This window comes from Microbacterium sp. Au-Mic1 (genome assembly GCF_021341785.1).
Classification (GTDB): Bacteria; Actinomycetota; Actinomycetes; order Actinomycetales; family Microbacteriaceae; genus Microbacterium.
This window is the reverse complement of the sequence record NZ_JAJTTF010000007.1, coordinates 172,835-283,810: the sequence shown is the minus strand read 5'-3', so window position 1 is coordinate 283,810 and position 110,976 is coordinate 172,835. Positions and strand designations below refer to the sequence as shown.

The 110,976-nt window shown below is 70.3% G+C and carries 109 protein-coding genes, 5 tRNA genes and 1 riboswitch (1 of these 115 running past the window's edge); of the genes, 63 read left to right on the top strand and 51 right to left on the bottom strand.

Translation table 11 applies throughout. The features are described from left to right. On the bottom strand, positions 1 to 367 hold the beginning of the coding sequence (locus LXM50_RS11940) for a metallophosphoesterase (RefSeq protein ID WP_233311540.1). Its footprint begins 569 nt before the window's first position; only the first 367 of its 936 coding nucleotides appear in the window; the start codon lies at positions 365 to 367; its stop codon lies beyond the left edge, outside the window. 2 nt (positions 368 to 369) lie between these two features. After that, positions 370 to 3,015 carry a penicillin-binding protein gene (locus LXM50_RS11935; RefSeq protein WP_233311539.1) on the bottom strand — a complete coding sequence of 882 codons (2,646 nt, stop codon included), beginning with the start codon at positions 3,013 to 3,015 and terminating at the stop codon, positions 370 to 372. A gap of 74 nt (positions 3,016 to 3,089) precedes the next feature. Here LXM50_RS11935 and LXM50_RS11930 point away from each other — a divergent pair, with 74 nt between their 5' ends. Both LXM50_RS11930 and LXM50_RS11925 read left to right on the top strand, forming a co-directional pair. Continuing rightward, positions 3,090 to 3,314: a DUF4177 domain-containing protein gene (locus LXM50_RS11930; RefSeq protein ID WP_233311538.1), complete on the top strand. Its 225-nt coding sequence runs from the start codon at positions 3,090 to 3,092 to the stop codon at positions 3,312 to 3,314. After that, on the top strand, positions 3,311 to 3,769 hold the full coding sequence (locus LXM50_RS11925; protein ID WP_233311537.1) for a RidA family protein: 459 nt from the start codon (positions 3,311 to 3,313) through the stop codon (positions 3,767 to 3,769). The genes LXM50_RS11930 and LXM50_RS11925 overlap by 4 nt, the downstream gene beginning before the upstream one ends. 106 nt (positions 3,770 to 3,875) lie before the next feature. Here LXM50_RS11925 and acs read toward each other — a convergent pair whose 3' ends face one another. Further along, positions 3,876 to 5,840, bottom strand: a complete 1,965-nt coding sequence (gene acs, locus LXM50_RS11920; protein WP_233311536.1) for an acetate--CoA ligase — start codon at positions 5,838 to 5,840, stop codon at positions 3,876 to 3,878. Positions 5,841 to 6,224: 384 nt separating this feature from the next. On the opposite strand from acs, the gene LXM50_RS11915 reads away from it, so the two are divergent. From LXM50_RS11915 to LXM50_RS11870, 10 genes are all read left to right on the top strand, one after another. Further along, entirely contained in the window at positions 6,225 to 7,214 is a 990-nt protein-coding gene (locus LXM50_RS11915) for a TadA family conjugal transfer-associated ATPase (protein WP_233311535.1), read from the top strand. Positions 7,215 to 7,219: 5 nt separating this feature from the next. After that, on the top strand, positions 7,220 to 8,167 hold the full coding sequence (locus LXM50_RS11910) for a type II secretion system F family protein (protein WP_233311534.1): 948 nt from the start codon (positions 7,220 to 7,222) through the stop codon (positions 8,165 to 8,167). A gap of 56 nt (positions 8,168 to 8,223) precedes the next feature. Next, positions 8,224 to 8,499 carry a DUF4244 domain-containing protein gene (locus LXM50_RS11905; protein WP_233311533.1) on the top strand — a complete coding sequence of 92 codons (276 nt, stop codon included), beginning with the start codon at positions 8,224 to 8,226 and terminating at the stop codon, positions 8,497 to 8,499. Continuing rightward, entirely contained in the window at positions 8,496 to 8,930 is a 435-nt protein-coding gene (locus LXM50_RS11900; RefSeq protein WP_233311532.1) for a TadE family protein, read from the top strand. Before LXM50_RS11905 ends, LXM50_RS11900 begins: the two co-directional genes overlap by 4 nt. A gap of 73 nt (positions 8,931 to 9,003) precedes the next feature. Further along, positions 9,004 to 9,345, top strand: coding sequence for an Rv3654c family TadE-like protein (locus tag LXM50_RS11895; protein ID WP_233311531.1), 342 nt, complete (start codon positions 9,004 to 9,006; stop codon positions 9,343 to 9,345). Positions 9,346 to 9,606: 261 nt separating this feature from the next. Beyond that, positions 9,607 to 12,447: a type I DNA topoisomerase gene (topA, locus tag LXM50_RS11890; RefSeq protein ID WP_233311530.1), complete on the top strand. Its 2,841-nt coding sequence runs from the start codon at positions 9,607 to 9,609 to the stop codon at positions 12,445 to 12,447. Then, the gene (tmk, locus tag LXM50_RS11885; RefSeq protein WP_233311529.1) at positions 12,444 to 13,073 is read left to right on the top strand and encodes a dTMP kinase; all 630 of its coding nucleotides are present in this window, start codon (positions 12,444 to 12,446) and stop codon (positions 13,071 to 13,073) included. Before topA ends, tmk begins: the two co-directional genes overlap by 4 nt. A 67-nt stretch (positions 13,074 to 13,140) precedes the next feature. Next, the gene (locus LXM50_RS11880) at positions 13,141 to 14,298 is read left to right on the top strand and encodes a DNA polymerase III subunit delta' (protein WP_233311528.1); all 1,158 of its coding nucleotides are present in this window, start codon (positions 13,141 to 13,143) and stop codon (positions 14,296 to 14,298) included. Continuing rightward, on the top strand, positions 14,295 to 15,851 hold the full coding sequence (locus LXM50_RS11875; RefSeq protein ID WP_233311527.1) for an alpha/beta hydrolase: 1,557 nt from the start codon (positions 14,295 to 14,297) through the stop codon (positions 15,849 to 15,851). Before LXM50_RS11880 ends, LXM50_RS11875 begins: the two co-directional genes overlap by 4 nt. Positions 15,852 to 16,034: 183 nt before the next feature. Beyond that, a tRNA-Thr gene (locus LXM50_RS11870) sits at positions 16,035 to 16,107 on the top strand. Between the two features lie 89 nt (positions 16,108 to 16,196). Here the strand turns inward: LXM50_RS11870 and LXM50_RS11865 are convergent. Beyond that, positions 16,197 to 17,324 (bottom strand): epoxide hydrolase family protein, encoded by a 1,128-nt coding sequence (locus tag LXM50_RS11865; RefSeq protein WP_233311526.1) that lies wholly within the window; start codon positions 17,322 to 17,324, stop codon positions 16,197 to 16,199. A 235-nt stretch (positions 17,325 to 17,559) separates the two neighbouring features. Between LXM50_RS11865 and LXM50_RS11860 the strand changes: the two genes are divergently transcribed. Next, complete coding sequence (locus LXM50_RS11860; protein WP_233311525.1) at positions 17,560 to 18,219, top strand: isochorismatase family protein; 660 nt, start codon at positions 17,560 to 17,562, stop codon at positions 18,217 to 18,219. Next, complete coding sequence (locus LXM50_RS11855) at positions 18,216 to 18,761, top strand: DUF1697 domain-containing protein (protein ID WP_233311524.1); 546 nt, start codon at positions 18,216 to 18,218, stop codon at positions 18,759 to 18,761. The genes LXM50_RS11860 and LXM50_RS11855 overlap by 4 nt, the downstream gene beginning before the upstream one ends. Here the strand turns inward: LXM50_RS11855 and LXM50_RS11850 are convergent. Beyond that, on the bottom strand, positions 18,748 to 19,014 hold the full coding sequence (locus tag LXM50_RS11850; protein WP_233311523.1) for a hypothetical protein: 267 nt from the start codon (positions 19,012 to 19,014) through the stop codon (positions 18,748 to 18,750). The two genes, LXM50_RS11855 and LXM50_RS11850, sit on opposite strands and share 14 nt — an antisense overlap. A 25-nt stretch (positions 19,015 to 19,039) precedes the next feature. Here LXM50_RS11850 and LXM50_RS11845 point away from each other — a divergent pair, with 25 nt between their 5' ends. Further along, the gene (locus LXM50_RS11845; protein WP_233311522.1) at positions 19,040 to 19,558 is read left to right on the top strand and encodes a CGNR zinc finger domain-containing protein; all 519 of its coding nucleotides are present in this window, start codon (positions 19,040 to 19,042) and stop codon (positions 19,556 to 19,558) included. Positions 19,559 to 19,585: 27 nt separating this feature from the next. Here LXM50_RS11845 and LXM50_RS11840 read toward each other — a convergent pair whose 3' ends face one another. Continuing rightward, positions 19,586 to 20,998 (bottom strand): APC family permease, encoded by a 1,413-nt coding sequence (locus tag LXM50_RS11840; protein ID WP_233311521.1) that lies wholly within the window; start codon positions 20,996 to 20,998, stop codon positions 19,586 to 19,588. Positions 20,999 to 21,012: 14 nt separating this feature from the next. Continuing rightward, entirely contained in the window at positions 21,013 to 22,734 is a 1,722-nt protein-coding gene (locus tag LXM50_RS11835; protein WP_233311520.1) for an amidohydrolase, read from the bottom strand. Positions 22,735 to 22,875: 141 nt separating this feature from the next. Here LXM50_RS11835 and LXM50_RS11830 point away from each other — a divergent pair, with 141 nt between their 5' ends. Further along, the gene (locus LXM50_RS11830; protein WP_233311519.1) at positions 22,876 to 23,484 is read left to right on the top strand and encodes a TetR/AcrR family transcriptional regulator; all 609 of its coding nucleotides are present in this window, start codon (positions 22,876 to 22,878) and stop codon (positions 23,482 to 23,484) included. Positions 23,485 to 23,551: 67 nt separating this feature from the next. On the opposite strand, the gene LXM50_RS11825 is transcribed toward LXM50_RS11830, so the two are convergent. The 6 genes from LXM50_RS11825 to LXM50_RS11800 all read right to left on the bottom strand — a co-directional run bounded on the left by LXM50_RS11825 (position 23,552) and on the right by LXM50_RS11800 (position 31,305). Next, positions 23,552 to 25,258: a hydantoinase B/oxoprolinase family protein gene (locus tag LXM50_RS11825; RefSeq protein ID WP_233311518.1), complete on the bottom strand. Its 1,707-nt coding sequence runs from the start codon at positions 25,256 to 25,258 to the stop codon at positions 23,552 to 23,554. Between the two features lies 1 nt (position 25,259). Next, the gene (locus LXM50_RS11820) at positions 25,260 to 27,308 is read right to left on the bottom strand and encodes a hydantoinase/oxoprolinase family protein (protein WP_233311517.1); all 2,049 of its coding nucleotides are present in this window, start codon (positions 27,306 to 27,308) and stop codon (positions 25,260 to 25,262) included. A 94-nt stretch (positions 27,309 to 27,402) separates the two neighbouring features. Then, positions 27,403 to 28,386: an ABC transporter permease gene (locus tag LXM50_RS11815; RefSeq protein WP_233311516.1), complete on the bottom strand. Its 984-nt coding sequence runs from the start codon at positions 28,384 to 28,386 to the stop codon at positions 27,403 to 27,405. Continuing rightward, the gene (locus tag LXM50_RS11810; protein ID WP_233311515.1) at positions 28,383 to 29,912 is read right to left on the bottom strand and encodes a sugar ABC transporter ATP-binding protein; all 1,530 of its coding nucleotides are present in this window, start codon (positions 29,910 to 29,912) and stop codon (positions 28,383 to 28,385) included. Before LXM50_RS11810 ends, LXM50_RS11815 begins: the two co-directional genes overlap by 4 nt. 4 nt (positions 29,913 to 29,916) lie before the next feature. Continuing rightward, positions 29,917 to 30,951 carry a sugar ABC transporter substrate-binding protein gene (locus LXM50_RS11805; protein WP_233311514.1) on the bottom strand — a complete coding sequence of 345 codons (1,035 nt, stop codon included), beginning with the start codon at positions 30,949 to 30,951 and terminating at the stop codon, positions 29,917 to 29,919. A 33-nt stretch (positions 30,952 to 30,984) separates the two neighbouring features. Next, the gene (locus LXM50_RS11800) at positions 30,985 to 31,305 is read right to left on the bottom strand and encodes a putative quinol monooxygenase (RefSeq protein ID WP_233311513.1); all 321 of its coding nucleotides are present in this window, start codon (positions 31,303 to 31,305) and stop codon (positions 30,985 to 30,987) included. A 220-nt stretch (positions 31,306 to 31,525) separates the two neighbouring features. Here LXM50_RS11800 and LXM50_RS11795 point away from each other — a divergent pair, with 220 nt between their 5' ends. The 3 genes from LXM50_RS11795 to LXM50_RS11785 are packed head-to-tail and all read left to right on the top strand — an operon-like array spanning position 31,526 to position 35,365. Beyond that, entirely contained in the window at positions 31,526 to 32,815 is a 1,290-nt protein-coding gene (locus tag LXM50_RS11795) for a hypothetical protein (protein ID WP_233311512.1), read from the top strand. Then, entirely contained in the window at positions 32,799 to 33,881 is a 1,083-nt protein-coding gene (locus LXM50_RS11790; protein WP_233311511.1) for a DUF917 domain-containing protein, read from the top strand. Before LXM50_RS11795 ends, LXM50_RS11790 begins: the two co-directional genes overlap by 17 nt. Beyond that, on the top strand, positions 33,878 to 35,365 hold the full coding sequence (locus LXM50_RS11785) for a helix-turn-helix domain-containing protein (protein ID WP_233311510.1): 1,488 nt from the start codon (positions 33,878 to 33,880) through the stop codon (positions 35,363 to 35,365). The genes LXM50_RS11790 and LXM50_RS11785 overlap by 4 nt, the downstream gene beginning before the upstream one ends. 17 nt (positions 35,366 to 35,382) lie before the next feature. Here the strand turns inward: LXM50_RS11785 and LXM50_RS11780 are convergent. Then, positions 35,383 to 35,455 (bottom strand) — tRNA-Lys (locus tag LXM50_RS11780). 64 nt (positions 35,456 to 35,519) lie between these two features. Here LXM50_RS11780 and LXM50_RS11775 point away from each other — a divergent pair. The 3 genes from LXM50_RS11775 to LXM50_RS11765 all read left to right on the top strand — a co-directional run bounded on the left by LXM50_RS11775 (position 35,520) and on the right by LXM50_RS11765 (position 38,066). Further along, the gene (locus tag LXM50_RS11775) at positions 35,520 to 36,149 is read left to right on the top strand and encodes a DNA-directed RNA polymerase subunit beta (RefSeq protein WP_233311509.1); all 630 of its coding nucleotides are present in this window, start codon (positions 35,520 to 35,522) and stop codon (positions 36,147 to 36,149) included. Between the two features lie 244 nt (positions 36,150 to 36,393). Beyond that, complete coding sequence (locus LXM50_RS11770; RefSeq protein WP_233311508.1) at positions 36,394 to 37,284, top strand: aminodeoxychorismate lyase; 891 nt, start codon at positions 36,394 to 36,396, stop codon at positions 37,282 to 37,284. Between the two features lie 50 nt (positions 37,285 to 37,334). Beyond that, positions 37,335 to 38,066, top strand: coding sequence for a flavodoxin family protein (locus tag LXM50_RS11765; RefSeq protein ID WP_233311507.1), 732 nt, complete (start codon positions 37,335 to 37,337; stop codon positions 38,064 to 38,066). Positions 38,067 to 38,170: 104 nt separating this feature from the next. On the opposite strand, the gene LXM50_RS11760 is transcribed toward LXM50_RS11765, so the two are convergent. The 8 genes from LXM50_RS11760 to LXM50_RS11725 form a co-directional block, all read right to left on the bottom strand. Further along, positions 38,171 to 39,280 (bottom strand): phosphate ABC transporter substrate-binding protein PstS, encoded by a 1,110-nt coding sequence (locus LXM50_RS11760; protein WP_233311506.1) that lies wholly within the window; start codon positions 39,278 to 39,280, stop codon positions 38,171 to 38,173. 86 nt (positions 39,281 to 39,366) lie between these two features. Beyond that, entirely contained in the window at positions 39,367 to 40,146 is a 780-nt protein-coding gene (pstB, locus tag LXM50_RS11755; RefSeq protein WP_233311505.1) for a phosphate ABC transporter ATP-binding protein PstB, read from the bottom strand. 18 nt (positions 40,147 to 40,164) lie between these two features. Beyond that, positions 40,165 to 41,259 (bottom strand): phosphate ABC transporter permease PstA, encoded by a 1,095-nt coding sequence (pstA, locus tag LXM50_RS11750; RefSeq protein WP_233311504.1) that lies wholly within the window; start codon positions 41,257 to 41,259, stop codon positions 40,165 to 40,167. Then, positions 41,256 to 42,269 (bottom strand): phosphate ABC transporter permease subunit PstC, encoded by a 1,014-nt coding sequence (gene pstC / locus LXM50_RS11745; RefSeq protein WP_374107828.1) that lies wholly within the window; start codon positions 42,267 to 42,269, stop codon positions 41,256 to 41,258. Before pstC ends, pstA begins: the two co-directional genes overlap by 4 nt. A 167-nt stretch (positions 42,270 to 42,436) precedes the next feature. Then, positions 42,437 to 43,564 (bottom strand): phosphate ABC transporter substrate-binding protein PstS, encoded by a 1,128-nt coding sequence (locus LXM50_RS11740; protein ID WP_233311502.1) that lies wholly within the window; start codon positions 43,562 to 43,564, stop codon positions 42,437 to 42,439. A gap of 123 nt (positions 43,565 to 43,687) precedes the next feature. Then, positions 43,688 to 44,695, bottom strand: a complete 1,008-nt coding sequence (locus LXM50_RS11735; RefSeq protein WP_233311501.1) for an NUDIX domain-containing protein — start codon at positions 44,693 to 44,695, stop codon at positions 43,688 to 43,690. Further along, entirely contained in the window at positions 44,692 to 46,857 is a 2,166-nt protein-coding gene (locus LXM50_RS11730; protein ID WP_233311500.1) for an RNA degradosome polyphosphate kinase, read from the bottom strand. The genes LXM50_RS11735 and LXM50_RS11730 overlap by 4 nt, the downstream gene beginning before the upstream one ends. A 102-nt stretch (positions 46,858 to 46,959) precedes the next feature. Further along, positions 46,960 to 47,652 carry a response regulator transcription factor gene (locus LXM50_RS11725; protein WP_233311499.1) on the bottom strand — a complete coding sequence of 231 codons (693 nt, stop codon included), beginning with the start codon at positions 47,650 to 47,652 and terminating at the stop codon, positions 46,960 to 46,962. A 68-nt stretch (positions 47,653 to 47,720) separates the two neighbouring features. Here LXM50_RS11725 and LXM50_RS11720 point away from each other — a divergent pair, with 68 nt between their 5' ends. From LXM50_RS11720 to pabB, 4 genes are all read left to right on the top strand, one after another. Further along, complete coding sequence (locus LXM50_RS11720; protein ID WP_233311498.1) at positions 47,721 to 48,011, top strand: hypothetical protein; 291 nt, start codon at positions 47,721 to 47,723, stop codon at positions 48,009 to 48,011. A gap of 222 nt (positions 48,012 to 48,233) precedes the next feature. Next, positions 48,234 to 48,857: an FABP family protein gene (locus LXM50_RS11715; protein WP_233311497.1), complete on the top strand. Its 624-nt coding sequence runs from the start codon at positions 48,234 to 48,236 to the stop codon at positions 48,855 to 48,857. Between the two features lie 2 nt (positions 48,858 to 48,859). Then, positions 48,860 to 49,990, top strand: a complete 1,131-nt coding sequence (locus tag LXM50_RS11710) for a folate-binding protein YgfZ (protein ID WP_233311496.1) — start codon at positions 48,860 to 48,862, stop codon at positions 49,988 to 49,990. A gap of 13 nt (positions 49,991 to 50,003) precedes the next feature. Continuing rightward, the gene (gene pabB / locus LXM50_RS11705) at positions 50,004 to 52,220 is read left to right on the top strand and encodes an aminodeoxychorismate synthase component I (protein ID WP_233311495.1); all 2,217 of its coding nucleotides are present in this window, start codon (positions 50,004 to 50,006) and stop codon (positions 52,218 to 52,220) included. Positions 52,221 to 52,226: 6 nt separating this feature from the next. On the opposite strand, the gene LXM50_RS11700 is transcribed toward pabB, so the two are convergent. After that, the gene (locus LXM50_RS11700; protein WP_233311494.1) at positions 52,227 to 53,048 is read right to left on the bottom strand and encodes a class I SAM-dependent methyltransferase; all 822 of its coding nucleotides are present in this window, start codon (positions 53,046 to 53,048) and stop codon (positions 52,227 to 52,229) included. A gap of 40 nt (positions 53,049 to 53,088) precedes the next feature. On the opposite strand from LXM50_RS11700, the gene LXM50_RS11695 reads away from it, so the two are divergent. After that, positions 53,089 to 53,592 (top strand): GNAT family N-acetyltransferase, encoded by a 504-nt coding sequence (locus tag LXM50_RS11695; RefSeq protein WP_233311493.1) that lies wholly within the window; start codon positions 53,089 to 53,091, stop codon positions 53,590 to 53,592. A gap of 12 nt (positions 53,593 to 53,604) precedes the next feature. On the opposite strand, the gene LXM50_RS11690 is transcribed toward LXM50_RS11695, so the two are convergent. After that, positions 53,605 to 54,570: an intradiol ring-cleavage dioxygenase gene (locus tag LXM50_RS11690; protein ID WP_233311492.1), complete on the bottom strand. Its 966-nt coding sequence runs from the start codon at positions 54,568 to 54,570 to the stop codon at positions 53,605 to 53,607. Positions 54,571 to 54,718: 148 nt separating this feature from the next. On the opposite strand from LXM50_RS11690, the gene LXM50_RS11685 reads away from it, so the two are divergent. Then, on the top strand, positions 54,719 to 55,462 hold the full coding sequence (locus LXM50_RS11685) for a phosphoglyceromutase (protein ID WP_233311491.1): 744 nt from the start codon (positions 54,719 to 54,721) through the stop codon (positions 55,460 to 55,462). A gap of 163 nt (positions 55,463 to 55,625) precedes the next feature. On the opposite strand, the gene phoU is transcribed toward LXM50_RS11685, so the two are convergent. Beyond that, positions 55,626 to 56,336, bottom strand: coding sequence for a phosphate signaling complex protein PhoU (gene phoU, locus LXM50_RS11680; RefSeq protein ID WP_233311490.1), 711 nt, complete (start codon positions 56,334 to 56,336; stop codon positions 55,626 to 55,628). A 230-nt stretch (positions 56,337 to 56,566) separates the two neighbouring features. Here phoU and LXM50_RS11675 point away from each other — a divergent pair, with 230 nt between their 5' ends. Further along, positions 56,567 to 57,838 carry a cell wall metabolism sensor histidine kinase WalK gene (locus tag LXM50_RS11675; protein ID WP_233311489.1) on the top strand — a complete coding sequence of 424 codons (1,272 nt, stop codon included), beginning with the start codon at positions 56,567 to 56,569 and terminating at the stop codon, positions 57,836 to 57,838. Further along, entirely contained in the window at positions 57,835 to 58,518 is a 684-nt protein-coding gene (locus LXM50_RS11670; RefSeq protein ID WP_233311488.1) for a response regulator transcription factor, read from the top strand. The genes LXM50_RS11675 and LXM50_RS11670 overlap by 4 nt, the downstream gene beginning before the upstream one ends. Positions 58,519 to 58,585: 67 nt before the next feature. Here LXM50_RS11670 and LXM50_RS11665 read toward each other — a convergent pair whose 3' ends face one another. Further along, the gene (locus LXM50_RS11665) at positions 58,586 to 59,131 is read right to left on the bottom strand and encodes a DNA modification methylase (protein ID WP_233311487.1); all 546 of its coding nucleotides are present in this window, start codon (positions 59,129 to 59,131) and stop codon (positions 58,586 to 58,588) included. Between the two features lie 168 nt (positions 59,132 to 59,299). On the opposite strand from LXM50_RS11665, the gene LXM50_RS11660 reads away from it, so the two are divergent. Next, positions 59,300 to 59,782 (top strand): CarD family transcriptional regulator, encoded by a 483-nt coding sequence (locus LXM50_RS11660; RefSeq protein ID WP_233311486.1) that lies wholly within the window; start codon positions 59,300 to 59,302, stop codon positions 59,780 to 59,782. 73 nt (positions 59,783 to 59,855) lie between these two features. On the opposite strand, the gene LXM50_RS11655 is transcribed toward LXM50_RS11660, so the two are convergent. The 4 genes from LXM50_RS11655 to LXM50_RS11640 form a co-directional block, all read right to left on the bottom strand. After that, on the bottom strand, positions 59,856 to 60,674 hold the full coding sequence (locus LXM50_RS11655) for an ABC transporter permease (RefSeq protein WP_233311485.1): 819 nt from the start codon (positions 60,672 to 60,674) through the stop codon (positions 59,856 to 59,858). Beyond that, entirely contained in the window at positions 60,671 to 61,699 is a 1,029-nt protein-coding gene (locus tag LXM50_RS11650; RefSeq protein WP_233311484.1) for an ABC transporter ATP-binding protein, read from the bottom strand. Before LXM50_RS11650 ends, LXM50_RS11655 begins: the two co-directional genes overlap by 4 nt. 94 nt (positions 61,700 to 61,793) lie before the next feature. Then, complete coding sequence (locus LXM50_RS11645; protein ID WP_233311483.1) at positions 61,794 to 62,687, bottom strand: permease prefix domain 1-containing protein; 894 nt, start codon at positions 62,685 to 62,687, stop codon at positions 61,794 to 61,796. Between the two features lie 4 nt (positions 62,688 to 62,691). Continuing rightward, positions 62,692 to 63,033 (bottom strand): PadR family transcriptional regulator, encoded by a 342-nt coding sequence (locus LXM50_RS11640; protein ID WP_045273464.1) that lies wholly within the window; start codon positions 63,031 to 63,033, stop codon positions 62,692 to 62,694. A gap of 98 nt (positions 63,034 to 63,131) precedes the next feature. Here LXM50_RS11640 and ispD point away from each other — a divergent pair, with 98 nt between their 5' ends. From ispD to LXM50_RS11615, 5 genes are all read left to right on the top strand, one after another. After that, complete coding sequence (gene ispD / locus LXM50_RS11635) at positions 63,132 to 64,352, top strand: 2-C-methyl-D-erythritol 4-phosphate cytidylyltransferase (protein WP_233311482.1); 1,221 nt, start codon at positions 63,132 to 63,134, stop codon at positions 64,350 to 64,352. 110 nt (positions 64,353 to 64,462) lie between these two features. Then, positions 64,463 to 65,440: a zinc-binding dehydrogenase gene (locus LXM50_RS11630; RefSeq protein WP_233311481.1), complete on the top strand. Its 978-nt coding sequence runs from the start codon at positions 64,463 to 64,465 to the stop codon at positions 65,438 to 65,440. Between the two features lie 100 nt (positions 65,441 to 65,540). Beyond that, positions 65,541 to 66,953 carry a cysteine--tRNA ligase gene (gene cysS / locus LXM50_RS11625; protein ID WP_233311480.1) on the top strand — a complete coding sequence of 471 codons (1,413 nt, stop codon included), beginning with the start codon at positions 65,541 to 65,543 and terminating at the stop codon, positions 66,951 to 66,953. Beyond that, complete coding sequence (gene rlmB, locus LXM50_RS11620) at positions 66,946 to 67,971, top strand: 23S rRNA (guanosine(2251)-2'-O)-methyltransferase RlmB (protein ID WP_233311479.1); 1,026 nt, start codon at positions 66,946 to 66,948, stop codon at positions 67,969 to 67,971. Before cysS ends, rlmB begins: the two co-directional genes overlap by 8 nt. A 156-nt stretch (positions 67,972 to 68,127) precedes the next feature. Beyond that, positions 68,128 to 68,769: an NAD(P)-dependent oxidoreductase gene (locus tag LXM50_RS11615; protein ID WP_233311478.1), complete on the top strand. Its 642-nt coding sequence runs from the start codon at positions 68,128 to 68,130 to the stop codon at positions 68,767 to 68,769. 120 nt (positions 68,770 to 68,889) lie between these two features. Here LXM50_RS11615 and LXM50_RS11610 read toward each other — a convergent pair whose 3' ends face one another. Both LXM50_RS11610 and LXM50_RS11605 read right to left on the bottom strand, forming a co-directional pair. After that, a complete protein-coding gene (locus LXM50_RS11610; protein WP_233311477.1) occupies positions 68,890 to 70,194 on the bottom strand; it encodes a DUF4032 domain-containing protein in 1,305 nt (434 codons plus the stop codon). Between the two features lie 81 nt (positions 70,195 to 70,275). Next, positions 70,276 to 71,379 carry an ABC transporter ATP-binding protein gene (locus LXM50_RS11605; RefSeq protein WP_233311476.1) on the bottom strand — a complete coding sequence of 368 codons (1,104 nt, stop codon included), beginning with the start codon at positions 71,377 to 71,379 and terminating at the stop codon, positions 70,276 to 70,278. Between the two features lie 283 nt (positions 71,380 to 71,662). On the opposite strand from LXM50_RS11605, the gene LXM50_RS11600 reads away from it, so the two are divergent. Next, positions 71,663 to 72,631 (top strand): thioredoxin domain-containing protein, encoded by a 969-nt coding sequence (locus tag LXM50_RS11600; protein ID WP_233311475.1) that lies wholly within the window; start codon positions 71,663 to 71,665, stop codon positions 72,629 to 72,631. A gap of 98 nt (positions 72,632 to 72,729) precedes the next feature. Next, positions 72,730 to 72,802, top strand: a tRNA-Thr gene (locus LXM50_RS11595). A gap of 53 nt (positions 72,803 to 72,855) precedes the next feature. Here the strand turns inward: LXM50_RS11595 and LXM50_RS11590 are convergent. Beyond that, positions 72,856 to 73,512: an SOS response-associated peptidase family protein gene (locus LXM50_RS11590; protein ID WP_233311474.1), complete on the bottom strand. Its 657-nt coding sequence runs from the start codon at positions 73,510 to 73,512 to the stop codon at positions 72,856 to 72,858. A 73-nt stretch (positions 73,513 to 73,585) separates the two neighbouring features. On the opposite strand from LXM50_RS11590, the gene LXM50_RS18750 reads away from it, so the two are divergent. Next, complete coding sequence (locus LXM50_RS18750; protein ID WP_233311473.1) at positions 73,586 to 74,575, top strand: DMT family transporter; 990 nt, start codon at positions 73,586 to 73,588, stop codon at positions 74,573 to 74,575. Here LXM50_RS18750 and LXM50_RS11580 read toward each other — a convergent pair. Continuing rightward, on the bottom strand, positions 74,550 to 75,272 hold the full coding sequence (locus LXM50_RS11580) for a nitroreductase family protein (protein ID WP_374107827.1): 723 nt from the start codon (positions 75,270 to 75,272) through the stop codon (positions 74,550 to 74,552). The genes LXM50_RS18750 and LXM50_RS11580 overlap by 26 nt on opposite strands. Then, a complete protein-coding gene (msrB, locus tag LXM50_RS11575) occupies positions 75,269 to 75,685 on the bottom strand; it encodes a peptide-methionine (R)-S-oxide reductase MsrB (protein WP_233311472.1) in 417 nt (138 codons plus the stop codon). Before msrB ends, LXM50_RS11580 begins: the two co-directional genes overlap by 4 nt. 106 nt (positions 75,686 to 75,791) lie before the next feature. Here msrB and LXM50_RS11570 point away from each other — a divergent pair, with 106 nt between their 5' ends. The 3 genes from LXM50_RS11570 to groL all read left to right on the top strand — a co-directional run bounded on the left by LXM50_RS11570 (position 75,792) and on the right by groL (position 78,464). Next, positions 75,792 to 76,049 (top strand): DUF3263 domain-containing protein, encoded by a 258-nt coding sequence (locus LXM50_RS11570; RefSeq protein WP_233311471.1) that lies wholly within the window; start codon positions 75,792 to 75,794, stop codon positions 76,047 to 76,049. Between the two features lie 71 nt (positions 76,050 to 76,120). Then, the gene (locus LXM50_RS11565) at positions 76,121 to 76,726 is read left to right on the top strand and encodes a LytR C-terminal domain-containing protein (protein ID WP_233311470.1); all 606 of its coding nucleotides are present in this window, start codon (positions 76,121 to 76,123) and stop codon (positions 76,724 to 76,726) included. Positions 76,727 to 76,844: 118 nt separating this feature from the next. Beyond that, the gene (gene groL / locus LXM50_RS11560) at positions 76,845 to 78,464 is read left to right on the top strand and encodes a chaperonin GroEL (RefSeq protein ID WP_233311469.1); all 1,620 of its coding nucleotides are present in this window, start codon (positions 76,845 to 76,847) and stop codon (positions 78,462 to 78,464) included. Positions 78,465 to 78,561: 97 nt separating this feature from the next. Here the strand turns inward: groL and LXM50_RS11555 are convergent, their stop codons facing one another. The 3 genes from LXM50_RS11555 to LXM50_RS11545 all read right to left on the bottom strand — a co-directional run bounded on the left by LXM50_RS11555 (position 78,562) and on the right by LXM50_RS11545 (position 81,397). Continuing rightward, on the bottom strand, positions 78,562 to 78,849 hold the full coding sequence (locus LXM50_RS11555; RefSeq protein WP_233311468.1) for a WXG100 family type VII secretion target: 288 nt from the start codon (positions 78,847 to 78,849) through the stop codon (positions 78,562 to 78,564). A 145-nt stretch (positions 78,850 to 78,994) separates the two neighbouring features. Then, a complete protein-coding gene (locus tag LXM50_RS11550; protein ID WP_233311467.1) occupies positions 78,995 to 80,701 on the bottom strand; it encodes a cell wall metabolism sensor histidine kinase WalK in 1,707 nt (568 codons plus the stop codon). Between the two features lie 3 nt (positions 80,702 to 80,704). Then, positions 80,705 to 81,397, bottom strand: a complete 693-nt coding sequence (locus LXM50_RS11545; protein ID WP_159575299.1) for a response regulator transcription factor — start codon at positions 81,395 to 81,397, stop codon at positions 80,705 to 80,707. A 123-nt stretch (positions 81,398 to 81,520) separates the two neighbouring features. Between LXM50_RS11545 and LXM50_RS11540 the strand changes: the two genes are divergently transcribed. Beyond that, the gene (locus tag LXM50_RS11540) at positions 81,521 to 82,114 is read left to right on the top strand and encodes an NADPH-dependent FMN reductase (protein WP_233311466.1); all 594 of its coding nucleotides are present in this window, start codon (positions 81,521 to 81,523) and stop codon (positions 82,112 to 82,114) included. 228 nt (positions 82,115 to 82,342) lie between these two features. Here the strand turns inward: LXM50_RS11540 and LXM50_RS11535 are convergent, their stop codons facing one another. After that, entirely contained in the window at positions 82,343 to 82,879 is a 537-nt protein-coding gene (locus LXM50_RS11535; protein WP_233311465.1) for a TetR/AcrR family transcriptional regulator, read from the bottom strand. A gap of 186 nt (positions 82,880 to 83,065) precedes the next feature. Between LXM50_RS11535 and LXM50_RS11530 the strand changes: the two genes are divergently transcribed. Then, on the top strand, positions 83,066 to 83,884 hold the full coding sequence (locus LXM50_RS11530; RefSeq protein ID WP_233311464.1) for an alpha/beta fold hydrolase: 819 nt from the start codon (positions 83,066 to 83,068) through the stop codon (positions 83,882 to 83,884). Between the two features lie 17 nt (positions 83,885 to 83,901). Here the strand turns inward: LXM50_RS11530 and LXM50_RS11525 are convergent, their stop codons facing one another. From LXM50_RS11525 to LXM50_RS11515, 3 genes are all read right to left on the bottom strand, one after another. Next, entirely contained in the window at positions 83,902 to 85,545 is a 1,644-nt protein-coding gene (locus LXM50_RS11525; protein ID WP_233311463.1) for a DNA repair helicase XPB, read from the bottom strand. 93 nt (positions 85,546 to 85,638) lie between these two features. Next, positions 85,639 to 87,420 carry a helicase-associated domain-containing protein gene (locus LXM50_RS11520; protein WP_233311462.1) on the bottom strand — a complete coding sequence of 594 codons (1,782 nt, stop codon included), beginning with the start codon at positions 87,418 to 87,420 and terminating at the stop codon, positions 85,639 to 85,641. Between the two features lie 23 nt (positions 87,421 to 87,443). Beyond that, positions 87,444 to 87,719, bottom strand: a complete 276-nt coding sequence (locus tag LXM50_RS11515; protein WP_233311461.1) for a multidrug ABC transporter ATPase — start codon at positions 87,717 to 87,719, stop codon at positions 87,444 to 87,446. A 115-nt stretch (positions 87,720 to 87,834) separates the two neighbouring features. Here LXM50_RS11515 and LXM50_RS11510 point away from each other — a divergent pair, with 115 nt between their 5' ends. Both LXM50_RS11510 and LXM50_RS11505 read left to right on the top strand, forming a co-directional pair. Further along, positions 87,835 to 88,215 (top strand): cold-shock protein, encoded by a 381-nt coding sequence (locus LXM50_RS11510; protein WP_233311460.1) that lies wholly within the window; start codon positions 87,835 to 87,837, stop codon positions 88,213 to 88,215. After that, positions 88,208 to 88,963: a DUF3027 domain-containing protein gene (locus LXM50_RS11505; protein ID WP_233311459.1), complete on the top strand. Its 756-nt coding sequence runs from the start codon at positions 88,208 to 88,210 to the stop codon at positions 88,961 to 88,963. Before LXM50_RS11510 ends, LXM50_RS11505 begins: the two co-directional genes overlap by 8 nt. Before the next feature lie 90 nt (positions 88,964 to 89,053). Here the strand turns inward: LXM50_RS11505 and serC are convergent, their stop codons facing one another. Continuing rightward, complete coding sequence (gene serC, locus LXM50_RS11500; protein WP_233311458.1) at positions 89,054 to 90,166, bottom strand: phosphoserine transaminase; 1,113 nt, start codon at positions 90,164 to 90,166, stop codon at positions 89,054 to 89,056. Positions 90,167 to 90,358: 192 nt separating this feature from the next. Between serC and LXM50_RS11495 the strand changes: the two genes are divergently transcribed. The 5 genes from LXM50_RS11495 to LXM50_RS11475 all read left to right on the top strand — a co-directional run bounded on the left by LXM50_RS11495 (position 90,359) and on the right by LXM50_RS11475 (position 94,122). Further along, positions 90,359 to 91,051: a metal-dependent transcriptional regulator gene (locus LXM50_RS11495; protein WP_233311457.1), complete on the top strand. Its 693-nt coding sequence runs from the start codon at positions 90,359 to 90,361 to the stop codon at positions 91,049 to 91,051. Between the two features lie 288 nt (positions 91,052 to 91,339). Then, entirely contained in the window at positions 91,340 to 92,158 is an 819-nt protein-coding gene (locus tag LXM50_RS11490) for a M23 family metallopeptidase (RefSeq protein ID WP_233311456.1), read from the top strand. 234 nt (positions 92,159 to 92,392) lie between these two features. Next, entirely contained in the window at positions 92,393 to 93,229 is an 837-nt protein-coding gene (locus LXM50_RS11485) for a M23 family metallopeptidase (RefSeq protein ID WP_233311455.1), read from the top strand. 291 nt (positions 93,230 to 93,520) lie between these two features. Further along, entirely contained in the window at positions 93,521 to 94,018 is a 498-nt protein-coding gene (locus tag LXM50_RS11480; RefSeq protein WP_233311454.1) for an HNH endonuclease, read from the top strand. Between the two features lie 30 nt (positions 94,019 to 94,048). Then, positions 94,049 to 94,122, top strand: a tRNA-Arg gene (locus LXM50_RS11475). 94 nt (positions 94,123 to 94,216) lie between these two features. On the opposite strand, the gene LXM50_RS11470 is transcribed toward LXM50_RS11475, so the two are convergent. The 4 genes from LXM50_RS11470 to LXM50_RS11455 form a co-directional block, all read right to left on the bottom strand. After that, complete coding sequence (locus LXM50_RS11470; protein WP_233311453.1) at positions 94,217 to 94,561, bottom strand: Lsr2 family protein; 345 nt, start codon at positions 94,559 to 94,561, stop codon at positions 94,217 to 94,219. Between the two features lie 54 nt (positions 94,562 to 94,615). Beyond that, on the bottom strand, positions 94,616 to 94,942 hold the full coding sequence (locus LXM50_RS11465) for a multidrug efflux SMR transporter (RefSeq protein WP_233311452.1): 327 nt from the start codon (positions 94,940 to 94,942) through the stop codon (positions 94,616 to 94,618). A 13-nt stretch (positions 94,943 to 94,955) separates the two neighbouring features. Continuing rightward, positions 94,956 to 95,019: riboswitch (guanidine-III (ykkC-III) riboswitch) on the bottom strand. 41 nt (positions 95,020 to 95,060) lie between these two features. Further along, on the bottom strand, positions 95,061 to 95,915 hold the full coding sequence (locus tag LXM50_RS11460; protein ID WP_233311451.1) for a LuxR C-terminal-related transcriptional regulator: 855 nt from the start codon (positions 95,913 to 95,915) through the stop codon (positions 95,061 to 95,063). Positions 95,916 to 96,253: 338 nt separating this feature from the next. Further along, the gene (locus LXM50_RS11455) at positions 96,254 to 96,811 is read right to left on the bottom strand and encodes a methylated-DNA--[protein]-cysteine S-methyltransferase (RefSeq protein WP_233311450.1); all 558 of its coding nucleotides are present in this window, start codon (positions 96,809 to 96,811) and stop codon (positions 96,254 to 96,256) included. 200 nt (positions 96,812 to 97,011) lie between these two features. Between LXM50_RS11455 and LXM50_RS11450 the strand changes: the two genes are divergently transcribed. Together LXM50_RS11450 and LXM50_RS11445 are read left to right on the top strand one after the other, a co-directional pair. Beyond that, the gene (locus tag LXM50_RS11450; protein ID WP_233311449.1) at positions 97,012 to 100,671 is read left to right on the top strand and encodes an AAA family ATPase; all 3,660 of its coding nucleotides are present in this window, start codon (positions 97,012 to 97,014) and stop codon (positions 100,669 to 100,671) included. Further along, on the top strand, positions 100,664 to 100,897 hold the full coding sequence (locus LXM50_RS11445) for a hypothetical protein (RefSeq protein ID WP_233311448.1): 234 nt from the start codon (positions 100,664 to 100,666) through the stop codon (positions 100,895 to 100,897). Before LXM50_RS11450 ends, LXM50_RS11445 begins: the two co-directional genes overlap by 8 nt. Before the next feature lie 136 nt (positions 100,898 to 101,033). Here the strand turns inward: LXM50_RS11445 and mscL are convergent, their stop codons facing one another. The 3 genes from mscL to LXM50_RS11430 are packed head-to-tail and all read right to left on the bottom strand — an operon-like array spanning position 101,034 to position 102,371. Then, the gene (gene mscL / locus LXM50_RS11440) at positions 101,034 to 101,447 is read right to left on the bottom strand and encodes a large conductance mechanosensitive channel protein MscL (RefSeq protein ID WP_233311447.1); all 414 of its coding nucleotides are present in this window, start codon (positions 101,445 to 101,447) and stop codon (positions 101,034 to 101,036) included. 28 nt (positions 101,448 to 101,475) lie between these two features. After that, on the bottom strand, positions 101,476 to 101,751 hold the full coding sequence (locus tag LXM50_RS11435) for an FmdB family zinc ribbon protein (protein ID WP_233311446.1): 276 nt from the start codon (positions 101,749 to 101,751) through the stop codon (positions 101,476 to 101,478). Between the two features lie 29 nt (positions 101,752 to 101,780). Beyond that, positions 101,781 to 102,371 carry a 5-formyltetrahydrofolate cyclo-ligase gene (locus LXM50_RS11430; RefSeq protein WP_233311445.1) on the bottom strand — a complete coding sequence of 197 codons (591 nt, stop codon included), beginning with the start codon at positions 102,369 to 102,371 and terminating at the stop codon, positions 101,781 to 101,783. Positions 102,372 to 102,445: 74 nt separating this feature from the next. Here LXM50_RS11430 and galU point away from each other — a divergent pair, with 74 nt between their 5' ends. After that, on the top strand, positions 102,446 to 103,342 hold the full coding sequence (gene galU / locus LXM50_RS11425; RefSeq protein ID WP_233311444.1) for a UTP--glucose-1-phosphate uridylyltransferase GalU: 897 nt from the start codon (positions 102,446 to 102,448) through the stop codon (positions 103,340 to 103,342). A gap of 25 nt (positions 103,343 to 103,367) precedes the next feature. Beyond that, entirely contained in the window at positions 103,368 to 104,063 is a 696-nt protein-coding gene (locus LXM50_RS11420; protein ID WP_233311562.1) for a GNAT family N-acetyltransferase, read from the top strand. Between the two features lie 23 nt (positions 104,064 to 104,086). Here LXM50_RS11420 and LXM50_RS11415 read toward each other — a convergent pair whose 3' ends face one another. Then, complete coding sequence (locus LXM50_RS11415) at positions 104,087 to 105,463, bottom strand: MFS transporter (protein WP_233311443.1); 1,377 nt, start codon at positions 105,461 to 105,463, stop codon at positions 104,087 to 104,089. 19 nt (positions 105,464 to 105,482) lie between these two features. Between LXM50_RS11415 and LXM50_RS11410 the strand changes: the two genes are divergently transcribed. The 8 genes from LXM50_RS11410 to LXM50_RS11375 all read left to right on the top strand — a co-directional run bounded on the left by LXM50_RS11410 (position 105,483) and on the right by LXM50_RS11375 (position 110,967). Then, positions 105,483 to 106,457: a hypothetical protein gene (locus LXM50_RS11410; protein ID WP_233311442.1), complete on the top strand. Its 975-nt coding sequence runs from the start codon at positions 105,483 to 105,485 to the stop codon at positions 106,455 to 106,457. Positions 106,458 to 106,543: 86 nt separating this feature from the next. Continuing rightward, a tRNA-Ala gene (locus tag LXM50_RS11405) sits at positions 106,544 to 106,616 on the top strand. 122 nt (positions 106,617 to 106,738) lie between these two features. Next, positions 106,739 to 107,731 carry a formylglycine-generating enzyme family protein gene (locus tag LXM50_RS11400; protein WP_233311441.1) on the top strand — a complete coding sequence of 331 codons (993 nt, stop codon included), beginning with the start codon at positions 106,739 to 106,741 and terminating at the stop codon, positions 107,729 to 107,731. Further along, positions 107,728 to 108,090, top strand: a complete 363-nt coding sequence (locus LXM50_RS11395; protein ID WP_233311440.1) for a YidH family protein — start codon at positions 107,728 to 107,730, stop codon at positions 108,088 to 108,090. Before LXM50_RS11400 ends, LXM50_RS11395 begins: the two co-directional genes overlap by 4 nt. Then, a complete protein-coding gene (locus tag LXM50_RS11390; RefSeq protein WP_233311439.1) occupies positions 108,087 to 108,428 on the top strand; it encodes a YidH family protein in 342 nt (113 codons plus the stop codon). Before LXM50_RS11395 ends, LXM50_RS11390 begins: the two co-directional genes overlap by 4 nt. Positions 108,429 to 108,497: 69 nt before the next feature. Next, positions 108,498 to 109,154, top strand: coding sequence for a histidine phosphatase family protein (locus LXM50_RS11385; protein WP_233311438.1), 657 nt, complete (start codon positions 108,498 to 108,500; stop codon positions 109,152 to 109,154). 52 nt (positions 109,155 to 109,206) lie between these two features. Then, on the top strand, positions 109,207 to 110,556 hold the full coding sequence (locus LXM50_RS11380; protein WP_233311437.1) for an HNH endonuclease signature motif containing protein: 1,350 nt from the start codon (positions 109,207 to 109,209) through the stop codon (positions 110,554 to 110,556). 48 nt (positions 110,557 to 110,604) lie between these two features. Next, positions 110,605 to 110,967 (top strand): nuclear transport factor 2 family protein, encoded by a 363-nt coding sequence (locus LXM50_RS11375; RefSeq protein ID WP_233311436.1) that lies wholly within the window; start codon positions 110,605 to 110,607, stop codon positions 110,965 to 110,967. The last annotated feature ends 9 nt before the right edge of the window (positions 110,968 to 110,976 follow it).

Below are 110,976 nucleotides of genomic sequence, written 5' to 3'. Positions count from 1 at the left end.
ACTTGTCGTTGGATCCGTGCACGAAGACCCCGGGCGTCCCGGCGAACGGGGCGAACGCAGCGCGGATGCCGTCGAGTCCGTCCTCGTGGCCGAGGTTGTCGCCGGTGTTCACGACGAGATCGGGACGCAGTTCGGCCAAGGAGGCGAGCCAGCGCTGCTTGCGGTGCTGCCAGGGCGCCATGTGGGCGTCGGACACGTGCAGGATCCGCATCGGGCGCGACCCCGCCGGCAGCGATCGGGCCGTGGCGTGGCGCAGCGTGAAGAGGTAGCGCTCGATGCCGATGCCCCAGGTGGCGGCCGCGACACCGGCGGCCCCCACCGCACCGAGTGCGATGAGGGCCGAACGGGTGGTGCGAGAGGACGTCATCCTCAGCAGTTCTTCTTCACGTAGTTGAGCGTGACCGAGGACCCCTTGGGGGCGGCTGTCCCCGCGACCGGGTTCGTCGCCGACACGGTGCCGGAGTCGTCGCCATTGCCGGGCGTGCAGGTGCCCTTCACGGCCTGGAAACCGGCCGTCTTGAGCGCGTTCGCCGCGTCGCCCATCGTCATGCCGACGACGTTCGGCACGGACGCACCCTGCCCATTGCTCGGACTGATCGTGATCGTGCTGCCCGTGACGACCTGACCGGGGCCCGGGTCCTGCTGGGCGACCTGGTCCGTCGGGAGGTTGCTCTGCACGGCGGCGCCGACCGAGACCGAGAACCCGGCGCCCTCGAGCGTCTGCGTCGCCTGGTCGACGGTCATGCCGATGACGCTCGGCAGGTTCGTGTACGACTGCTTGAGCTGGCTCTGCACCGGGTCCGGGAACGCCCCGCCGGGGAACAGGCTGTCGGCCGCGCTGAGGATCGCCCTGCTCAGCGGATAACGGATGTTCGGCACGCCGATGTCCTGAGTGGAGAAGTCGTTGATGTTCACGTCGCCGCTGGCCTGACCGACCCAGACTCCGGTGGTGGAGGTCGTGGAGGAGGACATGAGCATCGTCTGCGCGTTGTTGTGCGAACCGGTCTTGCCGATCAGCGGGGTTCCGTCGAAGGGGTTCGCCTGGGAGCCCGTACCGCCGCTGTTCATCACGCCCTGAAGGGCGTACGCCGCTCCGGCGGCGATCTCCGGCTTGATGACCTCGGTGCACGTGGTCGGCGCGAGCGGGATGTCGGCGCCGTCGGGGCCCGTGATCTTCTCGATCGCGTGCGGATCGCAGCGCGTGCCGTTGTTCGCGATCGCCGCGTAGACCGCGGCCATGTCCAGAGGCGCGATGTTCTTCGAGCCGAGGACGTCGAACGGCGCGGGCGCCGACGCGAGAATGTTCCCTTGATCGTCGACGACGTTCTCCCGATTGTTGACCGGGACCATCTTGCCCTTGTACTCCGTGCCGAGGTGCACGCCCATGCGGGCGGCGAGATCGTTGATGTCGCAGAGGTCCAGCTTCGAGGCCATGCCCAGGAATCCGCTGTTCAGCGACAGCCTGGTGAACTCCATCGGCGTTCCGGTGAACCCGCGCTGGTTCTGGAAGTTGCCGATCTCGCCGGTGTCCGCCGTCATCGTGCTGGTGCCGCACTTGAACGTCATCCGCTTGAGGTTGCCGTCCACGGACTCGCGCAGGGAGTGACCCTTCTCGAGCCAGTCGAGGAGTGTGAACACCTTGTACGTCGATCCGACGGAGAAGCCGATACCGCCGCCGTGCGCCTGGTCGGCGGCATACACGATACCGGTCTGCCCGGGGGGTGCGTCCTGCGACTCGTTGAAGACGGTGTTCTGCGCGAGCGCGAGGATCTTGCCCGTCTTGGGGTCCAGGTTCACGGCTGCTGCCCCGAAGTCCATGCCGTCGATGGTGGGCGTGGTGTAGTCGTGCATGGCCTGCACGGCGGCGCCCTGCATCGGCGCGGACAGGGTCGTGTAGACGTTCAGGCCACCGCGGAGCAGCTTGTCCGAGCGGTCCTTCTGCGGTCCGAGTGCGGAGTCGAGCGACGAGTCGCCCTCGAGCGTCGCCTGCACGTACTTGCAGAAGTAGGCGTTGTCGCCGGCGTCGGCACACCCCGACGAGGGCGTCTTGATCGCCGGGGTGATCGGCTGCGCCTTGTCGGCCTCGTACTCCGCCTTGGTGATCTTTCCGAGCACCTCCATGCGGCTGAGCACGTAGTTCCGGCGCACGAGGGTGTCGTGGTAGCCGTCCGCCTGGGAGTTCTTGCAGTTCTTGCCGTCCTTGTCGCAGTCGTACGTGCCGCCGGGCATGTCGATGCGGAAGGCGTTCGGGTTCTGCACCATGCCGACCAGGGTCGCGGCCTGCACCGCGTTGAGCTGCGAGGCGGAGACGCTGAAGTAGCGCTGGGCTGCGGCCTCGATGCCGTAGGTGGTGCCGCCGAAGTTCACCAGGTTCAGGTACCCGATGAGGATGTCGTTCTTGGAGTACTGCTTCTCGATCGCCGTGGCGTAGCGGATCTCCTGCAGCTTGCGTGCGATGCCCTTGGAGCCGACGGCGGAGGCGGCGTCGACCCAGCACTGGTTCAGCTTGTCGTCGCGCTTCGGGTCGGAGAGGGGGACGCCCTTCTCACACTCCTGCAGCAGCACGTTCTTGACGTACTGCTGGCTGATGGACGACCCGCCGTTGGTGGCGGATCCGCTCACGTTGCCGACGATCGCCTTCAGGGTTCCGGCGATGTCGATGCCGCCGTGCGAGTAGAAGTTCTTGTCCTCGCTCGCCAGCAGTGCGTCGTACAGCACCGGCGCGACCTGGCCGTACGCCACCGGGACGCGGTTCTGGTCGTAGAAGCGCGCCATCACCTGATCGTTGCCGGCAGCGTCCTTGGAGTAGATCGTCGTCGGCTGCATCGGACGGTCGACCTTCAGGTTGGAGGGCAGGCCCTCGAACATGTCGATCGACTGGGCGGCGGCTGCTCCGGTGACGGCGAACACCGGAGTCACAGTGGCCGTGACGAGCACACCGGCGACGACGCTGAGACCGACAAGGCCGGCCAGGCCGCTGAGCACGCCGGTGAGCGTGCGTTTGGTCTGAGGCATACGCTTGATCGTAGGGGAGTTCCCTGAACGCAAACTTTGACGCGCCCGAGCGCGTCCGTCCCGCCGGGAGAGCCATGACAACGTGGGAATACCTGACCACACCGCTGCTGATCCACAACACCGCCGCCATCCTGAACAACTGGGGCAAGCAGGGCTGGGAGCTGGTGCAGGTCGTCACCGGGCCCGAAGGCGGGCTCGTGGCGTACCTCAAGCGTCCGGTGGGCGGCGACACCGCCGCCAACACCGGCCTTTCCGCGGCCGCGGAGGCCGCGCGTCAGTTCGAAGGAGAATCTGCATGACCCTCAGCGCCCGTCTCGCCGAGCTCGGCATCGAGCTCCCGTCCGTCGCCGCACCCGTGGCCGCCTACGTGCCCGCCCGCGTGCACGCCGGCCTCGTGTACACCTCGGGTCAGCTGCCGTTCGTGGCCGGATCCCTCCCCGCGACCGGGAAGGTCGGCGCGGAGATCCCGGCGGAGGACGCGAAGGGACTCGCCCGCGTGTGCGCACTGAACGCGATCGCCGCAGCGGCCGACGCGGCCGGCGGGGTGGACCGCCTCGGCGGGGTGCTGCGCGTGGGAGGCTTCGTCGCGTCCGACCCGTCGTTCTCCGGCCAGCCCGGCGTGATCAACGGTGCGAGCGAGGTGCTGGGCGAGATCTTCGGCGACGCCGGCAGGCACGCCCGCGCCGCCGTCGGCGTGGCCGTGCTGCCGCTGGACAGCCCGGTCGAGGTCGAGGTCGTCTTCACCCTCGCCTGAGTTCTTCACGAAAGAAGGGGCGCTCTCCGCGGAGAGCGCCCCTTCTTTCGTCTGCGGATCCGGACCCGTCGCAGGTGCGGATCCGTGTCCTCGACGGGCTCGGGACCTACTTCACCTGCGCCGAGATGGTCGACATCACCATGGTGTCGGCGAGCGTCGTGGTGTCTCCGACCTCACGGCCCTCGGCCACGTCGCGCAGCAGGCGGCGCATGATCTTGCCGGAGCGGGTCTTGGGCAGCTCGCCGACGATGTAGACGTCGCGTGGACGGGCGATCGGGCCGATCTGCTCGCCGACCCAGCCGCGCAGCAGCTGGGCGAGACCCTCGGGGGAGTGCGCCTTGAGGTAGCTCTCCTTGATGATCACGAACGCGACGACCGCCTGGCCGGTGGTCTCGTCGGAGGCGCCGACCACGGCGGCCTCGGCGGTTGCCTCGTGCGCCACGAGCGCCGACTCGATCTCGGCGGTGGAGAGGCGGTGACCGGACACGTTCATCACGTCGTCGACGCGGCCGAGCAGCCACAGATCACCGTCGTCGTCGAAACGCGCGCCGTCGCCCGCGAAGTAGTAGCCCTGCTTCTCGAACTTCTCCCAGTACGTCTCCTTGAACCGCTCCGGGTCGCCCCAGATGCCGCGCAGCATGCTCGGCCACGGCTCCGTGATCGCCAGCAGCCCGCCGCCGCCGATGCCCACGGTGGTGCCGTCGTCGTCCACCACGTCGATCGAGATGCCCGGCAGCGCCACCTGCGCCGAACCCGGCTTGGTCGCAGTGACGCCCGGCAGCGGGGAGACCATGATCGCGCCGGTCTCGGTCTGCCACCAGGTGTCCACGATCGGCGTGCGGCTGCCGCCGATGACGTCGCGGTACCAGATCCACGCCTCGGGGTTGATGGGCTCTCCGACCGAGCCGAGCAGGCGCAGGGAGGTCAGGTCGTACTGGTTCGGGATCTCGCGGCCGAGCTTCATGAAGGAACGGATGGCGGTGGGTGCCGTGTAGAGGGTGGTGACGCCGTACTTCTGGATGATGTCCCACCAGCGCCCCTGCTGCGGGGTCTCCGGCGTGCCCTCGTACATGACCTGCGTGGCGCCGTTGGCGAGGGGTCCGTAGGCGACGTACGAGTGTCCGGTGACCCAGCCGATGTCGGCGGTGCACCAGTAGACGTCCGTCTCGGGCTTCAGGTCGAAGACCACGCGGTGCGTGTATGACGCCTGGGTGAGGTAGCCGCCGGAGGTGTGCAGGATGCCCTTGGGCTTCCCGGTGGTGCCGGAGGTGTACAGGATGAATAGCGGGTTCTCAGCGGGGAACGCCTGAGCGGCATGCGCGTTCGAGGCCGCACCCACGACATCGTGGTACCAGAGGTCGCGCTCGTCGTCCCAGTCGATCTCGTTCTCACAGCGCTGGACCACGATCACGTGCTCGACCGTGTTCTGCTCGCCGGATCCGCGGTCGGCGAGCGCCTGGTCGACCGTCGGCTTCAGAGCCGACGCCTTGCCCTTGCGGTAGCCGCCGTCGGCGGTGATGACGACCTTGGCTCCCGCGTCGTCGATGCGGGAGCGCAGGCTGTCGGCGCTGAAGCCGCCGAAGACGACGGAGTGGATCGCACCGATGCGCGCGACGGCGAGCATCGAGGCCACGGCCTCGGGGATCATCGGCAGGTAGATGGCGACGCGGTCGCCGTGGCCGACGCCGAGGCCTTCGAGCACGTTCGCGAGGCGCTTGACCTCGTCGGTGAGCTCGGCATAGGTGATGCGGCGCTCATCGCCGGGCTCGCCCTCCCAGAGCAGGGCGATGCGGTCGCCGTTGCCGGCCTCCACGTGCCGGTCGAGGCAGTTGTACGCGACGTTGAGCTCGCCGTCGGCGAACCACTTCGCGAACGGCGGCGCGGACCAGTCCAGCACCTCGGTGAACGGCGTGTGCCAGTGCAGCTCGCGGGCCTGCTTCGCCCAGAACGCCTCGCGATCGGTGGCCGCTTCGGCGTAGAGCTCCGGCTGCGCGACGGCCGCGGCGGCGAACTCGGGGGAGGGCGGGAAGACCCGGGTCTCGTCGAAGACGTGATCGATCTGGCTGCTCATGGTGAGAGGGCGCTCCTTTGCGGCGGGGGCATCGCGGCGTCAGCCGCGACATCGGTGAATCTAGCCGTGCCCATCGTCTCTCACTACCGACGGAAGTCGGTAGTCGGATCCGTTTTGTACGGTGCCTTTTCAGACGTACACTGTCCGACGGCCGATCAATCGAATCCGGCTTTCCTGCGGCTCCGACGGTCCCCCTCCGTCCGCCGCAGACGGGCGGCATCCCATTCCCCCCGTGGGATGCCGCCCACTTCCGTTCCCGGTCGTTCCGCGGTAGAACCCGTGGTTGGCGGTCGCCCGCTCCGCACATTCGCGCGGCGCAGCGGGTTGTGCACCGGTTGCGCGGACCCCGTCCCGCGCCGTGGCGCGGGTGCCTAGCGTCGGGACATGGCCTCGCCCTTCGTGATCGTCCCGCGTGGATCCGCTGCCGCCGCCGAGCGGCTCGAGCTGGACCCGGCATTCGGCGAACTCGCCGTGCACGCTGCCGATCCCCAGGTGACGGACCTGTTCCTGAACGGCGCCGGCGGTCTCTTCCTCGATCGCGGCGCCGGCGCGGAGCCGGTGCCCGGATGGACGGCGTCGGAGCGCGAGGTGCGCGAGCTGGCCGTGCGCCTGGTCGCGCTCGGCGGCCGGCACCTCGATGATCAGGCGCCCTGCGTGGACGTGCGGCTCGCCTCGGGCGTGCGCGTGCACGCCGTGCTCGCGCCGGTGTCGACCAGCGGCACGGCCGTCTCGGTGCGGATCCCGCGGGTGCGCGCGGCGGATCTCGACGACCTGGGCCGACTCGGCGCCGTCGACGCGGCACAGCGGACCTGGCTCGAGCAGACCGTGCGCGACCGGAGGAACGTGCTGATCACGGGCGGCACCGGCACGGGCAAGACGACGATGCTGGCAGCCCTGCTCGCGCACGTGCCGCCGCAGGAACGGATCCTCACGATCGAGGACGTCGCCGAACTGCGGCCCCGGCATCCGCACCACGTGTCGCTCGAAGCACGGCAACCGAACCTGGAGGGCGTCGGCGCGATCAGCGTCGCTCGACTCGTACGCGAGTCCCTGAGGATGCGGCCGGACCGGCTGATCGTGGGCGAGTGCCGTGGCGAGGAGATCCGCGATCTGCTGACGGCGCTGAACACGGGCCACGACGGTGGCGCGGGAACCATGCATGCGAGCGGGCTCGCCGACGTCCCCGCACGACTGGAAGCACTCGGCGCGCTGGCGGGGATGGATCCGCCCGCGCTCGCACGTCAGGCCGTGAGCGCGTTCGCCTTTGTGCTGCATCTGGTCCGGGCCACGGGTGGTGTGCGTCGGCTCGCCCAGGTGGGCGTGCTGCGGCTGGACGGCGAGCACCTGGGCATCGCAGAGGTGCAGCCGTGGTGAGGCGCGTGAAGGCACGAGTCGGATCCGGAGTGCCCGCCCGTGGGCGGCATCCGCGCCTGCGGGGTGGAGGGGGGCCGTCCGAGACCGAGGTCGCAGAGGTCGTGCGGACCCTGGCCGTGCTGCTGCAGGCCGGCGCGGCGCCGCTCACGGCCTGGAGGCATCTGGCGGAGAGCGGTTCGTCCGACGCGGTCGAGGTGCTCGCCGACGTGGAGCAGGGGCGTCCGCTGGTCGACGCCATCCGGTTGCGGGGCGGGGTGTGGCGCACGGTCGCCGCGGCGTGGGGGATCTCCGCGACCGTAGGTGCGCCACTCGGCGAGGTGCTGCGTGCGATCGCCGCGGCGCTCGAGGGTGCCGGCGACATCAGGGCCGAGGTCTCGATCGCGCTCGCCGAGCCTGCCGGCACCGCCCGGCTCATGCTGTGGCTGCCGCTCGTCGGTCTGCTGCTCGGAACCGCCCTCGGCTTCGACACCGTGACGGTGCTGCTCACGCAGCCCGCAGGCTGGGTCTGCCTCGCATCCGGTCTCGGGCTGCTGTCGGCCGCGCGCGCCTGGACCAGGGCGCTGGTGCGTCGAGCCGCCCCGCCTGCCGGGATCCCGGGGATCCGTGCCGAGCTGCTCGTGGTGGCGCTCACGGGCGGAACCGCGATCCCGCGAGCCCGTTCGCTCGTGGAACAGGAGAGCGCTGCGGAGGACGACCCGGGGACCGCCGTGGAGACGATCGAGCGGGTGCTGCGCTTGTCGGCCGCCGCCGGCGTGCCGGCCGTGGAGCTGCTGCGAGCCGAGGCGGACCGCGCCCGACGTGATGCCCGCACGGTCGGTCGCACGGGTGCCGCACGGCTGAGCTCGCGCCTGCTGCTCCCGCTCGGGGCCTGCACACTGCCGGCATTCATGCTGCTCGGCGTCGCGCCCCTGATCCTCAGCGTGCTGTCCACGACCCCGTTGCCGTTCGCCTGAATCCGACGGCACCCGACCGGGCGCCGTCATCCGGAAGAGAAGAGAGAAGGAACATCATGAACCAGATCCATCCTGTGGCCGACGCGCCGACCTCGCCGACCCGTCCGGCCGACGCGACGCCGTCGGCGCCGATCACCGGCTCCCTGCCACCGCTCACGCGACGCAGTGCGGCCCTGCTGTTCGGCGACGACACCGGTGCCGCCACGGCGGAGTACGCCATCGCCACGATGGCGGCCGTCGCCTTCGCCGGACTGCTCGTCGTCATCATGCGCAGCGACGAGGTGCGGGGGATCCTGACGGATCTCGTGCGCCGCGCGCTGACGGTGGCATGACGACGCACCGCGCCGAGCGTGGGCGTCGCCCGCCCGACGGCGACGCGAGACTCCCCAGGACCACTGGCCGGGATCGCGCGTTCCCTGGAGCGGGCGGTCACGACCGGCAGCGCGGCTCTGCGACGGCGGAGCTCGCGGTCGCCCTGCCGATCGTCGTGCTCGTGATGCTGCTCGGCGCCGGGGTGGTCGGCGCCGGGACTCGGCTCGTCTCGCTGCAGGATGCGGCGGCTGATGCTGCACGGATCCTCGGGCGCGGTGATGCCGACGGTGACGCCGATGCGGTGGTCCGGAGGGCGGATCCGGCGGCGGGGATCGCGGTGAGCCGCAGCGACGGCCTCGTCTGCGTCACGGCCGGGGTCGATACCCGGATCCTCGGGAGCATCTCCGTTCCCATGCGAGCGACGGGTTGTGCCTTGGAGGGCGGTCGATGAGCGTTCGGCCCGCGCGGGCGGGATGCGCGGCTGCGCGCTCGCCGAGGGCGCAGACGGATGGAGGTGGCGGCTGATGGGCGGGACTGCGCTCGCGATCGGCGGGCTCGCGATCGCGGGCACCTTGGCGTTCGGGGCCGCCGCGGTCGGCGGAGCGGGAGCGACTTCGCAGCGTGCCGCCGGAGCGGCCGATGCCGCGGCGCTCGCGGTCGCCGACGTCACGAGTGGCGCGGTCATCACCGGCGACGACGCCTGCGCCGTCGCGGAGCGGATCGCCGCCGCGCACCGCACGGAGGTCGAGGAGTGCCGCATCGACGGCCTCATCGCGACGGTGCGGGTGACCACGGCCTATGTCGGACTACCGGTCGTCGCCAGCGCCCGCGCCGGTCCGCCCGGCGCAGCGGAAGACAGTGGATGACGCCGCCTGCGACGGGCGGGGCGAGGGTGGCGTATCCGGGCCGTTTGCGCGGCCCCCGCGGTCGATCGTGGAGAAGGGTGAGGCGCTCCGCGGCGCGGACACGTGGCCTTCGCCCAGGTCGCAGCGGCGTACGCTGGATTCCCGAACGACGCCCGAATCTGTGCAGGAGAACCCGAAGCCCCTGCAGGCGACGTCGACATCGTGCTGAGCGCCCGGCTCCGACACGGTGTGTATGGTGTGCTTCGACGAAAGGACGCACCCGTGGCGCAAGGCAAGAAGCTTGTCATCGTCGAGTCCCCGACGAAGATGAGGTCCATCCAGGGCTATCTCGGCGACGGCTTCGAGGTGCTCAGCTCGGTGGGACACATCCGTGACCTCGCCGACAAGAAGGACATCCCGGCCGCTGACAAGCAGGCGTACGGCAAGTACTCGATCGACGTCGACCACGACTTCGACCCCTACTACGTCGTCTCCGATCGCAAGACCAAGACCGTCGCCGAGCTCAAGCGCGCGCTCAAGACCGCCGACGAACTCCTGCTCGCCACCGATGAGGACCGCGAAGGCGAGGCCATCGCCTGGCATCTTCTGGAGACCCTGAAGCCCAAGGTGCCGGTCAAGCGCATGGTCTTCCACGAGATCACCAAGGACGCGATCCAGGCCGCCGTCGGAAACACCCGCGAGCTCGACCTCGCACTCGTCGACGCGCAGGAGACCCGCCGGATCCTGGACCGCCTGTACGGCTGGGACGTCTCCCCGGTGCTCTGGTACAAGGTCAAGTCCGGGCTCTCCGCGGGCCGCGTGCAGTCCGCCGCCACCCGCATGATCGTGGACCGCGAGCGCGAGCGCATGGCGTTCGTGTCAGCGGAGTACTGGGATGTGGACGCCATGGCGTCCGCCTCGGGCTCCGCCTTCACCGTGCGGCTGGTCCGCCTGGACGGCGGCGCGATCGCCCGCGGCACGGACTTCGACGACAACGGCGCCCTGAAGAAGGCCGTCGTCATCCTCGACGAGAAGGCGGCCGCAGCGCTCGCCGCCGCCGTCGACGCGGTCGGATCCGGCAGCGTCACGAAGGTCGAGGCGAAGCCCGGCACCCGCAGCCCCTACGCACCCTTCACCACCTCCACGCTGCAGCAGGAGGCGGGGCGGAAGCTCTCGATGAGCGCGAAGCAGGCGATGAGCGTCGCCCAGCGCCTCTACGAGAAGGGCTACATCACCTATATGCGCACCGACTCGGTCGCCCTCAGCACCCAGGCGGTGCAGGCGGCGCGGTCGCAGGCGGTCGCGCTCTACGGCGATGCGGCCGTACCCCTGAAGCCCCGCGTGTACAAGGGCAAGAGCAAGAACGCGCAGGAGGCGCACGAGGCCATCCGGCCGTCGGGTGAGCAGTTCCGCACGCCGGCGTCCGTCTCCGGCCAGCTCGACCGCGAGGAGCTGCGCCTCTACGACCTGATCTGGAAGCGCACCGTCGCGAGCCAGATGTCCGACGCGAAGTACGAGACCACCACCGTCACGATCGCCGTGGACGCCGATGGGAAGAACGCGGAGTTCACCGCGTCCGGCACGGTGTACACCTTCAAGGGCTTCCTGGAGGCCTATGAGGAGGGCAAGGACGAGCGCCGCAACGCCGCCGACGCCGCGGAGAATCAGTCGCTTCCGGCGGTCGCCGTCGGTGACGTGCTCCGTGTCGCGGACGCTGAGGCGAAGCCGCACCGCACCACCCCGAAGCCGCGCTATACCGAGGCATCGCTGGTCAAGGCGCTCGAGGAGCACGGCATCGGGCGGCCTTCCACGTTCGCCAGCATCATCGGCACCGTGATCGACCGCGGCTACGCGACCAAGCGCGGTCAGGCCCTCGTGCCGACGTGGATGGCGTTCAGCGTGGTGCGCCTGCTCGAGCAGCACTTCGCCGATCTCATCGACTACGACTTCACCGCCGCCCTCGAGGACGACCTCGACGCGATCGCCCGTGGCGAGCAGAAGCGCATCGAGTGGCTGCACTCCTTCTACTACGGCAACGACACGCAGGTCGGCCTCCGCCAGGTGGTCGACAACCTGGGCGAGATCGACGCGCGGGCGCTGAACGCCACGCGGATCACCGACACCGCCACACTCCGGTTCGGCAAGTATGGCCCGTACCTCGAGGTCGCCGACCCGGCGCATCCCGATGCGAAGCCGCGCATCGTCAACGTGCCGGAGGATCTGGCTCCCGACGAGCTGACCGCGGCGAAGGCGCAGGAGCTCATCGACGCCCCCGTTGCCGGCGACCGCGTGCTCGGCGAGAACCCCGACAACGGCAAGGTCATCGTCGTCAAGGACGGCCGCTTCGGCCCGTACATCCAGGAGAACGATCCGGTCTCCGACGACGACCAGGTCGATGAGGCGACCGGCGAGGTCGTCGAGGCGCCCAAGCCGAAGCGGGGAGCGAAGAAGGAGGCGGCGCCCAAGCCGCGCACCGCCTCATTGTTCCGCTCGATGTCGGTCGACACGATCGACCTCGACACGGCGCTGAAGCTCCTCGAACTGCCGCGCGTGGTGGGTGTGGATCCCGCGACCGAAGAGGAGATCACCGCGCAGAACGGCCGGTTCGGGCCGTACCTGAAGAAGGGCGCGGACTCCCGCTCGCTCGAGAGCGAGCAGCAGATCTTCGACATCAGCCTCGAGCAGGCGCTGGCGGTCTACGCGCAGCCCAAATACGGCGCCCGGCGGGCGTCCAGCGCGCTCGCCGAGTTCGAGGCGGATCCTGTGAGCGGCAAGCCGATCCGGATCCGCGACGGCCGCTTCGGCGCGTACGTCACCGACGGCGAGACCAACGTGACCATCCCGCGTGGCCAGCAGGTGCAGGACATCACGTTCGAGATCGCCGTGCAGATGCTGGCGGACAAGCGCGCGAAGGGGCCTGCGCCCAAGCGCGGATCCCGCGCCGCTGCGGCGAAGAAGGCGCCGGCGAAGAAGGCCCCTGCCAAGACGCCGGCGAAGAAGGCACCGGCGAAGGCCGCAGCAGCCAAGACCGACGATGAGAAGGCCGCCGCCCGCTCCGCCGCCGCGAAGAAGGCCGCGGCCACCCGGGCCGCCAACGCGGCGAAGAAGCAGGCCGGCGCGTGAGCGCGGGCCGCGGCCTCTGGATCACGCTCGAGGGCGGCGACGGGACGGGCAAGACCACCCAGGCCGCGCTGCTGGAGGAGTGGCTGCGCGGCCAGGACCGGAAGGTCCTGCGCACGCGCGAGCCCGGCGGATCCGAGGTGGGCGTGCTGATCCGCGACATCGTTCTGCATCACCGCGGCGACATCGCCCCCCGGGCCGAGGCGCTGCTGTACGCGGCCGACCGCGCGCACCACGTCGCGACGGTGGTGCGTCCCGCGCTCGATCGCGGCGAGGTCGTGATCCAGGACCGCTATCTCGACTCGTCGGTCGCCTACCAGGGCGCGGGCCGGGTGCTGGATGCGGACGAGGTGCGCGGACTCTCGCTGTGGGCCGCCGAAGGCGCTCTGCCCGATCTCACGGTGCTGCTCGACCTGGATCCCGCCCTTGCCCGCCGGCGTCTGGACTCGGCCGAGAAGCCGTTCGACCGGCTCGAGGCCGAACGCGAGGAGTTCCACCGGCGCGTGCGCGAATCCTTCCTCGCGCTGGCGGCGGCGGAGCCCGAGCGCTTCCTCGTCGTCGACGCCGCACAGGAACCGGACGAGATCGCGGCCGCGGTGCGCGCCAGGGTGGCGGGGCTGCTGGCCTGAGCTCCGTCGAGCAGCCCACCCGTGGACGAGGCGCGCGATGTCACTCCCCGCGGTTAGGCTTGACCGCATGCCGGCCACCGTTCTCGCCCCTTTCCCGTGGACGGACGTGTGGGGGCAGGACGCCGCGGTCGAGACGCTGCAGGCCGCGGTCACCGATCCTGCGGCGATGTCGCACGCGTGGCTCATCACGGGTCCGCCCGGCTCCGGCCGGTCGACGCTCGCCACCGCCTTCGCCGCGTCCCTGATCGCCGAAGGGCCTGACGACGAGCAGACCATGCGCCAGGTGCTCGCCGGCACCCACCCCGACGTGACCGTGCTCCGCACGGAGAAGGTGATCATCTCGATCGCCGAAGCCCGCGCGCTCGTCGAACGGTCCTACTTCGGGCCGTCCAGCGGGCGGTATCGCGTGATCGTCGTCGAGGACGCCGATCGCATGACCGAACGCACCTCCAACGTGCTGCTGAAGGCGCTCGAGGAGCCGCCGGAGCAGACGGTGTGGATCCTGTGCGCGCCGAGTGAGGCGGATCTGCTGCCCACGATCCGCTCCCGCGTGCGGTCGTTGCGGCTGCGCGAGCCCGATGTGGCCTCGGTCGCCGAGCTCATCGTGCGTCGCACCGGTGCGGATCCGGCCATCGCCGAACAGGCCGCCCGCCACGCGCAGCGGCACATCGGCATGGCGCAGCGGCTTGCGACCGATGAGGCGGCGCGCGCCCGCCGCGAGCAGACGCTGCGCGCCGTGCTGAGCGCGCGAGGAGTCAGCGACGCCGTCGAGGTCGCGGGGCAGATCGTGCAGGCCGCGACGGACGACGCGAAGGTGCTCACGGTCGAACGCGACGAGGCCGAGCGGCGCGCGTTGCTGCACACCGTGGGGATCGCCGAGGGACAGGCAGTCCCGCCCGCCGTGCGCTCGCAGGTCAACGCGCTCGAGGACGAGCAGAAGCAGCGCGCCAAGCGCAGCGTGCGCGACGGCCTCGACCGGGTCCTCACCGACCTGCAGTCGCTGTTCCGTGACGTGGTGATGCTGCAGTTCGGCCGCGGCGACGTGCTCATCAACGCCGAGCTCGCGCCCGAGCTCTCCGCCCTCGCCGCCGCGTGGCCGCCGGAGCGCACCCTGATCGTGCTGGACCATCTCGCCGAGACCAGGGAATCGCTGGAGCGCAACGTCGCCCCGGCGCTCGCCCTCGAGAGCTTGCTCGTGACCGTCACGAGCGGGAGGAGACCATGAACACCCGTTCCGCTTCGAGACTCCGCCGCATCACGACGGTGACGGCGGGGCTTGTCGTCGCCGCGTTGGCGCTCACCGGCTGTCTGTATGCGATGATTCCGGCCGGATCCTCGTCGGCGAGGCCGACGGCGAGCCCCGACACCTCGGGCGTCGCCGACGACCTGAAGTCGTTCTACGGGCAGACCCTCAGCTGGTCCGCATGCGGAGGCGGGATGGATTGCACCACGGTGAAGACCCCGCTCGATTGGGACGACCCCGGGAAGGGGACCCTCGATCTGGCCGTGGTGCGCCACAAGGCGACCGGCGCCTCGAAGGGATCGCTTCTGACCAACCCCGGTGGTCCCGGGGCGAGCGGACTCGAACTGATCAAGTCGAGCCTCGACTATGCGGTCAGCCCGACGCTCTCCAAGAACTACGACGTCATCGGCTTCGATCCTCGCGGCGTCGGATCCTCGACCGCGGTGAAGTGCTTCGATGCGTCGCAGATGGACGACTACCTGTACTCGATCCGCCCCGGTGCGCGCGGCGGCGACGAGTGGACCGCGGCGCAGAAGAGCGCCAACAAGAGCTTCGCCGACGCCTGCGAGCAGAACAGCAAGGGGATCCTGCCGTACATCACCACGGTGAACTCCGCGCGTGACATGGACCTGCTGCGCGCCGTGCTGGGGGACAAGAAGCTGAACTACCTCGGCTACTCCTACGGCACGTTCCTCGGCGCGACCTACGCCGAGCTCTACCCGGACCGTGTCGGGCACCTCGTGCTCGACGGCGCACTGGATCCGGCGGTCTCCAATCTCGACGTGAGCACGACGCAGGCGATCGGATTCGAATCCGCCCTGCGCGCCTACATGGCCGATTGCCTGAAGGGCAAGAAGTGCCCGTTCCAGGGCACGGTCGACGATGCCATGGGCGACCTCGGCGCTCTCCTCGCGAGCGTCGACCGCTCGCCGCAGAAGAACACCGACGGCCGCATGCTGGGTGCGGACACGCTGATGACCTCGATCGTCGCGGCGCTGTACTCGCAGGACAGCTGGTCGTACCTGACCCAGTCGCTCACGGCGGTGCTGAAGGGCGACCCCTCCGTGGCGTTCCAGCTCGCTGACTTCTACAACAACCGCGAGAACGGGAAATACACCGACAACTCGACCGAGGCGTTCCGCGCGTACAACTGCATGGATTACCCCCTGGAGAACGACGCGGCGGCCAAGGCGGCATCCGATGCCAAGATCAAGGCCGAGGCTCCGACGATCGCCCCCTACTGGGACGGCCCCGATCCCTGTGAGCAGTGGCCGTATCCGCCGACGGGCAAGCGCGGTGAGATCACCGCGGCCGGCTCGGGTCCCATCCTCGTGATCGGCACGACCAACGACCCCGCGACGCCCTACGCCTGGGCCGAGTCGCTTGCGAAGCAGCTCGAGGGCGGGATCCTCATCACCCGCGTCGGCGAGGGCCACACCGGCTACAACAAGGGCAACTCGTGCGTGGACGACGCCGTGGACGCCTACTTCGTGGACGGCACCGTGCCGGACAAGGCGGGCATCCGCTGCGAGTAGCCCGTCCGGCGCGGGCGGTGAGGTCCTGCCCGGATGGCGAGGTCCGCCGCAAGCGGCGACGTTCGGGACGGCCGTCGCCTGACGGTGCCGCGCCCGGGGTGCGCGTGGTTCGCAGCACACCCGCGGACAGGGTAAGATCGTTGATCGTGCGGTTCGCCCGCATGCGCATCCGTCAGGGTGTGCGCCGCCCTAGCTCAGTCGGCAGAGCATTTCACTCGTAATGAAAAGGTCAAGGGTTCGATTCCCTTGGGCGGCTCGACCTGAAACCCCCTCCTCGGAGGGGGTTTCGTCGTTCGGCCTGGTCGCACCGATGCTGACGTCGTCCTCTCCTGCTGCGGTGTGCGGTCAGCCGACCCGGGGCAGGGACCGTGCGAACTCTGTGATGTCCGCGGCGAGGAGCGCCGGCTCTTCATGCGGCGCGAAATGCCCGCCACGGGGCATGACGGTGTACCGCACGACGTCATAGGTGCGCTCCGCCCAGCTGCGCGGAGGGCGGGTGAGGTCGTGCGGGAAGAGTGCGACCGCGGTGGGCACCGATACGCGGTCGACCCGAGTCGTGAGTCCTGCGGCGAACTCGTAGTAGGGCCGGAGCGAGGTCCCGATCGAGTTCGTGGACCAGTACAGCGACGCGAGGGTGAGGAGATAGTCGTCTGAGAATCGGGTCGAGAGGACTCCTCCGCAGTCGCTCCATGCCCGGTGCTTCTCCAGGATCCAGGAGAGCAGCCCGGCCGGCGAGTCGGAGAGCGCCGGGGCGAGCGTGAGCGGGCGGGTCTGGTGCTGGTGCTGGTAGGCGCCCTCCGTCGAGATCCATCTCTGCACACGCTCGAGATGGTCGCGCTCGTCATCGGTGAGGGTCTCGGAGTCGACCTCACGCGGTGCCGCCACGGCGAGAAGGTGGATGCCGGCGAGGTGTTCGGGGTGCGCCTGCGCCAGACGGGAGGTGATCCCGGCGCCGAGATCACCGCCGTGTGCGATGTACCGCGGGAATCCGAGCTCGGCGGTCATCAGCCGGTGCCACAGCTCGTGCGTCTGCCCGGTGAGGGTCGGTCGCTGAGGCGAGAACGGGAAGCCGGGCAGTGCCGGCACGATGACGGTGCGGGCATCGGACGGGTCAGCCGCGAAACGGGAGGGGTTCGAGAGGCGCTCGGCCAGATCCACGAGCTCGAGCGCGCTGCTCGGCCAGCCATTGGTCAGGACGATCGGCAGAGCGGAGCCCGGCGTGACAGGGTCGAAGCGCAGGTAGCCGACAGGCGTGCCATCGAGGTCGGCCGAACGCCAGGGAAGCGCCTCGATCCGGTGCTGCTGTGCGTCCGCATCGAAACCATCGGCCCAGTAGGCGACGAGACGCTGCAGCTCGACGAGTCGAGTCCCCGCCTCCCATCCGACCTCCGGCCACGGCTCGGGCCAGCGGGTCGCGCGAAGCCGGCGCCGAAGATCCTCGAGATCGGACGGATGGTTGAGACGAGGGATCATCGTCGCCCTTCCCAGGCGCGGACAGAACCGAAAGACACGGCGGACCACGGCACGGATGGGGGGCCGCGGCGTGGATCTTGGAGCTGTCTCGAGCGTAAGGAACGCTTCCGTCGTGCACAAGCCAGGCGAGTCAGCGCCATGGCGAGGAAACAGCGTGCGCCGCAGGTCGGGGTTCGACTCGACGGGAAACTCCCTCCTCGGAGGGGGCTTCGTCGTTCCGGCGTACGCTCGGAGCATGTCCCGTGCACTGCTGATCGTCGACGTCCAGAACGACTTCACCGAGGAGGGCGCCCTCGCCGTGGCCGGCGGTGACGCGGTCGCCCGCGGCGTCACCGCGCTGCTGCACGAGCACGCGGACGACTACGACGTCATCATCGCCTCGCGGGACTGGCACGACGCGACGGGGGACAACGGCGGACACTTCTCCGAGGCGCCCGACTACGTCGACAGCTGGCCCGTGCACTGCGTCGCCGGCACCACGGGCGCCGACTACGACCCGCTGCTGGACACCGCCTCCGTCACCCACCACGTGCGCAAGGGGCAGGGCAAGCCCGCCTACTCCATGTTCGAGGGTGTGACGGAGACGGACGAGACGGTCGCCGCGATCCTGTCCGCGCACAGCGTGCTCACCGCCGACGTCGTCGGCATCGCGACCGACCACTGCGTGCGCGCCTCCGCGTCCGACGCGATCGCACACGGCGTGCACGTGCGGATCCTGACCGACCTCGTCGCGGGCGTCGGCGCCGAATCGAGCGCCGCAGCGCTCGCCGAGCTCGCGCATGCCGGGGCCGAGCTCGTGCCGAGCGCCGACCGACGGGATGCTCCGGCCGACGGCACGGCGCCCGCCGGTTCCGCGGATGTCTCCGACCAGCCGACCGACGGCTCCGCCGAATGACCGTCGAACGCTGCGCGCTGCTGCTGCGCGCCGTGAACGTGAGCGGCGCGAACAGGGTGCCGATGGCGGAGCTGCGTGCGCTCATGAACGACCGCGGAGGGTTCGGCGCGGTGACCACCTACATCGCCAGCGGCAACGTCATCTGCGACGCCCCGGCGGATCCGCCGGCGGTGTGCGCGGAGGTGCGGACCCTGATCCACGACGCGTTCGGCGTGAACACGCCCGTGATCCTGCGCACGCACCACGAGCTGGTCCGGGCGATCGAGGAGAACCCGTTCCCCGATGCTGCGGCCGACAAGATGCTGCACGCGATGTTCCTCGAGGGAGTGCCGCTGGCCGATGCGGTCGAGACGCTGAATGAGCGACTGCAGCCCGGCGAACGGATCGCCCTGCGCGGAAACGACCTGTGGATCGATTTCGGCGCCGGGGGAGTGCACTCGAGCAAGCTCACGCGCGCGGTGCTCGATCGCGCGCTGGGTGTCGCCGGTACCGCGCGCAACCTCCGCACGGTGCGGAAGCTCGTCGAGCTCACGGCCGGCTGACGCCTTCGGCCGGCCCGTCGGCCGCGCCGGCCCCGAGCGCGCGGCTGAGCGCGGTCGGAGCCGCAGAGTCTGCGGCATGCAGATCCACGCGTTGCGCGCCGCAGGTCACGCAGCGGACGTACAGCAACGTGCCCTCGGACGTCCTGTGCCGGGACCGCGTCCTCCAGGCATGCTCGTGCGCGGGAGCGGGTCGGAGCGGATCCGGAGCCGTGAGGGGGATCGATGCGGTGTCGGGGGTGGATGCGGCGGTCATGCCCCCACGATGATGTAATGCCGTTATGCATCTCAACCCTTACGGCGAGTATGCGGTCCTGATGGCGGCATCGCTCGCCAACGACTGGCCGTCCGATCGTGTCGGCATCGAGCAGCGCACCCGCGACTTCGGGATGACGATGGTCTTTCCCGCAGGGACCGGAGACCACGCCGACACCCGGCGGGTGATCGACGACTGGCTGCGCGTCGTCGACGCCCCGACGCCGGAGGAGCGCGCAGTGCTGCTGAACGCGCAGATGGCCACGGCGGCGGCGTACCCGCGGCTCACGGACCACGACGGCGAAGGCTGGCATCTGCACTACCGCGGCGAGGAGGATTCGCTGCCCCGTGTGCTGCGCGCCGTGATCGCCGTCGGCACCTCACTGCACCTGGTCACACGAGGGATGACGCGACTGGGGCGCTGCGCGGCGGCGCCGTGCACGAATGTCGTGGCCGATGTGACCCGCAACGGGCGGCAGCGCTACTGCTCGGTGCGCTGCGCCAACCGCGACGCCGTGCGCCGGCACCGGGCGAAACGCGCATGAGGCGCGGCGCCCGGTGCCGGCCGTCGGTCAGTCGTACATGCCGACGTTGATCGGGCCGGTCAGGTCGGGCGGAGCGGCCCGGAAGCCGCGCGTTGTGATGAGCAGGTAGACGACGCCGATCGCGGTCCAGGCGCCGCCGATGATCATCGAGATCCCGTCGAGGCTGAGCCAGAGCGCCACATTGATCACGACGCCGACCGCGGGGATGACGACGAAGCCGATCCAGGATCCGATCGTGCGCCTGGTGATGAATCGGAAGAACACGAAGATCACCGAGAGGTTCACGAACGTGAAGGCGATGAACGCACCGAAGTTGATCATCGACGACGCCTGCTCGAGGTTCACGAACAGCGCGGTCAGGGCGATCGCGGCGACGATGAGGACGTTCGCGACGGGGACGCCGGTGCGTGGGTTCACCCGGCCGAACAGTCGCTTCGGCAGGGCGCCGTCGCGGCCCATCGCGTAGAGCAGGCGCGCTGCGCTCATCTGCTGCGTGATGCCGCAGCCCAGCACCGCCATCATGTAGCCGCCGACGAAGATCGCCTGGAACGCGGCGCCGCCGATGTACTTCGCGATCTCGGGGGAGGCTCCGACGATGTTCTCGAGCTTCGCGACGTCGGGGAACAGCGTCTGCATGACGTAGGTCACGGTGAGGAAGAAGGCTCCCGCTGCGGCGACGATGAGGAAGATCGCGCGCGGGATGTCCCTGGTCGGGCGCTCCGCCTCCTCGGCGAGCGTGGAGACGGCGTCGAAGCCGAGGAAGGAGAGGGCGAGGATCGCGGCGCCGCCGGCGAGTGCCGCCGCCTGGATGTCGTCGGAGAAGAACGGCCGCACGGTGAAGGCCGCGCCGTTGGCGCCGTTCGCGATGTTCACGACCGCGAGCACCACGAACAGGACGGCGACGATGAGCTGGATCCCGACCAGGATCACGTTCATGCTCGCCGCGAGTCGCACGCCGACCAGGTTGAGCGCGGTGCAGATGACGACGGTGAGCAGCACCCACACCCAGAACGGCACGCCGGGATAGATCGCGCCCATGTAGATCCCGGACAGGATCGCGTTGATCATCGGCAGCAGCAGGTAGTCGAGCGTCGCCGCCCACCCCACGAGGAAGCCGACCGACGGGTGGATCGACTCCTTCGCGTAGGTGTAGGCGGATCCTGCGATCGGGAAGAACCGCACCATGCGCGAGTAGCTGAACGCCGTGAAGAGCACCGCGACCAGCACCACGAGGTACGCGAGCGGCACGTGGCCGCTGGTCTGATCGGCGACGATCCCGAACATGTCGAACACCGCGAGCGGCGCCATGTAGGCGAGGCCGATGAAGACCAGATGGCGCAGTTTCAGTGTGCGCTTGAGAGACCCGGGCTCGTGCGTCACGGCGTGCGCGAGCTGATCATCGCCGGCGGCGACGGTGGAGTGGGATGGCAGCGTTGACATCGTGGGGATCGTCCTCAGTCGGTGTGCGAGTGGCAGTGGTGGTCGGCGGAGGGTTCGGTGCAGCGCTGTCCGGCCCCGCCCGGATCCTGGACCGGCGCCGAGGCGGCGACGCCGTCGAACTCGCCGCGGGCGTCGTGCACCGTGGTGCCCCCGACCACGGTGAGGTCGGCGTGCTGCGCGAGGATCTCCGCGGGCTCCATGGCGTACAGATCGCCCGACCACACGACGAGGTCGGCGAGGTATCCGGCGCGGAGCATGCCGAGCGAGTCCTCGTGGTGGAACGCTCCCGCCCCGCCCTTGGTGTAAGCCTCCAGCGTGCGGTCGAGATCGAGGCGCTCACCCTGGGTCCAGGCGTCGCCGCCGTCGAGGCGGGCGCGGGTCATCGCGCTGTAGACGCCGACGAGTGGATCCATCTCGCCCACCTGCCAGTCGCTCGAGAACGTGACGCGGGCGCCCGATTCGATCATCGAACGGAACCGCCAGGCGCGGTCCCAGCGCGCCTCGCCGACGTTCTCCATCCAGGTGCCGGCGACGAGGTCGGGGGACGCGTGACGGGGCTGCATCGCCGCGACGACGCCGAGGTCGCGGAAACGCGGGAGGTCCTCCGGGGCCAGGCACTCCACATGCACGATGCCGTGCCGGGTGTCCCGGGTGCCGTTGATCCGCTGGGCGGCCTCGATCGAGTCCAGCGTCAGGCGGATGCCCCAATCGCCGGTGGCGTGCGTGTGCACCTGGTAGCCGAGGCGGTCGAGCTCGACGAAGAGCTTCGTGAACTCGGTCGGCTCGAGGCTGGTGTGTCCGCGATGGCCCGGACGGTTCGCATAGTCCTCGAGCATGGCGGCCGTGTGCGGCTCGATCACGTCGTCGGCGTAGAGCTTCACCATGCCGAGGCGGAACCGGTCGTGCTGAGGGGTCTCCCGGATCGCCTCGGTGATGCGCGAGCGGAAGTCGCCGTCGGATCCGACCGGGTGGTAGATCGCCGCGATCGTCCGCGAGGTGAGCTTGCCCTCGCGCTCGGCGCGGTCGAAAAGCGGCAGTTCGGCGAGCGGGACCTGGGGCTCGACCACGGTCGTGATGCCGAAGCGGCGGGCCATCTCGAGGCTGTTCACGATCTTGCGGTAGCGCCGGTCGGGGGAGTACATCGGGATGTCGCGCTGCAGCTCGGCGAGGCCGTTCGTCGTCATGGCACTCGTGTAGAAGTCGGTGACCCAGCCCGTGGGCTCGCCCGTGCGGTGGTCGATCTCGGGGTTGCCCCAGGCGATGTCGCCGCCGCCGAGGATCCCGAGCTTCGCGAGCGCGGGCCGGTTCAGCCACACGGAGTGCTGGTCGTAGGTGGTGATGAAGACGGGCCGGTCGGTGACGCCGGTGAGGTCGTCGGCGCGCGGACGGCGCCCTTCGACCACCGAATAGAGAGCGTTCTCGGCGCAGATCCACTCCAGGTCGGGGTGCGCCTCGGCGAAGGCCGCGATCCGCGAGCGCACGACGTCGAGGCTCTGCACCTGGTCGAGACTGACGGCGAGGTCGTCGTAGCCGAGCAGCAGGTGGTTGTGGGTGTCGGCGACGCCGGGGGTCACCAGGCGCCCCTCCAGATCGACCGTGCGACGCGCCGCGGGTGCATCGGCGGCCGGTCCGACGTAGCTGATCCGGTCGCCGGTGACGCCGACGGCCTCGGCCCAGGGCTGCGCGGGATCGAAGGTGCGGACGCGTCCGCCGGTGTAGAGGGTGTCGACCGCCATGTCGTGCTCCAACGTCTCGGGCGGCGCTGCTCGGGGGAGCGACCGCAGTTCTTTGACTCAAGAGTAAATTAATTCACTCAAATGTCAAGAAACTCTTCGAATCGGATCCGGATCCGTTCGCGGGACTGCGATACTGGCTTCATGGCACGTCCGAGCACCCAGCAGCAGCGTCGCCGCGAAGTGGTGGATGCGGCGCTCGACGCGGCCGCCGAGCACGGGCTGCGCAACCTCTCGCTGACGGACGTCGCGAACCAGGCCGGGGTCACCCGCGGTGCGCTGCTGTACTACTACGAGGATCTCGATGCGATCCTCGTCGAGGCGCACGCCGCGGGCATGCGCAGGGTCGGGGAGGAGCGCGAGGCGCTCGTGGCAAGGGCGGAGCGTCCGGCGGAACAGCTCGCGATCGCGATCCGCGCCGGCCTGCCGAGCGGCCCGGACGACGCGCTCATGCGTCTGCTCTATGAATTCGACGTGCTGGCGGGCAAGTCGCCGCTGCATGACGAGCTCGTCCAGCGGCTCTACGGCGAGCAGCTCGGGCTGTACCGGAGGATCCTGGAAGCCGGGGCGGCGGCCGGCGACTTCGCGCTGACCGGACCCGTCGAGGACATCGCGATGAACTTCGTCGCTCTCGAGGATGCCTACGGCCTGCACATCGTCGCCGGCGGCAGCATTTCCGTCGCCGATGCGCAGCGCGCGATCGCGCTGTTCGCCCGCCAGGCGGGTGCGCCGCTCGCGGAACCGCTCGGCTGACAACAAGGAGCGCCCCGATGCGCCCGCGACGGCGGACGCATCGGGACGAGGTGGATCGGAGTCCTGGTCAGCGGCCCCGGAGCGCCGCGGTCGCCGCGCCGTCGACGCCGAAGCCCGCGGTCACGACCACGCCGTAGTCGCGTTCGGCGGCCTGCGGCGAGACGAACCCGTTGCGTACGTCGTGCGCCACGGCCGCGGGGTCGCGGTCGAACGGATCGCCGTAGCCGCCGCCCCCGCCCGTCTGATTGACCAGCACGTCGCCGGGGGCGAGCCGGTTGTAGCTGCCGCCCTGAACCGTCTCCCGCGGCGTCCCCGGGTTCAGCACGACCCGGTTCGGCTCGCCGTCCGCGCCGCCGTCGATCGCCCAGGGCGTCGTCTTCGTCTTGTAGACGAGGCAGATCCCGGTAGCCGGCGCCGTGAAGCGGTAGGAGCGGCTCACCCCGACCCCGCCGCGGTGGCGCCCGGCGCCCCCCGTGTCGGTCCGGTAGCCGTAGTGGTCGATGATCATCGAGGACTTGGCCTCGAGGACCTCGACCGGGTTGTTGCGGCAGCCCGGCTCGGAGAGGTGCATGATGCCGTCCTCGCCGTCGTGGTGCGCGGTGCCGCCGAACCCGACCGCCTCGTTCGTGGCCTCCTGCCAGGGCTCGCCTGTGCGCGGGTTGACGCCGAGGCCCATCATCGAGCAGACGTCGCCGCCGGAGCACGCCGGCACCAGCTCCGGCATGCCCTGCGCGAGCGCCTTGAGGATCACCTCGCCGGCCAGCAGTCCGGTCCAGAGCGTGAAGGTCGGCATCGGCGAGACCGCGTGCATGACCGACCCCGGGACCGTGACGACCCGCAGCGGGGCGAAGTTGCCGGCGACGACGGGCGAGTCCGGGGTGGTGAGCGACTTGAAGATGAGGCTCGAGAGCGCCTCCGTCTGCCCAGGAGGCAGGTTGATCGGCCCCTCGACGTTCTCGGCGCTCCCGGTCCAGTCGACCACCATCTCGTCGTCGGTGACCGTCACCGTGCAGCGCAGGGTGACGAGGTCGTCCTTGTTGATCCCGTCGTCGTCGACGTAGTCGATCGCGGTCCAGGTGCCCTTCGGCAGCTTCGCGAGGGCGAGGCGGGCGAGCTTCTCGCCGTGCGCGTTGATCGTGTCCATCGCCTCGGTGAGAGTGCTGACCCCGTACTTGCCCGCGAGCTCCTGCGTGCGCCGCACCCCGGTCACGCAGGCAGAGACCTGCGCCTGGATGTCGCCGATCGTGTGCTTCGGCATCCGGCTGTTGAACCGGATGATGTTGAAGACGTCGTCGTTGCGCTCGCCGCGGCGGTACAGCTTCGAGGCGGGCAGCATGAGCCCCTCCTGCGACCGATCGGTCGAGTCGAGGACGTAGCCGGGATCCTTCTGGTTCAGGTCGGTGACGTGCACGCGGCACGAAGCGAACCCGATGAGCGCGTCGTCGACGTGGATCGGCGCGAAGACCAGCGGATCGAGTGTGTGCGCGCTGGACCAATACGGGAAGTTGATGATGAAGACGTCGCCCGGCTCCATCGCGTCCGCTCCGAGGAACTCGATCGAGTGCTTGATGCCCGCATCGTTGCCGCGCGTGAAGACAGCGATGCCCGGCGCGTCCGCCACGACGTCGCCGTTCGCGTCATGGATCCCGATCCCGTAGTCGTGGATCTCGTAGACCACGGTGTTGTAGGCGGTGCGGCACAGGTTGCGCGCGACCTCCTCCGCGGCGGCCAGCAGGCCGTGCCTGATGATCTCGGTGGTGATGGCGTCGGCCATGTCATGCCCCCTTCTGTGCGTACTGGATCGAGATGACGAGCTCGCCGTAGGCGCCGACCTCGAGCCGGTCCCCGGCGTGCAGCACCGTGGTCGCGGTGTGCTCGGTCACGACGGCCGGGCCCTCGAGGACGTCGCCGGCGAGGAGCTCCTCGCGCGCGACGAGCGCGTACTCGGCGGTCACGTCGCCGTCGAGCACCACCGTGCGGCGGCGCAGTTCGGGGCCGTGATCGCCGTCGCGGCGTGCGGCGCGCGGCAGATCGGGCTTGTCGACGATGCCGACGGCGCCGAGACGCAGCGTGGTGGTCTCGATCGGGTCGTCCATGATGTGCCCGTACTGCCGCAGGTGCAGCCGGTCGAACTCGGCGCGGATCGCGGCGCGGGGATCCGACCCGTCCTCCGGGTAGTCGACGGTGACGGCGTGCTCCTGCCCCGAGTAGCGCACGGCGACCACGCGGTGGAAGACCATGCGCTCGTCGCTGAAGCCCTCGGCGTGCAGGGTCTCGCGCGCTTCCGCCTCCATCCCGGCGTAGAGGGCGTCGGCGGCGGCGGCGTCCAGATCCTCGAGCGGCTGCAGGCTCGTGCGCGAGTAGTCGTGCTGCACGTCGGCCATGAGCATGCCGAGCGCGGAGAACGCGCCCTGCCCCGGCGGTACGATCACCTCCGGGATCCCGAGCTCGCGGGCCACGTCGACCGCGACCAGCCCGCCGCCCCCACCGAATGAGAGCAGGGCGAAGTCCTTCGGGTCGTGTCCGAGCTCGATGGTGATCGCGCGTACGGCGCCCATGATCTTGGTGTTCGAGATCTGCACCATGCCGCGCGCGAGCTGGGTGACGCTCAGCCCGAGCGATCCGGCGATCGGCGCGAGCGCCTCGAGCGACTTCTCACGGTCGAGCGTGAGCTCGCCGCCGAGCGGAGTGTCGGTGCCGAGGTACCCGATCGCGAGCGCCGCATCGGTGAAAGTCGGCTGCGTGCCGCCGCGCCCGTAGGCCGCGGGTCCGGGCATGGCCCCCGCGCTCTTCGGTCCGACCTGCAGGGCGCCGGCCTCGTCGAGGTAGCCGAGCGAGCCGCCGCCGGCGCCGATCGTGTGGATGTAGAGCGAAGGGGTGTTGATGGGCAGGCCCTCGAACTCCGCGCCGTGGTAGAGCACGGGATGACCGCCCTGCACGAGCGAGGCGTCGAGGCTGGTCCCGCCCATGTCGATCGTGATGAGGTTCGGCCGGTCGATGAGCTTCGAGAACGCCGCCGCTCCGACGACCCCGCCGGCGGGGCCGGACAGGATCAGGTTCACCGGCTGCTCGCGAGCGGCCGACGCGGTCATCGCGCCGCCGCCCGACCGCGACATCAGGAATCGACCGACGAAGCCGCGCCGTTCGAGCTCGCCCTCGAGCGCCTTGAGGTAGCTGCGCATGATCGGCTTGATGTACGCGTCGAGCACGGCCGTGCTCGTGCGCTCGTACTCGCGGTACTCGCGCGACAGCTCGTGCGAGATGGTGACCTCGACACCGGGGGCCTCCTCGAGGAGGATCTCGCGCATGCGCAGCTCGTGCGCCGGGTTGGCGTAGGCGTGCAGGAAGGCGACGGCGACGGCGTCGTAGCCTCGGCGCAGGATCTCGCGTGCGACCTCACGTGCGTCCTCCTCGTCGAACGGTGTCGCGACGGTGCCATCGAACATACTGCGCTCGCTGACCTCGAACGTGTCGTAGCGCTCGAGCAGCGCCTCGGGCTTGCGGTATGCGATGTCGTACATGACCCGGCGGTCGGTGCGGCCGAGCAGGTAGACGTCGCGGAAGCCGCGCGTGGCGATCGTGGCGATCCTCGCCCCGGTCCGGGTGAGCAGCGAGTTCAGGCCCAGCGTGCTGCCGTGGTTGAACATCGAGACCTGGCCGGGGTCGGCGTCCGCCTTGTCGAAGGCGGCGAGCACTCCGGCGGTGGGCTCGCTCGGGGTGGTCGGGACCTTCTCGAAGCGGAGCTCTCCCGTCTCGGGGACGAGCTTGACCACGTCGGTGAAGGTGCCGCCCACGTCGACGGCGATTCTGACGTTCTCGGGCATGAAAGGGGTTCCTTCCGGTTGAGGGCGATGGGGTCTTCGGGCAGGCCGGGGAGCCCGGTGCCCCGAGGGCGACCGGGTCTCGGCGGCGGTGCGGTCAGCGTCGGCCGCGCCCTGCGGCCGCGAGGCCGACTGCGGCGAGGATGATGAAGCCCGTCACCATGTCCTTGAGCTGGGGGTTCAGGTTGAGCAGGTCGAATCCGTTGCCGATGAGGGCGATGAGGAACACGCCGGCGACCGATCGCCAGACCGCGCCGAGTCCGCCGTAGATGCTCGTGCCGCCGAGGATCACCGCGGCGATCGCACTCAGCTCGAGTCCGGCGCCCGCGAGGGGCTGACCCGACGCGATCCGCGAGACGCCGATCGCGGCGGCGGCGCCGGCGGCGAGCCCGCTCAGCACGAACACGATGACGCGGGTGCGACCGACGTGGATGCCGGAGAGCTCTGCGGCCTCGGGGTTGCCGCCAATGGCGTAGACGTGCCGGCCGAACACGGTTCGCGAGAGCACGAACCAGAGCAGGGCGACCACGGCGATCATCACGAAGACCGCGATGAAGACACCGCCGACCCTGTTGCGTCCGAGCGCGGTGAAGCCGGGGGTCGTGACGGTGATCAGACTGCCGCCCGTGATCAGCACCGCGACCGTCGTGAAGATCATCGACGACGCGAGCGTGCCGAGGAACGAGTGCACGCGGAGCCGGGTGATCACGACGCCGTTGAACAGGCCGAGCGCGAGCCCGACGACGGGGGCCGCGAGGAGAGCGAGCCACACGTTGCCGGTGGTGATCGCGAGCCAGGCCGAGACCACGCCCGCGACGCTGTAGATCGCGCCGGTGGAGAGATCGAAGTTGCCCGAGATGATCACGAAGGTGCCCGCCGAGGCGATGATCACGAGAGGGGCATTCTGGTTCAGGATGTTCACGATGTTGCCGAACGTGAAGAACGAAGGCGAGAGGATCGCGAGCGCGATGAGCACGGCGGCGAGCAGCAGCAGGACGGCGTACTCGATCGCGATCTCCCTGATCGTGAACTTCCTCCGGGCCTGGGCCCGTGTCGCGGTGGTGTCGATGGCCTCGCTCACGCTGCCGTCTCCTCTCCGGGGGTCACGTGGAAGAGCCGGAACAGGACGTCCTCCACGGCGGTCTGCTCGGGGACGATCTCCCCGAAGGTGCGGCCCGCGGAGACCAGGAACGCGCGGTGGGCGAGCTCCATGATCTCCTCGTGCTCGGACGAGATCAGCAGCACCGCGATCCCGTCCTGGGCGAGCCGGGCGATGAGCTCGTAGATCGCGCGCTTGGCGCCGACGTCGACGCCGCGCGTGGGCTCGTCGAAGATGATCGCCCGCGGCCGTGCCGCGAGCGCCTTGCCGAGAAGCGCCTTCTGCTGATTGCCGCCCGAGAACCAGCCGACCGGGAGGTCGGTGTCCGGCGGGCGCATCTCGAGCGATTGCGCGAGCTCATCCGCGACGGCCCGTTCGCTACGGCCGTCGATCAGGCCGGCCCGGGAGCGCGCCCCGAGGCTCGCGAGCGCGATGTTCTCGCGCACCGAGCGCTGCAGCACGAGGCCGTCCTTGTGTCGGTCCTCCGAGACGAGCACGAGGCCCGCGTCGATCGACTGCTTGGGCGAGTGACCCTTCCAGTCGTGCCCGCCGAACCGGACGACGCCGTCCAGGATCTCGTCCAGGCCGAACACCGCGCGCAGACACTCGGTTCGGCCGCTGCCGACCAGGCCGAGCAAGCCGACGATCTCGCCGGGCCGTACCGCGAAGCTCATGTCCTCCACCCCCGTGGAGGTGCGCAGGTGCTGCACCTCCAGCAGGAACGGGGTGGCGGGATCCGGCGCGGCGGGGCGCGCGGGGTAAGCCTGGTCCATCTCGCGGCCGAGCATCGCCGTCACCAGCTCGTGCTTGCCGACCGCGGCGGCGTCGACCGTGTCGATCCGTCGGCCGTCCCGCATCACCGTGATCCGGTCGGCGACGCCGAGCACCGAGTCCAGGAAGTGCGAGACGTAGATCACGCTGCAGCCGCGATCGCGCAGCGTCCGCATGAGATCCTCGAGCTGCGCGATCTCCCGGGCGGTCAGCGACGAGGTCGGCTCGTCCATGACGATGACGCGGGCGTCGCGTGCGAGGGATCGGAGGATCTCGACCTTCTGCTGGTCGGCGATCCGCAGATCGCGCACCTTCGCCCGCGGGTCGAGCCCGAAGCCGACCTCGGCGTCGAGCGCGGCGAAGCGCGCGTCGAGGTTGCGCCGCTCGATCCCGAACCGGTGCTCCTCGGCACCCAGGAACACGTTCTGCGCCACGGTCAGGTCGGGCACGAGCGCGAGCTCCTGCGCGATCATCGCGACCCCGCGACGCTGCGCGATCCCGGGGTTCCAGCGGTCGACCGGGACGCCGTCGACGACGACGTCGCCCCGGTCTGCGGCGTAGACCCCCGCGATCACCTTGCCGAGGGTCGACTTACCGGCGCCGTTCTCCCCGACGAACGCGTGGATCTCGCCGCCGCGCACCTCGAGGGAGACTCCGTCGAGCGCCCGGGTCGCCCCGAACCGCTTCTCGATGTCCCGGAGTTCGACGAGCACCGGTCCGGCCGCTGATGTGCTCATCGAGTCAGCCGTTCCATTCGCCGGTGAAGTCCGGAGCCGCGTCGAGGTCCTTCTTCGTGGCGATCGGGCTGATCTTGACGAGGGTGTCGGCGTCGACGACGGCCTGGACCTTGTCGCCGCGCAGCTTGTTGACCAGCTGCTCGAGTGCGGCCTTGCCCATGCTCACGGGGTAGTTCAGGTAGTCGTTCGTCCACTTGCCGTCGCGCACGGCCTTGACGGCCTCGGTCGTCCCGCCGCCGCCGGTGAGGAAGATCTTCGCCGGGTCGATGCCGGCGTTCTCGAGCGCGATCTGGGCGCCCATCGTCTGCTGGTCGGCGTTGCTCAGGATGCCGTTGATGTCCTTGTTGGCCTGCAGCAGGTTCGACACCGCGGTGAGCGACTTGTCGCGGTCGTAGGCGCCTTCGACGGTGCCCACGATCTTGATGTTGCTGTGCTGGCCGAGCACCTTCTTCCAGGCGGCGATGCGGGCGACGTCGAGCGGGGAGTTCAGGAGGCCGGCGAGCAGGCCGATCTTGCACGGGTCGATGCTCTTGCAGTACTCGACGACGGACTCCGCCTGTCGTGCGGCGCCCGCCGACGGGGGCGAGGCGACGGTCGAGACGACGCCGTCGATCTGCGGCTGCATCTTGTCGATGTCGGGGCCGATCGGGTTCAGCACCGACACGACGGGCACGTCGTTGCCGAGGGGGAAGGCGGCGGCGAGGCCGGGGCCGTCTTGTGGGACCACGATGATCCCGCTCGCCTGGCCGGTGGTTCCGGCGTTCTGCAGCTGCGACAGCTGGGTGTTGGCGTCGAACTGGCCGTCCTGGATCTTGGTGGTGATCGTGATCCCGAGCTTCTTCGAGATCTCCTTCGCCTTCTCGACCACGCCCTGGTAGACGGCCTGGTTGTAGCCGTTCTGCGAGGAGGACGCGAGGAAGACGATCGAGTACTTGTCGCCGCTCGCTCCACCCGATCCGCCGGAGGAGCTGCAGGCGGCGAGGGAGACGACGAGGGCGGCGGCGCCGACGCCGGCGACGAGGCGGGAGAGGTGCTTCATTGCAATCTTCTTTCGTGGTGCAGGGGTGTCGGATCAGATCTCGGTCTTCGAGACGCGGTGGTCGATCGCGTAGAGGCGGCCGACGCCGACGCGGGCGTCGGCGAGCAGGGCGGCGAGCTCCGGGGTCGTGCGGCCCCGGTTCGGGTGGTCGAGCCATTCCTGGTAGGCGGCTTCGTCCGGCCATACCGCGGTCACGATGATCTCGCCGGACCCGTCGACCGCGGTGGCGATCTCGGAGCCGAGCGCTCGGGTCAAGTCGAGCGACTCCTGCAGGATCGCTTCGCGGCGGTACAGGTCCAGCACGGATCCGGCCTGTTCGGGCGCGGTGTGCAGGGTCAGGACTGAGCGGATCATCGGGTCGGTACTCCGTCGTCTCGAACGTGATGGGCATGTCGTCGTGGGTCGCGTCCATCGGGATCCACGTCGGTGCCCTGACGGTATCCGGGCGCTCTCGGGACTCGCTGTGCAAAGTGCATCTTGCGCTCAAATCACAATGTGCAAAAGAATGAAACAGCGCGCGGATGCCCCCTCTGCTCCCGCGCATCCCGCGGGATGACACGGAACGGAGCGGCGCATGCGGATCGGGATCGGCGTGCGCCACCGGCGGATCGCGGCCGTCGCCCTCCGGCCGGACGGGTCGCTCGCGGCGCACGAGATCCCCGTGACGACCGACGGCGTCGACGCGGCGCTCGAGCGGTTGCTCGGGCGGCAGGGCCTGGCCGACGCGGCCGTGCGCTCGATCGCGTTCGACCTGAGCGCGGTGCTGGACCGGACAGGGGCGGGTCCCCTCACGGTCGTCCGGATCGCGCCGCGCCCACCGGTCGACCGCGGCGACGAGCCCCGGGTCGGAGACGCCCCGATCCTGCACGTGCGCGGCGGCCACACGACGCTGGGGGAGGAGCTGACCCCGTTCGACGCGGTGGGACTCCGCGCGGCGGCACCGGGGATCCCGGCCGGATCCCGTGTCGTGATCACGGGCGTGGGCGCCCTGATCAATCCGTCGCACGAGCTCGCGGCGGGCGAGATCCTGCTCGACCACGACGCTTCACTGAGCGTGACCTTCTCGCACGCGTTCGACGGCAACTCCTTCGCGACGCGGGAGCGCACGGCGGTGCTCAACAGTGCGCTGGTGCCCGATGCGGAGGCTCTCGCGATCTCCCTCGCGCTCGTCGCCGGCCGCCGCTTCCCGGACGCGAGGCTCTTCGTGACCCGCAACGACGGGGGACGGGTGCCGCTGAGCCGGCTCCCGGCCACGCCGGTCCACTCCGCGTTCTCCGGTCCGTCGATCGAGTTCCTCGGTGCCGCCGCGCTCTGCGGGCTCGACGAGGGCGATCTCCTGCTCGCGCGCGGGAACGACCTCGTGCTGGGTTCTCTCCGAGCGGGAGCCCCCGCCATCGTGCCCCAGCTGGGGTGGGGCGGTGCGCGCCTCGCCACCCAGGCCGCCCACCTGGTCCCCGCCACTGAGATCCTGCTCAACGGGCGCTCCCCGCGACCGCGGCTGGTGCGACCGCGTGGGGCGGAGTCGCCCGAGTGGCTCGGGGGCGGCGAGGTCGTCGAGACCGATCTCGACCTGCGGGCGCTGGGGGCCGCGTGCGCTCCTCTCTCCGACTGGGCCCTGGGGATCGTGGGAGCCGGCAATGCTGACGAGATGGCGCACGAGCTGCAGGCGGCCGAGGCCAGGGTCCGCGCCCGGCTCGCCGCCTTCGGGGCGCCGCCGTCGACCGCGCGGATCCTCGAGTCGCGGTTCGTCGCGACCACGTACGAGCACGCCCGCGTCATCTCGGTGCGGGTGCACGGGGTGGCCGGCGACCCGGTCGGCGGACTGCTCGCGGGGGAGGGGACGCCGCATGAGGTTGACGGCTGAGGATGTCAGGCACCTGCGCACCGGGGCGCTCTTCCTCGCCTGCGCGGCGGATCCCGAGTGGTGTGACGAGCAGCAGGACCGGATCCTCACGAGGATGTCGGCGGGGGCCGACGGCCCCGAGCTCCTGCCCGTGCAGGACTTCGACGACGACGCGCTCGTCGCGGCGGTGGGTTTCGTGAACAACGGGCTCCCGCTCTCCGAGCTCCGGCCGGCGGGCGACGAGTTCGTCAGCAGCGTCGAGCTCCTGGAGCGCGAGCTGGGACGCCGGATCGAGGGGCTGTTCCCGCTGGCCGCCGCGAACGTGAACTCGATGGTGCCGCTGCTGACCGGGATGCAGCTCGGTCGGCCAGTCGTCGACGCCGATCCCATGGGGCGGGTGTTCCCGCTGCTGTTCCAGTCGGTGTTCACGCTGGCGGGCCTGCCTGCAGGCCCGCTCGCCGCGACCGGTCCAGTCGGCGACTCGGCGCTCGTGCGGGTCGGCGAACCGCGCAGGGCCGAACGTCTCGTGCGGGCGCTCGCCGGGGAGTTCGGCGGCTGGTCGGCGACGGCGCTCTACCCGATGACCGCGCGCGATCTCGCCCGCACCGGTGTCATCGGCAGCGTCTCGCGCATGGTGCGCATCGGGCGGATCCTCGAGTCGTCCCGCAGCACGCAGGAGAAGCACGAACTGCTCCGGCGCGGAGAGGGCGTGCGCCGGATCATCCGCGCCAGGGTCGCCGACGTCGCAGGGCTGTCCCGGCCGGCGCCCGCCGGTGAGCCGGACCACCCCTCGAGCGTCGTCCTCGTCGAGGAGGCGCAGGGGCGCTTCGTGCAGCTGGAGATCCAGAACGAGCTCCTGCTGCTCATGGTCGACGGCACGGTGGACGCGGTGATCCCGGACATCATCACGATGCTGCACCCGGACGACGGCCGTGTCGCCAGCCTCGACGACCTCTGGGTCGGCAACACCCTCGACCTCGTCGTGTTGCCCGCTGCGGCGCAGTGGTACACCCCGGAGGGTCGGCGCCTCGCGGCCCCGGAGACCCTGCACACGCTGCTGCCCGACCGCGGAAGGATCCGCCTGTGAACCGCGCCCTGTCCGGGGCCGTCGAGCTGCGCGACCTCACGGACACCCGCGAGCTCGATGGGCTCTTCGTGCTCCACCTCGTCTCCGAAGGGAGCCCGGTACGCGATCTCGCGCTCATCTCCGACCTCGAGGACATCGCCGCGGTCGGCCCCGACACGGTGATCCTGCTCGCCCCCGGGGAAACCCGCGGCGGATGGATGATCTCGGCAGCCCTCCGCTACGCGTGGGAGCGACGCGCGTGCGCGGTGATCATCCCCGAGCAGCCGTTCACCGCCTCGGTGATCGAACTCGCGAAACGCCTCGGAGTGTCTCTTCTCAGCACACGGCGCGACATGACCCGGCTCGCGCTCGACGTCGCGATCCGGATCGGCGCGGCCCGCGCCGAGTCGGCCGCACGGGTGCGATCGGCCGTCGACCGGCTCGCCGCGGCGGACGACCCGGCACAGGCGGTGGCGCTGCTCTCCGGAGAGCTGGACGGAGCCCCGGTCTGGGTCGAGTCGGCCGGGGTACGGACGTTCGCGGCGCCGGCCGGTGCGGGAGGGGAGCCGCGTCCCTCCGGCCCTCCAGTGACGCTCGTGCGCGCCGATCTCTCCCCGCGCGACGGCGATGACGGAGCCCTGCGCGCGGCGGTGCCGGCCGCCGCGGCGGGGTTCGCGGGGGCTCTTCTCGCCGGGGCGGCGCCGTCGCTCCGGGCGTTGCTGCTCGAGCTGCGGCTCGCCGCGACGCATGACTCACTGCCCGCCGTCGCGATCACGGCGCTCACGGGGCTCGCGCCCGTCGCCGCCTTCGACGAGCCGGCGTTCCAGAGCCCCGCGGGCATCTCGGCCGGGCCGTTCGACGACGCCTTCCACGCCGTCTGCCTGCTCTCCGACGAGCCGGAGCGGCTCGGCGCGCTCGTGCATCAACTCTGGCGCCTCGCGTTCCCCGATTCCCCCCTCGCGCGGTTCGACGGCGGGTGGATCGGGTTCCTCCCCGTGACGGATCCGGAGCGCGGCGCCGAGAGCCTGGACCGGGTACGCGACGGTCTCGTGCACACCGCCGGGCTGCCGCTCGCCGGCGGAGCCTCCCAGGTGCACCGCTCGGCGGCGGAGGCGCGGCATGCCGTCCGCGAGGCGTGGCTCGCGGCGCGCCTCGCTGATCCATCGCCGGACGCGCCGCGCGCGGACGCGTTCGTGGACTTCGGCCGGATCCCCGCGCGGCTGCTCGGACGCCTCGTGCCGGCCGACCTCGCTGCGCAGCTCGTCGACGTGCTCTACCCGCGACTCCTCGGGGATCCCGGGGCAGGGCAGATCATCGACACCGTGCTGGCGTACCTCTCGTCGTGTGGCTCGGTCTCTGCCGCCGCCGTGCGACTCGGCGCGCATCGGAACACGGTGCAGACGCGGCTGCGGCGGGCGGAGGAGCTCGGTGTGACGTTGTCGGATCCGGCCGAGGTACTGCCAGCTCATCTCCTCCTGGCCGCGCTGCGCCGCAGGGAGCGCTGATCCGAGCGCAAGATCGGTGGGCCCCGTGGGGCTCGAACCCACGACCCGCGGATTAAAAGTCCGATGCTCTGCCAACTGAGCTAGAGGCCCGTGTCGTCGAGTCTATCGGTCGCGACTGGGTGCCCGAGTCGGACACCGCGCGTAGCCTGGGTCGGTGCCCGCACCGTTCCATCGCCCCGTCCGCCTCTCCCCGGAGACGTTCGACTATCTGCTCGGATCCCACGACCCGGCCGAGCAGACGCGCATGGCGCACGCCACCGCGTCGGCGCTGCTGGCTCGGGTGCGTGCGGACGACAGCGGCGTGAGCGCTGAGCGACTCGTGGCCTATGCGACCGAGCACGGCATCGACGAGGTCGCGGAGCTCTGGGCGAAGAGCCCTGCCGTCTCGCTGCCGGGAACCCTGTGGCGGCTCTACCTGCTGCAGGTTTCGATCCACACGGATCCGTCCCTCGCCGCGCTCCTTCATGAGCGCGGCCGGGTTGAGCTGCCGTCCGTCGACGCGCTCGTGGCAGGCGCACCGGTTCCGGCCGGCCCGGACGAGCTCGTGGCACTCATCGACACGATCCTGCACGGCGCGTTCTCGGGCGACTTCGCGATCGCGCTCGAGCGCGCGGCGGCGTTCTGCCGCGTGCAGGCCTCGGGCTCGACGCACATCGCCGACGACTACGACCCGACCGAGCCCGACCGGGCGAGCGAGCTCACCACGCGCGCGGCCCGACTCAGCGCCTTCGCGTTGGATCTGACGGCTTCCGCCGCCGCGTGGCGCGACGGTTCGCTGAACTGAGCGGATCCTCGAGGCGCCGTTGACGACGACCGGATCCGGCGATCACTCCCGACAGGGTCGCGTCTGCGCCCGGACATGAAGAAGCCGGGCCGCAAGAACGCCTCTCGGCGGAAGGCCGCTCGCAGCGGCGAAAAATGGAGCCCGGGGTTATGCGGCCCGGCCGATCAAGTGTAACGCGTCGGGGGCGGCGGTATTCCCGTCGACCGCGACGCCGGGCGCGTCGTGCACGCCCTAGGCTCGTCCTATGGCCGCAGCCCGATTCGCCCTGCTGATCACCCCCGCCGAGTCCACGGATGAGGAGCGGGCGGATTTCAGCGACGGCTTCCGCCGGATCGACCCGGGTGCTCCCGCCCTCAGCGTGGGCGAGCTGAGCACGCAGCGCGGCGACGGCATCTTCGAGTCGATCGGCGTCGTCGACGGGCACGCCCAGGAGGTCGAAGCGCACGTGCAGCGGCTCGCGCACTCGGCCGCTCTGTGCGAACTGCCCGAACCGCACCGCGAGCAATGGCGTCAGGCCATCGCGCTCGCCGCCGCCGAGTGCGGTTCGGGGGAGTGGGTCATCAAGCTCATCCTCAGCCGTGGCGTCGACCACGGTCCGGCGCCCACGGCGTGGGTCACCGCCGCCCCGGCTGCCGACTTCTCCGCCGCACGCTCCGAGGGGATCCGCGTCGTCACTCTCGACCGCGGCTATGACAGCGGCGCCGCCGAGCGCTCGCCCTGGCTGCTGCTGGGCGCGAAGACGCTGTCGTACGCGGTGAACATGTCCGCGCTCCGGGAGGCGCACCGCCGCGATGCCGACGACGCGATCTTCGTCACCACGGACGGCGTCGTGCTGGAGGCGCCGACGGCTTCGCTCATCCTGCGCTTCGGCGACCGCTTCGTCACGCCGGCGCCCCATGGCGGCATCCTGCAGGGCACCACGCAGATCAGCCTCTTCGCGCACCTCGAGGCTCAAGGGTACGTCACGGAGTACGCCACCGTGCCGACTGCGGACCTCGCCACCGCGGACCACGCCTGGCTTCTCTCGAGTGTGCGCCTGGCAGCCCCGATCACCGCGATCGATGAGGCGACGCTCACCGTCGACCATGCATTCACCGACGGCCTGAACGCCTACCTGCTCTCCGCGCGGGACTGAGGTTCGCTGAAGGCCTGTTCCGCGGGGAGTGAAGGTCGTAGTCTGCCCACATGGCAGAGCTCCCGGTCGCTCCTGCGGCCTACGACGACCTTCGTGCGGTGTTCGTCAACTGCACTCTGAAGCGCAGTCCCGAACTCAGTCACACCCAGGGGCTGATGGATCGCAGCATCGCGCTGATGCGATCGCAGGGCGTGACCGTCGACGGCATCCGCTTCATCGACCATGACGTCGCGACCGGGGTCTACCCCGACATGCGCGAGCACGGCTGGGCGAGCGATGCGTGGCCGGACGAGATCTGGCCGCTGATCGACGCTGCCGACATCCTCGTGGTGGGCGGGCCGCTGTGGCTCGGTGACAACGCCTCGATCACTCGCAAGCTCATCGAGCGGCTCTACGCGATGAGCGGCCTGTTCAACGACAAGGGCCAGTACGTCTATTACGGCAAGACCGGCGGCGCGATCATCACCGGCAACGAGGACGGCGTCAAGCACGCAGCGATGTCGATCCTGTACAGCCTGCAGCACATCGGATTCACCATCCCGCCGGCGGCGGATGCGGGGTGGATCGGTGCGATCGGGCCCGGACCGAGCTATCTGGATCCCGGTTCGGGCGGCCCGGAGAGCGACTTCACCAATCGCAACACGACGTTCATGACCTGGAACCTCCTGCACACGGCGAGGCGGCTCAAGGATGCCGGCGGCATCCCCGCCTACGGGAACCTGCGACAGGCATGGAACGACGGCGAGCGCTGGGGCTACGACGCCAATCCCGAGTACCGCTGACGGCAGGCGCACACGGCGCGTCCGGCATCGTGCGGACCATCGAGGTCCCGTGGCGGTCGGTCCTGTCGTAGCCGCCGGATCCTGATCTCACCCGTTCGGCGGTGCTAGACGATCAGGTCGATCGCGAACTGGGCCTTGGTGCGCAGTTCGTCCGAGATCGGAGCGCTGCCGGTGGCGGCAGCGGCCGCCCGCTGCCCTTCGCCCGAGACGGCGATCGAGAAGAAGGCCTTCGTCAGCGCCGCGGTCTCTGCACTGTCGTACCGAGCGCAGCCGATGAGGCTCCCCACCAACAGCAAGGGGTAGGCCCCCTCGGCGGTGGTGCCGCGGTCGATCCGGATCGCGACATCGCCCGGTGCGCGGCCCTGCTCCGTCCTCGCCGCATCCAACGCGGCGCTCGCTCCCTGAGCGGAGGGCCCCACCCAGTCGTTCCCGACTCTGATCGCGACCGAGGCCAGGCCTTCGGCCTCGCCGGCGTCGATGTAGCCGATCCGGCCTTCGCCTCCCCGCACTGCGGCGGCGACGCCGGATGACTTCTGGGCGGGTTCGCCGCCGAGACCTGTCGGCCAGCTGTCGACAACGCCGGCGGTCCAGACATCCGGTGACGTCTGGTCAAGGTAGTCGGTGAAGTTGGCGGTGGTGCCCGAGGCATCGGAGCGGTGCACCGGGACGATCGGCGACGCAGGCAGCTTCGCCGTCGGGTTGGTGGCCACGATCGCAGGGTCGTTCCAGGCCGTGATGGCGCCGGTGAAGATACCCGCGAGGGTCTTCGGATCGAGCTTCAGAGAGTCGACGCCGCGGAGGGTGAAGACGATGGCGATCGGCGAGACGTACGCGGGGATCTCGATGAGCTCGGACCCCTTGGCACACGCCGTGAAGCCACTGGCTGCGACCTCGTCGGTCGTGAAGGGCACGTCCGAACCTGCGAACGACACCCGACCCTCACGGAACGACTGACGACCGGCTCCGGATCCGGATGGGTCGAATGCCACGTGAGCATCGGGGTGGGCGGCGGTGAGGAGCGCGGACCAGGAACCGATCGCGCCCTGCTGCGCCGAGGAACCGGCGCCCAGAATGCCGCCGGAGAGCGGGGGCGGCGGCGGGATCGTCGGCGCAGTGGTGCGCGGAGCACCCGCATCCGGACCTGCGCAGCTCGCGAGCACAAGCGCCGAGACGGCGGCGAGCGCTGCGAGGCCCGCGAAGCGGCACGTCGTCACGATGGATCCCCTCGGTCGTGGGCCAGGATAGCCCAGCGCACGAGGGCCGAGTGCACGCGGCGGCGCCGGGTGCACTCGGTCGACGATCATCCGAAGCGGCCGGAGACGTAGTCCTCGGTGGCCTGCTCCTTCGGCGAGGTGAAGATGGTCGCCGTGTCGGCGAACTCGATGAGCTTGCCCGGCTTGCCGGTGCCGGCGATGTTGAAGAACGCCGTCTTGTCGCTCACACGCGACGCCTGCTGCATGTTGTGGGTCACGATCACGATCGTGAACTCGTTCTTGAGCTCGGTGATGAGTTCCTCGATCGCGAACGTGGAGATGGGGTCGAGGGCCGAGCACGGCTCGTCCATCAGCACCACCTGCGGGGACACGGCGATGGTCCGGGCGATGCACAGACGCTGCTGCTGTCCGCCGGAGAGACCCGCGCCCGGCTTGTCGAGGCGGTCCTTGACCTCGTTCCACAGGTTGGCGCCGCGCAGCGACTTCTCCACGAGAGCGTCCGCGTCCGAGGCGGAGATCCGCTTGTTGTTCAGGCGGACGCCGGCGAGCACGTTCTCCTTGATCGACATCGTCGGGAACGGGTTGGGACGCTGGAACACCATGCCCACCTGGCGGCGCACGAGCACCGGGTCGACGCCCGGGGCGTACAGGTTCTCGCCGTCGATGTACACGCTGCCCTTGACCGTCGCGCCGGGGATGACCTCGTGCATCCGGTTGAGGGTGCGCAGGAACGTCGACTTCCCGCAGCCGGACGGGCCGATGAAGGCGGTCACGGTGCGGGGCTCGATGTTCATGGACACGTCCTCGACGGCGAGGAAGTCGCTGTAGAAGACGTTCAGATCGTTGACTTCGATGCTCTTGGACACGCTGCGTGCCTTCCTGAGTTAGCGGCTCTTCGGCGCGAATGCCTTCGCGACGATCCGAGCGATGAGGTTGAAGATGACGACGACGATGACCAGCAGCAGGGCAGCACCCCAGGCCTGCGCCTGAGAGGCCTCGATGTCCTTGCCCGGGAAGCTGTACGCCGTGTAGGCCATCACCGGCAGGGTCTGCATGGGCCCATTGAACGGGTTGGCGTTGAAGTTGTCGGTGAAGCTCGCCGCGATGAAGATCGGCGCGGTCTCGCCGATCACGCGGGCCACGGCCAGCACGACCCCCGTCACGATGCCGCTCGCGGCCGTGCGCAGCACGACCTTGATGATGGTCGTGGCGCGCGGCACTCCGAGGGCGAGCGAGGCCTCGCGCAGCTCGTTCGGCACGAGCCGGATCATCTCCTCGGTGGAGCGGATCACGATCGGGATCATCAGCACGCAGAGCGCGATCGATGCGGAGAATCCGCTGAACGCCTTCGGGCCGACGATGAGCGCCATCAGCGAGAACGCGAACAGACCGGCGACGATCGACGGGATGCCGGTCATGACATCGACGAGGAACGTGACCGTGCGACGCATCGGGTTGCTCGGCTGTGCGTACTCGGTCAGATACACCGCGGCCAGGATCCCGATCGGCACCGAGATCAGTGCGGCGATCCCGGTGATGATGAGGGTGCCGACGACGGCCTGCAGGGCGCCGGGGGTGTTCGTCACGGCGAGCGTGTTCGGGTCGAAGACGGTGCCGCCGACCTTGGTCACGAAGTCCCAGTTGACCACCTTGAGGCCCTGCGCGACCACGGTCCAGACCGTGGAGATCAGCGGTGCCACGGCGAGGACGAAGGCGCATACGACGAGGCCGCGCACGACGCGGTCGACGGCCTTGCGGCGGCCCTCCACGATGCTCGATCCGACGCCGATCGCGATGAGGTAGACCACGGCGGTGAGTACGAGCCACACCGCGGGGTTGAAGAGCTGGATCACCAGGAGCACGGCGGCCACGACCACCGCGGTGCCGATCGCGAGCACGGGCTCGATCCAGCGGGGCAGCTGCCCGCTGGTGAGGCTCATCGGCGGCGCGGTCGTCGGCGCAGGACTGACGGCGGTCATACGCGCTTTCCAATCTTCGGCGAGGTGCGTGCCTTGCGCTCGGAGCGACCGAGGATGCCGCGGGCGATCATGTTGACGGCGAGCGACACCACGAAGAGCATGAGGCCGGTGCCGATCAGGGCGGAGCGCTGGATGTCGGTCGCGATCGGGAAGTTCAGCGCGATGTTTCCCGCGATCGTCTGCGAGTTGTATCCGTCGGTGAGCAGTTTCACCGAGAACAGCAGCGACGGCGAGATGATCAGCGCGATCGCCATCGTCTCGCCGAGCGCCCGGCCGAGCCCGAGCAGGATGGCGGAGACCATGCCGCTGCGGGCGTAGGGGAAGACGGCGAGCTTGATCATCTCCCAGCGCGTGGCGCCGAGGGCGAGGGCGGCCTCCTCGTTCAGCCGCGGCGTCTGCAGGAAGATCTCGCGGGTCAGCGCGGTGATGATCGGCAGGATCATCACCGCCAGGACCACGCCACCGGCGAGCATGGTCGAGCCGGTGCTGGACACCGGACCCTCGAAGAGCGGGATCCAGCCGAAGTACTGGTTGAGGAACTCCGAGAGCGGCAGCAGGAACGGGCGCATCACGATGACACCCCACAGGCCGAACACGATGGACGGCACGGCGGCGAGCAGGTCCACGACGTACGCGAGCGCGCTGGCGAGCCGGCGCGGCGCGTAGTGCGAGATGAACAGGGCGATGCCGATCGCGACGGGGGCGCCGAGGATCAGTGCGATCAGTCCCGACCAGATGCTGCCCCAGAGCATCGGGGCGACGTAGTTCCAGAAGCTGCCCCAGTGCTTGTTCTGATAGCCGGCGAGGTCGCCGTTCGTCTCCCAGTTCGCCGTGATGGCGGGCAGACCCTTGAGGATCAGGAAGATCGCAACACCGGCGAGGATCACCATGATCGACGCGGCGGCCGTCGTCGACAGGCCCAGGAAGAAACTGTCGCCGGCGCGACGCTTCCCGACGAGGTTCTCGGCGGCGACCGGGGTCGCCGCATCACGCTGCGCGACGTCAGTCACGGTGCCACTCTTCATCTCGCATGGTGTGCGCGTCTTTCTTTGTGCTCCGGCCTGTGGCAGGAGAGGGATCGGGCCAGCACGGAAACTCGGCAGGGCCTCCGACCGGGGTCGGCTGCCCAGCCCAGCCCGGGTCGACTCCGAAGAGTCGACCCGGGCCGGCCTGATGCTTACTTGATGGTCGCGAGCGACTCCTGAGCGGCCTTGAGGACCGAGTCCGGAAGCGGCGCCGCGCCGGCGTTCTTCACGGCGACCTGCTGGCCGATCGTGCTGTCGATGAAGCCGATGTAGCTCTTCACCAGGGCGGCCTGGGCCGGGGTCTTGAAGGTGGTGCACGCGATCGCGTACGACACCAGCGGGATCGGGTAGGTCTCGGCGGTCAGCTTCGAGTAATCGAACTTCTTCGACAGGTCACCCTTGACGCCGTTGGAGGCGTCCACCGCGGCGACCTCGAACGTCTTCGAGACGGCCTCGGGGCTGAACGCGACGGCCTTGCCGTCCTGCAGGATCGACGCGCTGGCGAGCTTGCCGATCGCGGAGTGGTCGGCGTAGCCGATCGTGCCCGTGCCGGCCTCGACGGCCTGGACGACACCCGAGCCGCCCTTCTGCTTGGAGACGTCGCCCTCGACCGGCCAGTCCTTGCCCGCGGGGAACGTCCAGACGCTCTTCTGCGTGGCGGCGAGGTAGTTGGTGAAGTTCGCCGTGGTGCCCGAACCGTCCGAGCGCGCCACCGTGGTGATCTTGCCGGCGGGGAGGGCCTTGCCGTTGTCCTTGGTGATCGCCGCGTCGGACCAGTCGGTGATCTGCAGGGCGAAGATCTTGGCGATGGTCTCGCCGCTGAGCTTCAGGTCGGTCACGCCGGGGACGTTGAAGATGATCGAGACGCCGTCGAGGTAGACGGGGATGTTGATGCCGCCCTCGGTGCACAGGGCCTTCGACTGGGTGGTCTGGTCCGCGTTCAGCGGGGAGTCGGAGCCGGCGAAGTCGTAGGCGCCGCTGAGGAAGTTGGTGACGCCACCGCCCGAGCCCTGGGACTTGTCGTAGTTGATCGTGACGCCCTTGACCTGCGCGTTGTACGCAGCGGTCCACGCAGCCTGTGCGTTCGCCTGCGCGCTGGAGCCGCCCGAGGTGATCGTGCCGGTCAGCGAGGCGTCCACCTTGGAGGTGACGCCGCTCGAGGTCGGAGCGGCCGAGGAGGATTCGGTGCTCGTGCTGCTGGGCGTCGAGGAGCAGCCCGCGAGCGCGATCGCGGCGAGCACGCCGGCTGCGCCGATCGTGGTGATGCGGTTGAGCTTCACTATGTAAGTCCTTCGCTGTGTCGAGTGTGCCCTGGTGCAGGGCCACGCCAGACGATATGCGGCGTCTGTTACGCGATCAAAGATCGAAGGTAAACGGGGGGTGAACGAAGATCGGCGTCCCCCTCAGATCTTCGGCAGGTGCGTCTCGATCGAGATGATGCCGGATCCGGGGTTGGTGGCGCTCAGATGCACGACGCTGAACGCGCCGACCTCGAGCGCGGAGGCGCTGCCGAGGTAGGACCCGTGCATGGTGCCCGTGGCGAGAGCGATCTCGCGGAGGATGTCGGGCAGCACGGGGCCATGGCTGCAGAGCACGGTCGGCTTGCCGGCCCGGACGCGCTTGCCCACCACCGTGCGCGGATCCGATTCGCCCTCTTCCCAGGCGTCCTGGCTGAGCAGCGGCGTCTTCGTGACCTTGAGCTCGAGCGACTTCGCCAGGGGCTTGACGGTCTCGACGCAGCGCCGTGCGTCGCTGGACACGATCTTCTGCACACCGAATGCCCGCAGCGGCCCCACGATCGCCTTCGACTGGGCGTGCCCGCGCGGGGTCAGCGGTCGGGAGGCGTCGGTTCCGAGCCACACGCCGCGGCTTGCCGCCTTCGCGTGCCGCAGCACGATGAGCGGGAAGGTGCGGAGCGCCCCGTCATCGACCAGCTTCGCGAACGCCTCCAGGATCTCGACGTCCACCGGGTAGCTCAGCCGCGCGCGCGCCTTCTTCAGGCTCACCCACTCCAGGGCGGCGATCTCGCGGTTCGGAACGAACACCGAAGCGCGGACGGCCTCGTCGGTCGCCTCCGCGGCCCAGTAGTGCACGACCTTCTGCTTGCGGTTGGCCATCGTGTACCGGGAGACGCCCACCGGCGCCCCCAGCGAGACGCGGATCCCGGTCTCCTCGAAGATCTCCCGCACGGCCGTCTCGGCGAGCATCTCTCCCGGATCGACCTTGCCCTTGGGCAAGGTCACGTCGCGGTACTTGGTGCGGTGGATCAGCAGGATCCGCAGCTTGTCCTCCACGACGCGCCACACCAGTCCGCCGGCCGCGTACACGGCACGATCGGGGCGTTCGGCGACGACCGTGAGGCCCGTGGTGTCCGCGGTGGCGGTGGAGGGTCCGGCGGGGCTGGGGGTCATCGCACCGCCCGTGCCCTGCGACGCTTCTGGATCTGCGACATGGTCCTATCCTGCAGGTCGACGAGCGGTGCGCCAACCTCGGAGAACGCACGCCGGATCCATTCGCCGTCGGCTCCCAGGTGCCACGACGACGTGTCGGGGGAGAGCGCGAGGTCGAAGAACCCGACCAGCTCCTCGATGTGGGCGGGATCCGTGACCCGTACCAGCGCCTCCACCCGGCGGTCGAGGTTGCGGTGCATCATGTCCGCGCTGCCGATGAAGACCTGCGGATCTCCGTCGTTGTGGAACGCGAAGATGCGCGAGTGCTCGAGGTAGCGCCCGAGGATCGAGCGCACCGTGATGTTGTCGGTGATGCCGGGCAGATCCGTGCGCAGGCTGCAGATGCCGCGCACCCACACGTCCACCGGAACGCCGGCGGCGCTCGCGCGGTAGAGCGCGTCGATGATCTGCTCGTCCACCATCGAGTTCACCTTGATGCGGATGTGCGCCGGCTTGCCGTCGAGCGCGTTCTGACGCTCCTTCTCGATCTGCCGGAGCAGGCCCTTGCGCAGGTGCAGGGGGGCGACCAGGAGACGCTTGAACTTCTTCTCGATCGCATAGCCGCTGAGCTCGTTGAACAGGCGGGTGAGGTCCTTGCCGACCTGCGGATCGGCGGTGAACAGGCCGAAGTCCTCGTAGATCCGGCTGGTCTTCGGGTTGTAGTTGCCAGTGCCGATGTGGCTGTAGCTGCGCAGCACGCCGTCCTCCTCGCGGATGACGTTGACGAGCTTGCAGTGCGTTTTCAGCCCCACCAGGCCGTACACGACGTGCACTCCGGCCTTCTCGAGCTTGCGGGCCCAGACGATGTTGTTCGCCTCGTCGAAGCGGGCCTTGACCTCCACGAGGGCGAGCACCTGCTTGCCGGATTCGGCGGCGTCGATGAGGGCCTGCACGATCGGGCTGTCGCCCGAGGTGCGGTACAGCGTCTGCTTGATGGCGAGTACGTGCGGATCGCGCGCCGCCTGCTCGAGGAACGCCACGACGCTGGTGGTGAACGATTCGTACGGGTGGTGCACGAGCACGTCGGCCTTGCGGATCGCCTTGAAGATGTCGATGCGCTCGTTCGCGCCCGGCTTGAACGCCAGCGCGGTGGTGGGCACGTGGGGCGTGTACCGCAGGTCCGGACGATCGATCCGGCCGAGCCCGAACAGGCCGCGCAGATCGAGCGGCCCGGGGAGGCGGTAGACCTCCTGGTCGGTGATGTCGAGCTCGGTGAGGAGCAGGTCGAGCGTCACATCGTCCATGTCGTCGGTGATCTCGAGGCGGATCGGCGGGCCGAACCGGCGGCGCAGCAGCTCGGCCTCCAGCGCCTGGATGAGGTTCTCGGACTCATCCTCCTCGATCTCCACGTCCTCGTTGCGGGTGAGTCGGAACGCGTGGTGGTCGAGCACCTCCATCCCGGGGAAGAGGTCGTCGAGGTGGTTCGCGATCAGCTCCTCCAGGCGGATGAAGCGCAGCGCGCCGTCCTCCGAGGGCACCTCGACGAAGCGCGGCAGCATGGGCGGCACCTTCAGGCGCGCGAACTCCTGACGGCCGGTGCGGGCGTTGCGGATCCGGATCGCGAGGTTCAGCGAGAGGCCGGAGATGTACGGGAACGGGTGCGCAGGATCGACCGCGAGAGGCATCAGCACCGGGAAGACGTTGGTCTGGAAGTAGTCGGTGAGCTCGGCCTTGGCCTCTCCGTCAAGGTCCTCCCAGTCCACGATGGTGATGCCCTCGGCGGCCAGCGCGGGTCGGACCAGTCCGGTCCACGCGACGGCATGACGCAGCTGCAGCTTGTGCGCCTCGGCCGAGATGTCGGCGAGCACGTCGGCGGGGGCGCGGCCCACGTTGGTGGGGACGGCGAGGCCCGTGACGATGCGGCGCTTCAGGCCGGCGACACGCACCATGAAGAACTCGTCCAGGTTGCTCGCGAAGATCGCGAGGAAGTTCGCCCGCTCGAGCACCGGGAGGGTCTCGTCCTCGGCGAGCTCGAGCACGCGCTGGTTGAACGCCAGCCAGCTCACCTCGCGGTCGAGATACCGGTCCTCCGGGAGGAGCGAGTCGTCCGGCGCGACGAGTTCGTCGAAGTCGTCGTCCTCGGCGTCGCCGAGGCCGGAGTCTGCCAATGCGGGATCGATCATGCGCCCCATCATTGCAGGAGGATGTTGCCTGCAGGTGAACAGGATCGGGATCCGGATCGACCGAACGCACCGCCGGGCGGATCGGGTGTCCCGGGGATCCGCTCAGCGGGTTCCGGGTGAGACGGGGCGCGTCTCGTCCTCATCGACGTTGAAGCGGTAGCCGACGTTGCGCACCGTGCCGATGATGTGCTCCTGGTCGCCCAGCTTGGCGCGCAGCCGTCGCACGTGCACGTCGACGGTGCGGGTGCCGCCGAAGTAGTCATAGCCCCACACCTCGCTGAGCAGCTGCTCGCGCGTGAACACCCGCGAGGGGTGCGTGGCGAGGAAGTGCAGCAGCTGGAACTCCTTGTACGTGAGATCCAGCGGGGTGCCGCGCAGCTTCGCGGAGTAGGACTGCTCGTCGATCGTGAGTCCCGAGGTCTGCACCTTGACGGGCTCCGCCGCCGGCGCCTCCCGGGACAGTGCGAGGCGGATGCGGGCGTCGATCTCGGCGGGGCCGGCGCCGGTGAGCAGCACATCGTCGATGCGCCATTCGCCGTTCACGGCGGTCATCCCGCCTTCGGTCACCACGAGCAGCAGCGGCCCGCGCAGGCCCGTGGTGCGGATCAGCGTGCACAGAGATTTGGCGGCGACGAGGTCGGTGCGCGCGTCCACGATCACGGCGTCGGCATCGGGCGCGGTCACCAGCTCCGCGGGTTGTGCGGGGATCACCCGGACGCGGTGGCCGAGCAGCTCCAGGGCGGGCAGAACCGGCCCCGCAGCGGGAGACGACGTCAGCACCAGCAGTTGCGCCACGCGGATCCTTTCCTGCTGACACCTTACTCAGGACTGCGAGCATCGCCGGGATGGGTGACAATGGGCGCATGGCCGAACCCGTCCTCGCTCCGCGCAGCCCCTTCGTCGGGCTCGTCGTCACCTGGGCCGTCGCCGCGGTGGGGGCCGTCCTGATCGGGCTGCTCGCGCCGGACACGCTGCTGATGACCTGGTACGTGATCGGGTTCGGCGTCTGCGTGCTGCTGTCGTTCACCGTGCAGCTGTTCCGCGGTGAGACGCGCGGGTTCATCCTTCGCGTTTCGGCGGGGAGCCTCGGCGCGCTGCTCGTGATGGGGATCGTGTCGGCGGGCTTCGGCATCTCGGCTCTCTTCGGCGGCTGACGGCGCACCGTGCTGCGTCGGGCCTCGCCCGGCGCTGCGCAGGCCGCGGACGGCATAGAGTAGAGGCATGGACATCGTCGCGCTCGAACTCTTCTTCGTCGGCCTGCTGGTCCTCGCGGGGCTCGCGATCGCCTTCTGCGCAGGGGCCGTCCTGGTCAACCTGTTCCGCGGCCAGCGCTGATCAGCGCCCGCCCCGCGACATCTGCTGAGAGAAGGCTGCTCGTGCTCGATCTTCCCTCCGACCTGCCCGCCGACATCGTGCCGCTGTCGTGGCTGCTCGGAGTGTGGGAAGGCACCGGCGTCATCGACTACGAGGTGCCCGGACCCGACGGCGACGATGATGCGCACCGCTACCGCGGCGAGTTCGCGCACCGCGTGAGCTTCAGCCATGACGGCGGCCCTTTCCTGAACTACGCGGCGACCGCGACCTTCACCCCGGAGGAGGGCGAGCCGCTCGCGCTCGTGGCCGAATCGGGGTTCTGGCGCCTGACACGGCCCGCCGACGCGCAGGACGCGGGACCGGCGCTGCTGCCGCCCCGCGAGGCGCGCACGGCCGAGCGCACGGTGGATGACGTCGAGGCGCTGCGCCTGCCGGAGGGCGGCTTCGCGATCGAGGTGTCGATCGCGCACTCGGACGGCATGCTCGAGCTCTACCTCGGCCGCATCGACGGACCCCGCATCGACATCGCCACCGACGCGATCGTTCGTGCCGAGGGCGCCAAGGAGTACGGCGCCGCCTCGCGGATGTACGGCCTGGTGGACGGTCATCTGCTCTGGGCGTGGGACATCGCCGCACTCGGCGCCGGGCTGCGCTCGCACGCCTCCGCCCGGCTTGCGAAGGTCTGATCGTGGCCGGCTTCCCGCCTCTGCCCGGCGTGATCGCCGACGGCGGCATCGCACAGCACTTCGGGGATCCGATCCGCGAGCAGCGCGCGCTGGAGCGCGGTGACGCACTCGCACCGCTCGGCGACCGCTCCGTGATCGAGCTGACCGGATCCGAGCGCCTCACCTGGCTCGACTCGATCACGTCGCAGTCGGTCGCGCACCTTCGGGTGGGGGAGAGCGCCGAGCTGCTCGTGCTGGATCCGCAGGGGCGGGTCGAGCATGTGGCCGCGGTCTTCGATGACGGCTCGTCCACGTGGCTGATCGCCGACGCCGCAGATGTCGAGCCGCTCGCCATCTGGCTGCAGCGGATGGTGTTCCGCGCTGACGTGAAGGTCGCGGTGCGCCCCGAACTGCTCGTCGTCGGCTTCTTCGCCGGCGCGGGGGCGGAGCAGCGCGCCGAACGCGTCGCCCTCTCCCCGCACGGCACGGCCGTCGTCTGGACCGACCCGTGGCCGACCGTGCAGCCCGGCGGACACCAGTACCACGTCGGCGAGCACCCCGGCTCGGGGTACCGCTGGCGCACTGCCGTGCTCGACGAGTCCACAGCCGCGGCGCTCGCCGCAGACCACGAGACGACCTGGGCCGGCGCACTCGCCGCGGAGGCCCTGCGGATCGCAGCCTGGCGCCCCCGCTGGGCCGCCGAGGTCGATGAGCGCTCGTTGCCGCACGAGACGGACTGGATCCGCAGCGCCGTGCATCTGAACAAGGGCTGCTACCGCGGCCAGGAGACCGTGGCGAAGGTGCACAACCTCGGCCACCCGCCGCGTCGCATCGCTGCCCTGCACCTGGACGGCAGTGAGAGCCTGCTGCCCGACGCGGGTGCCCCGGTGCTGGCCGTCGGCGCGGACGGCACAGAGGACGAGGTCGGGCGCATCACCTCGGCCGCCCGGCATCATGAGCTCGGGCCGATCGCCCTGGCGATCCTGTCGCGTCGTGCGCCCGTCGGCGACCTCGTCGTGCGCACGCCGGACGGCGACATCGCCGCCGCGCAGGAGATCATCGTCCCGGCCGATGCGGGTGCGACGGCCGACGTGCCTCGGCTGACGCGGCTGTCGAGGCGCCCGTCCGCGCCGGATCCGCGCGACGCGCACTGACGCGGTGCGACCGGTGGGCTCGGAGATCGAGAGCACGGCGACCGACGCCGCCCCGGGCGCGGAGCTGCGGCAGGAGCGGGCGCTGCGCATCCTGCTGATCGACAACTACGACTCCTTCACGTACAACCTCGTGCATCAGATCGCGGCGACCGCGGGCCGCGCACCGGTCGTCGTGCACAACGACTGGGCCGGGTGGAACCCGTCGGTCCTCGACGGGTACGACGCGATCGTGCTCTCGCCCGGGCCGGGCGATCCGCGCGTGCCCGCGGACTTCGGGATCTGCGCCGACGCGATCCGGATCGCTGCCGAGCGGCGCATCCCGCTGCTCGGCGTCTGTCTCGGGCATCAGGGGATCGGCCACGCCTTCGGCGCCAGGGTGCGGCGTGCCCCGGAGCCCCGTCACGGCAGGCCCTCTCCGGTCGTGCACGACGGGACCGGCCCTTTCCACGGTCTCTCCTCGCCCGTCGAAGTGGTGCGCTACCACTCGCTCATGATCGATGAGGTGCCCGACGAGCTCGTCGTCTCCGCGCGCGCGGACGACGGCGTGATCATGGGCGTGCGCCACCGCGAGCTGCCACTGTGGGGCGTCCAGTTCCACCCCGAGTCGATCGGCACGCTCGACGGCACCCGCATGGTGGCGAACTTCGTCGCGTTCGCACGTGCGATGCGCGCAGGACGGCTGCCGGGGCCCGCGCCCGCGCGGGGCGAGGTCGAGGCACCGGGAGACACCGAGGCGCCGGTCCGCATCGGTGCGCCGGACCGCCCGCTCGGGGCCGAGCAGCATCGCCCTGTCGATGCGGACCGGGCTGCGCCCGTGCCCCGCCCTGTGCTCCGACGCACCCTGCCGCTGCACGCGGACACGGCGGCGCTCTTCACCGTGCTCTTCGGCGATGCCGCGCAGGCGGTCTGGCTCGACGGCGGCCGCGGCGGTGATGACCGCGCCCGGTACTCCATCCTGGGCGGCGGAAACGAGCTGCCGACGGCGGTCGCCGACGTGCAGGCCGGCACGGTGACGGTGCGCGACGGCCGGACCGAGGACGTCATCCGCACGGGCTTCTTCGACTGGCTCGACGCCGAGCTGGCGGGCACCGTCACCGAGGCGGGCGACCTGCCGTTCGCCCTGGGCTGGGTCGGCGCCCTCGGCTACGAGCTGCGCGCCGAATGCGGGTCTCCGCATCAGCGTCGATCCGCGACGCCCGACGCGATGATGGTCCGACTCGATCGTGCGGTGGTCGTGGATCATCGTGAGGGGCTGATCCATCTGCTCGCGCTGGACGACGAGACGTGGCTCACGCAGACGGAGGAGCGGATCGCGGCGATCGGGACGCCGCAGGCCGCCGTCGACGGCGAGGGCGAGGGCGAGAGCGAGAGCGCCGCACCGTATTCGTCCACCACGCCGTTCGTGCTCGCTGCCCGGCACTCGCGCATCGAGTACCTGCGGCTCATCGCCGAGGCTCAGGAGCAGATCGCGGCGGGGGAGACCTACGAGGCCTGCCTGACCAACCTGCTGCAGGCGGACACCGCCATCGACCCGCTCCCCGCCTACCTCGCGCTGCGGGCGCAGAACCCGGCACCCTTCGGCGCGTTCCTGCGCATCGACGGGGTGAGCGTGCTGAGCACCTCGCCCGAGCGCTTCCTCAGGATCTCGGCGGACGGCGCGGTCGAGTCCCGCCCGATCAAGGGCACTCGTCCGCGCGGCACGGACGCGGCCGAGGACGAGCGGATCCGCGCCGAGCTCGCGGCATCGGAGAAGGACCGCGCCGAGAACCTGATGATCGTGGATCTCGTCCGCCACGATCTCGGGCGCACGGCGGAGCTCGGATCCGTGCACGTGGACGGGCTGTTCCGCGTGGAGAGCTACGCCACCGTGCATCAACTGGTCTCGACGGTGCGCTCGCGGCTCGCGGAGACACCCGTCGCCTGCGTGCGCGCGGCCTTCCCGCCCGGCTCCATGACCGGCGCGCCGAAACTGCGGACCATGACGATCCTGGACGGGCTCGAGGGCGGCCCGCGCGGACTGTACAGCGGTGCGCTCGGGTACTTCTCCTTCGACGGCGCCGTGGATCTCAGCGTCATCATCCGCACGCTCGTCGTGCACGACGGGGGCCTCGACTACGGCGTCGGCGGCGCGATCGTCTCGCTCTCGGACGCCGATGACGAGTACGCCGAGACCGTGGTCAAGGCGCGCCCGTTGCTGCGGCTGACCGGCGCGGCGTTCCCTGAGGCGTGAGCGGGCTCAGCTCGGGGTCACGGCGCTCCACGGCACGGTGAGCTCACCCAGGCGCCAGCGGGCGCGGGTGCCGAGCACCGGGTGACCGGCTTCGCGGAGAGCCGCGACGGCGGCGAGGAAGCGCTGGGTCGCCCCGAATGCGGACAGCGGCGCCGCGCGCTCCCACTCGCGGTCCAGATCCGCGAGCAGGGCGTGGATCCGCTCGCCCGGCACGTTGTGGTGGATGAGGGCCTTGGGCAGGCGCTCGGCGACGACCGACGGCCGCTCCAGATCCGCGAGCCGGAGCGACAGCGTGAAACGCTGCGGCACGCCGCCCTGATCCACGTCGACGAAGGTCGCGATGCGGCCGATCTCGTCGCAGGTGCCCTCCACGAGCAGACCGCCGGGGGCGAGCCGCGACGCCATCCGGGCCCATGCCTCGGGCACGTCGGCCTCGTCGTATTGCCGCAGCACGTTCATCGCGCGGATCACGGCGGCCCTGCGCCCCGACGGCAGCGGCACCTCGAACCCGCCCCGGGCGAACGAGACGGGCAGGTCGGCGGCGAAGTGGCCGGCGCCGCCGCGGAGCTCCGAGAGCTGGGCCAGCGCCGTCGCCACGCGCTCGGGGTCCAGCTCGAGCCCGAGCACCTCGGCGTCCGGTCGCACCCGGATGAGGCGTGCGGCGAGCTCGAAGGCGGTGACGCCGCTGGCTCCGAAACCCAGGTCGACGACGAGCGGATCCGCCGCACGACGGAACGCGGGCGAGGCGGCGATCCAGCGGTCGTTGCGTCGCAGCCGGTTGGTGCCGGTGGTGCCCCGGGTGGGCCGGCCGAGCGGAGAGGACGCCATGGGACCATCCTGCCCGGTCGCGACCCCGTAGGCTTTCCGAGTGCAGACGATCGAGGTCGGAATCCCGGGCACCGCGGACGCGGATGCGATCGTGCGCACCTATCTCACCGAGGTCGTCTCGCGGTATCACGGCAGGCCCGCCACGGAGGCGGAACGGGCGGCGGTCCTGGCGGACGAGCCCTACGACGACCTGCAGGGCGACACCGGGATCCTGCTCCTGGTACGGGACGGCGAGGCCGTCGTCGCATGCGCCGGGGCGCGCTTCGTGGAGGGCCATGCCGAGCTCACCAAGGTCTTCACGCTGCCGGCCGCGCGGGGCAGGGGCATCGCGCGCTGCCTGATCCTCGCACTCGAGGAGGCCGCTCGCGCTCGGGGCCTGCGATCGCTCCGACTCAACACCCGCTCCGATCTCGTCGAGGCCTGCGCGATGTACGAGAGCCTCGGCTTCCTCTCGGTCGAGGCGTTCAACGCCGAGCCCTACGCCGACCGCTGGTACGGGAAGGACCTGACCCCGGCGCCCGCGACGCGGCCGACGGGGGCATAGCGCGCACGGCGGTCAGCGCGGACCCGCGCCCATCGACCCGCCCGTCGGGGCGGTCCGGGTGTCCACGCGCACGGTGAGCGTCGCGGTGTAGCCGCTCGCCGCGTCGCCGGTCATCGCCGCGATCTGCAGCGCACCGCCGTCATCGCCGAACACGTTGTCGGTGGACAGCGAGGTCTGCGCGAGGTTCTGCGCCGAGCCGTCGTAGCCCGCGGTCGCGTACACGGCCGCGCAGGCGGACTGGGGCAAGGCGATCTGCGAGGTGGCGATCGCGTTCGCAGAGTCGGTGACATCGGCGGCGGTCGGATACACCTCGAAGTGGATGTGCGGCCAGCGCCCCGAGTAGCAGCCGGGGAAGATCGAGGTGAAGGAGACCCTCCCGTCGGCGTCGGCGTCGGCGACCTGGACCCCGCGCAGGTAGGTCTCGTCCTCGATGCCCGATGAGTACATCGAGTACCCTCCGGCGGCGTTGCAGTGCCAGGCGTAGACGGCGACACCGGCGAACGGCGCGTCCCCGGGCGCCATGTCGAGGATGTTCAGTGAGAACGTCAGCGGCACGCCGGACGCCGTGGTGCCCCCTCCGATCGACGAGCGGATGTCCTGCCGCACGATGCCGGAATCGGTCAGCGCATCCGGGCCGTTCGAGCCGTCGCCGGGGTAGGGGCCGGCGGTCTCATCGGGGATCTCCGCCGCGGGCACGGCCGTGGTGGCCGCCGACGTCGCGGACGGGCTCGGCGTGCTGGTGACGGTGGGCATCGGGGACGCCGTGGACGCGGCGTTCGAGGCCACCGGTGCGCACGCCGCCAGCACCGCACCGCCCGCGCCGAGCCCGACGAGGCTCAGCACCGTGCGACGCGACATCAGGGTGCGGATGTCGAACGGCGCGCCCTGATCCACGACCTCCTCCTCGGGGCGATCGAGCAGGCGGCCCTCGTACGCGGGGCCGTCGGGCGTGCGGGTCGGGTCGGGGAAGGTGCTCATGTCCGGATCCTCTCTCGGTGCTGACAGAAGGATCCTCTCGAGCCCGTCGGATCCGGGCCTATCCGTCCGCTATGCGTCTTCTAAGGAGGCGCCGTCATGCGATGACGCGGGCGTCGAGCCCGTGCGGGGCACGCCGTAGGCTGGGAGCATGACCCGCACCCTGATCCTGCTCCGCCACGGCCGGAGCGAGTGGAACGAGCTGAACCTGTTCACCGGCTGGGTGGACGTCCGTCTGAACGAGCAGGGGAGGGCGGAAGCCCTCCGCGGTGGCGAGCTGCTCGCCGAGGCGGGGATCCTGCCCGACGTGCTGCACACGTCGCTGCTCAGCCGCGCGATCCAGACCGCGAACATCGCGCTCGACGCCGCTGATCGGCTGTGGATCCCGGTGAGCCGTTCCTGGCGCCTCAACGAGCGCCACTACGGCGCCCTCCAGGGCAAGGACAAGGCGCAGACGCTCGAGGAGTTCGGGCCCGAGCAGTTCCAGCTGTGGCGCCGCTCCTTCGATGTGCCGCCGCCCCCGCTCGACGACGACAGCGAGTACAGCCAGGTGAACGACCCCCGCTACGTCGGCATCGACGGCGAAGTTCCCCGCACCGAGTCGCTCAAGCTCGTCATCGACCGTCTGCTGCCCTACTGGCACGAGGCGATCGTGCCCGATCTCGAGAGCGGCAAGACGGTGCTCGTCACGGCGCACGGCAACTCGCTGCGCGGTCTCGTGAAGCACCTCGAGGGCATCAGCGACGCCGACATCGCCGAGCTCAACATCCCGACCGGCATCCCGCTGGTCTACGAGCTCGACGACGACAACGTGCCCACCGGGCCCGGTCGCTACCTCGACCCCGAGGCGGCCGCTGCGGGTGCCGCGGCGGTGGCGAACCAGGGCAAGAAGTAGGCCGGAGAACGTCGATCCCGTCCCGACCGGTTCTCAGAGCCGGTTCGGGGCGGGATCCGTCTTTCCGGGGCGCGCTCTCCCGGGAATTCCGATCGTGACGCGCCCCGAAACGAGAAGATCCGCCCCGAACCGAACGGCGGGGCGGATCTTCGACGTGGCGGGGTCAGGCCAGACCGGATCCGGCCTCAGCCTCCGCCTGCGCCTCGACGGCGAGGGCGATGTGCTCCTCATCGACGGCCCAGTCGCCGGTGGCCAGGTAGACGACCTTCTTCGCGACGGCGACCGCGTGGTCGGCGAAGCGCTCGTGGTAGCGGCTGGCCAGGGTGGCGTCGACGGTGGCGCCGGCCTCGCCCTTCCAGTTGTCGCTGAGCACCTTCTCGAAGACGCTGGCGTGCAGCTCGTCCACGTCGTCGTCGGCGTTGCGGATCGCGTCGGCGAAGCGCAGGTCCTGCGTGCGCAGCAGCTCGGAGAGCGTGCGCGCGATCTCGACGTCCAGCTCGCCCATGCGGGTGAAGGTGCCCTTCAGGCCCTTCGGGATGGCGCGCTCGGGGAAGCGCAGTCGTGCAAGCTGGGCGATGTGCTCGGACATGTCGCCCATGCGCTCGAGGGATGCGCTCACCCGCAGCGCCGTCACGACGATGCGCAGGTCGCGGGCCACGGGCTGCTGGCGGGCGAGGATCTCGATGGCCTGCTCGTCGAGCGCGACCGCGAGCTCGTCGATGCGGGCGTCGTCGGCGATGACCTCCTCGGCCAGTGCGACGTCGCTGGTCGCGAACGAGCGGGTGGCCTTCTCGATCGACACGGCCACGAGGTCGGCGATCTCGACGAGCTGCGACTGCAGATCCTCGAGGGACTGGTGGAAGACTTCGCGCATGGCTGCGCACCTTTCGTTCTGTGACCCGGGGCACCGGATGGTCTGAGTCGCACGGCGGCCCGCAGAGCGGGCACGGGACGGTGCCCATCACGGGTCGTGACACGCACGTGGCGATTCTCTTCGGCGAAGGTTAACGATTGGTGCCGTCCTCGTGAACACTAGCGCGCCAGGGGGTGCGCGAGGCGCGAACCCGCGGATCCGGGGGATGAACGACCTCTACGCTGGTCACCATGGACAGCACTCTGCTCGCCCTCCTCGCCCTCGGGCTCGGAGTCGCGATCGGCGCAGGCATCACTGCGATGATCGTGGCCGCGATGCGCGCGAGGACCGCGGCGGAGCAGCAGGCGTCCAGCGAGCTCCCCGACGGCCTCACCGACGTGCTGGCAGCCATGGACGACGCCGCCTGCGCGGTGGATCCGTCCGGGCTCGTCACGGCTGCGAGCACGGCCGCCGCGCGCTTCGGCATCGGTGTCGGCGCCACGCTCGAGAACGCCGAGCTGAGCCGGCTCGTACGCGCGGTGCGCGAGGGCGGCTCGGAGACGGCGACGCTGCGCCTCGCGCGCGGCGGGCGCAACCTCGATCCGCGGCTGGTGGCCGCCAGGGCGAGCCGCATCGGCCCGCGCCTGAGCCTTCTCATCATCCGCGACGTCACCGAGCAGGAGCGCCTCGAGCAGATGCGCACCGACTTCGTGGCCAACACCAGTCACGAGCTGAAGACCCCCGTGGGAGCCGTGAGTCTGCTGGCCGAGGCCATCGAGTCGGCCGCCGACGACCCCGCCCAGGTACGGGCGTTCGCGACCAGGATCCAGGCCGAGGCCGCGCGTCTCGGCCAACTCACCGGCCGCATCATGAGCCTCTCCCGGCTGCAGTCCTCCGACGGGCTCGGCACGTTCGGCGCCGTCGCGATCGACGAGGTCATCGCCACCAGCGTCGAGGCGCACGCCGTGCAGGCGGCCTCGGCCGGGGTCGAGCTGAGCCGCGGCGGCGACCGCGGCGCCTGGGTGCAGGGCGACGGCCAGATCCTCATCGAGGCGGTCGGCAACCTCATCGCGAACGCGATCGTCTATTCACCGCGCGGATCCCGCGTGGGCGTCGGCGTGCGCATCGACGACGGCGTGGTCGAGATCTCGGTCGCGGACCAGGGCATCGGCATCGAGGAGGCCGACCGCGAGCGCATCTTCGAACGGTTCTACCGGGCCGACGAGGCCCGCTCCCGTCGCACCGGCGGCACCGGCCTCGGGCTGTCGATCGTGAAGCACGCCACGCAGCGTCACGGCGGCGAGGTGCGGCTGTGGTCGCGCCCGGGCCGCGGCTCCACGTTCACCATGCGCCTGCCGCAGATCGCGAGCCCCGATGTCGATGAGGATGTCGTCTCGCGCAAGAGCAAGAAACCGAAGGACAAGAGCAAGAAGAAGCGTCAGGCGCGCAAGGCCTCGCGTCTCGCCCCGTCGCCCGCGAACACCACGGACACGATCCGCACCGATACCGGAGAACTCGTATGACCCGCATCCTCCTCGTCGAAGACGAGCCCGATCTCGCCGACCCGCTCGCCTACCTGCTGCGCCGGGAGGGCTACGAGGTCGAGATCGCCGAGGACGGCCCCACGGCCCTCGCCCTGTTCCGCGAGGGCGGGGCCGACATCGTCCTGCTCGATCTGATGCTGCCCGGCATGCCCGGCACAGAGGTGTGTCGTCAGATCCGCACCGCGTCCGCCGTGCCGATCATCATGCTCACCGCGAAGGACTCCGAGGTGGACATCGTGGTGGGTCTCGAGCTGGGGGCCGACGACTACATCACCAAGCCGTACTCTTCCCGCGAACTGCTCGCCCGCATGCGTGCCGTGCTGCGGCGGGTCGTGCAGGCCGAGGAGGACGTCGATGAGCGCATCCTGGAGGGCGGCCGCGTCACCGTCGACATCGACCGGCACACCGTCGCGGTCGACGGCGAGGTCATCAACATGCCGCTCAAGGAGTTCGAGCTGCTCGAGGTGCTCATGCGCAACTCCGGGCGCGTGCTCACCCGCGGCCAGCTGATCGACCGGGTGTGGGGGAGCGACTACTTCGGCGACACCAAGACCCTCGACGTGCACATCAAGCGGATCCGCTCGCGCATCGAGCAGAACCCGTCCGAGCCGGTCATGCTCGTCACCGTGCGCGGGCTCGGGTACCGCTTCGAGGGCTGACCCGCCGCACACGCGAGAGCCCCCGGATCCTCACGGATTCCGGGGGCTCTCTGCGGAACGCCGGGGCTCAGCCGACCGGGGTCTCGCTGGGCGTCGGGGTGACCTCGACGGCCGGGGCGACCGGGGTGGAGGTCGGGCTCGGCTGCGCGGTCGGGACCAGCTGCGAGTAGTAGGAGAGGGTGCCGTCGAGCACGGGGATCGCGTACTTGACGCCCTCCGCGTCGCCGGACTGGAAGTAGACGTCGATGGTCTCCCCGGCCTTGGTGTCGAGGTTCTCGAAGGTCATCGGCTTCGCGTCGTCGCCACCGAGGCTCACCGCCTTCTGGCCCGCGATGCGGACGCTCTGGCTCGGGCCGTCTCCGATCGAGATGTGGATCGTCTGCGCGTCGGACGTGGTGTTGACCAAGCCCGCGACGAGGTTGCCGAGCGTGCCGGCGTCGTTCACCACGATGAAGGCGTTGCGGACCTCGATCGGGCCGTTCTTGGGAACGTTCGCGCCGTCGGAGGCCGAGTAGTCGATGGTGGTCGCCTGCGGAGTGATCCCGGCGCACCCGGTGGCGCCGACGATGACGAGGGCGCTGAGGGCGATGGACGCAGCAAGGCGCGATTTCACGGGTCCTCCAGAAAATTCACGTGATGATCCAGCACCATTCTAGGGGCACCCGTCCGCGACGCACGGCTCGCCTCGCGTGCGCGCGGTGCTGTTCGTCGAGGCGGGGGGCGCGAACCTTAGCGCATTCCCGCTGTGGTATCCTGGAGGTTGCCGAAAGGACACGACTTTATGCTTTTTGAGGTTGGTGAGACCGTGGTCTATCCGCACCACGGCGCCGCGACGATCATCGAGGTCAAGGACCGTGTGATCAAGGGGGAGACCAAGAAGTACCTGAAGCTGAACGTCACGCAGGGAGACCTCATCATCGAGGTGCCTGCGGAGAACGTCGACCTGGTCGGCGTGCGCGACGTGATCGGCCAAGAGGGGCTCGACCGGGTGTTCGAGGTGCTGCGCGCCCCGTTCACCGAGGAGCCGACCAACTGGTCGCGCCGTTACAAGGCGAACCTCGAGAAGCTCGCTTCCGGCGATGTGATCAAGGTCAGCGAGGTCGTCCGCGACCTGTGGCGCCGCGACCAGGACCGCGGGCTCTCCGCGGGTGAGAAGCGCATGCTCGCCAAGGCCCGTCAGATCCTCACCTCCGAGCTCGCGCTCGCGGAGAAGATCGACGAGGAGAAGGCCGGAGCGCTGCTCGACGAGGTCCTCGCCTCCTGAGTTCTGCTGACGAAGGGGTGGATGCCGATGGCATCCACCCCTTCGTCGTGTCCGCAGCCGGAATCGGAGCCCGTCAGATCGAGCGCTGGTAGCTGCGGATCGCGCGCAGCGCCCAGGAGAACGCGAGGGCAGCGAGCAGGGCGAGGCCCGCGGCCTGCCACCAGCCCTCGCCGGGGTAGACGCCGGACAGCCCGCCGCGGCCGAGCTCGACGGCCCAGGTCATCGGGTTCCACCGCGACACGTTCTGCACCCACTCGGGCATGGCGGCGGCCGGCATCATCGTCGTCGACAGGAAGGTCGCGGGCAGCACGATCAACTGGGACAGGCTGATCAACGCGATCTGGCTGCGGGCGGTGAGCGCGACCGCTGTCGATGCGCAGCAGAAGATCGCCGCGAGCAGCGTGGCGATGCCGAGCGCGATGAGCATCCCGCCGACGCCGCCGGGATAGCGCGCGCCGCCGAGCCAGCCGATCCCGAGGACGACGAGCGACTGCAGCACGTTGATGATGAGCTGCTGCAGGAGCTGTCCGGCGATGATCGACGAGCGGCGCAGCGGCGAGGTGAGGTACTGGTCCATCACCCCCGATTCGATGTCGTCGATGTAACCGGTGCCGGCCCATGCACCCGAGTACAGCACCGTCATCATCAGGATCCCCGGGACCAGATAGTCGATGTAGCCGTGACCGCCGAACTGCGGGAGGGCGCCGAGGGTGCGGAACACCTGTCCGAACAGCAGGATCCAGATGACCGGCTGGATGAGGCTCATCACGGGGCCCCAGGCCTGGCGGATCGAGACGATCGACCACCGACGCAGCACCTGCCCGGTCTGGGTGAACCAGTCGGAGCGGGCCGGGGTCGTGGCGGGGACGGGGGAGACTGCGATCGCGCTCATGCGGCGACTTCTTCCGTGGGGGCGGACGCAGGCGCGTCGCCGAAGGTGTGGCCGACGAAGTGCAGGTACACATCGTCGAGGGTCGGGTGGGACGCCGCGACCTGGCCGTAGCGGATCCCGGCGCCGTCGAGCGCGGCGATGACCGCGCCGACCGCCGAGCCGGCGTCGTCGGTGCGGGCGACGAGCAGGCCGTCGACTCCGGCTGCTTCGACGAGCACATCGCGCAGCCCGGGCAGGGACGAGACCGCGGCGCGCACGGCGACCGGATCCGGCTCGATCAGTGTCACCCGGACCGCGTCGCCGTGCAGCGCGGCCTTGAGCTGATCGGGCGTGCCCTGGGCTACGGCCCGGCCGCGGTTCACCAGCAGCAGCTCATCGGCGAGACGGTCGGCCTCCTCCATATAGTGCGTGGTGAGCACCACCGTGAGAGCCTCCTCACCGGCCAGGCGCCGGATCTCGGCCCACATGGCGGCACGGGCCTCCGGGTCGAGGCCCGTGGTGGGCTCGTCGAGGAAGAGCACCTGCGGACGGTGCACCAGGGCGGCGGCGACGTCGAGGCGGCGCCGCATGCCGCCGGAGAACGTGCGCACCGGGCGCCGGGTGGCGTCCGCGAGCCCGAACTCGGTCAGCAGTCGCGCCGCGCGAGCTCTGGCGTCGGAGCCGCCGAGGCCGCGCATGCGTCCGGCGATCTCGAGGTTCTCCGTCGCCGTGAGGTTCGGATCCGTTCCGGTGCCCTGCGAGACGTAGCCGATCGCGGCGCGCACGGCCCCGGGGGCGTCTGTCACATCATGCCCGGCCACGCGGGCGCCGCCGGCGGTCGCCCGCGACAGCGTGGTGAGGATCTTGGTGGTGGTGGACTTGCCGGCGCCGTTCGGGCCGAGCAGTCCGAAGACGCGTCCGGCCGGAACGGTGAAGCTCAGGCCGTCCAGGGCGCGGACGGCGGGGCGGCGACCGCGGCCGCGGTACTCCTTGACGAGATCGTCGGCGACGATGGCGTCGCCGTCGATGCGGTGGTTCACGGGCATGACGAACATCCCTTCCGTTCTGAGGGTTCTCTGCGTTGTGGGGGGAGGGCGGATCAGGCTGGCCGTCGCGCGGGAGCCGGATCCGCCGGACCGGTCAGCGGTGGTCGCCGCTGCGCGGTGCGTAGAGCATGCGTGCCAGGAGCAGCATCATGGCGGCGAGACCGCCGACGAACGCCACCGGCGCCCACCACCAGCCCACCGTGAAGACGAGCACGACGATCACGGCGAGGGTGAGGAACCAGATCGCGGCCGTGTAGATCCCGAAGCGGGCGGCGGACTCCGGGTCCGTCTCGAAGCGGTTCGGCGGCATCTGCATCATGGCGCCGCGGGTCCAGGCCTTGTGTCGGTTGGTCTGCGTCGCGCCGAGGTAGGAGAACAGCGCGATGGATCCGACCAGGAGCACGGCGGCGAGGATCACGAGCCAGAGCTGATCGAGCGCGAGCGCGAAGGCACCGCCGAGCCCGAGCGCGAGCAGGGTGCCACCGGTGGCCAGGCCGAACCCGACGGCGCGGGCGGCGGGCAGCGGGTGGTTGGTCGTGGTCTCCTGCAGCAGCGCGTCCGTCGTGACGATGCCCAGCGCGACCGCGACGACGGCGCCGAGCCCGGCGACCGAGAGCGGTGCGGCCGGCTGCATCAGCAGCACCACGAGGAGGATGCCCACCAGGGCGGCGGCCGCGACGAGGCTCAGCAGCACCGCGCGCACCACGAAGCCGGGCTTCGGCCGCACCCGGTTGCGGGCGGTCAGCGCCTCCCAGCCGGGTGCGTGCGCAGGGCCGGCGGAAGGGTCGTCCTCGAGCAGCGCGCGCACATCGCCGAGATCGGCGACGGCCTTCCGTGCGGCTTCGGCGGGCGAGGCGCCTGCAGCGACCAGCTCGTCGACCTGTGCTGCGAGGTTCGCGCGGATCTCCTCCTTCAGGTCCTGCGCGGCCGGGGTCATCTCGATCCCGGCGAAGGCCTCGTCCAGGAGGCGGTGGATGTCGGTGTTCATGAGTTCAGTCCTTCGCGTCCAGAAGCGTGTCGATCACGCGGCGGGTGGCGACCCAGGCCGCGACGTTGCGTCGGTACACCGCGCGGCCCGCGTCGGTGATCCGGTAGTACTTGCGACGGCCGCCCTGCGTCTCGTCGCCCCAGTACGACTCGACCAGGCCGTCCTTCTCCAGACGGCGGTAGGTCGCGTAGAGGGTGGCCTCCTTGATCTCGTGATCCCCTCCGGTGGCGTCCCGGATGGTCTTGTAGATCTCGAAGCCGTAGCGGTCGCCGCCGCGCAGCATCCCGAGCACGATCGTGTCGGTGTGCCCGCGCAGGAGGTCCGCGGAGAAGGCGTCATCGTTCATGTCAAGTACTGTATCAGATCAAGTACTCGTTCACGCAAGGGTTTTGTCGAACGGATCCGGAATCGGGGGAGCGGAGGATCCGGCGCTAACGTGAGAGCGTGAACGACCAGTCCTCGTCCTCGCCCCTCGCGCACAGCGCGGTGATCGTCGTGGCGGCCGGATCCGGCACGCGGCTCGCCGCCGGAGCCCCCAAGGCGTTCGTGCCGCTCGGCGAGAGCACGGTCCTCGGGCACGCGCTCGACGGCGTCTTCGCCGCCGGTCCGGCGCAGGTGATCCTCGTCGTGCCGGTGGGCTTCGAGTCCGTCGCCTCGTCGATGACCGGGGGGCACCCTGCAGAGGTCGTCGTCGGCGGCGACACCCGGCAGGGTTCCGTGGAGGCCGGACTCGCGGTCCTCGCCGACGGCATCGACACGGTGCTCGTGCACGACGCCGCGCGCGCCCTCACCCCGTCCGCGCAGTTCGCCGCGGTGGCCGCAGCGGTCGCCCCCGGCGTCGGCGTGATCCCCGCGCTGCCGGTCGTCGACACGCTCAAGCGCGTGCACGGCGGCGAGGTCGTGGCCCCGGTCGACCGTGCGGAGCTCGCCGCCGCGCAGACCCCGCAGGGCTTCCCCCGGACGGAGCTCGTGGCCGCGTACGCGCGGGCGGTGGATCAGCGCGTCGAGTACACCGACGATGCGGCGCTCTTCGCGGCCGCCGGTGGAGCGGTGCGTCACGTCCTCGGATCCGAGGAGGCCTTCAAGATCACCACCCCGCACGACCTGGAGCGCGCCCGCATGATCCTCGACGCCGTGGCGGCTCCTGGCCCTCGCGAGACCGGGAGACCGGTCGCGGGCATGGTCATCCCTCGGATCGGCATCGGAACGGACGTGCACGCCTTCTCCTCGGGCGGCACGCTGCGCCTTGCCGGTCTGGACTGGCCGGGCGAGCCTGCGCTCGAGGGGCATTCGGACGGTGACGCCGTCGCGCATGCCATCGTGGACGCGCTGCTGGGTGCGGCCGGTCTCGGCGACATCGGACAGCATTTCGGCACGGCGCACCCCGAGTACGCGGGCGCGCACGGTGATGTGTTCCTCGCTCGCACCGCCGAGATCCTGACGGAGTCCGGGTTCGCGATCGGCAACGTCTCCGTGCAGTTCCAGGGCAATCGACCGCGATTCAGCGCACGCCGGGCCGAGGCCGAGCAGGCGCTGTCGGCGGCGCTCGGCGGTGCTCCCGTCGCCGTCTCCGCGACCACGACCGACGGGCTCGGCTTCCCCGGACGGGGGGAGGGCATCGCCGTCACGGCTGTGGCTCTCGTGCATTCGATCGCCCAGGGCTGAATCCATAACCGTAGGGATCCTCCGGATTCGCATCCGGCCTCTTGCCTGCGTGCTTACGCTGGATGATGCGGCCGCCCGCACCCCGCAGACGTCGCAGAGAGGTCACCGTCATGCGCGCACTCGTCCATTCCTCCTTCGGGGATCCCGCCGAAGTCCTCACCGTGCAGGACGTGCCGCTGCCCGAGCCCGGTCCGGGGCAGGTGCGGCTGCGGGTGCTGCTGGCCACCGTGCACAACCACGACCTGCTGACCGTGCGCGGCCTCTACGGCTACAAGCCCGAGCTGCCGGCGCGTTCCGGCACCGAGGCCGTCGGCGTCGTGGATGCGGTCGGCGAGGGCGTCGACGACGCGCTCCTCGGGCGTCGGGTCACCGTCGGCGGCGCGTTCGGCGCCTGGGCGGAGTTCGTGCTGGCGCCCGCCGCGGGGCTCATCCCGGTGCCCGACGACATCCCGGACGAGCAGGCGGCACAGCTCGGCTCCATGCCGTTCAGCGCCATCAGCGTGCTGGATTCGCTCGGCATCGCGGCCGGCGACTGGATGATCCAGAACGCGGCCAACGGCGCCGTCGGGCGCATGGTCGCCCAGCTCGGCGCGGCCCGTGGCGTGCACGTGGTGAGCCTGGTCCGCCGCGCGGACGGCATCGCGGAGCTCGAGGCGCAGGGTGTGCGGAACGTCGTCGCGACCGACGCGGAGGACTGGCAGGACCAGGTCCGCGCACTCACCGGCGGTGCCCCGATCCGCGCCGGCATCGATTCCGTGGGCGGCGACGCGAGCGGTCAGGTCGCGACGATGCTCGGCGAGGGCGGTCTGCTCGTCGTGTTCGGCGCGATGGCCTCGCCGACCATGCGGATCTCTTCGGGCGACGTGATCTTCAAGCAGCTGACCGTGCGCGGCTTCTGGGGCTCGAAGGTCGCGGCCGCGATGCCGGCCGACCAGCGCGGAGCCCTCTTCGGCGAGCTGCTCCAGCGCATCCGGGAGGGCGTGCTCACCCTCCCGGTCTCGGCGGTGCTGCCCTTCGAGCGGATCGGGGAGGCGTCGGAGGGTAATCTCCGCGCAGGGCGCGAGGGCAAGATCCTGCTGCAGCCCTGACCGCACCCGTTTCGGGGAGCGATGTCGGCGCGTTCCGACCCGGAATGACGACGAACAACGCTCCCCGAAACTCGCAGGAGCGCCCCGGTAGGCTTGAGCGGTGACGATCCGCCTCCATGACACGCGCGCGCAGGAACTGCGCGACTTCGTTCCGCTCGATGCCTCGAACGTGACGATGTACGTGTGCGGACCCACCGTGCAGTCCGGCCCGCACATCGGGCACGTGCGCGCGGCACTGAGCTTCGACCTGCTGCGGCGCTGGCTGCAGCTGCGGTACGGCCGCGTCACCTTCGTCCGCAACGTCACGGACATCGACGACAAGGTGCTCGCCAACGCGACCGACACCGAGGCATGGTGGGGGCTGGCGTATCGGATGGAGCAGGAGTTCTCGGCCGCGTACGCCGCCGTCGGGATCCTGCCGCCGACCTATGAACCGCGGGCGACCGCGTCGATCCCGCAGATGCAGGAGCTCATCGGGCGCCTCATCGAGCGGGGGCACGCCTACCCGGCCGCCGACGGATCGGGTGACGTCTATTTCGACGTGCGCAGCTGGCCCGCCTACGGCGAGCTCACGCACCAGTCCGTCGACGCGATGGAGGCCGCGGAGGATGCGGATCCGCGCGGCAAGCGCAACCCGCAGGACTTCGCACTGTGGAAGGGCTCGAAGCCGGACGAGCCCGCCGACGCGATCTGGGCCTCGCCCTGGGGCGCCGGGCGTCCCGGCTGGCACATCGAGTGCTCGGCCATGGCGCGGCGCTATCTCGGCGCCGAGTTCGACATCCACGGCGGCGGCCTCGACCTGCGTTTCCCGCACCATGAGAACGAGCTGGCGCAGTCGACCGCGGCGGGTGACGCGTTCGCGCGGCACTGGGTGCACAACGGGCTCGTGACCGTCGACGGGCAGAAGATGTCGAAGTCGCTCGGCAACTTCACTCTCGCCGCCGACGTGCTCGGACGGCACGATCCGCTCGTGGTGCGCTACGCGCTCGCCGCGGCGCACTACCGCTCGAGCCTCGACCTCTCCGACTCGTCGTGGAGCGAGGCGGAGGCGGCGCTGGGGCGGATTCGCACCTTCCTGGAGCGCGCGCAGCGGGCAGTCGTCGCTGGCGAAGAGGTGCCTGCAGACGCCCTCCCCGGCGCCTTCGCCTCGGCCATGGACGACGACCTCGGTGTGCCGCAGGCGATCGCCGTGCTGCACGAGACCGTGCGCGCGGGCAATGCCGCTCTGGATCGAGGCGACGCCGACGAGGTGCGCGTCGCGATGAGCGCCGTGCGCGCGATGACGGGCGTGCTCGGCATCGACCCGATCTCGCCGGAGTGGCGTGGGACCGGATCCGACACGAAGACGACGACCGCGCTGGACGCGCTCGTGCAGGCGATGATCGCCCAGCGCGCGCAGGCCCGCGCCGACAAGGACTGGCCCGCCGCCGACCGCATCCGCGATGCGATCGGTGCGGCGGGCATCACCCTGGAGGACACTCCAGACGGAACTCATTGGAGCATCGATGGCTAAGCCGAGCAGGCCCGGAGCGGGCAACAGCAAGAAGAAGGGCGCCACCAAGGGCACCGGCGGCCTCGGCCGCAAGGCGCTCGAGGGTCGCGGCAACACGCCGAAGGCGGAGGATCGCGCCTGGCATGTGGCCGGCAAGCGCAAGGCGGCGCAGGAGCGCTACGCCGCGGCGGGCGGCAAGGGCCGTCCCGGCGCGCGCTCGGGTGCGGGCCAGAAGCCGCAGGGCGGATCCAATCCGAACCGCCGCGTGTCCTCCTCGTCGGCCTCGAATGACACCGAGACCGTCACCGGGCGCAACTCGGTGCTCGAGGCGCTGCGCACGAAGATCCCCGCCACCACGATGTACATCGCGCAGCGCGTGGAGATGGACGACCGCGTCAAGGAGATGCTGGCGATCGCCCGGCATCGCGAGATCCCCGTGCTCGAGGTCACCCGTCAGGAGCTGGACCGCATGGCCGGCTTCGACGGCGTGCACCAGGGCGTCGCGCTCAAGGTGCCGCCGTACGAGTACGCGCACCCGCAGGACCTGCTCGAGGAGGTCATCGACCGCGGCCAGACCCCGCTGTTCGTGGCACTCGACGGGATCACCGATCCCCGCAACCTCGGCGCGATCATCCGCTCGACCGCCGCGTTCGGCGGGCACGGCGTGATCCTGCCGCAGCGTCGCTCCGCGAGCGTGAACTCGGCCGCATGGAAGACCAGCGCCGGAGCCGCGGCCCGCATCCCGGTCGCGCTCGCGGCGAACCTCACCAGCATGCTCAAGGAGTTCAAGAAGCAGGGCGTGTTCGTGCTGGGACTCGACGGCGGCGGCGACGTGTCGCTGCCCGCGATCGAACTCGCGGACCGTCCTGTCGTCATCGTGGTCGGATCCGAGGGCAAGGGGCTGTCGCGCCTGGTCACCGAGACGTGCGACCAGATCGTCTCGATTCCGATCTCGGCGGCGACCGAGTCGCTCAACGCCGGCATCGCGGCCTCCGTCGCGCTCTACCAGGTCTCGACGGTCCGCGCCGCCAAGAGCTGATCGGAAGGGCGCACGAGCGGGGCGGTCCGCATGACGCACCGCGCACGGCGTTGATCCGGAGTGCACGTTCGTGCAGTGAACGCACGCGCGTGGAATAGCGCGAGAGGGTGGATCCTTCCCCTCTCCGTACCCAGTGCAGCAACGGAAGGAAAGCGCATGGCTCGCATCATCGTCATCGGAGGCACCGGCTTTGCCGGCGGCCACATCGCCGCGGAGGCGGCTTCGCGCGGACACGAGGTCGTCTCGGTGTCGCGTTCGAAGCCGTCCGAGCCGATCGCGGGCGTCCAGTACGTCCAGGGCGATGTGCTGGACGCGGCGTCCCTCGCCGACACGTTCGCCGGCGCCGATGTGGTCGTGTCGGCCATCTCGCCGCGCGGGGACATGACCGACTCGGGCCTCGACGCGGTGCGCGCGCTCGTTCAGGCGCTGACCGGCACCCCGACCCGCCTCGGGGTCGTGGGCGGGGCGATGGGCAGCCTCAGCGCCCCCGGTGGGCCTGCGCTGTGGGATCTCGGAGTCCCCGAGGAGTACCGGCACGAGGCGAAGTTCGGCATGGACTCCCTGGACATCCTGCAGGCGTCGCCCGCTGACCTGGACTGGTTCTACGTGCACCCGCCGAAGGAGTTCGGCGCCTGGGCGGCCGGGGAGCGCACCGGCTCGTACCGTGACGGCGGCGAGGTGTTCGTCGAGGACGCCGACGGCCGTTCGTACATCTCCGGCGCCGACTACGCGGTCGCCTTCGTCGACGAGATCGAGAACGGCAAGCACCGCCGCGAGCGGTTCACCGTCGGCTACTGACGGGATCCGCGCCGCGTCCACGAACGCCGAGCCACCCCCTTGTGTGCGAACCGCCCCCTTCGGGGCGGCGTGCAATGGGGTGGCTCGCGTTGAAAGGGGTGGCTCGGCGAGCGCGAACGGTCAGACCAGGTCGCGCCAGTCGATGTCGGCGCCGTCGTCGTCGAGCGGGACGGACCCGGTGATCACCGGCAGCGACATGGTCTCCGTGGGCGGGCCCATGATCGTAGCCTCGTCACGCCGATGCCGCAGCACGTCGTTGATGTACGACGTGAGCACCTCGGCCAGCGGTACGGATCGTCCCTGCGCCTGCGACATGTACCAGCGGTGCTCGAGCACCTGGTGGAACACCTCTGCGGGCTCGAGCTTGGCGCGCAGGTCGTAGGGGATCGCGCGCACCACCGGTTCGAACACCCGGGTGAGCCATTCGTGGGCGTACATCTCCTCGTCCGCCCAGTGCTTGGTGGAGCGGGCGCGGAACTCGTCCAGGTCGTTCAGCAGCCGACGGGCCTGGTTCTCCTCGACGTCCAGTCCGGTGAGACGGATCAGACGGCGCTGATGATGGCCCGCGTCGACGACCTTCGGCTCGATCTCGACCCTGGTGCCGTCGGCGGTGGTCAGGATCGACATCTCGCCGATGTCGAAGCCGAGCGCGTTCAGCCGCTCCACGCGCTCGGTGATCCGCCAGGCCTCGCCCGCGGCGAAGGATTCGTGGGCGGTGAGAGCCGCCCACAGGGATCGGTAGGACGACACGATCCCGTCAGCGATCGCGATCGCGTCCACGCCCCGCTCGAGCCGTCCGCCGGCGGCGAGGTCCAGGATCTCCCCGGCGATGTTGGTGCGGGCCAGATCCAGGTCATAGGCTCGCTGGCCGTCGGTGAGCCCCTCCTCGTGCAGTTCGCCGGTCTCGGCGTCGACGAGGTATGCGGCGAACGCCCCCGCGTCACGACGGAACAGCGCGTTCGACAAGGACACGTCGCCCCAGTAGAAGCCGACGTTGTGCAGTCGCACCAGCAGCAGGGCCAGCGCGTCGACCAGGCGCGTGGCGGTGTCCGGCCGTAGCACGCGCGTGAACAGGGCGCGGTACGGCATCGAGAAGCGCAGATGCGAGGTCACCAGCGCTGCCGGCAGCTGCTCGCCTTTGCCGTCGGTGCGGCCGGCGATCACCGCGACGCGCGACACGCACGGCACGTCCAGGCGGGCGAGGTTGCCCAGCATGTCGTACTCGCGGCGCGCCATCTCCTCCGTGGTCTCCTTCACGGCGACGACGGATCCGGACAGATCCGCGAAGCGCACCAGGTGCCGGGACAGGCCCTTGGGCAGCGAGACGATCACCTCGGACGGCCATTTCGACAGCGGCTGCGACCAGGGCAGCGACAGCAGACCCGGATCCACGGCGCTGGCCGTGATGGTCAGGGCATCCTTCAACGGTGCTCCTCGGGGGATCGGCGGGGGAAGACGACGACGCGGCGCGGGGGAGGCCCCCGCGCCGCGTCGATCAGACGATGATCAGGAAGCCGCGATCGGCTTCTTGTTCAGGCGCTCGCCCGACTCGAGGTCGAACGCGTGGGCGTGGCCCGGGTTCGCCGCGAGGGTGACGGTCTCGCCCGCGTTCGGGTGGTTACGGCCGTCGACGCGCGCGACCAGGTCGGTGCGCTTGCCGGCGATCTCGGTGTGGCCGTACAGGTAGCCGTCGGCGCCGAGCTCCTCGACGAGGTCGACGACCACGGAGAGACCCTTGCCATCGGCGGGGCCGACCGTGATGTCCTCGGGACGCACGCCGACCGTGACCTGGGATCCGGTCGCACCGCTGACAGTCTCGCGGTCGAGGGGGACCACCTCGGTGCCGAACTGCACCCCGCCGTCGGCGAGGTCGGAGGTGAACAGGTTCATGGCGGGGGAGCCGATGAAGCCGGCGACGAAGACGTTCTGCGGGTTCTCGTACAGATCGCGCGGCGAGCCGACCTGCTGCAGCAGGCCGTCCTTGAGGACCGCGATGCGGTCGCCCATGGTCAGGGCCTCGGTCTGGTCGTGGGTGACGTAGACGGTGGTGACGCCGAGGCGGCGCTGCAGCGAGGCGATCTGGGTGCGGGTCTGCACGCGGAGCTTGGCATCGAGGTTCGACAGCGGCTCGTCCATGAGGAACACCTGCGGCTGGCGGACGATCGCGCGGCCCATCGCGACGCGCTGACGCTGACCACCCGAGAGGGCCTTCGGCTTGCGGGTCAGGTAGGGCTCGAGGTCGAGGAGCTTGGCCGCCTCGAGGACGCGCTGCGCGCGCTCCTCCTTGCCGACGCCGGCGATCTTGAGCGCGAAGCCCATGTTCTCGGCCACGGTCATGTGCGGGTACAGCGCGTAGTTCTGGAAAACCATCGCGATGTCGCGGTCCTTCGGCGGGACGTCGGTGACGTCGCGGTCGCCGATCAGGATCCGGCCGGCGTTGACCTCTTCGAGGCCGGCGAGCATCCGCAGGGACGTGGACTTTCCGCAACCAGAGGGGCCGACCAGAACCAGGAACTCGCCGTCGGCGATCTCGATGTTCAGCTTGTCGACCGCGGGGCGGGTGCCTCCGGGGTAGAGCCGGGTGGCCTCGTCGAAGGTCACAGTTGCCATTGTCTTCTCCTTCACCGGCAGGTACGTGCCGGACGATCCGTAGTGAAAAAGCGACGAGGGTGAACCCGCCGTGGCCCGCCATCGGGCCGGGATCAGTATGACATGAGAGCTCCGGCGAGGTCCAGCAATCCCGGTGAAGCGCTTTCCGAGGGCGATCTCGCAGGGTCCGACCAGGGGCCGTCTGGTCATTTCTCAGCCTGTCTGGCTAGCATCGGACCGTGCCGTGCCGCGCCCGTCGGCAGCAGGCTGCAGGGACACAGGTCCCGAGAAACCAAGAGGAACGATGTCGAGCGACGAAACGCCGAACGTCCCCACTCCGCCGCATTCGCGCGCGGCTGTGCGGGAGAAGGCCCAGCAGGTGAACGCCAAGCAGTCCCGCGCCCGGATCATGCGACGCGTGATCATCGCCGCGGTCGCGGTCGTCGTGGTCGGCGCCGCGGGAGGCGCCGTAGCCTGGGCCGTGGGCTCCGCCGTGTCGAAGCCTTCGCTCACCCCGTCGAATCTGCAGGACGACGGCGTCGTGGTGACCAAGAAGGATCTGGCCTCCGCTCGCGCCGGGTCGGCCAGCACCCCCACGCCCTCGCCGACCACGGCGGGCAGTGCTTCGCCGACCGGATCGGCCTCGCCGACCCCTGACCCGACCGCCACCGCGGGCGCTGTCGACATCCACGTCTACGTCGACTACCTCTCGCCGGGCGCCAGTGACTTCGAGCGTGCGAACGCGAAGCAGCTCGCCACCTGGGTCGATCAGGACGCGGCCACCGTGACGTACCACCCGGTCGCGCTGCTGACCGCGAACTCCAACGGCACGAAGTACTCGCTGCGCGCCGCGTCCGCGGCCGCCTGTGTCGCCTCGATGCAGCCCGACGTCTTCTACGCGTTCAACCACGCACTGCTCGTCGACCAGCCCAAGCAGGACACCGACGGCAAGAGCGACAAGGAACTCATCGCCCTCGCCGTGTCGAGCGGGGTGAAGGACGCCAAGGGCCTTCAGAACTGCGTCGAGGAGAACACCTACGACTCGTGGGTGAAGGATGTCACGCAGCGCGCGGTGGACGGGCCGCTGCCCGGCTCCAAGAAGGAGGCCCTGAGCGGCGCTCCGACGATCGTCGTGAACGGCCAGGTCTACGCCGGATCGCTCACCGACGCCGCGGAGTTCAGCCAGTTCGTGCTGTCGGTCGCGAGCGACTCGTACTACGGCACGCCCGGCCCCACCTTGTCGCCCACGCCGTCGCCGTCCGCCGCCAAGTAGCGTCCGGACCCATCCGGGTCGGGATCGCCTGCGCGTCGAGGGCGTGGCGAATTGCTACGCTGTGGAGCGGTCGCGCCGTGACGGCGCCGGCCACTCTCGCCTCCTTAGCTCATCTGGTAGAGCAGCGGCCTTGTAAACCGCAGGTGGCCGGTTCGAGTCCGGCAGGAGGCTCCGATCCCTTCCTGTCGGGCGCGCGTGACGCGCCCACGACACGTCTGCGGCACTCAGAAGAGTCGATCCGTGCCCTTGTCATCGGCGCGTGGCGTCGCGGCGACGCGCGCGGTGGTCTCGGCGGACGCCAGCAGCGCATCGTCGATGAGCTCGCGTGCGGCGGCGGCGCCGCTCAGCCAGTCCAGGGCGAACGCCGCGGGAAGCAGCACCGGCATCCGGTCGTGGATCCCGGCGAGGCGTTCGGGCGCCGGCTGCATCACGATCGAATAGCACGTGTACCAGGTGCCGTCTTCGGTGCGGCCGCGCTGAGTGATCGCCGCCATGCCGAACAGGGCTCCGCCCAAGCCGAACTCGTGCCAGGCCTTCTGCGGCTTCTGCATCTCGTACCAGCTCGTGGCGGGGACGATGGCCCTCCCCTTCAGGCTTCCGGGGCGTTCCTGCAGGCGTTCGGAGCGGGTGTTGATGGAAGGGAACCGCGACGGCCGGCCGTCGACGAGGAATCCCCACCATGCCTGCTCGAGCTGCGGCGACGCCGTCTCCGAGGGCACGACGATCGGGTTGAGGTTGCGCAGGAGGCGTCCGGTCGGGCGCAGGGTCTCCTCCGCGTTGTGCCGCGCCCACGCGCGGATCCCCTCCATGAGTTCGTCGTCGGCTTCCTCGATCAGCTGCTGATCGCTGAATCGCGGATCCAGGCCGTAGCTCGCGCACATGGCTGGAGCGTACCTCGGGCGGGGGACATCGGCGCGGTCGTGAGCGAATCCGCGCGCGAGTAGTCTCGGAACGGTGACTGCGCACTCTCCGAAGCCGAATCGCGGGCGCACCGCGACGGCGCTCGGCGGAGCGGTCGCCATCGGCGCGATGACGGCGATCCAGGCGCGCGTGAACGGTCAGCTCGGGGTGCGCCTGGACAACGGCGTCCTCGCGGGCTGGGTGTCGTTCGCGGTCGGTCTGGCGCTGCTGAGCTTCCCCATGCTGCTCACCCGCTCCGGACGCGCGGGGCTCGGCCGTCTCTGGCGGGGGATCCGCACCGGGGAGGTGCCGTGGTGGATGCTGCTCGGCGGGGCCTGCGGCGCGCTGACCGTGTCGACGCAGGGGCTGGTCGCGGGCGTCCTCGGCGTCGCTCTGTTCACGGTGGGGGTCGTGGCCGGCCAGACGCTGCACGGCCTGCTGCTGGATCGGGTGGGATTCGGCCCCGCGGGCGTGGTCGCCATCACCCCGGGGCGGCTGCTCGGCGGAGCGTTCGCGCTCATCGCGGTCGGCGTCTCGCTCGGCGGTGACGTGCTGGCGCGGGCGCCGCTGTGGATGCTGGTGCTGCCATTCCTCACCGGTGCCGGCATCGCCTTCCAGTCCGCCGTGAACGGCCGGCTCGGGCAGCGCATCGCCTCGCCTCTCGGCGCGACGTACATGAGCTTCCTCGGGGGCGTGCTCGTGCTGTCCGTGTCGGCGGCCACGAGCCTGCTCGTCACCGGGGCGCCGGAGCCGTTCCCGGTTGCGTTGCCCGGCGACCTGTGGCTGTACCTGGGCGGGCTTCTCGGCGCGACCTACATCCTGCTGGGCGTGATCATCGTGGCGCGCACCGGAGTGCTGCTGATGGGACTGGGCGCGGTCCTCGGCCAGCTCGTGGTGTCGGTGCTGATCGACGTGATCTGGCCGCCCGCCGCAGGCCCTGCCGCATGGCAGGTGCTCGTCATGGTGCTCGCGGCGGTGCTGTCGGTTCTCGTCGCGCTGCCATGGGGGAGGCGCCGGATCAGTCCTTCTTCGCGGCCTTCCTGAGCCGCCGCTGCTGCTTCGCCGCCTTCTCCCGCGCCTTCTTCGCGGCCTTCTTGGCCTTCTTCTTGGCCTTCTTCCTGGCCTTCTTGCTGGCGCACTCGCCGGTCTTGGCGCGCGTCTCGGGCGTGCGGGAGTCCGGTGACGTCGTCGCCTCTTCGGGCGTGCTCCGGACCGGCATCCGGCTCAGAACCGCGTCCGCGTCGAGCGCCCGGCGCCGACCCGGCTCCTTGCCCGGCTTGCCGCCGACGTAGAGCCAGCCCAGCAGCTCCTCGTCGGGACCGAGTCCGTGCGCTCGTGCCACGGCGGGGGTGCGGGTGTAGCCGCCGGTGCGCCAGATGACACCCCAGCCGGCCTCGTCCAGCAGCAGGCTGAGCACGTGCGCGACGCCCGAGGCGACCGCCTCCTGCTCCCACCGGGGCACCTTGTCGCTGCGGCGGTAACTGGCGACGACGGCGATCAGCAGGGAGGCGCGCAGCGGCTTGGTCGAGGGCGAGGAGTCGCCCGTCTCCTCCGCGATCGCGGCACCCAGCCGTTCCCGATCCTCTCCGCGCAACTCGATCAGACGCCAGGGGCGCAGCGAGGAATGATCTGCGACCCGGCCCGCGGCGGCGATCAACGGCAGCAGCTGCTCGCGGGTCGGCGCTTCGGGGGTCACCTTGGACCAGGACTGCCGACGGCTGACCGCCTCCAGTGCACTCATGCCCCGGTGGCGGATTCGTCCGGCTGGAAGGACAGCGCGATCGAGTTCATGCAGTAGCGGTCGCCGGTCGGCGTGCCGAACCCGTCCGGGAAGACGTGGCCCAGGTGCGAACCGCAGTTCGCGCAGCGCACCTCCGTGCGCTGCATGCCGAGACTGTTGTCCTCGATGAGCTCCACGGCCTCGGGGCGGACGGATTCGTAGAAGCTCGGCCAGCCGCAGCCCGAGTCGAACTTCGTGCCGCTGCGGAACAGCTCGGCGCCGCACGCGCCGCAGGTGTAGAGGCCGGCGCGGTGCTCGTCGAGCAGCTCGCCCGTCCACGCCCGCTCGGTCGCGGCCTCGCGCAGCACGGCGTACTGCTGAGGGTCGAGCTCGGCCCGCCATTCGGCGTCGGTCTTGGTCACGCGGTGCGACATGGATCCTCCCGGGGGTCGGATCCATTCTCGCGCGTTCCGGGCCGGTGAGGGCGACTGCCGGGCGCGCCGTCCTGGCCGGGCGCCGGCGGCGACGTAGCCTGAGGGGGTGACCGACCTCCTCAGCGACCGCGAGCGCGTGATCCTCGCGTTCGAGGCGCGGCGCCCCGGGCACTCCAGTGCCAAGGAGGAGGCGATCCGCGCCGAGCTGGAGCTGACGCCGGCGCGCTACTACCAGTTGCTGGACCGCGTCATCGAGTCCGAACAGGCGCTGGTCGCCGACCCGATGCTGGTGCGGCGGCTGCGTCGGATCCGCGACGACGCGGCGGCGCGGCGAGCGGGTCGTACCGCCCTCTCCGCCGGTTGAGACGCACCCGCTCAGGATCCTCGGCCTGTCGTTCACCGAAACCGCAGGAGGACCCCGGATAACATCGGGGAATGCCAGAATCCGCCCGCGACCGATTCGACGTGATCCCGCACGCACAGGGACGCGTCGGCGCCCACCGCGCCGAGAACCCCGGCATGCGCGGCTGGTTCGTGCTGCTCTGGGCTGCAGTGGCGACCGCGGTCCTCATCGCCGTCGGGATCTTCGCCGCGATGCTCGCCATGGGCCGGATCAGCTTCGACGGCGGCGCACCGGTTCCGAGTGTCTCGCGGACGGCGACCGCCTCCGCGCCGGCGCTGGACACCTCCTATGCCGTGCTGGTGCTCAACGCGACCGGCGCGAACGGCCTCGCGGCGAGCACGCGCGACACGATCGTCAATGCCGGGTTCGCCGGGAACGCTGTCGCGGCGAGCGATGCGAGCACCCAGGACTTCCCGACGACCACGGTGTACTACAAGACCGAGGCGGACAAGCCCGCGGCGCAGGCGCTCGCGAACCTCATCGGGGCGACGAAGATCGCCGTGAGCGACCAGTACGGCGACGATGTCGTGGCGGGTCAGAAGCAGCTGACGGTGGTGCTCGGGCTGGATCTCGCGAAGAACGCCCCGACGACCGAACCGACCCCCGCCGACACCTCGGGCGACGGTTCCGCGGGCTGAGCCGGGACGCTCCCTCCACGGCTTGCACTCACAGGGGTCGAGTGCCAGACTGGGTTTAGCACTCGACTGATCTGAGTGCTAAACCCAATGTCTACGTCCAGGAGGGACGACAGAACTCATGGCAAAGATCATCGCTTTCGATGAGGAGGCCCGTCGCGGTCTCGAGCGCGGCCTGAACATCCTGGCCGACGCGGTCAAGGTGACCCTCGGCCCGCGTGGCCGCAACGTCGTGCTCGAGAAGAAGTGGGGCGCCCCCACCATCACGAACGACGGCGTGTCGATCGCCAAGGAGATCGAGCTCGACGACCCGTACGAGAAGATCGGCGCGGAGCTCGTCAAGGAGGTCGCGAAGAAGACCGACGACGTCGCGGGTGACGGCACCACCACCGCCACCGTGCTCGCCCAGGCGCTCGTCCGCGAGGGCCTGCGCAACGTGGCCGCCGGTGCCGACCCGATCAGCCTGAAGAAGGGCATCGAGAAGGCCGTCGCCGCCATCACCGCCGAGCTGCTCGCCTCCGCCAAGGAGATCGAGTCCAAGGAGCAGATCGCCGCCACCGCGTCGATCTCGGCCGCCGACCCGGAGATCGGCGAGCTCATCGCCGAGGCCATCGACAAGGTCGGCAAGGAGGGCGTGGTCACCGTCGAGGAGTCCCAGACCTTCGGCACCGAGCTCGAGCTCACCGAGGGCATGCGCTTCGACAAGGGCTACCTGAACCCCTACTTCGTCACGGACCCGGACCGCCAGGAGGCCGTCTTCGAGGACCCGTACATCCTCATCGCGAACCAGAAGATCTCGAACATCAAGGACCTTCTGCCCGTCGTCGACAAGGTGATCCAGGACGGCAAGGAGCTCGTCATCATCGCCGAGGACGTCGAGGGCGAAGCACTCGCGACCCTGGTGCTGAACAAGATCCGCGGCATCTTCAAGTCCGTCGCCGTCAAGGCCCCGGGCTTCGGCGACCGTCGCAAGGCGCAGCTGCAGGACATCGCGATCCTCACCGGCGGCACCGTGATCACCGAGGAGGTCGGTCTCAAGCTCGAGAACGCGACCCTCGACCTGCTGGGCCGTGCGCGCAAGGTCATCGTCACCAAGGACGAGACCACGATCGTCGAGGGTGCCGGCGACGCCGAGCAGATCGCCGGTCGCGTGACCCAGATCCGTCGCGAGATCGAGAACACCGACAGCGACTACGACCGCGAGAAGCTGCAGGAGCGCCTCGCCAAGCTCGCCGGCGGCGTGGCCGTCATCAAGGCGGGCGCGGCCACCGAGGTCGAGCTCAAGGAGCGCAAGCACCGCATCGAGGACGCCGTCCGCAACGCGAAGGCCGCCGTCGAGGAGGGCATCGTCGCCGGTGGTGGCGTCGCCCTGATCCAGTCCGGCACGAAGGCCCTCAACGGCCTCGAGCTCGCGGGCGACGAGGCGACCGGCGCGAACATCGTGCGCGTCGCGATCGAGGCGCCGCTCAAGCAGATCGCCCTCAACGCCGGTCTCGAGCCGGGCGTCGTCGCGCACAAGGTCTCCGAGCTCCCCACGGGTCACGGCCTCAACGCCGCGACCGGAGAGTACGGCGACATGTTCGCACAGGGCATCATCGACCCGGCCAAGGTCACCCGCTCGGCGCTGCAGAACGCCGCGTCGATCGCCGGCCTGTTCCTCACCACCGAGGCCGTCGTCGCCGACAAGCCGGAGAAGGCTCCGGCCATGCCGGCCGACCCGTCCGGCGGCATGGACTTCTGAGTCCAGCCCCTTCGAGAAGACCCCCGGGATCCGTCCCGGGGGTCTTCTCCGTCTGCGGGGCTGCTCTGCGGGTGAACGTCCGGCGGCGAACCTCCGCTCAGTGGAACAACGCCATGGAGTCGTTCTCGGCCTGCGCGTAGAGCTGACCCGCGGAGCCGAGCGCCTGCGCGATGGCCGCGAGCGCCTGCTCCACGTGGGCCTGCGCTCCGCGCCATTGCTCCCCAGCGTTCTGGCAGGCGACGGAGGCGCCGCCGCTCCAGGACGATGTCAGCTGGGTGAGCTGCGACATCATGGCCGCGGAGTCGCTCTGCAGCCGTTCGGCGGTGGCCTGCACGGACAGCCTGGTGGTGAGGACGGCGTCGGTGTCGACGGTGAAGACGGACATGAGGATCCTTTCGTCATGGTGCATCGGATGCACCTGACGCTAGAGATCGTGCGACAGTCGTTGCGGGCTCGTCACGCAAGCGGTGCGGAACCTCCGCCGGACGCGGACTGTGCGGACCGATCGCGGAGGCAGCCGATCGCAGCGCTCAGCGCGACAGGTCGAGCGGCTCGATGGGCTGGGTGTCCTGCAGCAGGTGCTCGGGCGTCGCCCGCGGCGGTGCGAGCGGCAGCGACACGGTGAACGTCGCGCCGCCGCCCGGTGTCTCGGTCACCTGCACCGAGCCGTTCAGCGCGCGCACGATGGACGCGACGATCGCGAGACCCAGGCCGGCGCCGCCGGTGTCCCTGGTGCGGGACGAGTCGGCGCGCCAGAAGCGCTGGAAGATCTGATCACGGATCTGCTCGGGCACGCCTTCGCCGTGGTCGACGATCGCGAACCAGCCCACGTCGCGGCGTCGGTCCGCTCCGACGACCACCTCGATGGGCGAGTCGCCGGGGGAGAAGCGCCGGGCGTTGCCGAGCAGGTTGGCGATCACCTGGCGCACCTTGTTCTCCTCGCCGAGCACGATCGGCGGGGTGGAGACGGGCGCGACGACGGCCTCGGAGAAGTCGATCTCGGGAACCGGGTCGCCGTCGCGGGGGCGTCGGCGCAGGATCGCCGGTATGCGGCCGCGCGTGGGTGTGGAGCGGGTGATCGGGGCCGGACGCGTGATCGCGATGTGCGACGGTGCGGGCAGATCGGCGGAGTGCGCCTCGGCGGTCATGTCGATGACCGTGACCGGGCGCTCGGGCGCGGCCGCGCGGAGGTCGAGGGCCGCGTCCTGCGCGAGCGGACGGAGGTCCAGTGGCTCGATGGTGAGCTCGCGCTGCTCGTCCAGACGGGCGAGGGCGAGCAGATCCTCGACGAGGACCCCCATCCGCAGCGCTTCCTTCTCGATCCTGTCCATCGCCCGCGCGGTGTCCTCGCCGGGCTTGATGGCGCCCATCCGATACAGCTCCGCGTAGCCGCGCACGCTCACCAGCGGTGTGCGCAGCTCATGGCTGGCGTCGCCGACGAAGCGGCGCATCTGCTGCACCGAGCGATCGCGCTGGGCGATCGCCGCGTCCAGCCGGTCGAGCATGGTGTTGATGGCGCCGTTCAGCCGCCCCACCTCGGTGGTCGGCTCGAGATCGGTGAGCCGCTGGCTGAAGTCGCCCGCGGCGATCGCCATGGCGGTCGACTCCACACGGCCCAGCCGGCGGAAGGCGAGTGTCACCAGACCCCGGGTGGCGAGCGCGGCGATGATGATCGTCACGAGCGCCACCGTGGTGAAGACCCCGAAGAACGTCGCCAGGATGCGGTCCGGTTCGTCCAGCGACACCGCCACGATCTGCGTGTACGTGATGTTGGTGCTGGGGTCCTCCCGCACGGCCACGGCAGCGCGGAACTCGGATCCGTCCGCGCCGCGCAGCACCATCGGGTCCGCGCGACCGGCTTCGAGCGTGGCCCGGGCCAGGGGGTAGGAGGTCGGGAACTCCGGCTTGCCGGCCTTCGGCGCGCCGCCTCCGGAGTACACGAGGGCTCCGGCCGTGTCGTAGACCGCGACGAAGTAGTCCGCGAGACCCAGAGTCTCGTCCTTCAGGGTGACGCTGAACGCACCGGAGCCGTCGGGCGTGATCGTGGCGAGGTCGCTCGTCACCAGCGTCGGCAGCTGGGATTCGACGTTGTCGATGAGCAGGTTGCGCAGGATCGGCATCGTGCCGATGCCGGTGACGACGAGCCCGAGCGCGAGCACGCCGACGGTGACGCCGGTCACCTTCGCCCGAAGGCTGATCCGGCGCCACCATCGCGTGATCGCGTCGGGCTCTGCCATCCCTTACGCGGTCTTCCCCACCTTGAGCATGTAGCCGAAGCCGCGCTTGGTCTGGATGACGGGCTCCTCGGTGTGCGGATCGATCTTGCGGCGGAGGTACGAGATGTAGCTCTCGACGATGCCCGCGTCGCCGTTGAAGTCGTACTCCCACACGTGGTCGAGGATCTGCGCCTTCGACAGCACCCGGTTCGGGTTGAGCATGAGGTAGCGGAGGAGCTTGAACTCGGTGGGGCTGAGCTCGATGGGAGTGGATCCGACGAACACGTCATGCGTGTCCTGATCCATCGACAGCTCGCCGGCGCGGATCACGGACTCCTCGTCCGCCTGCATGGTGCGCCGCAGGATGGCCTGCGCGCGCGCGACGATCTCGTCCAGGGCGAACGGCTTGGTGACGTAGTCGTCTCCGCCGGCGTTCAGACCCTCGATCTTGTCCTCGGTGTCGTCCTTCGCCGTGAGGAACAGGATCGGCGCTGTGAAACCTGCGCCGCGCAGCCGCTTGGTGACGCTGAACCCGTTCATGTCGGGCAGCATCACGTCGAGGATGATGAGATCGGGCTCCTCCTCCAGCACGGCCGAGATCGTGGCGGCGCCGTTGGCGACGGTCTTCACCGAGAAGCCGGCGAAGCTCAGGCCCGTGGAGAGGACATCGCGGATGTTGGGTTCGTCGTCGACGACCAGGATGCGCGCTTCAGTCATGCCCCCATTATGGTGACCCGATCCGTGTTCGGGCTGATTGGGGGCGGAACTTTCCTAGGGATCGGCTATGCGGCGCCTCAGGAAGCGTGACGATCGGCCCCTTTCGGGTGCAGAGTGTGTCCCATGAAGATCGACATCATCGAGCACGAGGGACCGTACCGTGTCGGCGTCATCGTCGGCAGTCTCTCCCGGGAGTCCATCAACCGCCGTCTGGCGAACGCACTGACGCATCTCGCGCCCGAGGGTTTCGAGTTCTTCGAGATCTCCTACGCCGACCTGCCGCTGTACAACCGCGATTTCGACGCCGACTATCCGCAGGTCGCCCTCGACTTCAAGGACGCGGTGACGAGCGCCGACGCGGTGCTCTTCGTCACGCCGGAGTACAACCGTTCGCTGCCGGGACCGCTGAAGAACGCGATCGACTGGGGCAGCAGGCCCTGGGGGCAGAACGTCTGGGCGCACAAGCCGACCGGCGTGGTGGGCGCATCGATGGGCGCGATCGGCACGGCCGTCGGCCAGCAGTCCCTGCGCGGGACGCTCGGCTTCCTCAACGCCCGGCAGATGACTGCGCCCGAGGCCTACATCCACTACTCGCCCGGCCTGATCGACGACGACGGCCGCGTCACGACGCCCGGGACCGAGGAGTTCCTGCGCCAGTTCATGTCGGCCTTCGCCGAGTTCACGGCTCGCGTGCTGACGGTCATCCCGCAGACCTGATCCTGGCCGGATCCGCACCGTCCACGGTGACGCAGCATCCGGAGATGGATGACGAGGAGCGCGGCGGGGACTCCGCCTGCTGGCTGGCTCGGGTCTGCCCGGAGTGCGGGGCTCTGCTCGACGATCCGACCGCGCCGTGCTGGCGCTGCGGTCTGAGGCCGGGGGAGGATCCCCGCGTCTGAGCACCTCGATCGAGGCCCGCACGCGCCGACCGCGTCAGTGCACCGGTCAGCCGCTCAGGGCGGCATGCACGGCGTGAGCGATCACCTCGCGGATGGGTGCGTCGGGATCCACGGTGACCCGGTGCAGCAGGAGGCCGTCGCCGGTGGCCATGACGAAGGCGGCGTGCCGAGCCGCGGTGTCCCCGCCGAGGCTCGTGAGGATCCCGCGCACCCACGCCTCCATGCCGAGCCGCTGTTCGCGCAGCGGTCGCACGGCGTCTTCATCCGCCTCCAGGAACAGCGCGTAGCGCGCCCTGGTCCGCGCCGCGAGCGGACCGGACTGGAGCTGGATCATCCGGGACACGGCGTCGATGAATTCGTCGGCGGAGCCGATGTCCGGCAGACCGGCGTCCGCGCGCTCCTGTGTCGCCAGCCACTCGATCACCCCTGAGACCAGCGCCGCACGCGTGCGGAAGTGATTCGATGTGGATCCGGGCGGCAGCGCGGCTGCGGCATCCACCCGGCCGTGCGTGAGCGCGCGGATCCCCTCCGTGCCGATCAGGGTCACGGCGGCGTCGAGCGCCCGACGGCGCGTACTGCTCATGGGACGAGCGTAGATCACTACTTTCATAGTGCGCTGACACTACGAGCGTAGTAAACTTCCCGGCGAACCGCAGTGGTCCGCGCGGTGCGATGACAGGGAGGTCTCGCCATGGATACCCCGGAACCCTCGCGACTCCAACGGGAATGGTCGCCGCCGCTTCCCGACGCGGCCGGATTCGAACACACGATGATCGCCACGCCGGGGCTGCGCACGCATGTGGCGTCGATCGGCGAGGGCGATCCCGTCGTGCTTCTGCACGGTTTTCCGATGCACTGGTGGCAATGGCGCATCATCGCGCCGATCATCGCTGCGGAGGGGTATCGCGTGATCTGCGCCGATCTGCGCGGCTCGGGCTGGACGGAGGCCGATGACCCGCGATTCGGCCCGGAATCCCAGCTGGACGACGTGGTCGCCGTGCTGGATGCGCTCGGCATCGGCACCGCGCGTTTCCTCTGCCACGACATGGGAGCGATCTCGGGGATGCAGCTCGCGTACGGCAGTCCGGAGCGCGTGCGGGCGATCGTGCAGGTCGCCGTGCCGCCGGGCTTCATGGAGTTCTCGCCCCGGGTGATGCCCGCGTTCGCGCACATGCCGGCGCTGCTCATGCACCGCGCGGGAAGGTCGCTCAGGTACCTGTTCGGATCCCGCTATGCGGCGAAGCCGATGACCGACGAGACGGTCGAGGCCTACCTGCGGGTGCACGAGCGGCCTGAGATCGAGCGGGCCGTGACCGCGCTCTACCGGGGCATGGTGATACCGGTCTCGCGACGGCTGATGGGAGGGGTCTACAAGCGGATGCGTCTGCGCCCGCCGATGCTCTGCGTGTTCGGCAGCGAGGACGGCCCGTTCGCGGAGCCGACGGTGCGCCGCATCTGCAGGAACCACGGGCAGCATGCCGACAGGTTCGAGCTCGCGTTCGTCGACGACGGGGCTCATTTCCTCACGGACGATCAGCCGCGCGAGGTCGCCCGGCTCGCGCTGGACTGGTTCACCCGCACCACCTGATCTCGCGTCGTGCGCCCTCAGGCCGCCTCGAGCTCGTGCGCGTCCAGGATCGTGTAGCTGTAGCCCTGCTCGGCGAGGAAGCGCTGGCGGTTCTGCGCGTAGTCCTGGTCGACCGTGTCCCGAGCGATCAGCGTGTAGAAGCTCGCGGTGTGCCCGGACTGCTTCGGTCGCAGCAGGCGGCCGAGGCGCTGCGCCTCCTCCTGCCGTGAACCGAAGGATCCCGACACCTGGATCGCCACCGAGGCTTCCGGCAGATCGATGGAGAAGTTCGCGACCTTCGACACCACGAGCAGCTCGATCTCGCCCTCGCGGAACTGCCGATACAGCTCCTCGCGCTCATCGACGGGCGTCGCGCCCGTGATCGACGGCGCGTTCAGCGCCTCGGAGAGCTCCTCGAGCTGGTCGAGATACTGCCCGATCACGAGGATGCGCTCGCCTGGGTGCTTCGCGATGAGCTCGCGGACGGCCGTGATCTTCGCCGGGGCCGAGGCGGCGAGGCGGTAGCGCTCGTCGTCGGTCGCCGCGGCGTACTCGAGCCGGTCGTCCGGCGGCAGGTCGACGCGCACCTCGTAGCAGGCGGCGGGGGAGATGAAGCCCTGTGCCTCGATCTGCTTCCACGGCGCGTCGAACCGCTTCGGACCGATGAGGCTGAACACGTCGCCTTCCCGGCCGTCCTCGCGCACGAGGGTGGCGGTGAGACCGATCCGTCGGCGTGCCTGCAGGTCGGCGGTCAGTTTGAACACGGGCGCGGGCAGCAGGTGCACCTCGTCGTAGACCACGAGGCCCCAGTCCATCTCGTCCAGCAGCGACAGGTGCGCGTACTGGCCCTTCCGCTTCGCGGTGAGGATCTGGTACGTCGCGATCGTGACCGGCTTGACCTCCTTCACCTGCCCGGAGTACTCCCCGATCTCTTCGGCCGTCAGGCTGGTGCGCTTGATCAGCTCGTCGCGCCACTGCCGTGCCGAGACCGCGTTCGTGACGAGGATCAGCGTGGTGGTCTTTGTCGCCGCCATCGCGCCGGCGCCGACGATCGTCTTGCCGGCGCCGCAGGGGAGCACGACGACGCCGGATCCGTCCTTCGCGAACGCGTCGACGGCATCCTGCTGATACGGGCGCATCGTCCAGCCGTCCTCGGCCAGCGTGATCTCGTGCGGCGTGCCGGGCGTGTAGCCGGCGAGGTCCTCCGCGGGCCAGCCGATCTTCAGCAGCTCCTGCTTGATCTGCCCGCGCGCCCAGGCGTCCACGACATACGTGTCGGGGGAAGGGTGGCCGACGAGCAGCGGCTGGATCCGCTTGTTCCCCGCGACCTGGGTGAGCACGGCGGGATCGGTGGAGCGCAGGATGAGCACGCCCTCGTCGTCGCGCTCGATCACGAGCCGGCCGTAGCGGTTCACGGTCTCACGGATGTCCACCGACACCGATGGCGGCACCGGGAAGCGCGACCAGCGGTCCAGCGTCTCCAGCATGTCCTCGGCGGTGTGGCCGGCCGCGCGGGCGTTCCACAGCCCCAGCCGGGTGACCCGATAGGTGTGGATGTGCTCGGGGGCGCGTTCCAGCTCGGCGAAGATCGCGAGCTCGTGCCGAGCGCTCTCGGCGTCGGGGTGCGCGACCTCGAGCAGCACGGTGCGGTCGCTCTGGACGATCAGCGGGCCATCAGACATAGCGGCCCAGTCTACCGGTCGCACCGGGGAGCCGGCGCTCGGCGCCCCTCGATCCGGTTCGGCGCGCGAGCGATCCGGGCGGGAGGATCGGGCTCAGGATTCGGCGTCCTCGATCGCACGTGTGGAGAGGATCGAGCGGATCGGCAGGGTGCGCTCGACGTCGCTCGCCCGGTCGCGTCCGCGCACGCGACCGCCTCCGAAGCCGGTCACCTCGAGCACCAGCTCGCGCGCCGTGCCGTCGGGCATGGCCACCTCGACGGCCAGCACCGCACGCTGCTTCGCGGCGTGCTCGAGCTCGCGCTCCAGCCAGGCCGCGTCCGCGTTGCCCTCGCGCGCCTCGCGCAGTCGAGCGATGAGCGCCGCATAGCGCTGCGCATCGGGGGGCGGCGGGGGCGCGCTCTCCGCCGTGGTGCGCACCGGCCGTTCGACGGCACCCGCCGCATCTACGAGCGCAGCGGGGTAGTGCTCGTCGGTGAGTGCCCAGAACACCGTGTCGCGGTTGACGCGCGTGGTCAGCACCGTGGTGTCCTCGGCGGTGTCCTCGGGCACGAGGCCCAGGGGGCGCAGGGCCTGGTCCACGCCGATCGCCTGCAGAAGATGCGCGTCGCGGCTGCGCACGCGGGTGCGTCCGGTCGCAGGATCGATCCCGACCTGCACCTGGCCGTGCCGGCTCGCGCTCTGCGCCAGCAGATAGCGCAGCGGCTGCGGCACCCCGGTCAGCGAGATGCCCTCGAGGAAGGTCAGGACGCCTTCCTCCGTCTCGCCGGCGGACAGCGCCGTGCTGAGCGAATCGGCGGTGAAGCGGTAGGAGGAGGCCTGGCTCGCCGACTCGCGAGCCGCCATGCCGCGCAGCCGCAGATCCAGGGCGGGCAGCAGCGGGCCCGGCGCGATCGCGGTGAGGTCGTTCTGCAGGAAGATCCGGTCGACTTCGGCGGGCACGTACGCGGCGAGGGCGGAGGGATCCGGATCCGCTCCGCGCCGCGGCGCCTCGGCCCAGGGGCTCTCCGCGGCGGCTCCGTCCTGGCCCGCGTCCGCGACGAGGCCGATCAGCCGGGCCTGCCGGACCAGCGCGTCGGTGCGCCCCGGCCAGCTCGGATCCCAGGGGTGCTCGCCCGGCCAGTCCGACAGGGGGATCCATCCGCCGTCCTCGGAGCGCAGCACCGGGGGCAGCGCTTCCCGGAAGCCCGCGACCAGTCGCGACCAGCGCTCGGAACCGGGTAGCCGGAGCCATTCCGCACCCGCATCGGACAGGTGCAGGGTGCGTTCGATCGGCCGGAGCAGCCCCGCGGCCGTGCCGAGTGCGAGCAGGTCGTCGAGCAGCCCCGGGTCGTCGGGAAGGCCGCGTTCGCTCATCCGGCGCTTCTCGGACAGGCCCACCGTGCCTCCCGCGAGCAGCGCCAGCGGACCCTCCTCGGCGAGCAGAAGCGCGTCGGCGAGGGTCGCGACCGTGGTGAAGGCTCGTTCGGCGGCTCGGGCGGACGAGGGCTCGTCGGCACTCGCGGCGAGGACGCCCGAAGCCGAGTCGGTCGCCGTGAGGAGCGGGTCCGCGGCGGCGTCGCGTCCGGCGACGGCCGCCGCCACCGTCGGCGGCAGTGTCGTACCCGACGGCGGAAGCAGGGCGAGGGCGCGCAGCGTCTCGGAGACCGCACCGGGATCCGAGCCGGATGCGGCGGCGACGAGACCTGTGGCCTCGGCGCGGGTCAGACGAGGCAGGACCCGTGTCACGGACGACGGATCCAGCAGCCCCTCGGCGGCGTCGAAGAAGTCATGCCAACCGGCGTCGGGGCGCACCTCACGGCGTCCGAAGAGCGCGGCGAGCTCGTCATCGGTGCGCGCGGACAGCGCCTCGGCGAGAAGGCGCGCATGGGTGCTCATGGTGAGGACGGCTCGCGGCGGCGTCAGGAGCGCCGCGCCGCGCGGCCTCTCCGCACGAAGCTCATGACGAGCAGCACGATGATCATGCCGAAGGCGATCGGCAGACCCCAGAACGGGAAGACGCCCACCACGGGCCAGGCGCCCTGCGTGAAGTCAGCCTGCTTCATGCCCACCGCGGTGGCGATGATGATCACGAAGAAGCAGATCACCGACAGGGCGGCCAGCGTCAGCGCGCCGAAGGTCAGGAACCGATCGATCCCGCGGATCTCCGGCTCAGGGGCAGGCGGCCGAGTGCTCATCCGTCCCAGCCTACCCGCTCCGCGACCGGTAGGCTGGTGGGGTGCGGGGCTTCCGCACGCATCCCGATCGGATCCCCCGGATCCGGCGCCCGAGTAATTGCAGCGAGGTTCTCCCATGCCCACCGGCAAGGTCAGGTTCTACGACGACGAGAAGGGGTTCGGCTTCATCACCACCGATGACGGCCAGGACGTCTTCCTGCACGCCACGTCCCTCCCCGCCGGGTCCGCGGTCAAGGCCGGCACGCGAGTCGAGTTCGGCGTCGCCGACGGCAAGCGCGGCCTGCAGGCGCTCTCGGTGCGCGTGCTCGAGGCTCCGGTGAGCCTCTCCAAGTCCAAGCGCAAGCCGGCGGACGACATGGCTGTGATCGTCGAGGACCTCGTGAAGCTGCTCGACGGCATCGGGGGCGACCTCCGTCGCGGCCGCTACCCGTCGTCCAGTCACGGCCGCAAGATCGCGGCCGTGCTGCGCAACGTGGCCGAGGACTTCGATGCCTGAGGACGACGACACGGCCGCCACGCCGGTCGAGGCCGAGCAGGCTGCGGACGGATCGGCAGCCGCCGAGACCGTCGCGCCCGCGGTCGAGGAGCGTTTCTCGACCGATGAGCCGCTGGCCGTGCCGCTCGTGAGCGAGCGTCTGCGGGGAGCGCGCGATCTCGCGCTGGCGGCCCTGCACGAGATCACCCCCGCCGCGTCGGTGGGGCCGGCTGCGGGCTACCTGCCCGAGGTCGACGGCGTGGTCTCGCTGCGCTTCGAGAATCGGCTCGGCGGCTACCCCGGCTGGTATTGGACCGTCTCGGTCGCCCAGGTCGGCGACGAGGAGCCGACCGTGCTCGAGGCCGAGCTGCTGCCCGGCGACGGCGCGCTGCTGGCGCCGGAGTGGGTGCCGTGGGCCGAGCGCCTCGCGGAGTACCGCGCGCATCAGGCGGAGCTCGCCGCGTCGGCGCAGCACGATGCGGAGGCGAGCGGATCCGATGAGGCTTCCGGCGACGTGCTCTCGGACGGATCCGACGACGACCTCGACGACGACGATCTGGACGATGTGGACGAACTCGACGAGGACGAGGACGATGCGGCACCGCGTCTGCACGCCGGTGACCTCGACGGGGTGGACATCGACGAACTCGATGACTCCGCAGAGCCCGCGGATGACTCCGATGACGAGTCCGAGGATGACGATTCCGACGAGGACGATTCCGACGAGGATGACGATTCTGATGAGGACGACGACTCCGAGGAGGAGTGAGTCCCCGGTTCCGGGCGCGGCCCGGGACCGCACCGATACGAGAGAAGGCGCCTCCGAGTGGAGGCGCCTTCTCTCGTATCGGAGCGCGATTCAGGCGCCCTGGTGCTCCAGCACGTAGTCGATCGAGCGGATGAGCTGGCGCACGTCGTCCGGCTCGATCGACACGAAGGTGGCGATGCGCAGCTGGTTGCGGCCGAGCTTGCGATAGGGCTCGGTGTCGACGATTCCGTTCTCGCGCAGGGTCTTGGCGATCGCGGCCGCATCGACGGAGTCGTCGAAGTCGATCGTGGCGACCACGGGGGAGCGGTCGGCCGGGTTCGCGACGAACGGCGTCGCGACGGCGCTCGCCTCCGCCCAGCGGTACAGCTCCTGCGACGACTCGTTCGTGCGGGCGGCTGCCCAGGCGAGTCCTCCGCTGCCGTTGATCCACTGCAGCTGGGAGTCGAGCAGGTGCAGCGTGGTCAGAGCCGGGGTGTTGAGCGTCTGCTCGAGGCGGGAGTTGTCGACCGCGTTCTTCAGGCTGAGGAACTCGGGGATGTATCGACCGGAGGCGGCGATCCGCTCGATCCGCTCGATCGCCGCAGGCGAGACCGCGGCGAACCAGAGGCCTCCGTCGGAGCCGAGGTTCTTCTGCGGGGCGAAGTAGTAGACGTCGGTCTCGGTCACGTCGAAGTCGATGCCGCCGGCAGCGCTGGTCGCATCGATGACGGTCAGGGCGCCGTCGGCCGCGACGCGACGGATCGGGGATGCGACTCCGGTCGAGGTCTCGTTGTGCGGCCAGGCGTAGACGTCGACGCCTTCGACGATCTCGGCCTCGGCGCGGGAGCCGGGCTCGGCCGTGCGCACGTCGGGAGCCTGCAGCCACGGGGCCGCCGCGGCCTTGGCGAACTTCCCGCCGAACTCGCCTGAGACGAGGTTCTGCGCCCGGTTCTCGATGAGGCCGAACGCGGCCGCATCCCAGAACGCCGTGGATCCCCCGTTGCCGACGATGATCTCGTAGCCCTCCGGAAGGCGGAACAGCGACGACAGCTGCTCGCGGACGCTGCGGACGAGGTTCTTCACCGGCGCCTGACGGTGCGAGGTGCCCAGCAGGCTCGACCCCACCGCGGCGAGCGCGCTCACCTGCTCCGGACGGATCTTGGACGGGCCGCATCCGAAGCGGCCGTCGACGGGCAGAAGTTCGCGGGGAATCTCGATCGCCATGCACAGATTCTAGGTGTCGGGGGGAGGGCACTCCTGCCCATGTGACACCGTGCGACGGGCTCTGCGCGCGGGGCAGGACATCCTGCGCTGCAGCGCAGCGGTGCTCCTCTGCAGCAGAGCCGACGCATATCCGCAGAAGGTAGGCTTGCCTAACACCACGCGACCGCATGCGCGGCACGACAAGGGGGATCGATGGCCGACCTGATCGACACCACGGAGATGTACCTCCGCACCATCCTCGAACTCGAGGAGGAGAACATCGTCCCTCTGCGCGCCCGGATCTCCGAGCGCCTCGGGCACTCGGGACCCACGGTGTCGCAGACGGTCGGTCGCATGGAGCGCGACGGGCTCGTGGTCGTCTCCGAGGATCGCCGGCTCGAATTGACCGACGCCGGACGCCGCAAAGCTGTGGACGTGATGCGCAAGCATCGCCTCGCCGAGCGCCTGCTCTCCGACGTGATCGGACTGGACTGGGCGTACGTGCACGAGGAGGCCTGCCGCTGGGAGCACGTCATGAGCGAGCAGGTCGAGCGCCGTCTGGTCGAGCTGCTCGGTCACCCCACCGAGTCGCCGTACGGCAACCCGATCCCCGGCCTGGACCAGCTCGGCGGTACGCCGGCGCGCACCTTCGACGAGGGCGTGATCGGACTCGTCGAGCACATGAACACGGCGGGGACGCCGACCGAGGGCACCGTGCGTCGTCTGGCCGAACCCGCGCAGGTGGATCCCGAGCTGCTGGAACAGCTGCGTGACGCCGGTGTCGTCCCCGGAGCGCGCGGGCGATTCCGCTTCAACGAGGGCTACGTGCTCATCGAGGTCGACGGGCAGGACGAGGGGCTCGAGCTTCCGGTCGAACTCGCGTCGCACATCTTCCTGGTCGCCTGAGCTCTCCCTGGCGCATCCAGGCGGTTCCGCCGCCTGGGCAACGCCTGTGCGCGCCCGGATGGATCCGCGGAAAATCAACGTTCAGCAGATCCTTGGGGCAGTGTGACACTTTCGTGACTTTCCGGTAGCGTCGGAAGGGCCGTCGGCGAGAAGCCCATCGACGGACTCCACGGCGCTCGCCTCATCGGCCCGTCGCCGCCGCGGAGAGACATGCGTCCGAACCCCGTACGGACCGACCCGATCGACGACGGACCGGCGCGATCCCGCGCAGAGGCCGGAGGACAGACTTTGCCTGAGACCACGATCGAGACCACCAGCCCGACGAGCGCCGACGCGACGACGCTCAGGAAGGGCCCGGCCCGATCCGCTTTCGTGCGCCCGGTCCGCACCGTGGCGATCCTGGGTGCTGTCGGCGCCCTGGTCGCGGCCATCGGACTCCCGGCGTTCGCGTCGACGAGTGGTCCTGCCGATGCGGCTCCGGTGACCACCGAGCAGCTGGCGGCCGACAACGCGCAGTCGATCGTGGTCGCGTCCGAGGCGACGCAGGCCCCGAGCGCCCGCGGGCAGTTCACTGCGACGACGCCCGACGAGATCGAGAAGCGCAAGGCCGAGGACGCCGCCGCAGCCCGCGCTGCCGAGGCGGCCGCATCGGCAGCATCGGCCAGCAGCTCCCGCCCGTCCCTCGCCGGGATGGCTCTTGTCGCTCCGGGCTCGGGCGCCGTGCGCTACCCGGTCACCAGCTTCACTCCCGGCGAAGGACCCGGATCCGGTCGCGGTCATGAGGGCTGGGACATGATCGCCCCTGAGGGCACCCCGATCTATGCGGCAGCCGCCGGCACCGTGACCGCGTCCGCCGAGAGCATCGGCGGGTACGGTGTCTCGATCATGATCATGAGCAATCTCAACGGCACCATGGTGGAGACCCGTTACGGTCACATGGTCTACGGCAGCCGGATGGTTCAGGCGGGTGACCAGGTCTCCGCGGGGCAGCTGATCGGGCTGGTCGGCAACACCGGCAACTCCTACGGATCGCACCTGCACTTCGAGGTGCGCATCGGCGGCTCGGTCATCGATCCGGAACCCTGGCTCGCCGCGAACGCGGGCTGACCGGCGTTCGGCGTCCATCGGTCGGACGGATCGCTTCTCCCGAATCCGGGGGTGACAGATTCATCACGATCGGGTAACGTCGGGGAGGTCGCCGACGAGAAGCCCGTCGGTGATAACCCCGGCGGCCGCCTCCCGGCTCGTCACCGCCGCGGTCATCCTGATGCAGGTCGAAATCCCGACCTGCACGCGAATGCGGACGAGCCGACGCACGGCGCCGAGGCCTGGAGGAAGCCCTTGGCCGAAGAACTCGAACAGACCGACATGTCCGTCGACACGCGTTCCCCGAAGCGTGCGACGAGCCCGGTCTCCCGATCCGTGGTGCGCCCGATCCGCACCTTCGCCGTTCTCGCCGCCGTCGGAGCGCTGGTGACCGCGATCGCGCTGCCCGCTCTCGCGACCGGCGCCGCGTCGCCCGCCACCGCGTCGCCGGCGACCGCGCAGCAGATCGCCGCGGGTCACGCGCAGTCGATCGTCGTCGCCTCCGAGGCGACGGCGGTGTCGGGCACGCGGAGTTCTTTCACCGCGACGACGCCGCAGGAGATCGAGCAGAAGAAGGCGGAGGAGGCCGCCGTCGCTGCGGCCAAGGCCGCCGCAGAGGCCGCAGCCAAGCCCTCGGTCGCCTCCGTGCGCACCAACATGGCGCCGATTGCGAGCCCCGGGCAGGTCATCTACCCCATGGCGGCCGGCTCCTACACGCTGAGCGACGGCTTCGGCGCGGCCCGTAGCGGTCGCAGCCACATGGGTCAGGACTTCGCCGCGCCGATCGGCACTCCCATCTATGCGGCCGCTGACGGCTGCGTCACGATCTCGCAGGACGGCTACGGAGGCTACGGCGAGACGATCGAGCTCTCGCACCCCGCTCTGAGCGGGGCCAACGCGATCTCCACGCTGTACGGGCACATGAACTACGGGAGCCGCGCCGTGAGCGTGGGCCAGTGCGTCACCGCCGGACAGTACCTCGGCGAGGTCGGCAACACCGGATGGGTCTCCGGATCCTGCCTGCACTTCGAGGTGCTCGTGAACAACACCGAGATCGATCCCCTGGCATGGCTCGAGGTGAACGTCCGCTGATCCGGCAGGGCGTTCACCGGAAGTTCTCCGCGTGGTCGCCACGGCATGGGTTAGCCTGATTCCGTCGTCGCAAGGGCGGAGGAACACGATGGGACGAATACCGAGCATCCGAACCACGGATGCACTCGGTCGACTCGTTCTTCGGCATTGCCCGCAGGATCTGCACGGATCATCCGTGCGCTCACGGCGCTGTCTCTCGTAGACAGCGCCGTTTTCGTATCCTGCGGACCCTCCGCCTGCGCACGGTCGAGAGACCGGGAAGCCGTCCCGGTCGGATCGAAGGGATGCAGGATGCGCACACTGGTGCTCAACGCAGGGTATGAACCGCTCGCGATCGTGTCGTTCCGACGCGCGATCGTCCTCGTCATGAACAAGAAGGCCTCGGTCGTCGAACGCGTCGACGACGACCCCGTCTGGGCGGCGAGCGGCCGCTTCGACCGCCCCGCCGTGATCGTCCTGAGCCGCTACGTGCGGATGCCGAGGAGCCGGCACGCCCCTGTCACCAGGCGGGGAGTGCTGCGCCGTGACGGCAATCGCTGCGGCTATTGCGGGAAGTCCGCATCCACCATCGATCATGTGCTGCCGCGCTCGCGCGGAGGCAAGAACTCCTGGGAGAACCTCGTCGCGTGCTGCCTGCGCTGCAACAACGTCAAGAGTGATCGCACGCCGCAGGAGATGGGCTGGGAGCTGCGTCTGACGCCGGCCCCGCCGCGGGGGACCGGGTGGACCGTTCGGGGATCCGAGCGCGGCGATCCCAGCTGGGAGCCGTACCTGGCGATGGCGGCGTAGGACCGTGGACGCTCGTTAGACTGAGAGGGCGCCTTCGTAGCTCAGTCGGATAGAGCGGCCCTCTCCTAAAGGGCAGGTCGCAGGTTCGAATCCTGTCGGGGGCACACGCGACCCGATCTCGGCCCCCCGCCACCTCGCCGCACATGTGGGAAAGGGACCGCCCAGACGGGCGGTCCCTTTCCGTTTCGTGTCCTGCGGTCAGTTCGCCGCGCGGTACGCCTCGATCACATCGGCGGGGATCCGGCCGCGTTCTGAGAGCTTGTAGCCGTTGTCTCCCGCCCACGCGCGGATCGACGCGGTCTCCGGATTGCGGTTCGGGCGCTTGCCCGCTGCGGTCGGTCGCCCGGTCGCCACGCGCTGCGTGCGCCGGCCTGCGGAGAGGTAGGGGGCGAGCGCCGTACGCAGGTCTGCCGCGTGCGCGCTGGTCAGATCGATCTCATAGGCGGATCCGTCGAGCGAGAAATGAACGGTCTCGCCTTCGCCCACTTCGAGAACGGAACCGTCGATATCGTCGACGAGCTGATGAACGATTTTGCGTGCCATGGCGACAAACCTAGTTGCAGGAATTGCCGGCGGCAATGATTGAAATGCGGAATGTCATGCATGCCCCGGATCGATCAGTTTCAATCCGACAATGCACCCGACCAATCCGACGATCAGCAGGATCCGGAGCCAGGACACGTCGGAATCGCCGGTGATCATCGCCCAGACGACGGTGAGCGAGGCGCCGATGCCGACCCACACCGCGTAGGCCGTGGCCGTGGGGATCTCTCGCATCGCCCACCCCAGCCCGAACATCGACGCGGCGAGACCGATCACGAAGACGACACTCGGCCAGAGCTTCGTGAAGCCCTCGGATTTGCCGAGGGCAGTGGCCCAGACGGCTTCGAACATTCCGGAGATGATGAGCACGATCCACGCCATGGCGGGCCTCCTCGAGAGCCAGTCTTTTCGCTGTCCGGGTACTGGCCCGCCTCGTCCGGGTGCGCGGTGCGCGATTCCGAGCCTAGCCGCACTCCCTGGGCAGGAGCAGGGCAGAGCCTCAGGGGATCAGCCCGTCGCGCCGAGCACGGGCGACGGCGGCATGACGGGTCGGAGCATCGAGCTTGGCCATCGCCGTGCCCAGATACGCCTTCACCGTCGATTCGCGCAGCCCCAGCTCGGTGGCGACCTGCGCGTTCGTCTGGCCGAGAGCGGCGCAGCTCAGCACGTCCAGTTCGCGCGGGGACAGGTGCACCTCGGCGGCGCGCGGCAGGGGCGCGGGGGCGGAGAGCGCCAGCAGACGGCGCTCCAGATCACCGAGGCGATCACGCACCGCCTGATCCGGCACGAGGGCAGCGATCGAGCGCAACTCGGCGAAGCTCTCCCGCAACTCCTCGCGATGCGCGGGGCTCAACGAGGGTGGGGGAGCGGGTGGGCCTGCGGCATGCAGACGTCGTTCCACCTCCTCGCGGATGCGCAGTTCACTGGCGAGCGCGTCGGCGATCTGCATCGCCGGAGCGGTGGTGACGCCGCCGGCCGGCGGGTCCTCCCACGCTCCCGCATACAGAACGCCACGCGGCCGTCCGGACACGATCACGGGGATCGCGAGCAGGGTGCGCAGCCCCTCGCCCAGCACGAAGCCGTCGTAGTCGTGGGTGATCTGCTGCGAGGCACCGTAGTCGTGCGTCATCCGCGGACGCAGTTCGGTCATGGCCCGGCCGCCGAGACCGCGCTGGGGCTGCACGCGAAGTCCCTCGAGGCTGCGCGTGCGAGAGCCGACGATCGCGGTGACGGGAACCTCGCCGCTGTCGAGCAGGCCGCCGAAGGCGACCGGGAAACGGGTGCGCCGAATCAGGTCGCGCACGGCCTGCGCGACCAGATCCGCATCGGATCCGACTGTCTCGAACGAGTTCACCGATTACCAACTTCCGGGGTTTCCCGCCCCGTCTGGTCGTTTCGTAGCGTCGACGTTATCATTCCAGCGCGCATCGGGGCTCGCCGGAGGACCACGGAGAATGGCGAGGACACGCGGTGCTGTTCCTGATCTGGTATTTCGTGTGTCCCTTTGGTGGCATTCGCCGCAATTCCCGGCGCAGTGGCGCGGAGGCATCGCCCTCGGCCTGCTGTTCGCCCTCGGTCGGGTTTCCCGACCGCATTAGTGATCACGCGAGGCTATGTTGCATTCGCGAATCGGAACCGGATCCGCAATCCGCGAGCATTCGTCCCGTGCGGATACGCGTCCGCCCCGGCGGCCTACACGCCGGGGCGGACGTCGTCCGCGGTGCGGCCTCGGGCGGCCGCATCCGCCTCCAGGTCCAGCAGGTACCGCTTGCGCTCGGGGTGCGCTCCGTACTGGCCGGGTGAACCGTCGGCGCGCACCACGCGGTGGACGGGGACGACGATCGAGAAAGGGGTGTTCCGGCACGCCGTGCCCACCGCGCGGGCGGCGCCGGGACTGCCGGCCATCGCCGCGACCTCGCCGTAGCTCGCGCTCTCGCCCCAGGGGATCTCGGACACGGCCTGCAGCGCGGCGCGGGTGAAGCCGTTCACGAGGCGCCAGTCCAGCGCGAGCTCCCGATCGAAGCGGATCGGGGCTCCGTCGAAGTACGCGTTCAGCAGTGCCTCCACGTCGGCGCCGGCACCCGGATCAGGTTCCGGCAGCGCGTGCAGCATCCGCGCGGTCGCCTCCAGCGCCCAGGGCGAATCGCGGTGCATCCCCTCCGGCAGGTCGAAGGCGACCAGCCCCTCGTCGGAGAAGACGAGCAGCGCATCTCCGAACGGGGTGTCGGCGAAGTCGTAGCGGTAGGTCATGCACCCATCCTCGGTCACCACCCGGACCGGCGGAGGCGTAGAGGCGCAATCGGTGAGGAACGACCGGAAAATGCCCGCTGTGGAGGAAGAAAGCGCCTGAATCCGGCGAAACCCAGCGGATCTGACGGTTCTGCCCATCCCGCACGCCTAGTCTTTGTCGTGTGTGGCGACGTGACGGGAAGAACGCGGAGGACAGGTCCGTGACGCCCAGCGACGTCGACGTGGCGGAGCCGGGCGTGCAAGTGGCGCACGCTGCGACCGTCGAACGGGCTCGTCTCAGGGCGGAGGCCGCGGAGCTCGGCGGGCCATCGCCGCTCACGGCCTATCGCGATGTCGCCGCCGGCGGGATCGACATCTCCCGGGCGCACCCCGGGAGCCTGCCCCAGTTCATCACCGGCCGCTCCACGTTGCTCTCGAACCTGTTCCGCGACGAGGTGGGGCTGCGCAACGCCCGTCTGGCCGCTGACCGCATCACGGCGAAGAACACCGAGCTGCGCACCGTGCGCGGTCTCGACGCCGTGCACCTCGCGGTCGGGCTGTGCACCTGGCGGATCGGCGGTGTCGACTACGCCGCCCCGATGCTGCTGCGGCCGCTCGCGATCCGACGGCACTACGCCGACTATGAGCTGAAGCTGCACGGACAGTTCTTCCTCAACCCCGAGCTCGTGCGCATCGCCCGTGATCACTTCGGGATCACGATCGACGATGCCAGGCTCGCGGCCCTGGCATATCAGAACGGGGTGTTCGCCCCGCAGCCCGCCATCGACATGCTCCGTGCGGCGACGTCGTCCGTCGACACGTTCTCGGTGCAGCCGCGCATGGTGGTGTCCACCTTCGCCGATGTCGGCACCGCGATGGCCCGCGACGCGCACGACCTCGACCATCCCGTGCTCAACGCACTGGCCGGGCACGCCGCCGATCGCGAGCGTGTGACCGCACCCGGTCCGACCCCGTCCGCCGCCGGTCCGGACGACCGGGCTCCGGCCTCGGACAACCTCCTCCTCGACGCGGACAACGAGCAGGAGCAGGTTCTCGCGCGCATCGCGGCCGGGCACTCGCTCACCGTCTCGACGCTGCCGGGAACCGGCGGGACCCAGACCGTGATCAACGCCATCGGCGAGCTGGTGCGCGCGGGCAAGCGCGTACTCGTCGTCTCGCCCCGCCGTTCGACGCTCGACGGCGTGCGGCACCGCCTGAGCGGGATCGGGCTGGACGGCTTCGCGGTCTCCCCGGCCTCCGTGCGCCGGGATCTGGTGCGCGCGATCGGCCGCAACGAGAAGGCCGCCGCGCCCAAGCTCGCTGAGATCGATGACGCCCTGCTCCGACTGCGCACGGTGCTGCGCGACTACCGCCGTGCTTTGACGGAGAGGGACCCGGCGCTGGGCGCCAGCGTGCTCGACGCCACTCGTATGCTCACCCGGCTCGCGCTGCTGCCGACGCCGCCGTCCACCACGGCCCGGCTCGGCCGGCCCGCGCTGCAGAATCTCGCGGAGGATCGGACCCACGCCGCCGAAGCGCTCGCGCAGGCCGCGCGGTTGGGGGAGTTCCGGTTCGGGCCCGACGATTCGCCCTGGTACGGGGTGGTCTTCTCCTCCTCCGACGAGGCGCATCGCGTGCACGCGCTCGCCGAGGGGCTGCATGCCCGCACCGTGCCGGATCTGCTCGAGCAGGGCTACGAGCTCGTCGCCCAGACGCGTATGCGTCCGTTCTCGACGATCTCCGAGCTCGGCGAGTACCTGCGCCTGCTCCAGGGGATCCGCGACTCGCTCGACCGGTTCACCCCGGCCGTGTTCGAGCGTCCGCTCGGAGAGCTCATCAAGGCCCACGGCAGCCGCAGGGAGAGCGCGGCGCTGACCGGCGCGAACCGTCGTCGGCTGCGCCAGCTCGCCAAGGAGTACGTGCGCCCCGGCGCGCATGTGGGCGACATGCACGACGCGCTCACGCGCATCCAGGCCCAGCGCACCGAGTGGCAGCGCTACGTCGATGCCGGCGTCGCCCCCGAGGTACCGCTCGGGCTCGCCGACGCCTCGGTGGCCTGGCGCGATGTCGACGCGCAGCTTGCCGAGCTCGATGCGGCGCTGGGCCGCCGCGAGCCGCTCGCGACGCTGCCCGTCGCGCGCCTGCTGCGCACGCTCGCCGGCCTCGCCGCGAAGTCGGACGTCTTCGAGAATCTCATCGAGCGCGCCCGTATCCGCGACGAACTGGCGGGGCTCGGCCTCGAGCCGCTGCTCATCGACCTGTCCACCCGACACCTCTCCGAGGATCGTGTCGGCGCGGAGCTGGAGTACGCCTGGTGGCAGTCCCTGCTCGAGCAGGCTCTCCGGCAGAACCGCTCGCTGCTGGGGGCGAACACCTCGGTCGTCGACCAGCTCGAGCGCGACTTCCGCCTCGTCGACGAGGCGCACGCCGGCGCCGCGGGGCCGCTGCTCGCCTGGCAGCTGAGCGGCCAGTGGCGGATCTCGATCGTCGATGAGGCCGCAGAGGCGCAGAACCTCCGTCACGGACTCACGCAGCATCGCACCACCGTCGCCGAGCTGGTGGCCGCGGCGCCCACGCTCATGCGCGTGCTCGCGCCGGTCTGGATCGCCTCGCCCTATCAGGTGCCGGATCTGCCCGACTCCGTCGAGTTCGACACCGTGATCCTCGTCGATGCCGCCGCGATCAACCTGGCCGAGGCGACCCCTGCCATCCGCCGTGCCCGTCAGATCGTCGCGTTCGGCGACCCGGTGCTGCAGAAGCCGACCGCGTTCCAGGTGGCGACGATGCCTGCGGAGGACCGTGAGGTGGAGGAGCCGTTCGACGACGTCTCGGTGTTCGAGCGCCTCTCCGAACTTCTGCCCGTGGTCACGCTGACCCGCAGCTACCGGGCCGGCGGCGAGGACCTTGCGTCACTCATCAACGACGCGTTCTACGGCGGCGAGATCGTCTCGCTGCCCTGGGCCGGTTCTTACCTGGGTCGCGGATCCCTGACCGTCGACTACGTCGAGGGCGGGGTCGGCATCCCGCACCCGGAGACCGGCGCGATGGAGAGCCCCGAGGCCGAGGTCGCCCGCGTCGTGACGCTCGTGGTGGAGCACGCGGTGCATCGTCCGACCGAGTCGCTCATGGTCGTCACGGCGAGCCGCACGCACGCCGAACGGGTCTTCGCGGCGGTGTCCATCGCCTTCGCGGGGCGCAGCGACGTGGCCGAGTTCGTCGGACGCGACACGCAGGAGCCCTTCATCGTGCTGACGCTGGAGGAGGCGGCGGCGGAGAGCCGTGACCGCGTGATCTTCTCGCTCGGCTACGGCGTCACCAAGCACGGCCGCGTGCTCAGCGATTTCGGCGACCTGTCCTCGCCCGATGGTGACCGCCTGCTCACGATCGGCATGACCAGGGCGCGCCGCTCGATGGTGATGGTCTCCTCGATCCGCCCGTCCTCGTTCGACGAAGGGCGTCTCGACCACGGTGCGGCCACGCTCATGTCGATCCTCGGCGACCTCGCCGGGCACACGCGCGAGGATCGCGCGGAGGACCAGGCGGATCCGCTGACGCTCGCGCTCGCGCGAGAGCTGCGTCGCATCGGGGTCTCGGTGGACGTGGACTACCGCGGGCTGCTGCCCCTCGTGGCGCAGCACGCCGGCAAGGCGGTCGTGATCGAGCCGGATCCGGAGTCTCGTCCTGAGTCGCTTCGCGAGACCCTGCGACTGCGCCCGCAGGTGCTGCGGCGCCTCGGCTGGCACTACATCAGGGTGCACGCCTTCGACCTGTACAGCGATCCTGCCGGCGTCGCGCGCCGCATCGGCGAGGTGCTCGGGGTGCCCCTCGACGCGCCGCGCGTGGACGGCGACACCCAGCCGCTCGACGTCGACGATGCCTGACGGCGAGCCTGAGCCGACGTCCGCGTCCACCGAGGCGGGTGCGGACGGAGCCGGATCCCGCCAGCGCGTCGTGCGCGTGCGCGGGTCGCGGCGCGCGAAGCTCACCCCGGCGCCGGGTACGCATGCCGAGCCGGACGAACGCGACCGGGACACCGGGGCGCAGGCGAAGAGCGCGGCGGGTCCGAACGATGCGGCGCTGCGTCGCGAGGTTCCACCGCACTACTGAGGCCTGGTGCACGGCGCTCTCGCCGGCGAGCGGCGTTTCGTCTCGCTCCGGCTGCGCCGGTGCTCGCTCACCGACCCGATCGGACGACGACGCCCCCGTCACCACGAGGGCGCGGGGGCGTCGAGGACGGTTCCGATCAGGCCGACTTCTGCTTCTCGAGCAGATCCCGGATCTGGATCAGCAGCTCCTGCTCCGTGGGCAGCGCCTCGGGCTCCTCGGTGACCCCGGCCTTGGCGGCGCGGCGCTGGTTGAAGTGGTTCATGGGCATCACGAACGCGAGGTAGACGACGAGCGCAACGGCCAGGAAGTTGATGACGGCGCCGATGATCGCGCCGAACGCGAACGTCGCCGACCCGCCGAAGAAACCTGGCACGGTGACCTTGAGTGCTTCGTTCAGGCTGTCCGCCTTGAAGAACAGGCTGATGAGCGGGTTGACGAGCGAGTCGACGACCACGTTGACGATGGCCGAGAATGCGGCGCCGATGACGACCGCGACCGCCAGGTCGATGACATTGCCTCGGAGGATGAACTCCTTGAACCCCTTGATCATGCTTCTTTCTCTCCCCTGAAAGTCGACCTCAGGATCCCGAGGCCGGTGCGGAGGCGGGCGCGGGTTTGGCGCTCGCCGTCGATTCCGTCTTCGATGATGCCCCCGTCGAGGAGGAAACCCCAGATCCCGCGCGGGAGTCGGTGCGATAGAAGCCCGAGCCGTTGAAGGTCACGCCGATCGATCCGTACTCCTTGCGCAGCCGGCCCTGGCATTCGGGGCATTCGGTGAGGGCGCTGTCGGAGAACGACTGCACGGCGTCGAAGCGGTGTCCGCACGCGGTGCAGGCATAGGAGTAGGTGGGCATGGGGCCTCGCAGGTCTCGGTTCGGGAAGGTCAGGTCAGGGGGAAGACGACGGTGCGCAGGGGGGTGACGGCACCGGTGACCGGCTGGTCGTGCACGTCGTGGGGCACCTCGTCGAGGATCTCGGAGTCGTAGACGACGGCGTACACGGGCGGGCACTTCTGCATCGAGCCGAGCGTGCGATCGAAGTAGCCGCGCCCCCAGCCCATCCGCATGCCGGTGCGATCCACCGCGGCGGCCGGGATGAGCAGCAGATCCACCTCGTCCAGCGCCATCGGGTTGAGGATCTCGCCGGTGGGCTCGGGGAGACCATGCAGGCCGGTCGTGATCTCCTCGTCGGATCCCGCCACCGCCCAGTCGAGGAGGCCGTCCTCGCGGGTGATCGGCAGCAGCACGCGGATGCCGCGGGCCAGCGCCTCGCGGATGAAGGTGCGCGTGCCGGGTTCGGTCGTGGTGGAGAGGAAGCAGGAGATCGAGCGGGCGCCGGTCGTGGCGATCAGCTCGTCCAGACGGGCCGTCAGAGCGGTCTCGGCTGCGGCGCGCTGCGGGTCGGACAGCAGACCGCGGCGCTCGCGTAGATCGGCGCGCAGTGCGCGTTTCGCATGGTCGATCTCGCCGGGCATGGCCCCGATTCTACCGGGGGCCCGCGCGTGTCGGCTGAGGGCCGGATCCGCGCCCGCGCCCGTAAGCTGAGCAGATGACGAAGGCACGCATCAAGGCGGTGATCCCCGCGGCCGGCCTGGGAACGCGCTTCCTTCCCGCCACGAAGGCGATGCCCAAGGAGATGCTGCCGGTCGTCGACAAGCCCGCGATCCAGTACGTGGTCGAGGAAGCCGTGGCCGCGGGCATCGAGGACATCCTCGTCATCATCGGGCGCAACAAGAACGCCATCTCCAACCATTTCGACTCCGTGCCGGAGCTGGAGGGCAAACTGACGCAGAAGGGCGACCACAGCCGCCTCGCCCGCGTCGTCGCGTCCAGCGACATGGCCGACATCCACTACCTGCGCCAGGGCGAGCCCAGGGGGCTCGGACATGCCGTGCTGCGCGCGCGCACGCACGTCGGCGAGAGCTCGTTCGCGGTGCTGCTGGGCGACGACCTCATGGACGAACGCGATCCGCTGCTGACGGCGATGATCGCCGAACATGAGCGCAGCGGCGCGGCCGTGATCGCGCTCATGGAGGTGGATCTCGACCAGATCCACCTGTACGGCACGGCGGCGGTGGATGGCGTGCCGGACGGTGCTGCGGGCGACATCCGGCATGTGACCGGGCTCGTCGAGAAGCCTGCGCGCGATGAGGCGCCGTCCAACCTGGCCGTGATCGGCCGCTACGTGCTTCCCGCGTCGATCTTCGAGATCCTCGAGCGCACTCCGCCGGGGAAGGGCGGGGAGATCCAGCTCACGGACGCGCTGCAGGAGCTCGCCGCGGATCCGGACGGACCCGGCGTGCACGGCGTGATCTTCCGCGGGCGCCGCTACGACACGGGCGATCGCCTGGAGTACATCAAGGCGATCGTGCAGCTCGCCGCGGACCGCGATGACCTCGGACCGGACCTTCGGGTCTGGCTCAAGGAGTTCGCCGAGAGGATCTGAGCGGATCGTGGACGTCTCAGCGCCGATGCGGCACGGACCGGTCGAACTCCGGCTCATCCGCACCAAGGACGCGCGCCCGCTGCAGCACGAGCTCGTCACCAACCGACGCTGGCTGCAGCCGTGGGAGGCGACGCTGCCCGGCCTGCAGACCGGCATCGACATGCGGGTGAGCATCCGGCGCCTACTGCAGCAGTACCGCGACGGCAGCGGCTACCCGTTCGTGATGGAGTACGACGGGAAGATCGCCGGGCAGCTCAACATCTGGGGAGTCATGCGCGGATCCCTGTGCTCGGCAACCATCGGGTACTGGGTCAGCGAGCGATTCGCGGGACACGGGATCACCCCGGCCGCCGTCGCGATGGCGACCGACCTGGCGTTCTCCGACCTCGGACTGCACCGGATCGAGATCTGCCTGCGGCCGGAGAACCGGCCGAGTCTGCGGGTCGTGCAGAAGCTCGGTTTCCGCTATGAGGGGATGCGCCGGCGGTTCATCCACATCGACGGCGACTGGCGCGACCACCTCGCGTTCTCGCTGGTGCGTGAGGATGTGCCCGAGGGCGTGCTGAACCGCTGGGCCTCGGGACGCGTCCCTGCCGAGTGGGCGGCAGTGCCGGCCTCGGACCTGCCGTCGACCGGCGCGACGGGTGAGGCCGGAGGGGTGCCCCCGACCCGTGTGACGGGCGGATCCGGCCTGCGTGGCGAATCGGGCGTCCAGAGCTGAGCGCGATTCGTCGGTGAAGCCGCTCAGCCCTCGACGGGCTGGGCAACGGGCTCCGGGGTGGGGCGGCGGATCCCGATCCACGACACGACCCCGCCGACGGCGAACAGGGTGGCGGTGACCCAGGTGGCGCTGTGGAAGCCCGGCAGATTCAGCGTGCCGCCGACGATGGTCGAGAGCATCGCCACCACGAGCAGCCCCGCCACGCGCGAGACGGCGTTGTTGACAGCCGAGGCGATCCCGGACCGGTTCTCGTCGATCGATCCGAGGATCGCCGACGTGAGCGGGGCGACCGTCAGCGACAGGCCGATGCCGAGCACGATCATCGCCGGCAGCACCTGCCACCAGTAGTCGAACTCCTCCGAGACCAGGAGCAGCAGCAGCGTCCCCGCGGCCATGACCAGCGGGCCTCCCGCCATGAACAGGCGAGGCCCCAGCCGTCCGGCGAGGCGGCCCACGCGCGAGCTGAGCAGGATCATCAGGATGGTGATGGGCAGGCTCGCGAGGCCGGCCTCCGTGGCCTTGAGCCCCGCGCCCTGCTGCAGGTAGACGCCGATCACGAATCCGTTCAGCGACAGGGCCGCGTAGACGAAGAGGGTCGACAGGTTGCCCCAGGCGAAGTTGCGTACCCGGAACAGCGACAGCGGCATCAGCGGGTGCGGGCGGCGCTGGCGCAGCAGGAAGACGACCAGCAGGGCTGCGCCCCCGATCGCGGTGACGAGGATCACGGGGGAGCCCCAACCCTGATGCGGCTGCTCGATGAGCGCATAGACGACTCCGCCGAGGCCGATCGCGCAGAGCGCCCCGCTGAGCCAGTCCACCTGCGAGGTGCGCTCGTGCTCCGGCAGGCGGAGTCGGCGCAGGAGCAGGAGCGTGACGGCGATCGGGAGCACGTTGATGAGGAACACGAAGCGCCAGGAGAGCAGGTCCACGAACAGTCCGCCGAGCAACGGGCCGACCAGCTGCGCGGCGGTCGTGAACGCCGTCCACACCCCGATCGCCCTGGACTGCACCTCGCCGCGCATCACGGCCGTGATCAGGGCGAGCGAGCTCGGAACGAGCAATGCCCCCGCGGCGCCCTGCGCGGCGCGGGCGATGATGAGCACCAGGGGAGTGGGCGCGGCCGCGACGGCGATCGAGGCGATGCCGAACGCGATCAGTCCGATCCGCATCACCAGCACTCGCCCGTAAGCGTCGGAGACGGATCCGGCGAGCAGGATCAGAGCGCTGAGCGTGATCAGATAGGCGTCGACCGCCCACTGCTGGGTGGTGATGCCTCCGCCCAGTTCACGGCTGATCGCCGGCAGGGCGACGGTGACGACGGTGCCGTCGAGGAAGGTGACGAACGACGCGAGGACGGCGACCGCGATGACGAGGCGCTGCAGAGGGGTGAACGAGGCCACGTGGCCGACCCTACTCGCCGTGGCGGACATCGGGGCGGCGGCAGGGCTGCGTGGCCCGGCCTGGGCTCGGCGTGCGCGTGTCGGCGCGGTCGCGGGCGGGCCGTCGCATACCGTGGAGGGCATGAACGGGCCGGTGCTGAGCGGGGGCGTGATCGTCCTGGTCGCGGCGCTGCTGTGGCTGCTCTACTTCCTGCCCTCGTGGCGGGGGCAGCATCAGTACGACGCCGCCGAGCGCAACGCGCTGCGCCTGAACCGTGCCCTGCGGGTGCTCGCGGAGACCAGCGAGGCACCGCGCGAGGTGCAGCTCGAGTTGAACGCCCGCACGGCCCTCGCCCAGCAGAAGCTGGCGAAGAGGCTGCAGAGCGACCGCGAGCAGGCGGATCTGCAGCGGCTGCGCGAGCAGCTCGCCGCCACGCACGCCGATCCGGCGTTCCTGCGAGCCCGTGCTCGCCGCCGTACGCGACTCGTCGCCACGGTGATGTTCGTCCTCGCGCTCGCCGCGACCGGCGTGGGTGTCTGGCAGCTGGTCGTCGGCGGTTCCTCGATCCTCCTCTGGGCCGGTGGCGCCGTCGCGCTGCTCGCCCTCCTGATGCTGCAGCGGATGGCAGCCGTCGCCCGGCGTGCGGCCCGCCGCTCGGTGCGCATCGTGGCGGCGCCCGCCGTCGACGACTCGTCCGTGCGCGAGACCGAGCTGCACGACCAGGGGCCCCGCACCTGGACGCCGCGCACGCTGCCCGAGCCGCTGACCTCGGTCGCCGGCTCCCGCGCGCACGCGGCGCGCGCCACGATCGACGCTCAGGCGCTCGCACGCGAGGCCGCCCGCGCCGCTGAACTGCAGCGCAAGGCGGATGAGCTCGCCGCTTCGCAGGCGCCCGTGCCGATGCCCGTACCTGCGACCGCGCCGGAGTCGCCGTACGCACGGATGGGCTACGTCGACGACGCCGAGATCGAGGCGCACGTGCGGCGACTGCTCGCCGAGCGCGCCGCGGGCTGAGCCGGATCCGACACGCCCGGCGGGCGTGGCAGGCGCCGCCGATGACGAGTGCGGCCGGATGCCCGTGCTAGGCTGATCTGGTTCACGGGCCCATGGCGCAGTTGGTAGCGCGCTTCGTTCGCAATGAAGAGGTCGGGGGTTCGAATCCCCCTGGGTCCACCGGAACAAGAGGCCCCGAGCAGTCGCTCGGGGCCTCTTTCGTGCTCGCCGCGACCTGCGGCGGGCCCGTCCGCGACCGTCCCGATTCGCCGGGTCGCGGGCCGCAGAGGATGATGGATCCCATGGGTGAAGCCTGCGGTCCCGACTGCGCCTGCGGCGCGCCGCCTCGCGACGTGCTGTCCGGCGGGCGCGCGGCGCTTCCGCTGCTCGGCGCGCCGCGTACGGGCGGAGCAGCCCCGGCCGGGCGCCATGCGATCGCGCAGGCGCGGATCCCCGCCGGAACGTTCGTCATGGGCGACTCCTCGGGCGATGAGAACCGTGGAGACGGTGAGACGCCCCGGCACACCGTCGCGCTCGAGGGATACGCGATCGACGCGACGACGGTCACGAACGCCGACTTCGCCCGCTTCGTCGAGGCGACCGGTTACCGCACCGAGGCGGAGACCTTCGGCTTCTCGGCGGTGTTCCACCTCGCGGTGAGCGCTCCCGATGACGACATCATGGGCCCCGCCGCCGGCACGCCATGGTGGTACGGCGTGCGCGGGGCGGACTGGGCGCACCCGGGCGGATCCCGCTCGGATCTCGACGGGCTCGCCGACCACCCGGTCGTGCACGTGAGCTGGAACGACGCCGCCGCGTACTGCGACTGGGCCGGCCGCCGGCTGCCCACCGAAGCCGAGTGGGAGTACGCCGCGCGCGGCGGCCTCGACGGGGCGAAGTACCCGTGGGGCGACCAGGAGCCCGACGACGGAGGCTGGCGCACGAACATCTGGCAGGGGTCGTTCCCCCGTGAGAACACGCTCGAGGACGGCTGGCTGACGACGGCCCCGGTGCGGGCCTTCGCCGCCAACGGGTACGGGCTGTTCCAGCCGGTCGGCAACGTCTGGGAGTGGTGCGCGGACTGGTTCGATCCGCGGGCGTACGAGCGCTCGGCCGAAACGGATCCCCGAGGTCCGTCGCTCGGCATGGCGCGCGTGCTGCGCGGCGGCAGCTACCTATGCCACATCTCCTATTGCAATCGCTACCGCAACTCCGCGCGCAGTTCCAACACTCCCGACTCGTCGATGGGCAACGCCGGATTCCGCACCGTCTCGCTCCGAACGGAGAACGCATGAGCACCAGTCGCTTCCCCCGGCGCGTCTACGACCGCGGCGAGGAGCCGGACGCCCGGTTCACGCTCGCCAACGAGCGCACGTTCCTGGCCTGGATCCGCACGTCGTTGGCGTTGCTCGCGGGCGGCGTCGCGCTCGAGGCCCTCGGGCTGGGCATGCACCCCGGGTTCCGGCACGCCGCCTCGATCCTGCTCATCGTGGCGGGACTGCTGACACCCGTGCAGGCCTGGCTGGGCTGGATGCGCACGGAGCGTTCGCTGCGGGAGTCGACCCCGCTGGGTCCGCCGTGGATCGCGATCCCGCTCGTCCTCGTGGTCGTCGCGACCGGGATCCTGGTGCTGCTCGGAGTGCTCCTGGCATGACCGGGGGTCCCGAGCGGGTCTTCGACCCCGGCCTGCAGCCCGAGCGCACCGCCCTGGCCTGGCGGCGCACCGCGCTCGCGCTCGCCGGCGGATCCGTCGTGATCATGCGGATCCTGCCGTCGGTGATCGGCGCGGCGGCGCTCGTGCTCGGGTTCGCGGGCCTCGCTCTTGCTCTGGTCGTGCTGGTCGGCTCGCACCGCCGCTACCGGCGTCAGCACCGGGCGCTCACCTCGACCGAACCGGTCGTGCTGCGCTCGGGCTGGCCGGTGGTCGCGCTGACGGCGGCGACGCTGCTCGTCGGGGTGCTCTGCCTGCTGTTCGTGCTCGGCCGCGGCTGAGGAGCGCCGTCGGGCGCTGAGGGTGTCCCGTACGGCGGAGACAGGGGTCCAGGGCGCTACGGTGGCGGGGTGGAGACTCTCGACCCGCTGCCCGACCGCCCCGCCCCGGACAATCCGCAGGGCAAGCTCGTGCTGCTGCGCCATGGCGAGACCGAATGGTCGCGCAGCGGCCGGCATACGGGTCGTACGGACATCCCGCTCACCCCGCGTGGGGAGGAGCTGGCCCGGCACGCGGGCGCGCTCGTGACCGGCTACGATTTCCGACTCGTCCTGGCCTCACCGCTGGAGCGAGCTCGGCGCACGGCCGAGCTCGCCGGACTCGAAGCCGAGGTCGATCCGCTCCTCGTGGAGTGGGACTACGGCGGCTATGAGGGGCGCACCACGAAAGACATCCGCGCTGAGCTGGGCTACAACTGGAGCGCCTTCACGCACGGTGTGGTCCGCGGAGAGACTCCGGGGGAGACTGTCGAGGAGGTCGCCGCACGGGCTTCGCGGGTGCTCACCCGGGTGCTGCCGGCCATGGTGGACGGCGATGTCGCGCTGATCGCGCACGGCCATTACCTGCGGATCCTGACGGCCGTGTTCCTGCGCCAGGCTCCGCGCTTCGGGGCCGCGATCACGCTGGATGCCGGATCCGTCTCGGTGCTCGGATTCACCCGCGAGCAGCCCGCGATCCTGGCCTGGAACCATGGCCCGCAACTGCCGTTGGAGCCCTCCGAGTCCTGAGAGGAATCGAGCGAGCCCTTCCCTCATTCGAAGATTTGTTCTCGAATGAGACATGGCCATCATCGATCCGTACCTCGTCCGCAGTGACGGGATCCTGGACCGATGCCGCGAGATCGACCGTCGGATCGCCGCCCTCGAGGCGGAGAAGTCGGCCCTGCTCGGAGCGCGGGTGCAGCTGCTGCTCGACGAGATTCCGCCCGGTGCCGACGGTTACGAGAGTGCCGAGCGGTCGATGCTCGCGGAGGTCTCTGCAGGGCTGCGCATCTCCCGTGCTGCTGCGGCAAGGGCGCTCAGCACGGGTTGGTCGTTGAACGACCGATTTCCGGCGACGAGGGCCGCGCTCGCTGCAGGAGAGATCTCCCTGCGGCACGCGGTCGTGATCGTGCAGGCTGCGGCACCGCTCGACATCGCGGATGTGGGCGCGCACCATCGGTACGAGGCGCTCGTGGTCCCGTGCGCAGCCGCGGAGACGGCGCCGCGTGCGGAGGCTTTCGCGAAGTCTGCGGCCGCGGCGGTCGTCCCGCAGAGCATGACCGAGAGACATCGCCGTGCCCGCGGCGATCGGCAGGTGCGGGTCACCGATGTCGACGATGGGATGGCCTGGTTGGAGATCCTGATGCCCTCCCTACTCGCGCATGCCGCCCAGGATCGCCTGACGGCGATCGCCCGGCGGATCCGGTTGACCGGCGCCGCCGAGGTCGGCGGCGCGTTCCGCGGTCCGCATGCCCCGCAGGTGGGGCAGGAACTCACCGACGACGACTGGCGACGGCTGGAGCTGTTCGCATCGATGGCGGACGACCTCCAGGAACCGGCCCGTGATCCTCGGTCTCTCGATGAGATTCGCGCCGACATCGCGACGGATCTGCTGCTCGCCTCCGAGACCGATCTGATGCACGGGAGCGGAATCGACAGCATCCGCGCCACCGTGCAGGTCACGATCGCCGCACCGACCCTGACCGGTGCCGACGACCGGCCCGCCGAGCTCGACGGGTACGGTCCGATCGATGTGGACCTCGCCCGACACCTCGCGGCGACCGCCGGTGTGTGGGACCGGCTGTTCCTCGACGCTCGCGGGATGCTCACCCGCACCGACACGTACGCCCCCACGGAGCGGATGCGACGATTCCTGCGAGCCAGGGATCAGCGCTGCCGGTTCCCGGGGTGTCGGATGCCCGCCCGTCCCTGCGACATCGACCACAACCACGATCACGCCGAAGGCGGCCCCACCGATCTCGGCAACCTGTGCTGCCTGTGCCGCGGACATCATGCGCTGAAACACCCCGACCTCGACGACCGCTGGCGATGGCGCGCGCTCCAGCGGCCCGGCGGCGTCATCGAATGGATCAGCCCCGACGGTCACGCCTACGTCGACGAACCCCCACGGCGCGTCGCATTCGTCTGACCGGCGCCAGCACTTCCCACGTCCTGACATCTCACGAAGGAGTCCATCATGACCGCAGAATCGATCGTACGCAGGTACCACCTCGCCTGGACGAGCGGGGATGTCGACGGCGCCATGGCGCTCGTCGCCGACGACATCGTGTGCCGCGCGCCCGGGGGAGACCTGCGGGGCAAGCAGGCGTACAGCGCCTTCATCGCCGGGTTCGCCCCACGGCTCACCGGCATCGAGGACATCGCATCCTTCGTGGACGACGATCGTGTCGCCCTGTTCTACTACCCGCAGACCGCGGCGACGTCGACCGCGCCCGCCGCCGAGCTGTTCACGGTCAGCGGCGGGCTGATCAGCGAGACCGTGCTCATCTTCGACCGGCTCTCCTACGGGCCACCGCCGCAGGACCGAGCGCGCGGATGAGGTCGACGC

What these genes read in the sequence shown, in the direction of transcription:
- LXM50_RS11935 (WP_233311539.1), bottom strand. Translation starts at nt 3,015, where the DNA reads ATGCCTCAGACCAAACGCACGCTCACCGGCGTGCTCAGCGGCCTGGCC.
- LXM50_RS11930 (WP_233311538.1), top strand. Translation starts at nt 3,090, where the DNA reads ATGACAACGTGGGAATACCTGACCACACCGCTGCTGATCCACAACACC.
- LXM50_RS11925 (WP_233311537.1), top strand. Translation starts at nt 3,311, where the DNA reads ATGACCCTCAGCGCCCGTCTCGCCGAGCTCGGCATCGAGCTCCCGTCC.
- acs (WP_233311536.1), bottom strand. Translation starts at nt 5,840, where the DNA reads ATGAGCAGCCAGATCGATCACGTCTTCGACGAGACCCGGGTCTTCCCG.
- LXM50_RS11915 (WP_233311535.1), top strand. Translation starts at nt 6,225, where the DNA reads ATGGCCTCGCCCTTCGTGATCGTCCCGCGTGGATCCGCTGCCGCCGCC.
- LXM50_RS11905 (WP_233311533.1), top strand. Translation starts at nt 8,224, where the DNA reads ATGAACCAGATCCATCCTGTGGCCGACGCGCCGACCTCGCCGACCCGT.
- LXM50_RS11900 (WP_233311532.1), top strand. Translation starts at nt 8,496, where the DNA reads ATGACGACGCACCGCGCCGAGCGTGGGCGTCGCCCGCCCGACGGCGAC.
- LXM50_RS11895 (WP_233311531.1), top strand. Translation starts at nt 9,004, where the DNA reads ATGGGCGGGACTGCGCTCGCGATCGGCGGGCTCGCGATCGCGGGCACC.
- LXM50_RS11880 (WP_233311528.1), top strand. Translation starts at nt 13,141, where the DNA reads ATGCCGGCCACCGTTCTCGCCCCTTTCCCGTGGACGGACGTGTGGGGG.
- LXM50_RS11875 (WP_233311527.1), top strand. Translation starts at nt 14,295, where the DNA reads ATGAACACCCGTTCCGCTTCGAGACTCCGCCGCATCACGACGGTGACG.
- LXM50_RS11865 (WP_233311526.1), bottom strand. Translation starts at nt 17,324, where the DNA reads ATGATCCCTCGTCTCAACCATCCGTCCGATCTCGAGGATCTTCGGCGC.
- LXM50_RS11860 (WP_233311525.1), top strand. Translation starts at nt 17,560, where the DNA reads ATGTCCCGTGCACTGCTGATCGTCGACGTCCAGAACGACTTCACCGAG.
- LXM50_RS11855 (WP_233311524.1), top strand. Translation starts at nt 18,216, where the DNA reads ATGACCGTCGAACGCTGCGCGCTGCTGCTGCGCGCCGTGAACGTGAGC.
- LXM50_RS11850 (WP_233311523.1), bottom strand. Translation starts at nt 19,014, where the DNA reads ATGACCGCCGCATCCACCCCCGACACCGCATCGATCCCCCTCACGGCT.
- LXM50_RS11845 (WP_233311522.1), top strand. Translation starts at nt 19,040, where the DNA reads ATGCATCTCAACCCTTACGGCGAGTATGCGGTCCTGATGGCGGCATCG.
- LXM50_RS11840 (WP_233311521.1), bottom strand. Translation starts at nt 20,998, where the DNA reads ATGTCAACGCTGCCATCCCACTCCACCGTCGCCGCCGGCGATGATCAG.
- LXM50_RS11835 (WP_233311520.1), bottom strand. Translation starts at nt 22,734, where the DNA reads ATGGCGGTCGACACCCTCTACACCGGCGGACGCGTCCGCACCTTCGAT.
- LXM50_RS11830 (WP_233311519.1), top strand. Translation starts at nt 22,876, where the DNA reads ATGGCACGTCCGAGCACCCAGCAGCAGCGTCGCCGCGAAGTGGTGGAT.
- LXM50_RS11825 (WP_233311518.1), bottom strand. Translation starts at nt 25,258, where the DNA reads ATGGCCGACGCCATCACCACCGAGATCATCAGGCACGGCCTGCTGGCC.
- LXM50_RS11820 (WP_233311517.1), bottom strand. Translation starts at nt 27,308, where the DNA reads ATGCCCGAGAACGTCAGAATCGCCGTCGACGTGGGCGGCACCTTCACC.
- LXM50_RS11810 (WP_233311515.1), bottom strand. Translation starts at nt 29,912, where the DNA reads ATGAGCACATCAGCGGCCGGACCGGTGCTCGTCGAACTCCGGGACATC.
- LXM50_RS11805 (WP_233311514.1), bottom strand. Translation starts at nt 30,951, where the DNA reads ATGAAGCACCTCTCCCGCCTCGTCGCCGGCGTCGGCGCCGCCGCCCTC.
- LXM50_RS11800 (WP_233311513.1), bottom strand. Translation starts at nt 31,305, where the DNA reads ATGATCCGCTCAGTCCTGACCCTGCACACCGCGCCCGAACAGGCCGGA.
- LXM50_RS11795 (WP_233311512.1), top strand. Translation starts at nt 31,526, where the DNA reads ATGCGGATCGGGATCGGCGTGCGCCACCGGCGGATCGCGGCCGTCGCC.
- LXM50_RS11790 (WP_233311511.1), top strand. Translation starts at nt 32,799, where the DNA reads ATGAGGTTGACGGCTGAGGATGTCAGGCACCTGCGCACCGGGGCGCTC.
- LXM50_RS11770 (WP_233311508.1), top strand. Translation starts at nt 36,394, where the DNA reads ATGGCCGCAGCCCGATTCGCCCTGCTGATCACCCCCGCCGAGTCCACG.
- LXM50_RS11765 (WP_233311507.1), top strand. Translation starts at nt 37,335, where the DNA reads ATGGCAGAGCTCCCGGTCGCTCCTGCGGCCTACGACGACCTTCGTGCG.
- pstA (WP_233311504.1), bottom strand. Translation starts at nt 41,259, where the DNA reads ATGACCGCCGTCAGTCCTGCGCCGACGACCGCGCCGCCGATGAGCCTC.
- LXM50_RS11735 (WP_233311501.1), bottom strand. Translation starts at nt 44,695, where the DNA reads ATGACCCCCAGCCCCGCCGGACCCTCCACCGCCACCGCGGACACCACG.
- LXM50_RS11730 (WP_233311500.1), bottom strand. Translation starts at nt 46,857, where the DNA reads ATGATCGATCCCGCATTGGCAGACTCCGGCCTCGGCGACGCCGAGGAC.
- LXM50_RS11720 (WP_233311498.1), top strand. Translation starts at nt 47,721, where the DNA reads ATGGCCGAACCCGTCCTCGCTCCGCGCAGCCCCTTCGTCGGGCTCGTC.
- LXM50_RS11700 (WP_233311494.1), bottom strand. Translation starts at nt 53,048, where the DNA reads ATGGCGTCCTCTCCGCTCGGCCGGCCCACCCGGGGCACCACCGGCACC.
- LXM50_RS11690 (WP_233311492.1), bottom strand. Translation starts at nt 54,570, where the DNA reads ATGAGCACCTTCCCCGACCCGACCCGCACGCCCGACGGCCCCGCGTAC.
- LXM50_RS11685 (WP_233311491.1), top strand. Translation starts at nt 54,719, where the DNA reads ATGACCCGCACCCTGATCCTGCTCCGCCACGGCCGGAGCGAGTGGAAC.
- phoU (WP_233311490.1), bottom strand. Translation starts at nt 56,336, where the DNA reads ATGCGCGAAGTCTTCCACCAGTCCCTCGAGGATCTGCAGTCGCAGCTC.
- LXM50_RS11675 (WP_233311489.1), top strand. Translation starts at nt 56,567, where the DNA reads ATGGACAGCACTCTGCTCGCCCTCCTCGCCCTCGGGCTCGGAGTCGCG.
- LXM50_RS11670 (WP_233311488.1), top strand. Translation starts at nt 57,835, where the DNA reads ATGACCCGCATCCTCCTCGTCGAAGACGAGCCCGATCTCGCCGACCCG.
- LXM50_RS11660 (WP_233311486.1), top strand. Translation starts at nt 59,300, where the DNA reads ATGCTTTTTGAGGTTGGTGAGACCGTGGTCTATCCGCACCACGGCGCC.
- LXM50_RS11655 (WP_233311485.1), bottom strand. Translation starts at nt 60,674, where the DNA reads ATGAGCGCGATCGCAGTCTCCCCCGTCCCCGCCACGACCCCGGCCCGC.
- LXM50_RS11650 (WP_233311484.1), bottom strand. Translation starts at nt 61,699, where the DNA reads ATGCCCGTGAACCACCGCATCGACGGCGACGCCATCGTCGCCGACGAT.
- LXM50_RS11645 (WP_233311483.1), bottom strand. Translation starts at nt 62,687, where the DNA reads ATGAACACCGACATCCACCGCCTCCTGGACGAGGCCTTCGCCGGGATC.
- LXM50_RS11640 (WP_045273464.1), bottom strand. Translation starts at nt 63,033, where the DNA reads ATGAACGATGACGCCTTCTCCGCGGACCTCCTGCGCGGGCACACCGAC.
- LXM50_RS11630 (WP_233311481.1), top strand. Translation starts at nt 64,463, where the DNA reads ATGCGCGCACTCGTCCATTCCTCCTTCGGGGATCCCGCCGAAGTCCTC.
- rlmB (WP_233311479.1), top strand. Translation starts at nt 66,946, where the DNA reads ATGGCTAAGCCGAGCAGGCCCGGAGCGGGCAACAGCAAGAAGAAGGGC.
- LXM50_RS11615 (WP_233311478.1), top strand. Translation starts at nt 68,128, where the DNA reads ATGGCTCGCATCATCGTCATCGGAGGCACCGGCTTTGCCGGCGGCCAC.
- LXM50_RS11605 (WP_233311476.1), bottom strand. Translation starts at nt 71,379, where the DNA reads ATGGCAACTGTGACCTTCGACGAGGCCACCCGGCTCTACCCCGGAGGC.
- LXM50_RS11600 (WP_233311475.1), top strand. Translation starts at nt 71,663, where the DNA reads ATGTCGAGCGACGAAACGCCGAACGTCCCCACTCCGCCGCATTCGCGC.
- LXM50_RS11590 (WP_233311474.1), bottom strand. Translation starts at nt 73,512, where the DNA reads ATGTGCGCGAGCTACGGCCTGGATCCGCGATTCAGCGATCAGCAGCTG.
- LXM50_RS11580 (WP_374107827.1), bottom strand. Translation starts at nt 75,272, where the DNA reads ATGAGTGCACTGGAGGCGGTCAGCCGTCGGCAGTCCTGGTCCAAGGTG.
- msrB (WP_233311472.1), bottom strand. Translation starts at nt 75,685, where the DNA reads ATGTCGCACCGCGTGACCAAGACCGACGCCGAATGGCGGGCCGAGCTC.
- LXM50_RS11565 (WP_233311470.1), top strand. Translation starts at nt 76,121, where the DNA reads ATGCCAGAATCCGCCCGCGACCGATTCGACGTGATCCCGCACGCACAG.
- groL (WP_233311469.1), top strand. Translation starts at nt 76,845, where the DNA reads ATGGCAAAGATCATCGCTTTCGATGAGGAGGCCCGTCGCGGTCTCGAG.
- LXM50_RS11555 (WP_233311468.1), bottom strand. Translation starts at nt 78,849, where the DNA reads ATGTCCGTCTTCACCGTCGACACCGACGCCGTCCTCACCACCAGGCTG.
- LXM50_RS11550 (WP_233311467.1), bottom strand. Translation starts at nt 80,701, where the DNA reads ATGGCAGAGCCCGACGCGATCACGCGATGGTGGCGCCGGATCAGCCTT.
- LXM50_RS11545 (WP_159575299.1), bottom strand. Translation starts at nt 81,397, where the DNA reads ATGACTGAAGCGCGCATCCTGGTCGTCGACGACGAACCCAACATCCGC.
- LXM50_RS11540 (WP_233311466.1), top strand. Translation starts at nt 81,521, where the DNA reads ATGAAGATCGACATCATCGAGCACGAGGGACCGTACCGTGTCGGCGTC.
- LXM50_RS11535 (WP_233311465.1), bottom strand. Translation starts at nt 82,879, where the DNA reads ATGAGCAGTACGCGCCGTCGGGCGCTCGACGCCGCCGTGACCCTGATC.
- LXM50_RS11530 (WP_233311464.1), top strand. Translation starts at nt 83,066, where the DNA reads ATGATCGCCACGCCGGGGCTGCGCACGCATGTGGCGTCGATCGGCGAG.
- LXM50_RS11525 (WP_233311463.1), bottom strand. Translation starts at nt 85,545, where the DNA reads ATGTCTGATGGCCCGCTGATCGTCCAGAGCGACCGCACCGTGCTGCTC.
- LXM50_RS11520 (WP_233311462.1), bottom strand. Translation starts at nt 87,420, where the DNA reads ATGAGCACCCATGCGCGCCTTCTCGCCGAGGCGCTGTCCGCGCGCACC.
- LXM50_RS11515 (WP_233311461.1), bottom strand. Translation starts at nt 87,719, where the DNA reads ATGAGCACTCGGCCGCCTGCCCCTGAGCCGGAGATCCGCGGGATCGAT.
- LXM50_RS11510 (WP_233311460.1), top strand. Translation starts at nt 87,835, where the DNA reads ATGCCCACCGGCAAGGTCAGGTTCTACGACGACGAGAAGGGGTTCGGC.
- LXM50_RS11505 (WP_233311459.1), top strand. Translation starts at nt 88,208, where the DNA reads ATGCCTGAGGACGACGACACGGCCGCCACGCCGGTCGAGGCCGAGCAG.
- serC (WP_233311458.1), bottom strand. Translation starts at nt 90,166, where the DNA reads ATGGCGATCGAGATTCCCCGCGAACTTCTGCCCGTCGACGGCCGCTTC.
- LXM50_RS11495 (WP_233311457.1), top strand. Translation starts at nt 90,359, where the DNA reads ATGGCCGACCTGATCGACACCACGGAGATGTACCTCCGCACCATCCTC.
- LXM50_RS11480 (WP_233311454.1), top strand. Translation starts at nt 93,521, where the DNA reads ATGCGCACACTGGTGCTCAACGCAGGGTATGAACCGCTCGCGATCGTG.
- LXM50_RS11470 (WP_233311453.1), bottom strand. Translation starts at nt 94,561, where the DNA reads ATGGCACGCAAAATCGTTCATCAGCTCGTCGACGATATCGACGGTTCC.
- LXM50_RS11465 (WP_233311452.1), bottom strand. Translation starts at nt 94,942, where the DNA reads ATGGCGTGGATCGTGCTCATCATCTCCGGAATGTTCGAAGCCGTCTGG.
- LXM50_RS11455 (WP_233311450.1), bottom strand. Translation starts at nt 96,811, where the DNA reads ATGACCTACCGCTACGACTTCGCCGACACCCCGTTCGGAGATGCGCTG.
- LXM50_RS11445 (WP_233311448.1), top strand. Translation starts at nt 100,664, where the DNA reads ATGCCTGACGGCGAGCCTGAGCCGACGTCCGCGTCCACCGAGGCGGGT.
- mscL (WP_233311447.1), bottom strand. Translation starts at nt 101,447, where the DNA reads ATGATCAAGGGGTTCAAGGAGTTCATCCTCCGAGGCAATGTCATCGAC.
- LXM50_RS11435 (WP_233311446.1), bottom strand. Translation starts at nt 101,751, where the DNA reads ATGCCCACCTACTCCTATGCCTGCACCGCGTGCGGACACCGCTTCGAC.
- LXM50_RS11430 (WP_233311445.1), bottom strand. Translation starts at nt 102,371, where the DNA reads ATGCCCGGCGAGATCGACCATGCGAAACGCGCACTGCGCGCCGATCTA.
- galU (WP_233311444.1), top strand. Translation starts at nt 102,446, where the DNA reads ATGACGAAGGCACGCATCAAGGCGGTGATCCCCGCGGCCGGCCTGGGA.
- LXM50_RS11420 (WP_233311562.1), top strand. Translation starts at nt 103,368, where the DNA reads ATGCGGCACGGACCGGTCGAACTCCGGCTCATCCGCACCAAGGACGCG.
- LXM50_RS11400 (WP_233311441.1), top strand. Translation starts at nt 106,739, where the DNA reads ATGGGTGAAGCCTGCGGTCCCGACTGCGCCTGCGGCGCGCCGCCTCGC.
- LXM50_RS11395 (WP_233311440.1), top strand. Translation starts at nt 107,728, where the DNA reads ATGAGCACCAGTCGCTTCCCCCGGCGCGTCTACGACCGCGGCGAGGAG.
- LXM50_RS11390 (WP_233311439.1), top strand. Translation starts at nt 108,087, where the DNA reads ATGACCGGGGGTCCCGAGCGGGTCTTCGACCCCGGCCTGCAGCCCGAG.
- LXM50_RS11380 (WP_233311437.1), top strand. Translation starts at nt 109,207, where the DNA reads ATGGCCATCATCGATCCGTACCTCGTCCGCAGTGACGGGATCCTGGAC.
- LXM50_RS11375 (WP_233311436.1), top strand. Translation starts at nt 110,605, where the DNA reads ATGACCGCAGAATCGATCGTACGCAGGTACCACCTCGCCTGGACGAGC.